Annotated in this window: 106 protein-coding genes and 1 riboswitch (2 of these 107 only partly in view); of the genes, 51 read left to right on the forward strand and 55 right to left on the reverse strand. The window is 67.4% G+C overall.

The window, feature by feature from the left end; all coding sequences use genetic code 11:
* Together IEW24_RS15925 and IEW24_RS15930 are read left to right on the forward strand one after the other, a co-directional pair.
* Window positions 1-298, forward strand: the final stretch of a protein-coding gene (locus IEW24_RS15925) for an MFS transporter (protein WP_188580340.1). Its footprint begins 941 nt before the window's first position; the window shows 298 of its 1,239 coding nt (coding positions 942-1,239); its start codon lies beyond the left edge, outside the window; it ends in the stop codon at window positions 296-298.
* Window positions 299-301: 3 nt separating this feature from the next.
* The gene (locus IEW24_RS15930; protein WP_188580342.1) at window positions 302-1,474 is read left to right on the forward strand and encodes an FAD-dependent oxidoreductase; all 1,173 of its coding nucleotides are present in this window, start codon (window positions 302-304) and stop codon (window positions 1,472-1,474) included.
* Window positions 1,475-1,544: 70 nt separating this feature from the next.
* On the opposite strand, the gene IEW24_RS15935 is transcribed toward IEW24_RS15930, so the two are convergent.
* Window positions 1,545-2,228, reverse strand: coding sequence for a GntR family transcriptional regulator (locus tag IEW24_RS15935; protein ID WP_188580345.1), 684 nt, complete (start codon window positions 2,226-2,228; stop codon window positions 1,545-1,547).
* A gap of 63 nt (window positions 2,229-2,291) precedes the next feature.
* Between IEW24_RS15935 and IEW24_RS15940 the strand changes: the two genes are divergently transcribed.
* Entirely contained in the window at window positions 2,292-4,016 is a 1,725-nt protein-coding gene (locus tag IEW24_RS15940; protein WP_188580347.1) for an IlvD/Edd family dehydratase, read from the forward strand.
* A gap of 43 nt (window positions 4,017-4,059) precedes the next feature.
* On the opposite strand, the gene IEW24_RS15945 is transcribed toward IEW24_RS15940, so the two are convergent.
* The gene (locus tag IEW24_RS15945; RefSeq protein WP_188580349.1) at window positions 4,060-4,941 is read right to left on the reverse strand and encodes a helix-turn-helix transcriptional regulator; all 882 of its coding nucleotides are present in this window, start codon (window positions 4,939-4,941) and stop codon (window positions 4,060-4,062) included.
* A 336-nt stretch (window positions 4,942-5,277) separates the two neighbouring features.
* Complete coding sequence (locus tag IEW24_RS15950; RefSeq protein ID WP_188580351.1) at window positions 5,278-6,705, reverse strand: UbiD family decarboxylase; 1,428 nt, start codon at window positions 6,703-6,705, stop codon at window positions 5,278-5,280.
* A 196-nt stretch (window positions 6,706-6,901) separates the two neighbouring features.
* Between IEW24_RS15950 and IEW24_RS15955 the strand changes: the two genes are divergently transcribed.
* Both IEW24_RS15955 and IEW24_RS15960 read left to right on the forward strand, forming a co-directional pair.
* Window positions 6,902-7,873: a LysR family transcriptional regulator gene (locus IEW24_RS15955; RefSeq protein WP_188580353.1), complete on the forward strand. Its 972-nt coding sequence runs from the start codon at window positions 6,902-6,904 to the stop codon at window positions 7,871-7,873.
* 41 nt (window positions 7,874-7,914) lie between these two features.
* Complete coding sequence (locus tag IEW24_RS15960; protein WP_188580354.1) at window positions 7,915-8,349, forward strand: DUF1810 domain-containing protein; 435 nt, start codon at window positions 7,915-7,917, stop codon at window positions 8,347-8,349.
* A 52-nt stretch (window positions 8,350-8,401) separates the two neighbouring features.
* Here IEW24_RS15960 and IEW24_RS15965 read toward each other — a convergent pair whose 3' ends face one another.
* The 9 genes from IEW24_RS15965 to IEW24_RS16005 all read right to left on the reverse strand — a co-directional run bounded on the left by IEW24_RS15965 (window position 8,402) and on the right by IEW24_RS16005 (window position 17,904).
* Window positions 8,402-9,835, reverse strand: coding sequence for an NAD-dependent succinate-semialdehyde dehydrogenase (locus IEW24_RS15965; protein ID WP_188580356.1), 1,434 nt, complete (start codon window positions 9,833-9,835; stop codon window positions 8,402-8,404).
* A 150-nt stretch (window positions 9,836-9,985) separates the two neighbouring features.
* A complete protein-coding gene (locus IEW24_RS15970; protein ID WP_188580358.1) occupies window positions 9,986-11,077 on the reverse strand; it encodes a linear amide C-N hydrolase in 1,092 nt (363 codons plus the stop codon).
* A gap of 102 nt (window positions 11,078-11,179) precedes the next feature.
* Window positions 11,180-12,838: an amidohydrolase gene (locus IEW24_RS15975; protein ID WP_188580360.1), complete on the reverse strand. Its 1,659-nt coding sequence runs from the start codon at window positions 12,836-12,838 to the stop codon at window positions 11,180-11,182.
* 84 nt (window positions 12,839-12,922) lie between these two features.
* The gene (locus tag IEW24_RS15980) at window positions 12,923-14,173 is read right to left on the reverse strand and encodes an ABC transporter substrate-binding protein (RefSeq protein WP_188580362.1); all 1,251 of its coding nucleotides are present in this window, start codon (window positions 14,171-14,173) and stop codon (window positions 12,923-12,925) included.
* A gap of 33 nt (window positions 14,174-14,206) precedes the next feature.
* A complete protein-coding gene (locus IEW24_RS15985; protein WP_188580364.1) occupies window positions 14,207-14,497 on the reverse strand; it encodes a DUF3303 domain-containing protein in 291 nt (96 codons plus the stop codon).
* A 24-nt stretch (window positions 14,498-14,521) separates the two neighbouring features.
* Window positions 14,522-15,505, reverse strand: a complete 984-nt coding sequence (locus tag IEW24_RS15990; RefSeq protein WP_188580366.1) for a branched-chain amino acid ABC transporter permease — start codon at window positions 15,503-15,505, stop codon at window positions 14,522-14,524.
* Window positions 15,506-15,508: 3 nt separating this feature from the next.
* Window positions 15,509-16,396, reverse strand: coding sequence for a branched-chain amino acid ABC transporter permease (locus IEW24_RS15995; RefSeq protein WP_188580368.1), 888 nt, complete (start codon window positions 16,394-16,396; stop codon window positions 15,509-15,511).
* Window positions 16,397-16,403: 7 nt separating this feature from the next.
* Window positions 16,404-17,120, reverse strand: coding sequence for an ABC transporter ATP-binding protein (locus IEW24_RS16000; protein ID WP_188580369.1), 717 nt, complete (start codon window positions 17,118-17,120; stop codon window positions 16,404-16,406).
* Window positions 17,113-17,904: an ABC transporter ATP-binding protein gene (locus tag IEW24_RS16005; protein ID WP_188580371.1), complete on the reverse strand. Its 792-nt coding sequence runs from the start codon at window positions 17,902-17,904 to the stop codon at window positions 17,113-17,115. The genes IEW24_RS16000 and IEW24_RS16005 overlap by 8 nt, the downstream gene beginning before the upstream one ends.
* A 188-nt stretch (window positions 17,905-18,092) precedes the next feature.
* On the opposite strand from IEW24_RS16005, the gene IEW24_RS16010 reads away from it, so the two are divergent.
* Window positions 18,093-18,908, forward strand: coding sequence for an IclR family transcriptional regulator (locus IEW24_RS16010; RefSeq protein ID WP_188580373.1), 816 nt, complete (start codon window positions 18,093-18,095; stop codon window positions 18,906-18,908).
* Window positions 18,909-19,001: 93 nt separating this feature from the next.
* Entirely contained in the window at window positions 19,002-19,886 is an 885-nt protein-coding gene (locus IEW24_RS16015) for an alpha/beta hydrolase (protein WP_210324230.1), read from the forward strand.
* A gap of 37 nt (window positions 19,887-19,923) precedes the next feature.
* On the opposite strand, the gene IEW24_RS16020 is transcribed toward IEW24_RS16015, so the two are convergent.
* Entirely contained in the window at window positions 19,924-20,631 is a 708-nt protein-coding gene (locus IEW24_RS16020; RefSeq protein WP_188580377.1) for a GntR family transcriptional regulator, read from the reverse strand.
* Window positions 20,628-22,028 (reverse strand): amidase, encoded by a 1,401-nt coding sequence (locus tag IEW24_RS16025; RefSeq protein WP_188580380.1) that lies wholly within the window; start codon window positions 22,026-22,028, stop codon window positions 20,628-20,630. Before IEW24_RS16025 ends, IEW24_RS16020 begins: the two co-directional genes overlap by 4 nt.
* Window positions 22,029-22,057: 29 nt before the next feature.
* Between IEW24_RS16025 and IEW24_RS16030 the strand changes: the two genes are divergently transcribed.
* A complete protein-coding gene (locus IEW24_RS16030) occupies window positions 22,058-22,417 on the forward strand; it encodes a hydroxyisourate hydrolase (protein ID WP_188580382.1) in 360 nt (119 codons plus the stop codon).
* On the opposite strand, the gene IEW24_RS16035 is transcribed toward IEW24_RS16030, so the two are convergent.
* The 4 genes from IEW24_RS16035 to IEW24_RS16050 all read right to left on the reverse strand — a co-directional run bounded on the left by IEW24_RS16035 (window position 22,418) and on the right by IEW24_RS16050 (window position 26,362).
* A complete protein-coding gene (locus tag IEW24_RS16035) occupies window positions 22,418-23,221 on the reverse strand; it encodes an ABC transporter permease (RefSeq protein ID WP_188580385.1) in 804 nt (267 codons plus the stop codon). It lies immediately after the preceding gene.
* A gap of 12 nt (window positions 23,222-23,233) precedes the next feature.
* Complete coding sequence (locus IEW24_RS16040) at window positions 23,234-24,085, reverse strand: ABC transporter permease (protein WP_188580386.1); 852 nt, start codon at window positions 24,083-24,085, stop codon at window positions 23,234-23,236.
* A gap of 82 nt (window positions 24,086-24,167) precedes the next feature.
* Complete coding sequence (locus IEW24_RS16045) at window positions 24,168-25,214, reverse strand: ABC transporter substrate-binding protein (protein ID WP_188580388.1); 1,047 nt, start codon at window positions 25,212-25,214, stop codon at window positions 24,168-24,170.
* 35 nt (window positions 25,215-25,249) lie between these two features.
* Window positions 25,250-26,362 (reverse strand): ABC transporter ATP-binding protein, encoded by a 1,113-nt coding sequence (locus IEW24_RS16050; RefSeq protein WP_244644459.1) that lies wholly within the window; start codon window positions 26,360-26,362, stop codon window positions 25,250-25,252.
* A 151-nt stretch (window positions 26,363-26,513) separates the two neighbouring features.
* Between IEW24_RS16050 and IEW24_RS16055 the strand changes: the two genes are divergently transcribed.
* Window positions 26,514-27,923: an amidase gene (locus IEW24_RS16055; RefSeq protein ID WP_244644460.1), complete on the forward strand. Its 1,410-nt coding sequence runs from the start codon at window positions 26,514-26,516 to the stop codon at window positions 27,921-27,923.
* A gap of 3 nt (window positions 27,924-27,926) precedes the next feature.
* On the opposite strand, the gene dapA is transcribed toward IEW24_RS16055, so the two are convergent.
* A complete protein-coding gene (gene dapA / locus IEW24_RS16060; RefSeq protein ID WP_188580391.1) occupies window positions 27,927-28,814 on the reverse strand; it encodes a 4-hydroxy-tetrahydrodipicolinate synthase in 888 nt (295 codons plus the stop codon).
* Between the two features lie 16 nt (window positions 28,815-28,830).
* Window positions 28,831-29,760: a dihydrodipicolinate synthase family protein gene (locus IEW24_RS16065; RefSeq protein WP_188580393.1), complete on the reverse strand. Its 930-nt coding sequence runs from the start codon at window positions 29,758-29,760 to the stop codon at window positions 28,831-28,833.
* Between the two features lie 144 nt (window positions 29,761-29,904).
* On the opposite strand from IEW24_RS16065, the gene IEW24_RS16070 reads away from it, so the two are divergent.
* From IEW24_RS16070 to IEW24_RS16105, 8 genes are all read left to right on the forward strand, one after another.
* The gene (locus IEW24_RS16070) at window positions 29,905-30,969 is read left to right on the forward strand and encodes a LacI family DNA-binding transcriptional regulator (RefSeq protein WP_188580394.1); all 1,065 of its coding nucleotides are present in this window, start codon (window positions 29,905-29,907) and stop codon (window positions 30,967-30,969) included.
* 4 nt (window positions 30,970-30,973) lie between these two features.
* A complete protein-coding gene (locus IEW24_RS16075) occupies window positions 30,974-31,384 on the forward strand; it encodes a tautomerase family protein (RefSeq protein ID WP_188580396.1) in 411 nt (136 codons plus the stop codon).
* A 31-nt stretch (window positions 31,385-31,415) separates the two neighbouring features.
* Window positions 31,416-32,558, forward strand: a complete 1,143-nt coding sequence (locus IEW24_RS16080; RefSeq protein ID WP_188580399.1) for an acyl-CoA dehydrogenase family protein — start codon at window positions 31,416-31,418, stop codon at window positions 32,556-32,558.
* 7 nt (window positions 32,559-32,565) lie between these two features.
* On the forward strand, window positions 32,566-34,155 hold the full coding sequence (locus tag IEW24_RS16085) for an acyl CoA:acetate/3-ketoacid CoA transferase (RefSeq protein ID WP_188580401.1): 1,590 nt from the start codon (window positions 32,566-32,568) through the stop codon (window positions 34,153-34,155).
* A complete protein-coding gene (locus IEW24_RS16090; RefSeq protein ID WP_188580403.1) occupies window positions 34,152-34,625 on the forward strand; it encodes a MaoC family dehydratase in 474 nt (157 codons plus the stop codon). Before IEW24_RS16085 ends, IEW24_RS16090 begins: the two co-directional genes overlap by 4 nt.
* A gap of 60 nt (window positions 34,626-34,685) precedes the next feature.
* Window positions 34,686-35,522 carry a transporter substrate-binding domain-containing protein gene (locus tag IEW24_RS16095; protein WP_188580405.1) on the forward strand — a complete coding sequence of 279 codons (837 nt, stop codon included), beginning with the start codon at window positions 34,686-34,688 and terminating at the stop codon, window positions 35,520-35,522.
* 131 nt (window positions 35,523-35,653) lie between these two features.
* Complete coding sequence (locus IEW24_RS16100) at window positions 35,654-36,397, forward strand: amino acid ABC transporter permease (RefSeq protein ID WP_188580406.1); 744 nt, start codon at window positions 35,654-35,656, stop codon at window positions 36,395-36,397.
* A gap of 133 nt (window positions 36,398-36,530) precedes the next feature.
* Complete coding sequence (locus tag IEW24_RS16105; RefSeq protein ID WP_188580409.1) at window positions 36,531-37,685, forward strand: PQQ-dependent sugar dehydrogenase; 1,155 nt, start codon at window positions 36,531-36,533, stop codon at window positions 37,683-37,685.
* A gap of 19 nt (window positions 37,686-37,704) precedes the next feature.
* Here IEW24_RS16105 and IEW24_RS16110 read toward each other — a convergent pair whose 3' ends face one another.
* The 5 genes from IEW24_RS16110 to IEW24_RS16130 all read right to left on the reverse strand — a co-directional run bounded on the left by IEW24_RS16110 (window position 37,705) and on the right by IEW24_RS16130 (window position 42,926).
* On the reverse strand, window positions 37,705-39,234 hold the full coding sequence (locus IEW24_RS16110) for a sensor domain-containing diguanylate cyclase (RefSeq protein WP_188580412.1): 1,530 nt from the start codon (window positions 39,232-39,234) through the stop codon (window positions 37,705-37,707).
* Between the two features lie 293 nt (window positions 39,235-39,527).
* Window positions 39,528-40,319, reverse strand: coding sequence for an ABC transporter ATP-binding protein (locus tag IEW24_RS16115; protein WP_188580413.1), 792 nt, complete (start codon window positions 40,317-40,319; stop codon window positions 39,528-39,530).
* Window positions 40,316-41,323: a FecCD family ABC transporter permease gene (locus tag IEW24_RS16120; RefSeq protein WP_188580415.1), complete on the reverse strand. Its 1,008-nt coding sequence runs from the start codon at window positions 41,321-41,323 to the stop codon at window positions 40,316-40,318. Before IEW24_RS16120 ends, IEW24_RS16115 begins: the two co-directional genes overlap by 4 nt.
* Before the next feature lie 3 nt (window positions 41,324-41,326).
* Entirely contained in the window at window positions 41,327-42,370 is a 1,044-nt protein-coding gene (locus tag IEW24_RS16125; RefSeq protein ID WP_188580417.1) for an iron ABC transporter substrate-binding protein, read from the reverse strand.
* A 214-nt stretch (window positions 42,371-42,584) separates the two neighbouring features.
* Complete coding sequence (locus IEW24_RS16130; protein ID WP_188580419.1) at window positions 42,585-42,926, reverse strand: helix-turn-helix domain-containing protein; 342 nt, start codon at window positions 42,924-42,926, stop codon at window positions 42,585-42,587.
* Window positions 42,927-43,155: 229 nt separating this feature from the next.
* On the opposite strand from IEW24_RS16130, the gene IEW24_RS16135 reads away from it, so the two are divergent.
* From IEW24_RS16135 to IEW24_RS16145, 3 genes are all read left to right on the forward strand, one after another.
* Complete coding sequence (locus tag IEW24_RS16135) at window positions 43,156-44,412, forward strand: DUF2325 domain-containing protein (protein WP_188580421.1); 1,257 nt, start codon at window positions 43,156-43,158, stop codon at window positions 44,410-44,412.
* 70 nt (window positions 44,413-44,482) lie between these two features.
* The gene (locus IEW24_RS16140) at window positions 44,483-45,058 is read left to right on the forward strand and encodes a DUF2478 domain-containing protein (RefSeq protein ID WP_188580423.1); all 576 of its coding nucleotides are present in this window, start codon (window positions 44,483-44,485) and stop codon (window positions 45,056-45,058) included.
* A gap of 213 nt (window positions 45,059-45,271) precedes the next feature.
* Window positions 45,272-45,655 (forward strand): winged helix-turn-helix domain-containing protein, encoded by a 384-nt coding sequence (locus IEW24_RS16145; protein WP_188580425.1) that lies wholly within the window; start codon window positions 45,272-45,274, stop codon window positions 45,653-45,655.
* A gap of 3 nt (window positions 45,656-45,658) precedes the next feature.
* On the opposite strand, the gene IEW24_RS16150 is transcribed toward IEW24_RS16145, so the two are convergent.
* The 6 genes from IEW24_RS16150 to IEW24_RS16175 form a co-directional block, all read right to left on the reverse strand.
* A complete protein-coding gene (locus IEW24_RS16150; protein ID WP_188580427.1) occupies window positions 45,659-46,972 on the reverse strand; it encodes an MFS transporter in 1,314 nt (437 codons plus the stop codon).
* Window positions 46,973-47,040: 68 nt separating this feature from the next.
* A complete protein-coding gene (locus IEW24_RS16155; protein ID WP_188580428.1) occupies window positions 47,041-47,439 on the reverse strand; it encodes a MarR family winged helix-turn-helix transcriptional regulator in 399 nt (132 codons plus the stop codon).
* Window positions 47,440-47,564: 125 nt separating this feature from the next.
* Window positions 47,565-48,200, reverse strand: coding sequence for a crotonobetainyl-CoA--carnitine CoA-transferase (locus IEW24_RS16160; RefSeq protein ID WP_188580430.1), 636 nt, complete (start codon window positions 48,198-48,200; stop codon window positions 47,565-47,567).
* 541 nt (window positions 48,201-48,741) lie between these two features.
* Complete coding sequence (locus IEW24_RS16165) at window positions 48,742-49,608, reverse strand: alpha/beta hydrolase (protein ID WP_188580432.1); 867 nt, start codon at window positions 49,606-49,608, stop codon at window positions 48,742-48,744.
* 8 nt (window positions 49,609-49,616) lie between these two features.
* The gene (gene fhuB / locus IEW24_RS16170) at window positions 49,617-51,623 is read right to left on the reverse strand and encodes a Fe(3+)-hydroxamate ABC transporter permease FhuB (RefSeq protein ID WP_244644461.1); all 2,007 of its coding nucleotides are present in this window, start codon (window positions 51,621-51,623) and stop codon (window positions 49,617-49,619) included.
* Window positions 51,616-52,542 carry an ABC transporter substrate-binding protein gene (locus IEW24_RS16175; protein ID WP_188580434.1) on the reverse strand — a complete coding sequence of 309 codons (927 nt, stop codon included), beginning with the start codon at window positions 52,540-52,542 and terminating at the stop codon, window positions 51,616-51,618. Before IEW24_RS16175 ends, fhuB begins: the two co-directional genes overlap by 8 nt.
* A 288-nt stretch (window positions 52,543-52,830) precedes the next feature.
* Here IEW24_RS16175 and IEW24_RS16180 point away from each other — a divergent pair, with 288 nt between their 5' ends.
* Together IEW24_RS16180 and IEW24_RS16185 are read left to right on the forward strand one after the other, a co-directional pair.
* Window positions 52,831-53,706, forward strand: coding sequence for an ATP-binding cassette domain-containing protein (locus IEW24_RS16180; protein ID WP_188580436.1), 876 nt, complete (start codon window positions 52,831-52,833; stop codon window positions 53,704-53,706).
* A gap of 379 nt (window positions 53,707-54,085) precedes the next feature.
* Complete coding sequence (locus IEW24_RS16185) at window positions 54,086-54,370, forward strand: Nif11 family protein (protein ID WP_188580438.1); 285 nt, start codon at window positions 54,086-54,088, stop codon at window positions 54,368-54,370.
* Between the two features lie 71 nt (window positions 54,371-54,441).
* On the opposite strand, the gene IEW24_RS16190 is transcribed toward IEW24_RS16185, so the two are convergent.
* Window positions 54,442-55,239 (reverse strand): NAD(P)H-dependent oxidoreductase, encoded by a 798-nt coding sequence (locus IEW24_RS16190; RefSeq protein ID WP_188580440.1) that lies wholly within the window; start codon window positions 55,237-55,239, stop codon window positions 54,442-54,444.
* A gap of 94 nt (window positions 55,240-55,333) precedes the next feature.
* Here IEW24_RS16190 and IEW24_RS16195 point away from each other — a divergent pair, with 94 nt between their 5' ends.
* Window positions 55,334-56,254, forward strand: coding sequence for a LysR family transcriptional regulator (locus IEW24_RS16195; protein WP_188580442.1), 921 nt, complete (start codon window positions 55,334-55,336; stop codon window positions 56,252-56,254).
* On the opposite strand, the gene IEW24_RS16200 is transcribed toward IEW24_RS16195, so the two are convergent.
* A complete protein-coding gene (locus IEW24_RS16200) occupies window positions 56,251-58,650 on the reverse strand; it encodes a heavy metal translocating P-type ATPase (protein WP_188580444.1) in 2,400 nt (799 codons plus the stop codon). The genes IEW24_RS16195 and IEW24_RS16200 overlap by 4 nt on opposite strands.
* A gap of 160 nt (window positions 58,651-58,810) precedes the next feature.
* On the opposite strand from IEW24_RS16200, the gene IEW24_RS16205 reads away from it, so the two are divergent.
* Window positions 58,811-59,254: a MerR family transcriptional regulator gene (locus IEW24_RS16205; protein ID WP_188580675.1), complete on the forward strand. Its 444-nt coding sequence runs from the start codon at window positions 58,811-58,813 to the stop codon at window positions 59,252-59,254.
* A gap of 14 nt (window positions 59,255-59,268) precedes the next feature.
* Here the strand turns inward: IEW24_RS16205 and IEW24_RS16210 are convergent, their stop codons facing one another.
* Window positions 59,269-59,754, reverse strand: coding sequence for a hypothetical protein (locus tag IEW24_RS16210; RefSeq protein ID WP_188580446.1), 486 nt, complete (start codon window positions 59,752-59,754; stop codon window positions 59,269-59,271).
* Between the two features lie 139 nt (window positions 59,755-59,893).
* Window positions 59,894-60,098: riboswitch (cobalamin riboswitch) on the forward strand.
* A 184-nt stretch (window positions 60,099-60,282) separates the two neighbouring features.
* Between IEW24_RS16210 and IEW24_RS16215 the strand changes: the two genes are divergently transcribed.
* From IEW24_RS16215 to IEW24_RS16270, 12 genes are all read left to right on the forward strand, one after another.
* The gene (locus tag IEW24_RS16215) at window positions 60,283-62,190 is read left to right on the forward strand and encodes a TonB-dependent receptor plug domain-containing protein (RefSeq protein WP_244644462.1); all 1,908 of its coding nucleotides are present in this window, start codon (window positions 60,283-60,285) and stop codon (window positions 62,188-62,190) included.
* On the forward strand, window positions 62,187-63,041 hold the full coding sequence (locus IEW24_RS16220) for an ABC transporter substrate-binding protein (protein WP_188580449.1): 855 nt from the start codon (window positions 62,187-62,189) through the stop codon (window positions 63,039-63,041). Before IEW24_RS16215 ends, IEW24_RS16220 begins: the two co-directional genes overlap by 4 nt.
* Entirely contained in the window at window positions 63,038-64,045 is a 1,008-nt protein-coding gene (locus tag IEW24_RS16225) for a FecCD family ABC transporter permease (protein ID WP_188580451.1), read from the forward strand. The genes IEW24_RS16220 and IEW24_RS16225 overlap by 4 nt, the downstream gene beginning before the upstream one ends.
* Complete coding sequence (locus IEW24_RS16230; RefSeq protein ID WP_188580453.1) at window positions 64,042-64,815, forward strand: ABC transporter ATP-binding protein; 774 nt, start codon at window positions 64,042-64,044, stop codon at window positions 64,813-64,815. The genes IEW24_RS16225 and IEW24_RS16230 overlap by 4 nt, the downstream gene beginning before the upstream one ends.
* Entirely contained in the window at window positions 64,812-65,570 is a 759-nt protein-coding gene (locus IEW24_RS16235) for a DUF6925 family protein (RefSeq protein WP_188580455.1), read from the forward strand. The genes IEW24_RS16230 and IEW24_RS16235 overlap by 4 nt, the downstream gene beginning before the upstream one ends.
* Before the next feature lie 293 nt (window positions 65,571-65,863).
* A complete protein-coding gene (locus IEW24_RS16240; protein ID WP_188580457.1) occupies window positions 65,864-66,106 on the forward strand; it encodes a RebB family R body protein in 243 nt (80 codons plus the stop codon).
* Window positions 66,107-66,255: 149 nt separating this feature from the next.
* Window positions 66,256-66,705 (forward strand): hypothetical protein, encoded by a 450-nt coding sequence (locus tag IEW24_RS16245; RefSeq protein WP_188580459.1) that lies wholly within the window; start codon window positions 66,256-66,258, stop codon window positions 66,703-66,705.
* A gap of 151 nt (window positions 66,706-66,856) precedes the next feature.
* Window positions 66,857-67,135, forward strand: coding sequence for a hypothetical protein (locus IEW24_RS16250; RefSeq protein ID WP_188580460.1), 279 nt, complete (start codon window positions 66,857-66,859; stop codon window positions 67,133-67,135).
* Between the two features lie 102 nt (window positions 67,136-67,237).
* Window positions 67,238-67,510: a RebB family R body protein gene (locus IEW24_RS16255; RefSeq protein WP_188580463.1), complete on the forward strand. Its 273-nt coding sequence runs from the start codon at window positions 67,238-67,240 to the stop codon at window positions 67,508-67,510.
* A gap of 90 nt (window positions 67,511-67,600) precedes the next feature.
* Window positions 67,601-69,559, forward strand: a complete 1,959-nt coding sequence (locus IEW24_RS16260; RefSeq protein ID WP_188580465.1) for a hypothetical protein — start codon at window positions 67,601-67,603, stop codon at window positions 69,557-69,559.
* Window positions 69,560-69,591: 32 nt separating this feature from the next.
* On the forward strand, window positions 69,592-70,347 hold the full coding sequence (locus tag IEW24_RS16265; RefSeq protein ID WP_188580466.1) for a Crp/Fnr family transcriptional regulator: 756 nt from the start codon (window positions 69,592-69,594) through the stop codon (window positions 70,345-70,347).
* 74 nt (window positions 70,348-70,421) lie between these two features.
* The gene (locus IEW24_RS16270) at window positions 70,422-70,916 is read left to right on the forward strand and encodes a methylated-DNA--[protein]-cysteine S-methyltransferase (RefSeq protein WP_188580468.1); all 495 of its coding nucleotides are present in this window, start codon (window positions 70,422-70,424) and stop codon (window positions 70,914-70,916) included.
* Between the two features lie 17 nt (window positions 70,917-70,933).
* Here the strand turns inward: IEW24_RS16270 and IEW24_RS16275 are convergent, their stop codons facing one another.
* On the reverse strand, window positions 70,934-71,890 hold the full coding sequence (locus IEW24_RS16275; RefSeq protein ID WP_188580470.1) for a LysR family transcriptional regulator: 957 nt from the start codon (window positions 71,888-71,890) through the stop codon (window positions 70,934-70,936).
* Window positions 71,891-72,017: 127 nt separating this feature from the next.
* Between IEW24_RS16275 and IEW24_RS16280 the strand changes: the two genes are divergently transcribed.
* The 6 genes from IEW24_RS16280 (at window position 72,018) to IEW24_RS16305 (ending at window position 79,959) form a co-directional block, all read left to right on the forward strand.
* The gene (locus tag IEW24_RS16280) at window positions 72,018-73,427 is read left to right on the forward strand and encodes an amidase family protein (RefSeq protein WP_188580471.1); all 1,410 of its coding nucleotides are present in this window, start codon (window positions 72,018-72,020) and stop codon (window positions 73,425-73,427) included.
* 181 nt (window positions 73,428-73,608) lie between these two features.
* On the forward strand, window positions 73,609-75,183 hold the full coding sequence (locus IEW24_RS16285) for an ABC transporter substrate-binding protein (RefSeq protein ID WP_188580473.1): 1,575 nt from the start codon (window positions 73,609-73,611) through the stop codon (window positions 75,181-75,183).
* A 264-nt stretch (window positions 75,184-75,447) separates the two neighbouring features.
* The gene (locus tag IEW24_RS16290; protein ID WP_188580475.1) at window positions 75,448-76,425 is read left to right on the forward strand and encodes an ABC transporter permease; all 978 of its coding nucleotides are present in this window, start codon (window positions 75,448-75,450) and stop codon (window positions 76,423-76,425) included.
* Entirely contained in the window at window positions 76,422-77,261 is an 840-nt protein-coding gene (locus IEW24_RS16295; protein WP_188580477.1) for an ABC transporter permease, read from the forward strand. The genes IEW24_RS16290 and IEW24_RS16295 overlap by 4 nt, the downstream gene beginning before the upstream one ends.
* A 10-nt stretch (window positions 77,262-77,271) precedes the next feature.
* On the forward strand, window positions 77,272-78,909 hold the full coding sequence (locus IEW24_RS16300; protein WP_188580479.1) for an ABC transporter ATP-binding protein: 1,638 nt from the start codon (window positions 77,272-77,274) through the stop codon (window positions 78,907-78,909).
* 15 nt (window positions 78,910-78,924) lie between these two features.
* Window positions 78,925-79,959, forward strand: a complete 1,035-nt coding sequence (locus IEW24_RS16305) for a histone deacetylase family protein (RefSeq protein WP_188580481.1) — start codon at window positions 78,925-78,927, stop codon at window positions 79,957-79,959.
* Between the two features lie 19 nt (window positions 79,960-79,978).
* Here the strand turns inward: IEW24_RS16305 and IEW24_RS16310 are convergent, their stop codons facing one another.
* From IEW24_RS16310 to IEW24_RS16355, 10 genes are all read right to left on the reverse strand, one after another.
* Window positions 79,979-81,112, reverse strand: a complete 1,134-nt coding sequence (locus IEW24_RS16310; RefSeq protein WP_188580677.1) for a M20/M25/M40 family metallo-hydrolase — start codon at window positions 81,110-81,112, stop codon at window positions 79,979-79,981.
* A 74-nt stretch (window positions 81,113-81,186) separates the two neighbouring features.
* A complete protein-coding gene (locus tag IEW24_RS16315) occupies window positions 81,187-82,350 on the reverse strand; it encodes a M20 aminoacylase family protein (RefSeq protein WP_188580483.1) in 1,164 nt (387 codons plus the stop codon).
* Between the two features lie 34 nt (window positions 82,351-82,384).
* A complete protein-coding gene (locus IEW24_RS16320; RefSeq protein ID WP_188580485.1) occupies window positions 82,385-83,884 on the reverse strand; it encodes a M81 family metallopeptidase in 1,500 nt (499 codons plus the stop codon).
* A 17-nt stretch (window positions 83,885-83,901) separates the two neighbouring features.
* The gene (locus tag IEW24_RS16325) at window positions 83,902-85,557 is read right to left on the reverse strand and encodes an ABC transporter ATP-binding protein (protein ID WP_188580487.1); all 1,656 of its coding nucleotides are present in this window, start codon (window positions 85,555-85,557) and stop codon (window positions 83,902-83,904) included.
* Window positions 85,554-86,441: an ABC transporter permease gene (locus IEW24_RS16330; RefSeq protein WP_188580488.1), complete on the reverse strand. Its 888-nt coding sequence runs from the start codon at window positions 86,439-86,441 to the stop codon at window positions 85,554-85,556. The genes IEW24_RS16325 and IEW24_RS16330 overlap by 4 nt, the downstream gene beginning before the upstream one ends.
* Entirely contained in the window at window positions 86,441-87,382 is a 942-nt protein-coding gene (locus IEW24_RS16335; RefSeq protein ID WP_188580490.1) for an ABC transporter permease, read from the reverse strand. The genes IEW24_RS16330 and IEW24_RS16335 overlap by 1 nt, the downstream gene beginning before the upstream one ends.
* A 71-nt stretch (window positions 87,383-87,453) precedes the next feature.
* On the reverse strand, window positions 87,454-89,016 hold the full coding sequence (locus tag IEW24_RS16340; RefSeq protein ID WP_244644479.1) for an ABC transporter substrate-binding protein: 1,563 nt from the start codon (window positions 89,014-89,016) through the stop codon (window positions 87,454-87,456).
* Between the two features lie 636 nt (window positions 89,017-89,652).
* A complete protein-coding gene (locus tag IEW24_RS16345; RefSeq protein ID WP_188580494.1) occupies window positions 89,653-90,651 on the reverse strand; it encodes an FUSC family protein in 999 nt (332 codons plus the stop codon).
* 3 nt (window positions 90,652-90,654) lie between these two features.
* Window positions 90,655-91,635, reverse strand: a complete 981-nt coding sequence (locus IEW24_RS16350) for an HlyD family secretion protein (RefSeq protein ID WP_188580496.1) — start codon at window positions 91,633-91,635, stop codon at window positions 90,655-90,657.
* Window positions 91,636-91,817: 182 nt separating this feature from the next.
* Window positions 91,818-92,351: a cysteine hydrolase family protein gene (locus IEW24_RS16355; protein WP_188580498.1), complete on the reverse strand. Its 534-nt coding sequence runs from the start codon at window positions 92,349-92,351 to the stop codon at window positions 91,818-91,820.
* Between the two features lie 90 nt (window positions 92,352-92,441).
* On the opposite strand from IEW24_RS16355, the gene IEW24_RS16360 reads away from it, so the two are divergent.
* Complete coding sequence (locus IEW24_RS16360; RefSeq protein ID WP_188580500.1) at window positions 92,442-93,377, forward strand: GlxA family transcriptional regulator; 936 nt, start codon at window positions 92,442-92,444, stop codon at window positions 93,375-93,377.
* 3 nt (window positions 93,378-93,380) lie between these two features.
* Here the strand turns inward: IEW24_RS16360 and IEW24_RS16365 are convergent, their stop codons facing one another.
* A complete protein-coding gene (locus tag IEW24_RS16365) occupies window positions 93,381-94,175 on the reverse strand; it encodes a DeoR/GlpR family DNA-binding transcription regulator (protein WP_188580502.1) in 795 nt (264 codons plus the stop codon).
* A gap of 148 nt (window positions 94,176-94,323) precedes the next feature.
* Between IEW24_RS16365 and IEW24_RS16370 the strand changes: the two genes are divergently transcribed.
* From IEW24_RS16370 to IEW24_RS16390, 5 genes are all read left to right on the forward strand, one after another.
* Complete coding sequence (locus tag IEW24_RS16370; RefSeq protein ID WP_188580505.1) at window positions 94,324-95,007, forward strand: TIGR00725 family protein; 684 nt, start codon at window positions 94,324-94,326, stop codon at window positions 95,005-95,007.
* 79 nt (window positions 95,008-95,086) lie between these two features.
* The gene (locus IEW24_RS16375) at window positions 95,087-95,854 is read left to right on the forward strand and encodes an ABC transporter permease (RefSeq protein ID WP_188580507.1); all 768 of its coding nucleotides are present in this window, start codon (window positions 95,087-95,089) and stop codon (window positions 95,852-95,854) included.
* Between the two features lie 5 nt (window positions 95,855-95,859).
* Window positions 95,860-96,939 carry an ABC transporter ATP-binding protein gene (locus IEW24_RS16380; RefSeq protein WP_188580508.1) on the forward strand — a complete coding sequence of 360 codons (1,080 nt, stop codon included), beginning with the start codon at window positions 95,860-95,862 and terminating at the stop codon, window positions 96,937-96,939.
* Window positions 96,936-98,018: an extracellular solute-binding protein gene (locus tag IEW24_RS16385; protein WP_188580510.1), complete on the forward strand. Its 1,083-nt coding sequence runs from the start codon at window positions 96,936-96,938 to the stop codon at window positions 98,016-98,018. Before IEW24_RS16380 ends, IEW24_RS16385 begins: the two co-directional genes overlap by 4 nt.
* A gap of 277 nt (window positions 98,019-98,295) precedes the next feature.
* A complete protein-coding gene (locus tag IEW24_RS16390; protein ID WP_188580512.1) occupies window positions 98,296-99,150 on the forward strand; it encodes an ABC transporter permease in 855 nt (284 codons plus the stop codon).
* A 59-nt stretch (window positions 99,151-99,209) separates the two neighbouring features.
* Here IEW24_RS16390 and IEW24_RS16395 read toward each other — a convergent pair whose 3' ends face one another.
* From IEW24_RS16395 to IEW24_RS16430, 8 genes are read right to left on the reverse strand one after another with little or no spacing between them, the layout of a single operon-like run.
* Window positions 99,210-100,763, reverse strand: coding sequence for a hydantoinase/oxoprolinase N-terminal domain-containing protein (locus tag IEW24_RS16395; protein WP_188580514.1), 1,554 nt, complete (start codon window positions 100,761-100,763; stop codon window positions 99,210-99,212).
* A 2-nt stretch (window positions 100,764-100,765) separates the two neighbouring features.
* Window positions 100,766-101,872 carry an S-methyl thiohydantoin desulfurase family protein gene (locus IEW24_RS16400; RefSeq protein WP_188580516.1) on the reverse strand — a complete coding sequence of 369 codons (1,107 nt, stop codon included), beginning with the start codon at window positions 101,870-101,872 and terminating at the stop codon, window positions 100,766-100,768.
* On the reverse strand, window positions 101,869-102,543 hold the full coding sequence (locus tag IEW24_RS16405) for an AroM family protein (protein ID WP_244644463.1): 675 nt from the start codon (window positions 102,541-102,543) through the stop codon (window positions 101,869-101,871). The genes IEW24_RS16400 and IEW24_RS16405 overlap by 4 nt, the downstream gene beginning before the upstream one ends.
* A gap of 5 nt (window positions 102,544-102,548) precedes the next feature.
* Window positions 102,549-103,613, reverse strand: coding sequence for an ABC transporter ATP-binding protein (locus IEW24_RS16410; protein ID WP_188580518.1), 1,065 nt, complete (start codon window positions 103,611-103,613; stop codon window positions 102,549-102,551).
* Complete coding sequence (locus IEW24_RS16415) at window positions 103,610-104,671, reverse strand: ABC transporter substrate-binding protein (RefSeq protein WP_188580520.1); 1,062 nt, start codon at window positions 104,669-104,671, stop codon at window positions 103,610-103,612. The genes IEW24_RS16410 and IEW24_RS16415 overlap by 4 nt, the downstream gene beginning before the upstream one ends.
* A gap of 34 nt (window positions 104,672-104,705) precedes the next feature.
* The gene (locus IEW24_RS16420) at window positions 104,706-105,503 is read right to left on the reverse strand and encodes an ABC transporter permease (protein ID WP_188580522.1); all 798 of its coding nucleotides are present in this window, start codon (window positions 105,501-105,503) and stop codon (window positions 104,706-104,708) included.
* Between the two features lie 9 nt (window positions 105,504-105,512).
* Window positions 105,513-106,400: an ABC transporter permease gene (locus IEW24_RS16425; RefSeq protein WP_188580524.1), complete on the reverse strand. Its 888-nt coding sequence runs from the start codon at window positions 106,398-106,400 to the stop codon at window positions 105,513-105,515.
* Window positions 106,400-107,170, reverse strand: a complete 771-nt coding sequence (locus IEW24_RS16430) for an IclR family transcriptional regulator (RefSeq protein WP_188580526.1) — start codon at window positions 107,168-107,170, stop codon at window positions 106,400-106,402. Before IEW24_RS16430 ends, IEW24_RS16425 begins: the two co-directional genes overlap by 1 nt.
* Window positions 107,171-107,416: 246 nt before the next feature.
* On the opposite strand from IEW24_RS16430, the gene IEW24_RS16435 reads away from it, so the two are divergent.
* The 3 genes from IEW24_RS16435 (at window position 107,417) to IEW24_RS16445 (ending at window position 110,762) form a co-directional block, all read left to right on the forward strand.
* Window positions 107,417-108,310, forward strand: a complete 894-nt coding sequence (locus IEW24_RS16435; protein ID WP_188580528.1) for a proline iminopeptidase-family hydrolase — start codon at window positions 107,417-107,419, stop codon at window positions 108,308-108,310.
* 81 nt (window positions 108,311-108,391) lie between these two features.
* Window positions 108,392-109,384, forward strand: coding sequence for a phosphotransferase enzyme family protein (locus tag IEW24_RS16440; protein ID WP_188580530.1), 993 nt, complete (start codon window positions 108,392-108,394; stop codon window positions 109,382-109,384).
* 49 nt (window positions 109,385-109,433) lie between these two features.
* Window positions 109,434-110,762 carry an aspartate aminotransferase family protein gene (locus IEW24_RS16445; RefSeq protein WP_188580532.1) on the forward strand — a complete coding sequence of 443 codons (1,329 nt, stop codon included), beginning with the start codon at window positions 109,434-109,436 and terminating at the stop codon, window positions 110,760-110,762.
* Between the two features lie 98 nt (window positions 110,763-110,860).
* On the opposite strand, the gene IEW24_RS16450 is transcribed toward IEW24_RS16445, so the two are convergent.
* Window positions 110,861-111,625, reverse strand: the 3' portion of a protein-coding gene (locus tag IEW24_RS16450) for an NAD(P)/FAD-dependent oxidoreductase (RefSeq protein WP_188580680.1). The gene runs 477 nt beyond the window's last position; 765 of the gene's 1,242 nt are visible here — the last part of the coding sequence; its start codon lies off the right edge, out of view; it ends in the stop codon at window positions 110,861-110,863.

Raw genomic sequence — 111,625 nt, forward strand, 5'->3', positions numbered from 1 at the left:
TGAAGTGTTGATCGGCTGCTCCGTGGCGCTGTCCTTCGCCATGGCCATGGGGTTCGTGGCGCTCTACGCCCAGCTCATGGGTCTGTCCTCTCTCAAGCAGGCCGGCGTGGACTTCACTTTGTTCCAGTGCGCCGATGCGTTCATGGCCGGGCTTGCCGGATTTGCCGGCGGCCAGCTCGCCGGCCGGCTGGGCTATGGCGCCAGCTTCGGCCTTGCGGCGGCAGTCGCGCTTGTTGGCCTTGCCGTCATTCCCTCCCTGCTGCGGCGTGCCGCCGCCTGTGCCGACGTGAAAGGTTGAACCATGCCGAAGGTTGTGATTTCGGGAGCCGGCGTGGCCGGTCTCGCCGCCGCCTGGTGGCTGGCGCGCGCCGGCTGGTCGGTGGTGGTGGTTGAGCGGGCGGCCGACCTGCGCACCGGCGGCTATATGATGAGCCTGTCCGGCGCCGGCCACACCGCCGCCGCTTCCATGGGGCTGATGCGGCAGCTGGAGGAGCGCGCCTTCAACGTTGCGGAGAACGTCTATCGTGACCGCAGGGGGCGCGAGGTGCTGCGCCTGCACTACAAGGACTTCATCGCGGGGCTCGATCACATCGCCCTCAAGCGCACCGAGCTTGTGGAGGCGCTGCGCGTGGACCTGCCGGCAGAGGTCGAGATCGTTCATGGCACCACCATCACCCATGTGGCGGATGGCGTCTCATCTGCTGAGATGACGCTCAGTGACGGCCGGCAGCTGGAAGCGGACCTCTTGCTGGTGGCGGACGGCATGCGCTCGCAGCTGCGCAACACGCTGTTCGCCTCCGAGGCCGAATGCCTGAAGCCGCTGGGCTATCGCTTCGCCGTCTATGATCTGCCCGATCGCCTGCACCTCGGCATCGATTTCGTCTCCTATGCGGAGCCGGGCCATATCGTCGAATATTACACGCTGGCGGAAGGGCGCATCGCGGTCCTTCATGTCTGGCATTCGGCCGAGAGCGGGCCGGTGGAAGCGTCCCGGCGCTGGGAGATGCTGGAGCGCATCTCCGCCAACAGCAACAGCGTGGTGCGCGAGCAGATGGCCATCGCAAAAGAGAGCGGCGCCGTGCCGCTGATCGACGACCTGTCGCTGGTGGAGCTGCCGTGCTGGTCCAAGGGCCGGGTGCTGCTGCTGGGCGATGCCGCCCATAGCCTGACCCTGATCTCGGGGCAGGGTGCCGGCATGGCCATGGCCTCCGCAGCCATCCTCGCCGCCGAGCTGGCGCAGCGCGATATTCCTGCGGCGCTGGCGGCCCATGAGGCCCGGCTGCGGCCCACCATCCTCACGCTTCAGGCGCGCAGCCGGAAGATGGCCGGCATGTTCGTGCCGCGTACCGCATGGGCGTTCGAGCTGCGCAACCTGTTCATGCGTCTTGTGCCCCGCAACTGGCTGGGCCGCTATTTCCTGAATGCGGCCAAGTCGGAGATCCTCGCCACGCAGGAGGTGCCTGGCGGCAGGTGACATAGGCCCGCGTGCCGGCCGGGTTCCTGCCGGGCAAGGCGATCCGGGCCTGCCCGGATCGCCCTTCTGCTCAGCGCCCGCCGGGGCGTAAGCGGCCTTCGATGGCGGCAATATAGGTGTCGCGCGAGGGGGCAAGATGCTGCCGGCATAAGGCAACGAGTGCTGCGCGCGCGCCCTGCGCCAGCGCGTCGATCATGGCGAGATGCTCGTCGCGGGAGCGGGCCAGATGCTCCGCGCTGGCGGCGGTCATGGAACGGGCGCCATGCACCTTCTGGGCTAGGGTCTGGATCATATCCGCCAGATGGGGATTGCCGCAGGCGCCGAACAGCGCCTCGTGGAAGCGCATGTTGGCGCGGAAGGCGGCGCGGAAATCTCCGCGCGCCACGGCGTCCGAATGCCCGCTCTGGATGGCGCGCAGGCCGGCCAGCACGTCGGGGGCAGGGGGCAGGGGGATCTGTTCGGCTGCCAGCGTTTCCAGCACCTCGCGCACGGAATAGATCTGCCGCACGTCGGCGGGGGCGAGCAGCTTCACGAAGGCCCCCCGGTTGGGGATGCGCTCCACGAGACCCACCCGCTCCAGCTCGGTCAGCGCCTCACGCATCACATGGCGCTTCACGCCGAGGCGCTCGGCCAGTTCCTCCTCCACCAGCCGCTCGCGCGGCAGCAGCCAGCCAAGGACGATCTCCTCCTCCAGAGTGGCGGCGATGGCGCGGACGCGATCGGGCGTCTGTAGCTTCGGGACGGCGCCGGACATGCAGTTCAGAACCCTTCAACAAGATTGTTGACAATTTTGGCGACTATGGCCTTCCATAGCCGCATGAGCAAGCCAGACGATCCTACATCACCGCCCGCGCCCACAGCGCGCGGCATGCGCCGCAACCTTGCAAGCTATGGAGATCCGGGCTTTTCGCTGTTTCTCCGCAAGGCTTTCATCAAGGCCGCGGGCTTTTCGGATGATGCGCTCGACCGTCCGATCGTTGGCATCACGAACACCTTCAGTGACTTCAATCCCTGCCACGGCAACGTGCCGCGCCTCATCGAGGCGGTGAAGCGCGGGGTGATGCTGGCAGGCGGGCTGCCGATGGAGTTTCCAACCGTCTCCATCCACGAGTCCTTCTCCAATCCCACCTCCATGTTCCTGCGCAATCTCATGGCCATGGACACGGAAGAGCTGATCCGCGCCCAGCCCATGGATTCCGTGGTGCTGATTGGCGGCTGCGACAAGACCGTGCCGGCCCAGCTCATGGGCGCCGTCAGTGCCGACGTGCCCGCCATCCAGCTCATCACCGGCCCCATGCTGGTGGGCCACCACAAGGGAGAGATCCTTGGCGCCTGCACCGATTGCCGCCGGCTGTGGGGGCAACACCGGGCCGGCCAGATCGATGCGGACGAGATCGAGACCATCAGCGGTCGCCTCGCGCCCACGCAGGGCACCTGCATGGTCATGGGCACCGCCAGCACCATGGGCTGTCTCGTTGAGGCTCTGGGCATCGCTTTGCCGTGGACGGGCACCATTCCCGCCACCCATGCCGACCGCATCCGCGCCGCCGAGGCCAGTGGCCGCGAGGCGGTGAAGCTCGCCCAGGGTGGGCCGAAGCCGAGCGAACTGCTCACGGAGGTCGCCTTCCGCAATGCGCTGACCGTCCTGCAGGCCATCGGCGGCTCCACCAACGGCCTTGTGCATCTGGCGGCCATCGCGCGTCGGGCGGGCCTGTCCATCGATCTGGAAGAGTTCGACGCCATCGGCCGCAAGGTGCCCGTGCTGATCGACCTCAAGCCGTCCGGCGATCATTACATGGAGCATTTCCACTGGGCGGGCGGCGTGCCGAAGCTGATGAAGGAATTGGGCGATCATCTCGACCGCTCGGCCCCGACCATAGATGGGCGCACCATCGGCGAGATCGCCGACGCGGCGGAAGAGGTGCCGAACCAGGCCATCATCCGGCCGGCCTCGGCCCCGCTGAAGCCGTTCGGCGGCATGGCGGTGCTGCGCGGCAATCTTGCGCCCGGCGGGGCGGTCATCAAGCATTCGGCGGCCTCGCCGGCGCTGCTTCAGCACACCGGCCGGGCGGTGGTTTTTGACTCGGTCGAGGACATGGTGACGCGCATTGATGATTCCGCGCTCGACGTGACGGCGGACGATGTGCTCGTGCTGCGCAACGCCGGCCCGAAGGGCGCGCCGAGCATGCCGGAGGCGGGCTACCTGCCCATTCCGAAGAAGCTGGCGCAGGCGGGCGTGAAGGACATGGTGCGCATCTCGGACGCCCGCATGAGCGGTACGGCGTTCGGAACCATCGTGCTTCACATCACGCCGGAGGCGGCCGTTGGCGGGCCACTTGGCCTCGTGCGCAGCGGCGATACCATTCGGCTCGATGTGGAGGCACGCGAGATCGCGCTACTGGTGGATGCGGCCGAACTGGAACGCCGGAAGGCGGAATGGGCCCCGCCGGCCCATCTCAAGGCAGAGAGCCGGGGCTACCGGCATCTCTATCTCACCAATGTGCTGCAGGCAGATGAGGGCTGCGACTTCGACTTCTGCTGAGCGCCAAGCATGCGCACGCCGGCCCCATACGGGGCCGGCGGCCTCACGAATAGGTCATGCCCTGGCCCCAGCCCGTGGGCGTGCTTCCGGCGAGGCGAGAGGTGGTGCGGAAATCGCTGGGCGTGACGCCCGTATGCTCGCGAAAGAAGCGAGTGAAATGGGAGGGGGCCGAGAAGCCGAGTCGGTCGGAAATGTCGGAGAAGTTGCCGTCCTCATCCACCACGGCGGAAACCGCCGCCTCGACCCGGATGGAGTTGAGATAGATGCGTGGCGGCACGTTGGTGGAGGCCTCGAACAGGCGGAAGAAATGCGCCCGCGACAGGCCGGCCCCGCGCGCCAGCGTGGCGGCGTCGATTTCCGCGCCGGGATTGGCCCTGATGCCTTCCAGCACGCGCCGGATGCGCCAGTCCATGCGGCGCGCGCCGTCGAGCTGGCGGATGGACGAGAAGCTGCGCCAGGCGGTGAAGCGCTCCACCACGGCGATCATGAGGTCGGTGAGCAGCGTCTCATGAACGGTGGCGGCTTCCGGCCGGGTCATCATCTCCTCGGCGAGGTCGTGGGTGAGCGTGCGGATGCGCGGTGAGATCTCCCCGCACGGCTGCTCGAAAAAGCCGGGCACCCCGGATGCCGCCCAGCCGGGCCGGAACACCTTCAGCCAGTCCGGCTCGATGTAGAGCGCGAGGATGATGGTTTTCGGCCGGTTAGGGTCGTGCACATAGGCATGCGGCTCCCAGCCGTCCACCAGCACGGCGGTGCGGTCGTTAAGTGGCACGAGGGTGTCGCCCACCGCGAAAGCGGTGTCGGCGCCCTCCACCTTCAGCAGCACATGGCAATGGGGATGGGCATGGCGCACCAGAGGCTGGTCCATGTCCAGCAGCGCGACGCGTCCGAAGGCGCCGTGGGCGATCCGCAGGGCATTCGACATGGCGTGTCGCCTCGCTCAGCGTGTCCCGGCCCTGAAGACCGGATAGCACCGCTGAAAGGCGACAGTTGGTCGATGAGTTCCACTCGCCGGATTGTGAGCGTCCGGTGTCCGGTTTCCGCTCGCGGCAGAGGCCGTCATGCGCATTTCTCCCTGTGCCTCGGGTCACGCCGCGGTGCGCCGCGTGCCGAAGGTCTCTTGTCCCGGTCTGTTGCCGGAGGCCGCCCTTGGCGGGGCAGCCGTGCCTTCCTGCCTCCTTATGGAGGCGTGTCCTTCGCGGATGGTAGGTCCGCCTGTTCCACGCACCGGAAGGCTTGGTGCGTCGAGCGTTTCAGCCTGTCAGCGCGACTGGCGGTTCATCAGTTGCGCGAAGGCAGCCTCCGGATTCTTCACCAGAGCGACGGACAAGTCTACCGCCTCTTCGCCCTTCACGCGAATGCGGCGGAAGGAGAGGGGATCGTCCGAGAGCGGGGCGGTGGCATCGAAGCCCAGCTTGGCGCTGATGCCGTCCTCGGCGGAGGGGTCGAGCTTGGAGCCCAGCGCACCCGCAACCAGCACCATGTCCCTGTCGGCCTGAAACCGCGTGGCGATGGCCCATTCGATCTCGTCGGCGCTGGAGATGTCCACGTCCTTGTCCACCACGACGACCTGCTTGATGTCGTAGTGGCCGCCGAACGCGCCCATGATGATGTTCTTGGGCTCACCCTCGTTGGTCTTGTCGATCTTCACCACCAGATGATAGCGGCAGGTGCCGCCGCGCGTCAGGCGCACGTCCAGCACGTTCGGGAAGCTGCGCTTCAGATGCTGAAGCAGGGTGGCCTCGCGCGGCACGCCGCCCAGCACCAGATGCTCGAAGCTGCCGCCGACGATGGTGTGGAAGATGGCGTCGCGGCGATGGGTGACGGCGTCCACCTCGATCACCTCGCGCGGGGCGCGCGGACCGTAATATTGCGGGAACTCGCCGAACGGGCCTTCCGGCTCCTTCACCTTGGGCAGGATGCGGCCCTCAATGACGATCTCCGCATGGCCGGGCACGCGCACCTCATTGGTCCTGCACTTCACCATTTCCAGCGGCGCGCCCAGCAGGGCGCCGGCGATCTCCATCTCGTCCTCGTCCAGCGCCGCGATGGCCTGAGAGGCCAGCAGGCAGGCGGGATGGACGCCGATGACGAGGGCGATCTCCAGCCCCTTGTCCGCCTGCTCGGCCATGCGCAGATAGGCCAGCGTGTGGCGCGGCAGGAGCAGCACACCGATGCGGTTCGGCCCGCTAACCTGACAACGGTGGATGGAGACGTTCTGGATGCCGGTGACGGGATTGCGGGCGATCAGCAAAGCGGCGGTGATATAGGGGCCGCTATCCAGCTCATTGTGCTTGGGGATGGGCAAGAGCTTCAGCAGGTCCACGTCCGTGTGCACCACCTCCTGCGCGGGAGCCTGCTCCACCTCCGTCCACGGCAGCGGATCGCGCGCGGCGGCGAGGAAGGAGGGCAGCAGGTCGTCCTCGCTGACACCCAGCGCATCGGCCACCCACGCGCGCTGCGTGAACAGGTTCACCACCACCGGGATGTCATGGCCGCCGGGGCGGGGAAACAGCACGGCCTTGTCGCGCTCCGTCCGCTTGGCCACTGCCGCCAGTTCGTCGATGAGCGAGAGATTCTCCCGTGCCACGGCGAGATCGTCACGCGCCGCGAGCGTTGAGAGCCAGCTGCGCAGATCGACGGCGGGCGCGTCAGGGGTGGCGCTGGGGACGAGGCGGGGCGCTGGCATCTTGGATCTCCCTCGGCGGGCGGGGCGATGCACGGAGGCCCGGAGCCATACTTCAGGCCATCGAGCGGGCATCCGCGCCGGGGCCGCCCGGCAGCAGTCTTTGAGGAGAGGATAGACAGAGGTACTAATCATCGCAAATAATCAGGACTGATCTTGATCATCATCATGGATGATGATCACCGCGAGGAACAGGCTGATGGACATCCGGCAGATGCAGTATTTCCTGTGCCTCGCGGAGACGGGACACGTCACCCGCGCGGCGCATCAGCTGAACATCGTGCAGCCGGCGCTCAGCATGCAGATCGCCAAGCTGGAGGCGGAGTTCGGCCAGAAGCTGTTCGATCGCGGCGCCCATGGCGTCACCCTCACACAGCCGGGCGAGGCGCTGGTGCGGCTGGTGACGCCCATCGTGCGCGATGTGGAGCACGCCACGCAGGAAATGGCACGGCTGAAGGGCCGGGTGGCGGGGCGCGTGTCGGCGGGCCTCGTCACGTCCGCCGCCCAGAGCACGCTGGCCAGCTCATCTGCCATCATCGCGGCGCGCTATCCGGATGTGGAGCTGTCCGCCTGCGAGGGCTACACGCAGACTTTGGCGGACTGGGTGGCATCGGGCCAGCTTGATTTCGCCATCGTGAACGCCCCGCGCCGGGGTTCCGGTCTCTCCGCGCAGCCCATTATCGGCGAGGATATGGTGTTCGCCTGCCGGGCAGACGACATGCCGCTGCCGCGCCCGCCCGTTTTCGCCGAGCTGGCGGCTTTTGATCTCGTACTGCCCTCCAAGCGGCACGGGCTGCGTCTGATTCTGGAGGAGCAGGCGGCGGAAGCGGGCGTCGAGCTGCGGCCACGGCTGGAAATAGACACTCTGTCCGCCATTGCCGAGATCGTCTCCACCACCGGTATGGCGACAGTCCTGCCGACCATCGCTCTGCATGACGTGCTGGCACGCGGGCGGGCGCGGGCGTTCCACTTCGCCGGGCCGCCGATCCGGCGGCACATTGCCTGCGTGCACCATCCCCGTCGTGTGATGTCCCCGGCGGCAGAGGCGGTGCTCGCGGTTTTGCGGGAGGATCTGGTGCGGGCGGCGGCTTCCGCCCATGCTTATGTGCGCCCGGCCCCGGAAGCGACCATTCGCCCGAAGCGACGGTCGCGGAAAGAGGGCGCAGTCTGAGCAGCACGATGACGGGCAAGGACAACAACCGGGAGGGCGGGATGAGCGAGGACCCGTTTGATCTGGAGCGTTTCGTTTCCGCCCAGTTCACCGTCTTTGACGATGCACTGGCTGAGCTCACTGCGGGCCGCAAGCGGACCCACTGGATGTGGTTCATCTTCCCGCAGATGCGCGGCCTTGGGCATTCCTCCATGGCACAGCGCTATGGCATCGGTTCGCTGGCGGAAGCGCGGGCCTATCTGGCCCATCCACTGCTGGGCGAGCGCCTGCTGGCGGCAACCGATGCGGCACTGGCCCATGGGGCGGCGGGCGCGCACACGCTGTTCGGATCGCCGGACGACATGAAGTTCCGTTCCAGCATGACGTTGTTCGCCTGCGCGGGTGGGGAGGAGGGGCGGCTGTTCCGCGATGCGCTCGCTGCCTTCTACGACGGACAGGAGGACGCAGAGACGCTGCGCCTGCTGGAGCGGCCATGAAAAAGGCCGCGACGCTTGCACATCGCGGCCTCGTTTCCAGAGCAGCCGGCCGTCAGATGCCGGCCTGGGTCACGAACTTCGGGTTGAGGTACGCCTCGATGGCCTCAGAGCCGCCTTCGGAGCCGTAGCCGCTGTCCTTGACGCCACCGAAGGGCACTTCCGGCAGCGCGAGGCCGAGGTGGTTGATGGTCATCATGCCGGTCTGCACCTGCGAGGCGACAGCGTTCGCGGTCTTGGCCGAGCGGGTGAAGGCATAGGCGGCAAGGCCGAACGGCAGGCGGTTGGCCTCGTCCACCACTTCATCGAAGTCCGAGAAGGGCAGCATCATGGCCATGGGGCCGAAGGGCTCCTCGTTCATCATCCGCATCTGGCGGGTGACGCCGGTGACAACCGTGGGCTCGAAGAAATAGCCCTTGTTGCCGATGCGGCTGCCGCCGAGGCGGACGTCCGCGCCCTGCTGGCGGGCGTCATTGAGCAGCGCCTCCATGGCCGGGATGCGGCGCTCGTTGGCGAGCGGGCCCATGGTGATGCCGGCTTCCATGCCGTTGCCCACCTTCACCGTCTTCGCATGGTCGAGGAAGGTGTCCACGAACTGCTCGTAGACCTTCTCCTGCACCAGGAAGCGGGTGGGGGAGACGCACACCTGCCCGGCATTGCGGAACTTGGAGGTGGCCATCAGCTTGGCGGTGGCATCCACGTCCGCATCGTCGAACACGATCACCGGGGCGTGGCCGCCCAGCTCCATGGTGACGCGCTTCATGTGCTCGCCCGCGAGACCCGCCAGCTTCTTGCCCACGGGGGTGGAGCCGGTGAACGTCACCTTGCGGATGACCGGATGCGGGATGAGATATTCGCTGATCTCGGACGGCACGCCATAGACGAGGCCGATGACGCCCGCCGGCACGCCGGCATCCACGAAGGCGCGGATCAGCTCGGCCGGGGAGGCCGGGGTCTCTTCCGGCGCCTTTACGATGATGGAGCAGCCGGCGGCCAGCGCGGCCGAGAGCTTGCGCACCACCTGATTGACCGGGAAGTTCCACGGCGTAAAGGCCGCGACGGGGCCGACCGGCTCCTTGACCACAAGCTGATAGATGCCGGGGGAGCGGGCCGGGACCACGCGGCCATAGGCGCGCTGCGCCTCTTCGGCGAACCACTCGATGATGTCGGCGGCGGCGGCGAGTTCCACGCGCGCTTCGGCGAGCGGCTTGCCCTGCTCCTGCGTCAGCAGGGGGGCGACCGTCTCCACGCGCTCGCGCCACAGGCCGGCGGCCTTGCGCATGATCTTTGAGCGCTCATAGGCCGACATGCGGCTCCAGATCGCAAAACCCTTCTGCGTGGCGTCGAGCGCCTCGTCGAGGTCCGCGCGCGAGGCGTGGGCGACGGAGCCGATCTCTTCCTCGGTGGCGGGATTGAGCACCGGGATGCGGCGGCCGCCTTCGGCATCGCGCCAGGTGCCGGCAATGTGGAGCTGGACGTTCGGATACATGGGGAACTCCATCTTGGAAGGATGGTCTTGGATGTTCGCGGGCATGCTTATCGCACAGATCGGCAGCCGTCGCCTGCCATCTGCGCTTCTCACGCCAGAATGAGACGCTTCGGTCAGTTTGTTTGTGTGGAAATGATGCGTGCCGTGGCGTCAGCGCCCTTCGGGCAGGCCGAGGAACACGAATGGCTCGGAGGGCGTGAACTTGGCATGCACCTCGCCGGCGAAGACATTGCGCTGGTCGGGGCCGAGGTCGAGCTTCATCACCTTGGCGCCGGGGGCGAAGTCCAGCTGCTTGAGATCCACCCAGAAGACGTTGGGGGTGAGGGCGGACTCGAAGAAATAGAGTTTTCGCTTGTGGTCGGCCACCGTGCGCCAGCGGGTCGAGGAGATGTTGGGCTGGTCCGGCGTGGTGATGCCGAATGGCACCGAGACGTTGCGGATGATGCTGAACACGCTGGCGATGGCCTTGACCGGATCCTCATTCTTCGGGATCGCATTCACGAAGAAGGAGGCGCGGGCGAAGCGGTCCGCGGAGCGGTTGGTACCGGGCAGGAACACGGTGCCGCCGATCTCCTTCCAATAGGCGTCGAGCGCCAGTTGCTGTTCGAAAACGGGCGAATTGGTCATCACCTGATACTTGCGGCTGTGATGGATGACCTGCCGGCCGCCGATATACTGGACGATGGCGCTGTCGCCGCTGGAATCGGACAAAGACAGATGCAGGGTGGCGAGCTTGTCCTGCCCCGGCACATTGGCGGTGACGATGGTGAAGGGCTCGCGCTCCAGAGCCGTCACCGCCTCGGCGACGGTGGCGAAGTTGTCGAGCGCATATTGCGCCCATAGCGAGATGGCGAGGCCGGGCTTCGAGTCCTTGGTGAAGGCGGGATATTCGGACTCGGTGAGCCAGAGCACATTGGCCGAGAGACCTGCCTCGTTCAGCCCATCGGTGGTGGAGATGTCATAGCCCGAGGCAATGATGCTGCCGTATTTGGCCGTCCACTTGAGGGAGTTCGGTCCCGCCCGCCCATCCCGCGCCATGCCGCGCGGAAACACCCAGAGGTTCGTGGCCACGTCCTCTTTCCAGTCCATGGAGCGGGCAGTGATGACGTCGTCATTGGCGCCGAGATAGACCACGCGGGTGCAGGCGGCGGAAATCGCCGGGGCAAAGGCCAGCGCAGTGGCGGCGGCAAGGGCGGCGACGGTAGAGAGCGCGGAACGCGTGCGGCGGAGGGGCTCGGCCATGGCTGCCTCGCGGGCGTTGGAAGCTCCCGCAAGCTTAGCACGGTCTGGATGAAGGACACGCGGCACCGCAACCGGGCCGCGTGCGCGTGTCGCGGGAAAGGCTCAGGCGGCCTGGGGCTCGCCATGGACCGTGCGGCCGAGGGACATGACATAGTCCACCTTGATGGAGCGCAGATCGTCCACGTCCACGGTGAAGGGATCGCGGTCGAGGGCGATGATGTCTGCATACTTGCCCGGCGCGATGGAGCCGCGCACGTCGTCCTCGCCCATGGTGAGGGCGGCATCCAGCGTGTGCATGCGCAGGGCCTGTTCCAGCGTCACCGCCTCGTGCGGGTCGATGAAGGAACCGGAATAGGTCTGCCGCTTCAGGCAGCACCAGATGGAGAAGAAGGGGTTGGTGGCCTCCCGCTCCGAGCCGATCCACACATCCGAAGACCCGGACAGGCGCCAGCCCTGATCCAGCAGGCTCTTGAAAGGGAAGCGGCCGCGTGTGCCGTATTCGCCCAGATAGTCCTCGAAATACTCGCCGAAGGTGTAGATGAACACGGGCTGCGGCACCGGGATGATGCCGGACTGTGCCCAAAGGTCCGCCGTGCGCTGGTTGGGCATGAGGTTGCCCGCATGCTCGATGCGCATACGGGTGCGGCCCGAGGTGGCGCCGCCCATCTTGATCACGGTCTCGCTCAGCCAGTCCTGTGCCCGATCGCCATTGGCGTGCACGATGAGCTGGAGGCCCTTCTCCTGTGTGAGCCGGTAGGCGCGGCGGAAGAAGTATTTCTGGAAGGCGATGTTGCCGTTGAAACCGGGGTGGCCGACGTAGCAGCAGTTCACCGCCGCGCTGCGGGCGGAGAAGCCGCCGTCCGAGAACAGCTTGATGCCCTGCACGCGCAGCTGGCGCTCGCTGGCGGAGAGCTGGAAGTGGTCCTGCCAGTTCACGCCCTTGTCCAGCTCCAGCGTGCCCGGCGCCCAGAGATAGAGGCGCAGGCTCAAAGGCAGTTCGCCGTCGAGCGCCAGATCGTCCATGGACTGGATGCCCTGCACGGTCTCGGAAATCTCGCCGATGGTGGTGACACCATAGCGGGTGAAGTTGCTGCGCAGGCCGTCGCGGATGGCGGTGCGCAGGGTCTCGTGGGTGAGGCCGGGCAGGGGAAGGATGGTGTCCATCTCCTTGACCACGCCGGTGGGCGTGCCGTCCGCCTCGCGCTCCACCGAGGGCGGGCCGGTGATGGAGAAGGCGGGGGCGACGTAATTCTTGTCGATGCCGGCGATTTCCAGCGCCTTGGTGTTCAGCACCGTGATGTGGCCGCCGGCGCGCAGCGCGATGGGGCGGTCCGTGCTCACCCGGTCAAGCTCCGCGCGCGAGGGCAGGCGGCCGTCCTTGAGCTTGCGATCAAAGAACAGGTTCGCCTGTCCCACGATCCACGGCGTCACGTCCTCGGGCACCGCCTGCGTGGAGAGGGCGTCCAGCACGTCTTCGATGGTGGAGCATTCCGGGGCGCGGCAGTCCACGGTGTTGTGGGCGGTGCGGCACACCACCTCCGCATGGGCGTGCACGTCCACGAAACCCGGCATCAGCGTGCGTTGGCCAAGATCGATGATCTCCGCGCCTTTCGCGGCATGGTCGGCTGCATCCGAGCGGCGGATCAGGCGGATGATGCGGTCGCCGCGCACCACCACCCCTTCCCAGTGATCGGCGGCATCGGGCTGCATGGTGATGACCCGGCCCCCGAGCAGGACCGTTTCACGCGAAGACTGGGACATGGGAAGCCTCGAAAATTCAAGCGGAAGGCAAAGGAGAACCGGCCGCCCGCATGTGCTGCGGGCGGCCGGTGGAAGGGGTGAGGATTACTTCTTGGCCACCAGCGGGCAGCGGGACTCCGACAAAGGCGTGAAGGCCTCATCGCCGGGGATGGTGGCGAGCTGCTTGTAATAATCCCACGGATATTTGGACTCTTCGGGCGACTTCACCTGGAACAGATAGAGGTCGCGGATCATGCGGCCGTCCTCACGGATGCGGCCGTTCTTCACGAAGAAGTCGTTGATCGGCATTTCCTTCATCTTGGCCATCACGGCGGCGGTGTCGTCCGTTCCGGCGGCCTCAATGGCTTTCAGGTAATGCATGGTGGAGGAATAGACGCCCGCCTGGGACATGTTGGGCATCAGCTTCATCTTCTCGAAATAGCGCTTCGAGAAGGCGCGGGTCTCGTCATTCATGTCCCAGTAGAAGGCCGAGGTCAGCAACATGCCCTGAGCCGCCTTGAGGCCGAGGGAGTTGATCTCGTTGTCATAGACCAGCAGGCCCACGAGCTTCTGGCCGCTGGCCGGGCCCATGCCGAATTCGGCCGCCTGCTTGATGGAGTTCGCGGTGTCGGCGCCGGCGGTGGCGAAGGCCACCACGTCGGCGCCTGAGCCCTGCGCCTGCAGCAGGAAGGAGGAATAGTCGAGCGCGTTCAGCGGCACGCGCACCGAGCCGACCACGGTGCCGCCGCCGGCCTTCACGAAGGTGGAGGCGTCCTTCTCGAAATCATGACCGAAGGCATAGTCCACGGTCACGAAGAACCACTTCTTGCCGCCCTGCTTCAGCACCGCATTGGCGGTGGACTTGGCCAGCGCATAGGTGTCGTAAACATAGTGGATGGTGTTGGCGTTGCAGGCCTCGTTGGTGAAGCGCGGCGAGCCGGAAATGTTGATGACGACGATCTTGTTCTTCTGCTTGGCGATCTCGCTCACCGCGAGGCCGGCGGAGGACAGGTTGATGTCCATGATGGCGTCGACGCCATCGGTATCGAACCATTCGCGCGCCTTGGAGGCGGCCAGATCCACCTTGTTCTGCATGTCGGCATAAACAACCTCGACCGGCTTGCCGAGCACCTTGCCGCCGAAATCCTCCACCGCCATGCGGGCGGCGGTGACGGAGCCCTGTCCGGCCACTTCCGAATAGTTGCCGGACATGTCCATGAGCAGGCCGATCTTGACCACGTCACCGGACACCTTGCCGGCGGCGGGCGCGGGGCTCTGGGCCTGTGCGGGCGCAAAAGCCGCAACGCTTCCAAGCAGGCCGGCGACGAATGCCAAAGCCTTCAGTTTCTTCTGCATGCGAGTAATCCCCTCTGGTTGTTTTCGGGATGATCAGGCGGCGGTGGAAGCGGGCGCGTCCAGCAGCAGTGCGGCGGCAGCTTCGGCGCCGGACACCACGGGCAGGACTTCGAAATCGCACAGATCCGACCAGCGGGCGCACCAGCGCTGGATCAGGGTGACGTCCTCGCACTCGAAGATCTGGAAGGTGCGGGCGAGATCGGCGGTGCAGTAAGAGGCCTTGAACACCATGCCGTCCGGGATGAGGCGGCCGTCCTCGCGCATGCGCTTATAGGTGGCGGCGGCGTTCTGGTTGCGGAAGCCGGTGATGATCATGAACTGCATGGGATCAACTCTTCGGATGCGGGATCAGCGGGAGGAGCGGGCTTTGAGGCGATGCCGGATCTCGCCGACGATGCCGCGGCGGAACAGCATGACGCAGGCGACGAAGCAGCCGCCGATGAGCACCGGCGCAGGAATGGAGGTGGCGGCGAAATAGTGCTCCATGGCCGTCACCAGCGCCGCGCCCACCACCGGGCCAAGCAGGGTGCCGATGCCGCCCAGCAGGGTCATGAGGATGACCTCGCCGGACATCTGCCACGTCACGTCCACCAGCGATGCGAGCTGGAAGGCGATGGCCTTCACCGCGCCCGCAAGGCCGGCGAGGGCCGCCGATATGACGAAAGCGGCGAGCTTGTAGCGGTTGACCTCATAGCCCAGCGAGATGGCGCGCGGCTCGTTCTCGCGGATGGCGGCGAGGATGTTGCCGAAGGGCGAGTTCACCACCCGCCAGATCAGCACCATGCCAAGGAGAAAGGCGCCGAGCACGGTGTAATAGAGGGGCAGCGGTTTCGAGAGGTCGATGATGCCGAACAGCAGCCCTTGTGGCACGGACTGGATGCCGTCCTCCGAATGGGTGAAGGGCGCCTGCAGGAAGACGAAATAGACCATCTGCGACAGGGCCAGCGTCACCATGGCAAAGTAGATGCCCTGCCGGCGGATGGCGAGGAAGCCCATGACGAGCCCGAGCGTGGCCGCGAAGGCGACGCCCGCGAGAATGCCCAGTTCCGGGGTGAAGCCCCATTCCTTCACCGTGTGCGCGGTGATGTAGGCCGCCCCACCGAAGAAGGCCGCATGGCCGAAGGAGAGCAGGCCCACATAGCCGACGAGTAGGTTGAAGGCCGCTGCGAACAGGGCAAAGCAGAGGATCTTGATGAGGAAGACCGGATAGACCGCCAGCGGCGCGGCGATGAGCGCCAGCAAGGCGAGCACGATCAGCGCGCGGCCGACGAGATGCCCGATGCCGAGCGCATCATTGGCGGTCTTGAGGGGCGTGGAGGTGGCAATGGACATGGCTCAGGCCTCCCGTCCGAACAGGCCGGCGGGGCGCACCAGCAATACGATGGCCATGACGACGAAGATCACGATGCTGGAGGCCTGCGGGTAGAACACCTTGGTCAGCCCCTCCAGCAGGCCGAGCGCATAGCCGGTGACGATGGCCCCCATGATGGAGCCCATGCCGCCCACCACCACCACGGCGAAGACGATGATGATGAGGTTGGAGCCCATGAGCGGGCTTACCTGATAGATGGGCGCGGCCAGAACGCCTGCGAGTGCGGCGAGGCCGGCACCGAGCATGTAGGTGAAGGTGAGCAGCTTCGGCACGTTGACGCCGAAGGCCTGCACGAGGCCGGAATTCTCGGTGGCCGCGCGCAGATAGGCACCGAGCTTGGTCTTCTCGATCAGCAGCCACACGGAGAGGCAGGCGATGAGGGAGGCCACCACCACGAAGCCGCGATAGATGGGCAGGATCATGAAGCCGAGGTTGACCACGCCGGTGAGCAAAGCGGGTGGGGAATAGGGCTTGCCGGCGGCGCCGAAGCCGTCGCGCATCAGGCCCTCGATCATCAAAGCGAGGCCGAAGGTGAGCAGCAGGCTGTAGAGATGATCGAGGCCGTAGAGATAGCGCAGGAACAGGCGTTCGATCAGCAGCCCCGCCACTGCCACGATGAGCGGGGCCAGCACCAGCGAGGGCCAGAAGCCGATGTTGAGCACGGTCAGCAGCAGCCACGCCGTCACCGCGCCCAGCATGTATTGGGTGCCATGGGCGAAATTGATGACGCGCAGCAGGCCGAAGATGATGGCGAGCCCGAGGCTCAGCAGCGCGTAGAAGGAGCCGTTGATCAGCCCGATGAGCAACTGGCCGGAGATGGCCTGGATCGGCAGTCCGAAGAGCGTGGTCATGAGCGCCTCACACGCCGAGTTGGGTCTGGAGGGAGGCGAGGCGGTCCGGCACCTCGGCGGCGGTCAGGTGGTCCACCACCCGGCCGTGCTCCATCACATAGAAGCGGTCCGCCACCTTGCGGGCGAAGCGAAAGTTCTGCTCCACCAGCAGGATGGTCATGCCGCTGGCTTTCAGCGTGCGCAGCACCTCGCCGATGCGCTGGACGATGACCGGGGCGAGGCCCTCGGTGGGTTCGTCCAGCAGCAGCAGGCGGGCGCCGTTGCGCAGCACGCGGGCCATGGCCAGCATCTGCTGCTCGCCGCCGGAGAGTTTTGTGCCCTGGCTGTTGCGCCGTTCCTCCAGATTGGGGAACAGGCGGTAGATTTCCGCGACGCTCATGCCGCCCTCGGCCACCTTGGGCGGCAGGGTCAGGTTCTCGGCCACCGAGAGGCCGGCGAAGATGCCCCGCTCCTCCGGCACATAGGCGATGCCGGCCCGCGCCGCCTGATAGGTGGGCAGGCCGATGAGGTCGCGGCCCTTCAGCTTGATGACGCCCTCGCGCTTCTTCAGCAGGCCGGTGATGGCGCGCAGGGTCGACGTCTTGCCGGCGCCGTTGCGGCCCAGCAGGGTGACGGTCTCGCCCTCGTGGACGTCGATGTCCACGCCATGCAGCACATGGCTTTCGCCATACCAGCCGTTGAGGCCGCGGACTTGCAGATGGGGCAAGGGGTGAGGTTCAGTCATCGTCGTCCTCGCTGCCCATATAGGCCTCGCGGACCTGCGGATCGGCGCTCACCTGCGTATAGGTGCCCTCGGCGAGGATCTCGCCCCGCGCCAGCACGGTGATGGTGTCGCAGAGCTGGGAGACCACGTTGAGATTGTGCTCAACCATCAGCACTGTGCGCCCCTTGGCCACCTGCCGGATGAGATCGGCCACGTGGTGGATGTCCTCATGGCCCATGCCGGCCATGGGCTCGTCCAGCAGCAGCACCTGCGGGTCCAGCGCCAGCGTGGTGGCCAGTTCCAGCGCGCGTTTGCGGCCGTAGGACAGTTCGCCTGCGGTCAGATCCGCCTTGTCGGCCAGCTGCACGGCGGTGAGCAGCTCCATAGCGCGGTCATCCAGCGAGCGCAGGGTGCTGAGCGGCCGCCACCACTGGGTGGCGAGGTGGCGCGGGCGCTGGAGGGCGACGCGCACGTTGTCGAGCACGGTGAGGTGCGGGAAGACGGCGGAGATCTGGAACGAGCGCACCAGCCCCTGCCGCGCCACCTTGGCCGGGCCGGTGCGGCCGATGTCCTGCCCGCGATAGAGGATGCGGCCGCGCGTCGCCGGCATGAAGCGGGTCAGCAGATTGAACACCGTGGTCTTGCCCGCGCCGTTCGGGCCGATAAGCGCGTGGATGCTGCCCGCGTGCACCTTCAGATTGACGTCGCGTACCGCCGCGAAGCCTCGAAACTCCTTCGTCAGCCCTTCGGCCGCAAGGATAACGTCGCCGGTCCGCTCAGCGGAGCCGGTGGGGCTGGACAGCATGGATGCTCACCTCTGGAAGTTCCATTTATCGGAACTTGTCTCATTTTTTATTCATGGTAGTGGTCTTCTCATTGCTGTCAATCCTCTCTCAACGGAGGTTGGCGAGGCTGACTGTTACCGCCCGCAACAGGTCGCTGGACGGCAAGCGGATTTTGGCCGTAAGGCTGGACGGGGAGGGAAGGCCGCGCATGAAAGAGGACCACAAGCTTCCGCCGTTGGAGCGCTATTTCCGGATTCTGGAGCTTCTGAGCGCCCATCCCGGCGGGCTGGCGCTGATCGAGGTCGCGCGCATGCTGGCGTTGCCCAAGGCCACCGCGCATCGCCTCCTCGCCACCATGCAGAATTCCGGTCTCGTGGCGCTCAACAGCTCCGGCGCTGCCTATGTGACCGGCGATCGCGTGCGCCGCCTCGCGTTGTTGAGCACCGACGAAGCCTATATCGAGACGCTCACCAGCTCGCTCCTGCGCGACCTCTCCGAGGAGATCGGCGAGACCTGCTACGTGGCGCGTCTGGAGGGCACGCAGGTGCGGTCCGTCGTGATGGAATCACCCGATGCGCCATGGCGCGGCTTTGTGCTGCCGGGCAAGACCATGCAGCCCAACGCCACCGCCTGTTCCAAGGCCATCCTCGCCTTCCATGACGAGGCCTTCATTGATCGCGCGCTCGCCGACAGCATCGTGCGCCTGACGGACCGCACCAAGACCGATCCCGCCGCCATCAAGGCGGAATTGGCGCAGGTGCGGGCGCAGGGCTACGCCACCTGCATCGGCGAGGTGGACGAGGCACTGGCTGCCGTTGCGGTGCCCGTGGAGGTGCAGCCGGCAGGCGTGGTGTTCAGTCTCGGCGTGGTCGGCCCCATGGCCCGCATCCTGCGGCTGATCGAGGAGGATATTCCGAAGCGCCTCACCACCATCGCGGACGCCATAGCGCTGGCGCTGGCCAAGGGCGATACGGCCGCCGTTCCCCGCGCCCTGCACGGCCGCGAGGCGTCCGCCGGAGCCTGAGCCCGCCTCCCGCTTTCCCCCGAGATTGATCCGGCGCGCACTCTCCTGCGTAGGATGAAAGGTCCGCATCGGCGGCAACGGAGGGGTGATCTGGTGCTGCGTACGCTCCTTTCGCCGGCCGGCCTTCTCAATGCGCTCGCGGCCGTGCAAGGCGGGTTCTCGGTGACGCGCGATCTCGCCTATGGCCCGCACGCGCGGCACCGGCTGGATGTGTTCCGGCCGAGGCAGCCGCGCGCACCCGCCCCCGTGCTCGTGTTCTTCTATGGCGGGGGCTGGGAGGAGGGCGACCGGGCGGCGTATCTCTTCGTCGGCGCGGCTCTGGCGCGGCTGGGCTTCGTGGTGGCGATCCCGGATTATCGCGTGTTCCCGGACGCGCGGTTTCCGGCGTTTCTCGAGGATGCTGCCCATGCGGTGCGCTGGGTCCATGCGCACGCGGGCCAGATGGGTGGCAACGGTGCCGGGCTTTTACTGATCGGCCATTCCGCCGGCGCGCATATTGCCGCCATGCTCACGTTCGATCCGCAATGGCTGGGCGGTGTCGGCCTTGAGCCTGACCATGTGCTCACCGCCATGGTGGGGCTGGCCGGGCCTTATGATTTCCTGCCCCTGCACAGCGCGCGGCTGAAACAGATCTTTGCCCCTGCGCCGGGGCTGGAGGCCACGCAGCCCATCACCTTCGCCCATGGGCACGGGCCGCCCGTGATGCTCGCGACGGGCCGTGCGGATCGTGTCGTCGACCCCGGCAACAGTCTGCGTCTTGCCGATCGCATCCGCAGGCTCGGCGGCGTGGCGGATGTGCGCTTTTACGATCGTGTCAATCATGCCACGCTGCTGGGAGCGTTTGCCGCGCCGCTGCGGCCGCTCGCGCCGGTGTTGCTGGACACGGTGGCCTTCCTGCATCGCGCTTCGGCCGCGGCTTCCGGGTGTGCATCTTCGGCCGGGCAGAGTTTTCACCCTGAGCAGGTCTGCGAGCCGTGATGCAGGCGTCCCTTGGCGGCATGGGCCTCGCGCGGCCTCAGGCGGCCCGACGCCGCCGGCCCGTGGGTTGCGGTTCTGCCTCGGCGCAATAAGCGGCGACCAGCCGTCCGGTACGTCCCACGTGATGGGCCATGAGCGTGCGCACGGTTTCCGCATTACGGGCACGCAGGGCATCGAGGATCTGCCGGTGCTCAAGGATGGATTCCTCCACCCGGCCCAGCGACGATAGCCCCACGTTGCGTGCGCGCTGGAGGCGGCCGATGAGGCGTGCGTGCGCCTCCGACAGCGCCGGATTACCCGCGCCGGCCACGATGAAGGCGTGGATCTTCTGGTTGAGGCGGATGTAGCCGATGCGGTCGCCAGCCGCGTGCCGGGCCTCCATCTCGGTCTGGAAGCGGGCGAGCCGGGCGATGTCCGCCTCGCTCATGCGGCTGGCCGCAAGCTCGGCGGCGAAGCTTTCCAGCGCCACTTCCACCTCGAACAGATGCTGGAGTTCCTCCGCCGCCAGAGGGGCGACGATGGCCGCCCGGTTGTGCCGGAGCAGCACCAGCCCTTCCGCCGCGAGCAGCTTCAGCGCCTCGCGCACCGGCGTGCGGGAGCCGCCCAGTTCCTCCACCAGCCGCCGCTCGCTCAAGGGCGCGCCGGGCGGCAGCTCAAGGAATACGATCTTCTCACGCAGTCTCTCCACCGCCTGTTCCGCGAGGGAGACGGGCGGCGGGGGGCGGGCGGGACGGGTTGCCGTCACGGCCACAGCCCTTCGGTGGCGAGGATTGCCTCCACCCGTGCGGCAAAGCTGAGCAGGCGATCGTCATGGCCGCGCGTGGCGATGATCTGGAGCCCGAAGGGCAGGCCGTCGCGGCCCCGACCCACCGGAATGGAGATGGCCGGCACGCGAGCGTGGTTGAACAGCGGCGTGAACACCGCATGGGCACGCGGTGCCACGTCCTGCCCGCCAATACGCTCCGGCCCCAACCGGTCGTTCGGCCAGGCGACACAGGGCACGGTCGGCCCCATGAGGATGTCGGTCTCCATGAAGAAGCGGCCGAGCGCGCGGGTGATCTCCTGGCCCAGGATCAGCGTGCGGGCGACGGTGGCTCCATCCAGCGCCAGCCCGCGCTCGATCTGCGCCGCGATGTCCGGATCGAACAGGTCGGGATCGCGGCGGAAGGCCTCGCCATGGATGGCGGCGAGGCCGGCGTGCTGGGCAGGCATGAGCGCCGTCTCGCTGGCGCCCTCGGGCCATGGCGGATCGCGGCGGGTGACGGCGAGGTCGTGGCGGGTAAGGGCGGCCATGGCCCGCTCCAGCCCCTCAGTCACCTCCGCATCCACAGGCGCATCGAGCCCGAATGTGGGGGAGAAGGCGAGGCGCAGCGCCTCCGGCGGTCGGTCGTCGGGCAAAGCGAGCAGGAGCGAGTCCGGATCGCGCGCATCGGGGCCGCGCAGAACCGAAAACATGAGCGCCACGTCGGCCACGGTCATGGCGATGGGCGCGGGGCAGGAGATGCCGGCGAACGGGCTCGGAAAGCCCGGCCCGCGCGGGATGGCACCGTAGGATGGCTTGAAGCCCACAGCGCCCACATGGGCAGGCGGGCGGCGGCTGGAACCGCCTGCATCCGTGCCCAACGCCAGCGGCACGAGGCCGCCCGCCACCGCCGAAGAAGGCCCGCCGGAGGAGCCGCCGGGGGTCAGCGTGGGATCCATGGGGTGGCGGGTGGTGCCGTAGACCTTGTTGGTGGTCAGCCCCTTGCAGGCGAACTCCGAGGTGTTGGCCATGCCCATGATGACCGCGCCGGCACGCTTCAGCCGTTCAACGGTGATGGCGTCGGCCGGGGCGATGAAATCGGCCGTGAGCAGGGAGCCCTGCGTGACCCGCCGCCCACCGACCCAGATGTTGTCCTTGATGGCGAGGGGCACGCCGGCCAGCGGAAGCCGCTCGCCGGCGGCAAGCCGCGCATCCACCGCGCGGGCGGCGGCGCGGCCTTCCTCGGGATTGAAATCGACGATGGCGACCAGATCAGCGGCGGCCTCGATGCGCGCGATGGCAGATGCCGCCACTTCGGCAGCGCTCGCGCGGCCTGCCTGCACATCGGCGGCGATGTCCACAGCTGTGCCAGTGGCAATGCCGTTGCGGGACGCTACCATGCGTTCCTCTCCAGCTCGGGATCGATCATATGGCACAGGCGGGCGGCATCTCCATCCATGGCGTGGACATCGCCAAGGGCATCGCGGCGGCGGGGCTCGGCGTGGAGGTGTTCGCGCTCACGCCGGAGCGGCGCTCCATCGCCAAGGGCGAGCTGGGGGCGAATGGGGTCTTCGAGCATCCGATCATTTCCGGGGAGGGCATTGCCGCCGGCCCCCATGAGGTGGTGTTCGCGCTGGGCGACTGGCTGCGCGCCAACGGCTATGGCGAAAAGGAAGCGGCCTTTCTCGATATGGTGCCGTTCCGCTTCGTGATCACGCGGGTGGAGGAGCATTACCATCTGCCGTTCAAGTTCACGCCCTGGGGTATCCAGCTGTTCCGGGGCGTCTGATCACGCGAGGCGCCGCGACAGGCCGGTGAAGCGCTCCATCACCATGATGAGCGCGATGGTGAAGACGATCAGCACGCCGGAGAGCGCAGCGATCGTCACGTCCAGCTTGCCTTCCAGATCCTGCCACATGCGGATGGGCAGCATGTCGGTGGCGGCATCGCGCAGGAACAGCGACACCGGCACATTGTCGAAGGACGACATGAAGGCGATGAAGCCGCCCGCCAATATGCCCGGCCGGATCAGCGGCAAGGTGATGCGGCGGAAGGTGTAGACCTTGCCGGCACCAAGGCTGGCGGAGCATTCCAGCAGTGTCGGGTCGAGCTGGGACAGCGCCGCCACCGTGTTGCGCACCACATAAGGCACGCACACCACCGTGTGGCCGATGATGAGGGTGAGCGGCGATACCGGCAGGCCGAGCGCCGAGAAGAACATCAGCGAGGAGAGGCCGAAGGCCAGCGCCGGCAGGATGAGCGGCGACATGAACAGCCCATCCATCAGCTTGGCGGAGAGGCGCGAGGAGCGCGAAATGCCGAGGCCGGCCAGCGTGCCGAGCACCACGGAGAGGAAGGTCGCCCAGGCCGCCACCTTCAGGCTGTTCATGGCCGCGAAATGCAGCTGCCAGGCATCCCACAGGGCCACGTACCAGCGCAGCGAATAGCCGGGCGGGGGGAAGCGCAGCGAGAAGCCACTGGTGAAGGACACGATGAGCACGATGGCGGTGGGCGCCACCAGCAGGATCAGCGCCAGCACGGCGATGACGCCGATGGCGAGGTGGAAGGAGAAGGCTTCCCAGTCGCGTCGCATGGGCGTGTCTCCTCAGGCGCTGGCATAGCCGCGCGACAGGCGGCCGAGCAGGTTGAACACCATCACCACCGCGAGCACGGCGACGAGGAAGATGATGGAAATGGCCGCCGCGAACGGCCAGTTCTGCAGGGTGGAGGCCTGCTGGTAGATGTACATGGGCATGAACAGCATCTGCCCGCCGCCCACGAGGCTCTGGGTGATGAAGGCGGTAATCGCCGCCGCATAGGTGAGCATGGAGCCGGCGATGATACCGGGCAGCGAGAGCGGCAGCGTCACCCGCACGAAGGTGCGCCACGCGCCCGAGCCCAGCGAGAGCGAGGCATCCGACAGGTTCGGGTCGATGCGGCCGATGGCGGTGATGAGCGGCAGCACCATGAGCGGCATCTGCACCTGCGCCAGCGCCACCACGAGGCCGAGATCGGTGTAGATGAGGCGCAGCGGCGTGGAGATGATCCCCATGGACATCAGCACGTTGTTGACGATGCCCTGCCGGCCGAGAATGACGATCCAGGCAAAGGTGCGCACCACCACGGAGGTGAGCAGCGGCAGCAGCACGATGAGGATGATGAGGCCCTTCAGGCGGGGGCCGACGCGCGTATAGGCATAGGCCACGGGGTAGCCGAGCAGGAGCGTGAGCAGCGTGACCTTTACGCCCAGCAGCAGCGTGTTGCCGAGCACCGAGAGGCTGAACACATCGCCGAGGAACTGCCCGTACTGGTTGAGCCCATAGGCCGTGCCCTGCGGGTTCGCCTGGAAGCTCAGCACGAGTAGAACCGCCAGCGGGGCGAGGAAGAAGACCGCAAGGAAGCCGCCGAGCGGCAGGGCCAGCTTCACATCATAAGCGGTGGGCGCGGTGGCAGCCATGGCAGGGGGCCTTGCTTGCGGAGGCGGGGCTTGCGGGGGTGTCCCGCCGGGCGATGCCGGCGGGACAGAAGTGATCAGCCGATCAGAGCTTGATCTCGCGGTTGAACCGCTCGATCCAGGCGGAGCGCTGGGTGTTGATGGTCTTCCAGTCCTGGAACACGAACTTCTTCTTCAGCTCCTCGGTGTCCTTGGCCAGAACCTTGGCGATCTCGCCGGTCATGGGTACCTTGGCGTTGGTGGGCACGATCAGATAGGGGCTTTCCATCAGCTTCTTCTGCACCTCGGGCGAGAGCGCCGCCTCGATGAGTTTGAAGGCCAATTCCTGATTGGGCGAATTCTTGACGATGTGCATGGTGGTCTTGAAGGCGATGGCGCCTTCCTTCGGGGCCACGAATTCCACCGGCACGCCCTGAGCCTTCAGGATCTGGATGGCGTTGAAATTGCCGGGCGAAATGTCGATCTGGCCCTGCTGGAAGAGGCTCGCCAGCGCGCCGGGATTGGCAGCCACCGCCGCCAGATTGGGCTTCAGCTTCTCCAGCGCGGCGAAGCCCGGATCCACATTGGCTTCCGAGCCGCCATGCATGCGGGCGATTTCCACCAGGAAGCCGGTGCCCAGCGTGGAATTGAGGTTGGTGATGCCGACGCGGCTCTTGAACTCCGGCTTCCACAGGTCCGCCCAGGAGGTGGGCGGGGTCTTCACCGTCTCGGGATTGTAGGTGAGGCCCACCACCTGGAAGAAGGGGGCGGGGCCGGTGTCCACCTGCGCCTCGGAGATCAGGTCCTTGTAATAGGCGCTCTTGGCGACCGGATAGGGCTCCACCAGCCCGTCGCCGATGGCCACCAGCGCCGGGCCGGGATCGTGCAGCATCACGTCGATGGGCGGGTTGGCGGCGGCCGCCTTCACCTTGGCGATCTGGTCCACCGACAACATGGGGTCGAGCACGATGTTGGCGTTGTCCGTCATCTTGCGGAAGGCCGGCACCAGCACGGCCTTGTGCGCCTCTTCCCAACTGCCGGTGAAGGTGGCGAACACCAGCGGGCGCGCCTGCGCATAGGTCAGGCCCGGAAAGGCCTGCATGGCGCCCAGCGTCAGCGCGGTCTTGAGAAGTGAGCGGCGGTTAAGGTCCATGAATGTCTCCTCAGGCGGCAAAGGGAAAGGGGAAGTCAGGCGGGATAAGCGGTGGCGAGATCGGGGGAGAGCGGGCGCACGCGCACCGGCGTTCCGGTGGCGCGCAGCGCCGTGCCCGCGCGACGAGGCTCGGACACCTTGATGCCGGCGCCATCGGCGCCGCGCACCTCGTGCACCACGGTGGCACCGAGCGGCAGGCCCATCTCCACCACGGCGGCAAAGCCCGCCGGGTCGTCGGTCATCTCCAGATGCTCGGGCCGCAGGCACACGGTGCAGCGCTGCCCGGAGGCCAGCACGCCGCCGGGGGAGCGGGCGCGCAGTTCCGCCCCCGCATCGAGGCGGATGGTGGCCATGTCGCCGTCGCTCGCCAGCACCTGCCCGGAGAGCTGGTTGGCGGTGCCCACGAAGGTGTTCACGAACAGGCTGTCCGGTCGATCGTAGATCTGCGTGGGCGCGGCGAACTGTTCGAGGCGCCCCTGGCTCAGCACCGCCACGCGGTCGGCCATGGAGAGGGCTTCCTCCTGATCGTGCGTCACCATCACCGTGGTGATGCCGGAGAGGCGCTGCAGGCGCTTGATCTCGATCTGCATGTCGAGACGCAGATTCTTGTCCAGCGCCGCGAAGGGCTCGTCCAGCAGAAGGATGCGCGGCTTGATGGCGAGCGCGCGGGCGAGCGCCACGCGCTGCTGCTGGCCGCCGGAGAGCTGGCGGGGCAGGCGGTCGGCCAGATGGCCGAGCTTCACCAACTCCAGCAGGCGCTTGGTCTCCGCCTCGCGCTCGGCTTTGCCGATGCCTTGAGCCGCCGGGCCATAGGCCACGTTCTCGGCGATGGAGAGATGGGGGAAGAGCGCATAATTCTGGAACACGATGCCGATGCGGCGGCGGTTCGGCCCCAGATCATCCACCACCTCGTCGCCGAGGATGATGCGGCCTTCCGTCTGGCGGATGAAGCCAGCGATGATGCGCAGCAAGGTGGTCTTGCCGCAGCCCGAAGGACCGAGCAGAGCCACCAGTTCGCCTGCGCGAATGTCGAGATTGATGTTCTCGACGGCGGTGCTCGATCCATAGCGGTGGGTGACGGCATCCACCACCAGCGCCCGGCCACCAGAAGCCGTGCCTTGGGTTTCGTTGCTCGCGGTCTGCATCATGCTGTCCGGCATCCCTTTTGCGTGCCGTGACAAGAGCAAATGGCATGCCAAATTATGAATAGTGTTTATATTTCAATATGATGATTGTCTTTCAATCGGTGGATCGAGGCGTGGGCGCACGGCAAGTGTGCACATTCAGAAGGAATATGGCGTGAAAAGCATCATCTGCCGCAACGGCAGGTCCGAGGGCGTTCTGGACAGTGCGGCGCTGCTGGCGACGCGTCTTGATGCGCGTGAGATTTCGGCGGCTTCGGTGCTGGAAGGGCACCTCGCGCGCATCGCCGCTCTGGAGCCGGGCCTCAAGGCGTTCATCACCGTGGATGCCGAGGGCGCCCGTGCGCGGGCGCAGGCACTGGATGCGGCAGAGGAGGCTGTCGGCCCGCTGCACGGCCTGCCGGTGGCGGTGAAGGATCTGACCGATACTGCGGGCCTCGCCACCACCATGGGCTCGGCGATCCATGCGGAACGCATCCCGGACATGGACGATCCGGTGGTGGCGCGCCTGCGTGCGGCGGGGGCGGTGATCATCGGCAAGGCGAACACGCCGGAATTCGGCTTCGGCGCCGTCTGCACCAATCCGCTGCAGGGGCCGACCGCCAATCCTTATGATCCGGTGCTCACCTCCGGCGGCTCATCGGGCGGTTCCGCCGTGGCGGTGGCGACGGGTATGGCTGCGCTGGCACATGGCACGGATTTCGGCGGCTCCGTGCGCACGCCTGCCAGCTTCTGCGGCGTCGTCTCCATCCGTCCTACGGTGGGCCTGATCGGCGATGCGGGGCGGGAGCTGGCCTGGACCGGCCTTGCCACAGCGGGGGCCATGGCGCGCACGGTGGATGATGCGGCGCTGATGCTGGGCGTGATGGCAGCGCCCTCGGCGCTCGATCCACTTTCGGCGCTGGTGCCGACGGTTGATGCGCCGTTCACGCGCATCGCCGCCACGCCGGACTTCGGCCTCGCGCCGGTGTCGGATGCCGTGCGGGCGCGCTTCGGCAGCGCCGTGGCGAGAGCGGAAGAGGTGCTGGGTGTGATCCCCTCGGCCACACCGGACTGCGCCGGCGCGCCCATGGCCTTCCGCACGCTGCGGACAGCGCAGATCGCGCGCAATTTCGGACCGTTGGTCGCGCAGGAGGGAGATCGCATCACGCCCACCGTGCGCTGGAATGTGGAGGCGGGCCTTGCCCTTTCGGCGCAGGATTATCTGGCGGCGGAAGCGGGGCGCGCGGCATTATGGCGGCGCTTTACCGCCTTCTTCGCGGAGCATGATGTGCTGCTGGCCCCGGCGGCTTCCGTGTTGCCTTGGCCCAATGCGGCGGGCGAGGTGACGGAGATGGATGGCCGGCCGCTTGCCGACATCCTCGATTATCTCGCCGTCACCTTCATCGTATCGCTGGTGGGGTTTCCGGTGGTGACGCTGCCCGCGCCGTGCGCGGCGGGAGAACTGCCGTTCGGCCTTCAGCTCATCGGCCGGCCGGGCAGCGAGGCGGGGCTCATTGCCTTCGCCAAGAGGCTTGAGGCGGCGGGATTCTGCTGGACCCCGCCGCCGTTGCTGCAAAACCTGTAAGGCTCAGACGCCCTGAACGGAGAGGCCGAAATCGGCCACCAGCTTGCGCGCCATCTCCATGCGCGCCTCGGGCAGGGGCAGGCGGGGCGGGCGGGGGAGGCCCACCGGCAGGCCCATGAGCGAGAGCGTCGCCTTCGCGCCGGCCACATAATAGTGCCCGGCCACGAAGTCGATGATGCGGAAGTGCTTCCGATACAGCTCCCGCGCGCCGGCAAGGTCGCCCTTCTCGGCCACCAGCCGGTAGATGTCCGACATCACGCGGGGCGCGATGTTGGAGGGCACGGACACCCAGCCGGCGGCGCCCTCGCAGAAGGATTCAAAACCCAGAATGCCGCCGAACACCGTCATCCGCTCGCCGCACAGGCGCTGGATGTCGCGGATGCGCGTCACCTCAAGGGTCGATTCCTTGATGTAGCTGACGGTGTCGATCTCGCTGAGGCGGGCCACGATCTCGGGGCGCAGGTCCACGTTGGCGGTGGCCGGGTTGTTGTAGATCATGATGGGCAAGGAGACGGCCTCGCCCACGGTCTTGAAGTGATGGAACAGCTCGTCCTCGGTGGGGGTGGAATAGAAGGGCGGGATGATCATCACCCCGTCCGCCCCCAGCTTCTCGGCGCGGCGGGAGAGGCGCACCACCTCGCGGGTGTCCTCCGCCCCGGTGCCGATGAGCACGGGCACGCGCTTTGCTGCGCGGTCGATCACCGTCTTGGCGACCAGCTCCTGCTCGGCGTCCGAGAGGGAGAGGAACTCGCCGGTGGAGCCGAGCGGGATCAGGCCGTGGATGCCCTCGTTGATCTGCCAGTCCACATAACGCTCGAGCGTGGCCACATCGACCTCACCCTTTGCGTCATAGGGCGTGACCATCACGCTGTAGGTGCCGTGAAAGCTCATGTGCGTGCGCTCCGGTTCAGGCGTCGAGCAGGCCGGCGGCCACCAGCGCGGCGCGGATCTCCGCGCGCTCCTTGGCCTCGATGGGCAGCAGCGGCGGGCGCGGATCGGGATGGGGCAGGCGGCCGAGCAGATGCAGGGCTGTCTTCATGCGGTTGTGGCAGTCCGCATGCGGGCGGCGATAGAAGGCGCGGCAGAGCGGATAGAGCCGGTCGTTGACCGCGCGGGCTGCGGTCAGATCACCCGCCGACATGGCGGCATAGAGCTGCGCGAGCAGGTCCGGCACCACGCTGCCAATGCCGGAGAGGATGCCGTCCGCGCCATAGGCGAGGGAGGAGAACAGCCAGCCGTTGTTGGTGGTCAGGATGCTCACCGGCCGGTCAAGCGCGCGCAGCGCCCGTACATTGTCCTCATAGATTTCCGGAATGTCGCTGCCTTCCTTCACGCCGATGATGGAGGGCACCTCCACGCAGAGGCGGGTCAGCAGCGCGGTCGAAAAATTCTGGCCCGAGCCACGCGAGAGCTGGAACAGCACGATCGGCAGCTTGGTCGCCGCCGCGACGGCGGAGACGAAGCGCATCGCCATCTCCGGGCGGGCATCGCCGCCCTGCGCGAAGGCCGGCGGCGGGAACAGGAGGAGCGCATCGGCGCCCTCGGCCTCGGCATCCTTGGCCAGCGCAACGGCGTCGGCGGTGTTGTCGGCCACCACGCCGGCCACCACGCCGACCGGGCGGGCGGCTGCAACCGCAAGGCGTATCACCCGCGCCCGTTCCGCCCGGTCTAGGGCCGAGACTTCACCCGCATGGCCGTTCACGACGACGGCCTTCATGCCTTCGGTGCCTGCCACCTGGGCAATGTGCGCGGAGAGTGCCGCCTCGTCGATGGCCCCGTCCGGCCGGAAAGGGGTGAGAGTTGCGGGCCATATGCCGCCGATGCCGCTCAGATCCATGCCTGCCTCGCGTCCGCCTCATCTTTGGGCATTGTGCCCAATAAATGGAAAATTACAGAAACCGTTTCCAGTCAACGGATAGATCGTAAATTCTGTTTCGGTCAAGGATTGACAGAATAAAAAGATCGGAACTACCATTTGCGAATGGAAACGTTTCCAAAAAAACCTGCAAAGCCCCGAGCGGAGAAGACGCGTGTCGGCGCCGTCACCCTGCGCGATGTGGCGCGGGTGGCGAATGTCTCCGTGGCCACCGCCTCCCGCGCGCTGACCGGCACCGGCCTTGCCAGCGCGGAGACGCAGAAGCGCCTCATCCAGGTGGCGGCGGACCTGGGCTACCGGCCCAACACCTTCGCCCGTGGCCTCAAGACCAAGAGCTCAAAGCTCATCGGCCTTGCCATCCATAATCTGGAAAACGCCTCCTTCCGGGTGCTCGCAGAAGTGGTGCAGACCCGCATGCGGGCCTTGGGCTACGAGGTCATCCTCTCCATCACGTCTGATGATCCGGGGCAGGAGCGCAGTACGCTGGCGACGCTCGCCGATCACAGCATCGACGGCCTCATCGTGGTGCCCACCGGCGCCAATGGCCCGCAGTTGCTGGGGCTGGAGAATGCCGGCATCCCCGTGGTCTGCGTGGTGCGCCGGGATGAGGGCGCGCTGCTGGAATCGGTGCTCGCCGCCGATCCCGAGGGCGCCTATGCCGGCACCCGCCACCTGCTGGCGCTGGGTCATCGCCGCATCGGCCTCATCGTCGGCCGCGAGGACACCACCTCCGGCAAAGAGCGTCTCGCCGGTTATCTGCGTGCCTTGCACGAGGCCGGCCTGCCCGTTGACCGCGCGCTCATCCATCATGGTCGCTACGTGCCCGAAACCGGCGTCACGGCGGCCAATGCCTTGCTGGCGCTGAAGGAACCGCCGACCGCGCTGTTCGTCGCCAATCACGAATCCTCGCTGGGCGTGCTGCGGGTGGTGTCGGAACGCGGCATCAGCGTGCCGGATGATCTCTCGCTGCTCTGCTACGAGGACACGCCCTGGTTCGAATGGCAGCGCCCGGCGCTGAGCGTGGTCGATAGCGGGGCCTCCGAAATGGCCAATCTCGTGGTGGACCGGCTGATGCAGCGCATCGGCGGGGCCGCGAATGGCGGCCGGGAATATCGCGTCGGCGTGCGGCTCATCGAGCGCGCATCCTGCCGCGCGCTGGAAGGACGTTGAAGCAATGCCGTATCTGGAAGTCCTCGGTCCCCCCGCAGGCGTTGCGGAAAAGCAGGCGGCCGTGCGCGCCGTCACCGAGGCCGTCGTCTCGGCCTTTTCCGTGAGCCCGGCCACCGTGACCGTCTATTTCCTGCCCGTTCAGGTCGCCGATTATGGCCATGAGGGCACGCTGGGTCTTGAAGGTCGGCAGATGCGGGTGTTCGCCAAGATGCATGCCTATCGCCGGGGCGTCGCCGAGCGGCGCAAGGCGGCGGTGGGGATCACGCAGGCGCTGGCCACCTGCTTCGGCGCCGACCCCGATGATGTGGCCGTCTACTTCATGGACCGCACGCTGGATGAAGTGGCCCATGGCGGCGGCATGGCTTGCGACGACGCGGCCGAGGCCGCCCGCGTGCCCGTCGCCCTCGCGAAATAGCATTCCCGAATTTGCCCGAGTGAGTGGACCCATGGACCAGTTCTACACCGAAGACCAGAAGGCCCTGCGCGAGACCGCTCGTCGCTTCGCCGAGCGCGAAGTGCTGCCCCGCGCCGCCGCCATCGACAAGGATGACGTGTTCGACCGCACGCTTTACGAGCGCATGGCCGAACTCGGACTCTATGGCATCAGCCTCGCGGAGGATGCGGGCGGCGCCGGGCTGGATACGGTCTCGGTGTGCCTCGTCATGGAAGAGATTGCCCGCTGCTCGGGGGCCATCGGCAATGTGTTCGCCATTCCCGTCGAGGCGGCGCTGTTCCTCAACCAGCACGGCAATGACAGCCAGAAGGCGCTGATCCCGGACCTTCTGGCCGGCCGCATCGTGCCTGCCACCGCCGTCTCCGAGCCGGACCATGGCTCGGATGTGGCCAGCATGACCTCCACCGCCACTCCGGTGGAAGGCGGCTACATCCTCAACGGCACCAAGGCGTGGGTCACGCTTGGCGGTGTCTGCGACAAGGTGATGGTGTTCGCCCGCACTGCGAAGGATGCAGGCCACAAGTCCATCTCCTGCCTGCTGGTGGATGCCAACCAGCCGGGCGTGGTGCGCGGCAAGCTGGAGGAACTGCTGGGCATGCACGGGCTGGAGGACTGCCAGCTCGTGTTCCAGGATGTGTTCGTGCCCCGCGATGCGGTGGTCGGCCCGGAGAACCAGGCCTTCAAGATGGCCATGGGCAACTTCAATTTCAGCCGCCTCATGATGTCCTCCATGGCGCTGGGCATGGCGCAGGCGGCCATGGAAGATGCGGTGGCCTATGCCCGCACCCGCAAGCAGTTCGGCTCACCCATCATGAGCTTCCAGGCGGTGCAGTTCATGATCGCCGACATGTCCACGGACATCGCCGCTGCGCGCATGCTCATCCACCATGCGGCGCGCATGCATGATGCCGGCATGTCCATCGCCAAGGAAGCCGCGCACGCAAAGCTGTTCACCACCGACATGGCCATGAAGCACGTGTCCAACGCGCTTCAGATCCATGGCGGCAATGGCTATTCGCGCGAATATCGCATCGAGCGCCTGTTCCGCGATGTGCGCCTTGCCCAGATCTATGAAGGCACCAACCAGATCCAGCGCATGATCATCGCGCGCCAGGTCGAAAAAGAACTGGCGTGAGGCGATCATGATCTCTTCGCTCACACCCGATCAGGCGGCAGCCCTCATCAAGGACGGCGATTTCGTCATCGCCGGCGGCAATGGCGGCTCGGGTTCGCCCGAAGCCCTGTTCGAGGCGGTCGAGAAGCGCTTCCTCGCAGGCCAGGGGCCGCACAATATCACCCTGCTGCACATCACCGGCGTCGGCGCGGTGACGGAAAAGGGCATGTGCCGCTTCGCCCACAAGGGGCTGGTGAAGCGGGTCATCGGCGGTCATTTCGGCCTGCAACTGCCGCTGATGAAGATGATCGTCGAGAATGAGGTGGAGGGCTACAACCTCCCGCAGGGCGTTCTCACGCACCTGTGTCGCGCCATGGCCGGCAAGCAGCCGGGCGTGCTCACGCAGGTTGGCCTTGAGACCTATATGGACCCGCGCCAGGACGGCGGGCGCATGAACAGCGTCACCACCGAGCAACTGGTGGATCTCGTCACGCTCTCGGGCACGGATTACCTGCTCTACAAGGCGCCCGGCGTCCCCAATGTCGCGCTGCTGCGCGGCACCACGGCGGATGAAGACGGCTATGTGAGCATGGAGCACGAGGCCACCACGCGCGAGGATCTGTCCATCGCGCAGGCGGTCCACAATGCCGGCGGCATCGTCATCTGTCAGGTGAAGCGCGTGGTGAAGCGCGGCTCCATCAATCCGCACATGGTGCAGATCCCCGGCTTCCTCGTGGACCACATCGTGGTGGTGCCGGAGCAGATGCAGACCTACGGCACGGTCTATGATCCCGCCCGCTCCGGCGAGACCCGCGTGCCCACCTCGCAGATCGCGCCTGAGCCTCTGAGCATGCGCAAGGTGATGGCACGCCGCGCCGCCTTCGAGCTGCGGGCGAAGGACGTGGTGAACCTCGGCGTGGGCGTTTCTGCGCTGATCCCGAACGTGGCGGCAGAGGAGGGGATCGAGGATCTCATCACCCTCACCGTGGAAGCGGGCGTCATTGGCGGCGTGCCGGGGCATGCCCGCGAATTCGGCACGGCGGTCAATCCGCGCGCCATCATGGATCAAGGCTACCAGTTCGATTTCTACGATGGCGGCGGCCTCACCTGCGCCTTCCTCTCCTTCGCCGAGGTCGATCCGCGCGGAAACATCAATGTCACCCGCTTCGGCAAGCGCTATGACGGGTCCGGCGGCTTCATCAACATTACCCAGCGCACGCCGCGCCTCGTCTTCTCCGGATCGCTCACCGGCGGCGATCTGGACATCGACGTGGAGAATGGCGCGCTCGCCATCCGCCGCGACGGCAAGTTCAAGAAGTTCGTGCCGGAGGTGGGGCAGGTGTCCTTCTCGGGGCCGCTGGCGCTGAAGCGCGGGCAGCGCGTGACCTTTGTCACCGATCGCGCCGTGTTCGAGCTGGAGGCCGAGGGCCTCGTGCTCACCGAGATCGCGCCCGGCGTGCGATTGCAGGAAGACGTGCTCGACAAGCTGGGTTTTGCCGTTGCGGTCTCGCCCCAGCTTAAGACCATGGATGCGCGCATCTTCCAGCCCGGTCCCATGGCCTTGCGCGAGGATTTTTTGGCGCACGGTCCGCGTCATGCGGGGAGGGCAGCAGCATGAGCCAGGCCGGACCCGACCTCTATTATGAGGACGTGGTGGTGGGCACGGAGATGTCCTCCGCCCCGCACACGCTGACGGCCGCCGACATCGCGGCCTTCTGCGACCTCACCCATGACCATCATCCGCTGCATACGGATGCGGACTATGCGCGCACGCGCGGCTATTCCGGCGTCATCGCCCACGGGCTCTACGGCCTCGCCCTCATGGAGGGGCTGAAGACCGCGATGGGGCTCTATGAGAACTCCTCCATCGCGTCGCTCGGCTGGGAGAAGGTGCGCTTCGTGCGCCCGGTGGTGGCCGGCGACACGGTGCACGTCACCTTCACCTTCACCGACAAGCGCCTCTCCTCCAAAGGGGGCAGGGGCGTGATCACCGAGGATCTGCGGCTGGTCAACCAGCGCGGCGAAACCGTCATCGAGGCGCAGCACGCCGCCCTCGTTCTCACCCGGCACGACACTTGCAAAGAATGAGGCTCCAGACCTCACCGCAACTGTAAGGCCATGGCTCACAACTCAGAGGGGAACCTAGCCATGCGTATCACCGCCGCAACCTTGGGTCTGGTGCTTGCCGTCGCGCTCGGCGGGCAGGCCAGTGCCCAGGCCTGCAAGCCGAAGATTTCCGCCGACCATCTCGTGGAGGCCGGCAAGTTGCAGATGTCCATCAACCCCACGCTGCCCCCGCAGCAGTTCGTGGACGAGAAGGGCGAGCTGCAGGGCCTGAACGTGGAACTGGGCAAGGAGATCGCCAAGCGCCTCTGCCTTGAGCCGTCCTTCGTTCGCATGGACATGCCACCCATGATCCCGGCCATGAAGCAGGGCCGCTTCGACGCCATCAACACCGGCATGTTCTGGACCGATGAGCGCTCCAAGCTCATGTTCATGGTGCCCTATGGTATGCAGGCGCTCAGCATCTACACCCTGCCGACGTCCAAGATGAAGATCGAGAAGTTCGAGGATCTCTCCGGCCACGTGGTCGGCATCGAGACCGCGACCTATCAGGAGCGCAAGTCGCGCGAGTTCAATGACGGCATGGTGGCGAAGGGCATGAAGCCCATCGACTTCCGCACCTTCTCCACCGTCACCGAGACCTCCGCCGCGCTGCGCGCCGGCCAGCTGGAAGCGGGCATCAATATCGACGAGACCGCCATCAGCCTGCAGGAGCGCGGCATCGTGAAGATCTGGGTGTCGGGTCTCATCCCCACCGACATCACCTTTGCCTTCCGCGACAAGGCGGTGGCGGAAGCGGCCGCCGAAGCCCTCACCGAGATCAGGAAGGACGGCTTCTACGACAAGGTGTTCGACAAGTTCCACATGACCCGCCTCGGTGCGGATCGTCCGTTCGCCATCCGCGGCCCCGGCCCGAACTGATGACGCGGGAGCCTGCCGCCCCTGGGTCGAAGCGATCCCTGCGCGGCAGGCTCAAGCCTCTCCGTCTCAAGTGATTTCTGGATCGTTCCGGTGGTTTCACCGGGGCGGCGAGCGCTCCAAGGAGCAGCCCGATGTTCGATGTCCACGCGTTCCTGTCCTATCTGACCAATGCCTATCTGCTGCAGGGCGTGCTGGTCACGATCGGGCTGACCATCGCGACGATGTTCCTCGGCCTGCTGCTCGCCCTGCCGCTTGCGCTCGGCAACATGTCGCGCGTGCGCCTCATCCGCTGGGCGTCGGGCTTCTATGTCTGGGTGTTCCGGGGCACGCCGCTGCTTGTTCAGCTGGTGATCATCTACACCGGCCTGCCCCAGCTCGGCCTGCGCTTCGGGGTGCTGATGTCGGTGCTCCTCGCGCTCTCCCTCAACGAGGCGGCCTATCTGTCGGAGACCATCCGCGCCGGTTTCAAGGCGGTGTCGAAGGGGCAGGTGGAGGCAGCGAAGGCGCTGGGCCTCTCCCGCTGGGCGACCCTGCGCCTCGTCACCCTCCCGCAGGTCATCCGCATCATCATCCCGCCGCTGGGCAATTCCGTGAACGGCCTGCTGAAGGCCACCTCGCTCGCCTCCGTCATCTCGCTGGAAGAGCTGATGCGCCGCTCTCAGGTGCTCATGCAGATCAAGTTCGAGGTGCTGGAGCTCTATTGCGTCGCCGCGGTCTATTACCTCGTGCTCACCACCCTGTGGGATCGGGTGCAGGTGCGGCTGGAGCGGCATTACGGCAAGGCCTATGAGGCGACCGACGGCCTGCCAAAGCGCGGCTGGAAGGCCATGCTCACCAGTTATCTGCCCATGCGGCGGGTGGCGCAGTCCTCCTGAGGCGCTTCCGTCCGCGCGCCGTTCACGAACGCGCGCGCGGTGCCCAACACTCCGCCCTTCCCGTGTAGGGTCGTCGCCGATGACCCAGCGTCGCCCGGTTCAACCGGGCCGGCGCGCGGAGAAGGAGCGCGACATGCAGCAGTTTCATCGGGGCTGGCCCCGCCGTCTGATTGTCGCGGCCGTGCTTGCATTCATCGCGCCCGCCACGGCGCGGGCAGCGGAGCCGGAAAACGCCGGCAGCCATGCGGCCACCACCGCGCTGCCCTTCAAGGTCTCCGCCGTCGCCAGCTTCGATACGCCCTGGGCCATAGCCTTCCTCGATGCCACGCGCATGCTGGTGACGGAGAAGCCCGGCAAGCTCTGGCTGGTCAGCACCTCGGGCGAGAAGGTCGAGGTCACGGGCGTGCCGAAGGTCACGTATGGCGGCCAGAACGGCCTGCTGGACGTGACGCCGGCACCGGACTTCGCCACGTCCGGCCAGATCTATCTCACCTACGTTGAGCCCGGCGACAGCGCCAGCGGCCTCGCGCTCGCCCGCGCCCGTCTGGTGCGCGAAGGCACTTCCGCCCGGCTCGATGGCCTCGCTGTGATCTGGCGGCAGTTGCCCAAGGTCAACGGCATCCAGCCCGGCGGCATCATCGCTTTCACGCCGGATGGGAAGCACCTTTTCCTCACCTCCGGCGATCGCGGCCGCGCCGCCAGCGCGCAGGATCCGGACAGCGCGCTGGGCAAGCTCGTGCGGCTCAATCTCGATGGCACCACCCCGTCGGACAATCCCATGGCCGGGCAGGGCGGGGTGAAGGCGCAGACATGGAGCCTCGGCCACCGCAATCCCTACGGCCTCGCCTTCGCCGCTGACGGCAAGCTGTGGATGCACGAGATGGGACCACGCGGCGGGGATGAGCTGAACCTCATCCTGCCCGGCAAGAACTATGGCTGGCCGCTGGTCTCCAACGGCGACAACTATAGCGGCACCCCCATCCCCCGCCACACCACGCGGCCGGATCTGGAAGGCCCGAAGCTCTACTGGACCCCGGTCATCGCCCCCGCCGGGCTCGCCTTCTACGAGAGCACGCTGTTTCCCCAGTGGCGCGGCTCGGCGCTGATCGGCGGCCTGAAGGTGCGCGCTTTGGTGCGCGTGACCTTCGGAGCCGATGGCACGCCGCACGAAAGCGACCGCTGGCAGATGGAGGGGCGCATCCGCGACGTGGCGGTGGCGCCCGATGGGGCGGTCTGGCTGATCGAGGACCGCGATCCCGGCCGCCTGCTGCGCCTTACGCCGAAATGAGTCTCCCGCGCGGCAAGGGTCAGTGCAGGCGGGCGCGATCCGCATCGGCAGGGGGGGCGTCGGCGACCGGCGGCTGGGCGGTCTCCGCCGTCGCGAAGGCCACACGGTTGCGGCCCTGCTCCTTGGCCCGGTTCAGGGCGTCGGTGGCGGTGGCGATCAGTTGCCCGGCCAGCCCCGGTTCCGTGGGGCGGAGAGTGACCACGCCGAGGCTCGCCGTCACCATCATCTCCGGCCGGCTGGCCTGTTCCTGCACCGCAAGGCGGATGTGCTCCGCCATGTCGCGCGCGCCGGCAGCGTCGGTGTCGGGCAGGATGGTGACGAAGGCCTCCCCCTCATAGCGCGCGGGGATGTCATTGGCCCGGCGCAGGCAGGCGGCGATGCTGCGCGCGACGGATTTGAGCACCTCGTCGCCACGGGTATGGCCGAAACGGTCGTTGATCAGGCGCAGGCGGTCCACATCGATCATGATGAGGGACAGCGGGCTGCGGGTGCGCACGGCGCGGTCCCATTCCCGCGCGATGGTTTCGTCGAAGCGGCGGCGGTTGGGGATGCCGGTCAGTTCGTCGGTGATGGAGAGGCGCGCGAGGCTTTCCTCCAGCGCCGCCCGGCGGATCAGCTCGCGGCGCAGGGTGATGGCCGCGACCATCACGCCGCAGCACAACAGCAGGGTGGCGACAGCCGTGGTAACGGCCCGGTGCCACCATTCGTCCAGCAGGCCGCCGACGCTGAAGCCGGCGACCACGATGAGGGGAAAGCCCTCGATATGCTGGAAGGTGTAGAAGCGCTCAACGCCGTCGATCTGGGCGGTGCCGATGAAGGAGCCGCTGGTCTGCGAGACGAAGCGGCGGAAGTTGCCGCTCTTGGCCACGTTGAGCCCCATGTCGCCGGACGGCCCCTGCGCGGGCTGGCGGACGACGACGATGCCGTCCTCCCGCAGCAGCGTGAGCGCATCTTCCGGATCCTTGTCCATGGCGGAGAACAGGTCGTCCACATAGGTCAGGCGGATGGCAATGGCGACGACGCCCGCGAAGCGGCCGTCCGGCCCGTTGAAGCGGCGGGACAGCATCATGCTGGGCGCGCCCCGCTCCAGCCGGCTCAGATGGGGCGGGGAGACGAACACGCCGGTGTCGGGATGCTCCTCGTGAACCCGAAAATAGTCCTGATGGGCAAAATTGCCGGTGGCGGTGCCCGAGGCGATGTCGGAATCGGCGATGACGGCGCCGTCGCTGCCGAGCACGATCATGTGCCCGCCGTTGCCGCGCGTTGAGCGTTTCACCAGCCGCCGGAGGGCGTCGTCGCTGCGGGTGAAGGCAGGATCCTGAAGCGTCTCCGCCACTTCGTCGAGCAGGGTGGCCGACACCTCGAAATGGCGCTGGATGTCGCGCGCCATGGTGTGGACGAGGTTGTTGCCGGCGCGCTCCGCCTGCACCCAGGTGTCGAGGCTGCCCTGCCGGATGTTGAGGGCGATGATGAGGGCGAAAACCACGCAGAATACCGCGCCGGCAATCACCACCAGCCGGGCGATCCTTGGCAGGTTGAGGGCCTGCATCGTCTTTTCGCCACCCCCTGGCGGCACCGAAGCGTTCATTGCACCTCGCGAGGCTCCCGTATCGGTCCCATGCCGGAGCACGTCTGGCTCTGATTGCTTCCCAATCCAAGCCGCAAAACGGTCCCCATCCAAGTTTTATGAGACGGATATGCGGATCAGATTGTTTCAATCTGATCCGATCCGGCTCCCGGGCATGGCGACCGTCAGTTGGCCAACATCCGCATCATGTCTGAAATTACACTAAAGTGGCCGCTCCGCATCCGCGCGGGCAAAACCTCGGGAATCCACGTTTTTCAATTCCCGTTGAGCGCAGCGAGTATCACCACCCGCCGCCCGCTGGGCGTGGTTTCCACCCGGACGTCCGTGCCGTAGAGCGCGCTGAGGCGTTCGGAGGTCAGCAGGTCGGCGGTGGGGCCGCAGGTGCAGCCGCCCGATTCGAGAATGGCCACCTGATCGGCCACGGCGAAGGCCTGCTCGGGCTCGTGGGTGGAGACGAGAACCGCGAAGCCCTGATCCGCCAGAGCACGGATGCGGCCGAGCACCAGCGCCCTGTTGCCGAGATCGAGGCTGGCGGTGGGTTCGTCCATGACGATGATCCGCGCCTCCTGCGCCAGAGCGCGGGCGATGAGGGCCAACTGGCGCTGGCCACCGGAGATTCGCAGGGCATCGCGCTGTGCCAGTCCGGCGATGCCGAGCGTTGCGAGCGCCGCCATGGCGATCTCCGCATCCGCCGCGCGCGGCGCGGCGAACGCACCGAGATGCGCCGTGCGCCCCATCAGCACGAGGTCCAGCACCGTGTAGGCGAAATCGCCCGCATAGGCCTGCGGGACATAGGCCATGAGGCGGGCGGCTTCCGGGCGTGACAGGCCGGACAGATCCCGTCCGCTGGCCGTCACCGTGCCGCCGATGGACGGGAGCAGGCCAAGCAGGGTCTTGAACAGCGTGGTCTTGCCGATGCCGTTCGGCCCCAGCAGGCAAGTGACGCTGCCGGCGTGAAGGGCAAGGTCGATGCCGGCGGCGATCGGCGTGCGGTCATAGCCGATGGCAAGGGCGTGGGCGGCCAGGAGGGGGGTGGGCGCGCTCATGACAGCCGCCGCCTCCGGCCGCGGGCCAGCAGCCAGACAAAGATGGGGCCGCCGATGAGGGCGGTGAGCACGCCAAGCGGAATCTCGATCCGCGCCGCCGTGCGGGCGAGCGTATCCACGCCCACCATGAAGGCGCCGCCCAGCAGGATGGAAGCGGGCAGAAGCCGATCGAAGCGCGGCCCCACCAGCAGTCGCGCCATGTGCGGCACCATCAGCCCTACCCAGCCGATGACGCCCGAGATGGCCACCACGCTGGCGGTGACGAGGGTGGCGGCGGCGATCACCACCGCCCGCAGCCGGACCACGTTGATGCCCAGCGCCCGCGCTTCGTCATCGCCCAGCGAGAGCACCCCGATGCGCCAGCGCAACAGCAGCAGGGGCAGAAGGCCGATCAGGACGGCGGGAAGCACGGCCAGCACGTCCCCCGGCTTTACCCCCGCGAGGCTGCCCAGCAGCCAGAAGGTGATGGCGGGCAACTGGTCGTAGGGGTCGGCCAGCACCTTCACCAGCGAGATGGCGGCGCCCGCCAGCGCGCCGATGACGATGCCGGCGAGTACCAGCACCAGCACATCGCCGCCGCCCCGCAGCGCGCGGGCCAGCGCCACCACGGCCAGCACCGTCACCATCCCGCCGCCGAAGCCGATGATCTGGATCAGCGCCACGGGCAGGCCGAGCAGAATGCCGACCACCGCGCCGAGCCCGGCGCCGGTGGATACGCCGAGAATGTCCGGCGAGACGAGCGGATTGCGGAACAGGCTCTGATAGGCCGCGCCCGCCGCTGCCAGCGCCGCGCCCACCAGAACGGCTGCGAGAATGCGGGGCAGGCGGATGTTGAACAGCACCGTGTCCACCGTGCCGCCCGCCGCTCCGGTGAGCCGGCGGCCGAGCGCGGAGAGCACCTCCAGCGGCGGGATGCGGTAGGGGCCGAGGGAGGCCGCCAGCAGCACCATGGCCAGCAGGAGGAGGCCGAGCAGGACGAGGACCGGGCCGGTGCGTGGCGCCATGGCTCAGGGGGCCGTGCCGGCCAGCAGGCGGTCGAGTTCGGCGTCGGTGAGGCTCACTTGATAGAACTGGCTGTAGAAGCGACGCACCTGATCCTTCAGCTCGCCGGGGGCGGCCTGCGGATAAAGCGTGTGCAGCAGCCAGACGAGGCCGACGAGGCGGTTCACCGAAGGCGGGAAGTCGATGAAGCCGTAAGGTAGGTTCGGGCTGAGAAAGACCCGCCCGGTCTTCACCGCCGGCACCGGCTGCCAGGTGGGCTTCTGCGCCAGGCTGTCGAAGAAGGCGCGGTCGAGGGTGATGATGGTATCCGGCGCCCAGGCGATCACCTGCTCCGGCGAGGTGGTGACGAGGCCGCCCTTCTCGCGCAGGCCGTCGACCACGTTCACGGCTCCGACCTGCTCGATGATCTCGGTGGTGATGGAACCCCGCGCGCCGCTTTCCAGCCCCTCGCTGCCGCGGGCGAAATAGACGCGGGGGCGCTTGTCGGCGGGCACCTTGGCGAGGGTCGTATCCACCGCGCCGAAGATGGCTTCCGCCGCCTGCGCCAGTTCCTCGCCGCGCGCCTTCGCGCCGAGGATGTCGCCCACGAGGCGAAGGGCTGCGGGCGTGCTGGCGAAGCGGCCGTCGATGAGCAGATAGGGGATGCCGGTCTGCTGCTGCACCCGGTCGGCCAGCGAGCGGTAGGTGTCGTTCAGGGTGCCGAAATCGATGATGAGGTCCGGCTTGTCCGCCAGCAGGCGCTCCAGATTGAGCGTGTCGCCCCGTCCGGTGAGGCGGCCGAGTTCCGGCAGGTCACGCACGGCGGGCAGCAGGAAGGGCTTTTCCGCCGGGCGGGGCGCGCGGGTCCATCCGATCAGGGTCTGCGGCGCCACCGTATAGACCAGCACGGAGGCCGGCGGACCGGCGGCGAAGACGCGGGTGACATGGTCCGGAATCTCCACCTGCCTGCCGGCCGAATCCGTGACCATGCGGGCCGTCGCCGGTGTCGCCGCGAAGGCGAGCAGCAGGGCCAGCAGGGTCAGCAGATTCACAGAGCGTGGCACACGCATCGCAGGGATCCTCGCAGCCTGATCGATATGGCGGATCGGCCCCCTGCATATCGTGCGCAAAGGGGGCGGTCGAGCCGTGCCGGTGGCGCCGGGCGTGGGGCGGTCAGCCGCAGGCGGGCGCGGCGGATCGGCAGGGGGCGGGGTCGGGCCTGGAGCATGTCCGGCTTTGATCGCTCCGCAATCCAAGCGACACGACATTCTCTATCAAGGCGCTCTAGCGCCCGTTCCGCAGTTCCGATTCCACGAGATGCTGGAGATCGGCCATGCGCACCAGCTTGAACGGCCGGTAGGGCGTGATCCAGCGGTCCACCTCGCCGAGGCCTGCCGGAACCAGCGACCAGACCGGGCCGCCATCGTCCATATGGCTTCGCAGCAGGCCGGCGCGCAGCAGCAGCAGCAGGTGAGGTTCGATGTCGGCGGGCGAGCGGTTGAGGTCGGCGGCCATCTCCTCGACCACGCTGTCGCCCTGCCGCAGCCGGTCGATGATGGCGCGGCGCAAGGGATGGGCGATCGCATAGAAGGTGCTGCCGTCGGCTGGCTCCAGGGGGTCGTGCATGAGATGGAATCCGCAGGGCTCACCGGGATGAGCATGACTTAAATTATGTTCCAATGGATATAACGGTGTCGTCGCTCCGTCCAGTTTGTTTTCATCTGGGCTGCGGCTGCTCGGCACAGCGTCCCAAATCCGCATGGGAATATCGGAACCTGCCCTTCATATTGACAAAGTGCGCCGAGGTGACGTCAATCGTTATGCACATTTGGATATTACGAAGGAGGCGGGTGACGTGAACAACAGCCCGGTGCTGCTGCGCCATTTCGCTGAGCGTGCAGGCATGCTCCCCTCCGCCCGCAAGGGGCTCGCGGAGGACGTGCCGGCCCCGATCGTCACCGGCGAGGGGCGGCGTGAGCACCTGTGGGAGCTGTCGTCCAACCTGCATTGCTCGATCATCGGCACCTGCCTGTCGACGGCGGATCTGCGCAGCCATTTCGCCAAGCTGAAGGAGCCGAAGGCGCGCACGGCCTCCGATCATGAGTTGCATAGCCTCGGGGTGATGGCGGCGGGGCGGCGGGATGTTCCGGGCAAGCTGCTCAACAAGCTGCTGGACCGGCGGCACGAAGGCCACATCCGCCGCTTCGCCAAGGCCCGCTCGGTGGAAGAGGTGCGGGCCCAGTGGCGCGAGTGCCTCGACAAGGGCGACGTGCCGGGCGCCTACTGGGCGGTGCTGACCCATCCGCACACCGACAGCGCGCTGGTGCGCGAGGTGTTCGGGGACGTGCACATGCTCTCCCATCTGGTGGGCATGTCCAACCGCGCCGACATCGCCCGCCTGCGGGAACTGGAACGCGATCTCGGCGCCCGCGACGACAAGATCGCCCGTCAGGAAGCCCGCATGCAGGAGATGGCGCAGGAGCGCTCGGCCCTGCTGCGGGAGGTGGAGCAGCTGCGCATGGATCTGCGCCGTGCGCTGGAGATGGCCGCTGCGCCCGCAGCCGCGCCGGTTCCCGAGCGCGTGGTGTCGCTGCGCCGCCGCCTCGCCGATGAGCAGGCGCGCACCGCCGCTCTCGCGGAAAAGCTGGCCGCGCGGGATGCCGCGCTGGCGGAAAGCGCAGCGCGCGCAGAGGCGCAGGACGCGCATGTGACGGCGCTGGAGCAGGAGCTGACGGCGCTGGAAAGCTCAGTCGCCGGCACCGAAACCGCGCCGGAGGCGACGGAGGCCCTGCTTGAGGGTCGCCGTCTGCTCTATGTGGGCGGTCGCCCCCGTCAGATCGAGCAGGTGCGGGCTCTGGTGGAGGGGCTCGGTGGCGCGCTCATGGTCCATGACGGCGGCATGGAGGAGAACACCACCTTGCTGCCGGGCCTGATCAGTCAGGCGGACGTGGCGCTCTTCCCGGTGGATTGCGTCAGCCATCTTGCCTCCACGCAGGTGAAGCGGCTGTGCCGCGATGCGGGCAAGCCCTTCGTGCCGCTGCGCACCTCCGGCCTCGCCAGCTTCGCCGCCGTGCTGCCGGATCTCGTCGCCCCGCGCGTGGCGGCCGAGTGAGGCGTCTGCTTCGCCGCCGGTCGCGGCGGTTGTCCTTCCTTCCACGGGCCTCAGGCCGGGAGACGAGCTCATGAGCGCTGCCCGCGTGCGTTTCGATGGCGACTGCCAGGTGGCCGCTCTGGTCTATGAGGCCGGGGAGGAGCCAGATGCGCTGCTTTCGGCCTTTTCCGCTGATCTCACCAACCGGGGCGTGAATGTGCGCGGCGTGTTGCAGGCGCGCGCGGAAGACGGCGCGAGTCTTGCTGACAGCCTGTGCTTTTTTCCCGGCGGGCCGACCCTGTCCGTGCCCAAATGCGGCACGCGCGCCCATCATAGTCCGGCGCTCTGGTCGGGCGCGCTGCACGCGGCGGAGCGCTTCCTGCTGGCGGCGGTGGAGGCGCAGCCGGACCTGCTGGTGATCAACCGCTTCGGCGCCGCCGAATGCGCGGGCGGCGGTCTGGTGCCGGTGATCTGCGAGGCGATCATGCGGGATGTCCCGGTGCTGGTGCCCGTGCCGTCGTGGCGGTTCACGGACTGGCTGGCCCTGAGCGAGGGTATGACCGTGAAGCTCGCCTGCAACCGCCGGAGTCTGGAGGGTTGGTGGCGCGGCCTGTCCTGCGTGCCGTTTCCCTCGCTTGCCGACAGCTTCTGTGCGCGGGCGAAATAGGCCGGCCACATGTCGGACTTCGCTATGCCATCCATTGCATAGCGAAGGGGGCGACCCAGCATTCCGTAAGAAGAGCGCTTCTGAAGAAATGCGTGTCACGCAACGGTCGTTCGCAGGGCACGTTGCGACCCTTTGGTCGCACCGCTATGATATCCACGCTATATCGTGCGCAAGCAATTGGAACCGGCGCGCGGGCGGGGAAAGCGACGCTCCATGGCCACCTTGAGTTTGCGCATCGACCTTGATCCCGGCGGCCGCATCGGCCCCGGCAAGATCGAGCTGCTGGAAAAGATCGCCTCGCTGGGCTCCATCTCCGCCGCCGGCCGGGCCATGAACATGTCCTACCGGCGGGCGTGGGAGCTGGTGGAGGAAACCAACCAGATCTTCGGCAAGCCGGTGGCAGTGCGCCAGATCGGCGGCAAGAGGGGCGGCGGCGCCACGCTCACCCCCCTCGGCCTCGCGCTCATCACCCGCTTCCGTGCGATCGAGCGCGCGGTGTCGGATGTGGCGCGCGAGCACATGACCGCCCTCCAGATCGAGGTGGAGCGTCCCGCGCCGGCGGCAGAGCATGCCGAGCCACCGGCCGAGGCGTCCTGAACTTCAGGCGGTGGCGGCCTTCGCCTTCTCCCGCACGCTGATCACGCCGAGCGAGGCGACGAGGCAGAGCACGCCGGCCACGAAGAAGGCGGGCAGATAGGTCTGGTAGAAGGTGCGGCTGAACCCGGCGCCATAGGCCGCGAAGGCCGCGCCCAGTTGATGCCCGGCGAAGATCCAGCCGAACACGAGGTTCGCCCGGTCGCCGAAGCGGTCTGCCGCGAGCTTCACCGTCGGCGGCACGGTGGCCACCCAGTCCAGCCCGTAGAACACGGCGAAGATGGACAGCTCATAGAAGCTGAAGTCGGTGAAGGGCAGATAGATCAGCGACAGTCCGCGCAGGCCGTAATACCAGAATAGCAGCCAGCGGCTGTCGAAGCGGTCGGACAGCCAGCCCGACCCCACGGTGCCGAAGAAATCGAACACGCCGATCACCGCCAGCATGCCGGCGGCGGCCACCGGCGCCATGCCGAAATCCCCGCACAGCGACACGAAATGCGTCTGCACGAGGCCGTTGGTGCTGGCCCCGCAGACGAAGAAGGTGCCGAACAGCACCCAGAAGGTGCGGGTGCGCGCGGCATCGCGCAACGCCACCAGCGGCGAGGCGAGCATGGCCCTGAACGTGTGCGGATGGGCGGGATGCGGCGTCGGCGCGGTGGCGCCATAGGGCCGCAGGCCGATGTCGGACGGCCGGTCGCGCATGAGCAGCAACACCACGCAGGCGGCGACCAGCAGCATGACGAGCACCAGCACCAGCGCACTGCGCCAGCCGAGTCGCTCGGTCAGTTCCGCCAACAGGGGCAGGAAGACCAGCTGGCCGGTGGCGGTGCTGGCGGTGAGCAGGCCCATCACCAGTCCCCGGCGCTGGGAAAACCAGCGCGTGGCGACGGTGGCGCCCAGCACCATGGCGGTGAGGCCGGTGCCGAAGCCCACCACCACGCCCCACAGCAGGAACAGGTGCCAGAGCTTGGTCATGAAGAAGGAGCCGAGCACGCCGGACGCGATCAGCGCGAGCGCCACGGAGGCCACGCGGCGGATGCCGAAACGGTTCATGAAGGCGGCCGCGAACGGCCCCATGAGGCCGAACAGAACAAGGCGGATGGCGAAGCCGGAGGAGATGTCCGCCGTCTGCCAGCCGAACTCGGCCTGCAGCGGGCCGATGAGCACGCCGGGCGCACCCACGGCGCCCGCCGTCACCAGCATGGTGAGGAAGGTGGTTGCCGCCACCACCCATCCATAGTGGATGCCGCGCCGGGCGAGGAAGGCGGCCAGCGGCGAGGCGGGCGGGGAAGCGGCAGAACCGGGGGCGGAGGCATCCATGGGCGGGAGGTCCGATTTTCAGGGTATATGCCCGTAAATGGGCGTGGGAAGCGGCGTAATGGAATGGTTCAGAAGGCGGAGAGCAGGTCGCGCAACGCCTCGGAGCGCTGCGGACCCAGCCGTTCGGCGACGGCGGTCTGGCAGGCATCCCAGAGCGGGGCGGCGGCATCCAGTGTCTCGCGCCCGGTCTCGCTGAGGGCCACCATGGCCTCGCGCTGGTCCTTGCCGCGCGTGAGCGAGACGAGGTCCATCTTCTCCAGCACCCGCACGTTGCGACCGATGGTGGAGCGGTCGAGTTCGGCGAGGCGGCCGAGTTCGGTCAGGCTCACCGGCTGGCGCCGCTGCACCGTGCGCAGCAGGGAGAATTGCGCGACATTGATCCCCGCCGGGGCGAGGGCCGCATCATAGGTGCCGGCCAGCTTGCGGGTCGCCATCCGCAGCAGGGTGCAATAGCAGGAGGAGCTCATGGTCGCGGGTATATACCCATATTGACCACGGCGTCCAGCCCCGCCGCTCCGCCGGCGGGGGCCTTGGCCCGGCGGGCAGGGGATCCCCGCCGGAGCGGAGATCCCGCTTGAGATGTCGGAGTGACCTACTCGACCACGCACCAGCTCATCGTCGTATTGTTGGGATCGTGGCGCAGCCGAAGATTGTGAAGCCCGAGAACCTCCCGAACGGCAACGGTCTCGCCCGGGAAATTGGGGTAGTTCAGCTCGTCGAAGCAGAGCAGCGAGCCCTTCGGCATCCGTTCGAGGATCCGCTCCAGGACATGCTTGGTCGGGGCGTAGGCATCCATGTCGAAGATGGCCATGGAGATGACCGCGCTCGGATTGACTTCGAGCCACGTGTCGAAGGTCTCGGTCACGTCGCCCTTCACCAGTTCGAACTTGCGCAGGTGAGAGATCGGCGAGTTCTGCTCGTGCGCCGCCAGAACCCGTTCAAGCTCGCGCTCGTAGCCGGACGGCGTCGCATAGCCACCCGCGTGCAGGCCGCTCTCCCGCTCCACGTCCGACAGATCGTCGGTGAAGCCGGAGAAAGTGTCGAAGCCGACGATCCGGCGGAGATAGTTGTAAGGCTCGTACATGCCCCTGAGGTTGATCAGGGTCGAGAGAGTCCCGCCATAGAGCGTGCCGAACTCGCAGATCACGCCTGTGGTGCCGACGATCTCCTTGTAGCGGTCATTGAAGTACATCAGGCGGGACAGGGTGATGCGGTCCGCGAACAGCATCGCACTCGTCTTGTTCCAGACCGATGTGGGAATTTGGCCCATCAGGCCCGCGTGCAGGTCGCGCAGTGTCTGCCGACGCTCATTGTCATGACCAGTTGCTTCAAGAGCAAACTGATCAACGGATTTATTCAGCCCCGACGGGTAATTCGCCACCATTTACCCCACCATTCATGCAAAACAACGTCCGTTGACCGTCGTTTCGTTGGCTTGTGTCAAACTGACGTGGGGGAATACATAACAAAAAGTTGACCAGAGGCGATGCGGTTTTTTGTTACCTCCAATATCTACTTCGCTGATGTGGAGCCGCGCCGACGCACAACCGATTTGATCTTGGTTGCCCTTCTCAGGGCGGGGAAATATCTGGATGAATTGGCTTCGAGTGACCACCGCCGCGACGTGACGGGAGGGGGCGGCCCATGGGGTGCCGCCCCGAAGCCTCCGGAGATGCTGCCCCCATAGGCGAGGGCGTCTTTGCTGCGTCGGGCAAGGCCATCGGCCGCAGGGGCCCGTTCCGCCCCGGCGTGGCGTGACTATCCGTTGCTCAGGGCGCGTCCGGCCCGAAGGCGAAGCGCACCGTGCGGTTGACCGCCACCGGCAGCACGGACATGTGGGTCTCGCCCTCGAACACCACGCATTCCGCATGCACGCCGGGCAGGGCGGCGAGCCATGCGGCCATCTCGTGGGTGTCGTCCAGCCCCCGGCTGACCGTGAGGCGGGCAAGCCGGGCCTCGCGGTCGGACTGGTGCTCCTGAAACGGCGCCAGCGTCTGCTCATATTCGGCGGCGGCCAGCAGCACGCGGGCCGGGCGCGGGTTGGCCGCAAAGCCCGCCATGCCCTTCTTCACCACCGCATCCTCCCACCAGATGGCCGGGCTGATGGCGATCCAGTTGGCGAAGGCGTCCGGCCGGTTGAACAGCATGTGCAGCACGAACAGCCCGCCGAAGGAGTGGCCGAAGATGGCCTGCCGCTTCGGGTCCACCGTCAGCCGGCGGGCGATCTCGGGCTTCAGCTCCTCCTCGATGAAGGCGAGGAAGGCATCGGCGCCGCCGGTCTTCACCTCCGGGCCATCGGGCGTGAAGGGGGGATAGCTTGCGCCGGGCGGCGGCCCCAAATCCCAGGAACGGCGTACGCCGTCATAGGCGTCATCGGTGGGATAGCCGATGGCGATGAGGGCCGCCTCGCGCACGCCGGTGGCGAGCGGGTAGGCCGCCTGCACGCGCACCGCGTCCACCGCCGTGCCGATCACCGCATTGCCGTCGAGCATGTAGAGCGTCGGCCAGCCGTCCTTCGGCATCTCCGAGGTCGGAATGCGCAGGAAGATGCGCCAGGCCGGCCCGCCCGCGCGCGGCACGATGTCGAACTGCACCGTGCCCGGCATGGGGGCATTCTTTTCGTTCTCGATGCTCATGGCGGTCCTCATTTGCGGGCCAGCAGCCACATCAGTACCGGGCCGCCGATCAAAGTTGCGATCAGGCCGGCCGGCATCTGCCAGGGAAAGGCGATCATGCGGCCCAGCCAGTCCGCCACCAGCATGAGCAGTCCGCCCACCAGCACCGCGCCGGCCAGTTGCGGCAGAGCGCGCCGAAGGCCAAGCCGGCTGGCGAGATGCGGCGCCATCAGGCCCACGAAGGTGAGCGGCCCCACCACCAGCGTGCCGGCGGCGGTCAGCACGGCGGAAAGCCCCAGCAGGATGAAGCGCACCCGGTTGAGGTTGAGCCCCACCGCCTGTCCCGGCGCATCGCCCAGCGGCATCAGGTCCAGCCAGCGCACGCACAGGGCGGTGAGGCCGATCAGCACCACGGCGCAGCCGGCGGCCCACACGGCCTGGGGGCCGTCCACCTGATAGGTGGAGCCGGTCATCCAGTTGAGCAGCAGCAAAGCATGGGGATCGCCGCTGGCGGTGATGGCCCCCACGAGCGCGTCACAGAGGGCGCCGAGCGCGATGCCCGCCAGCAGCACGCGGTCGGCGGAAAAGCCGGTCTTGCGGCTCAACAGGACGATCACCGCCAGCACGGCGAAGGCGCCCGCGCAGGAGGCAGCCAGAAGAAGCTCGCGATTGGCGGCCGAGACCGTGTAGATGGCCAGCAGCAGGCCGAAGGCGGCACCGGCGCCCACGCCCAGCACTTCCGGGCTCGCCATGGGATTGCGGGTGAGCCGTTGCAGGATGCAGCCGGCCAGCGCCAGCATGCCTCCGGCGAACAAGGCGGCCAGCGCGCGCGGCGCACGCCACGGCATCAGGCCGGACAGTTCGGCGAAGCCCGCGATGGCCCAGCGGCCATCCGGCGCGCGGCCGAGGGTGAGCGACAGCACGAGGCCGAGCGCCAGCAGGATCGCTAGGGAGCCGACGATGAGGGCGGGACGGCCTACGGATACGCTGCCGGGTGCCGCCTCGCTGCGCGGCGGCGCGGCGGCGGTGCGCAGGCGCGGCAGCAGCCACAGCAGCAGCGGCGAACCAAACACGGCCGTGACCGCTCCCGTCGGCAGGATGCCGCCGGCAATGCCGCCCGTGCGCAGCACCAGCTGATCGGTGAGCCACAGCAGGCCGGCGCCGATGACCGGCGACCAGACAAGCTGATCCCGCAGGCGGCGGGCACCGGACAGGCGCGCCAGCGCCGGGGCGATGAGGCCGATGAAACCGAACACCCCGATCCCGCTCACCACGAAGGCAGAGAGCGCCACCGCCAGAGAAAGGGCCGCGAGGCGCGTGCCGTGCAGGGAGACGCCGAGGCTCTGCGCGCCGGCTTCCTCCAGCGAAAGCACGGTGAGGGGCCGGATCATCAGTGCCAGCAGTCCGCCCACCACCGCGATCTGGATGGCGAGGCGCGTGACCGTGCTCCAGCCCTGCTGCACCAGCGAGCCGTTGCCCCAGATGAACAGGCCCAGCAGATAATGCTCGTTGAACAGCACCAGCGCCGCCGCGAGCGCCCCGCAATAGAGCGCCAGCACGAGGCCGGCGAGCACCACGGCGAGCGGCGAAAGCCCCTTGCGCCAGGACAAGGCGAAGACGATGGCCAGCGCACCTGCGCCGCCCGCCAGCGCCACCCATTCCGAGCCGAAGGCGAACAGGCCGGGCGCCCACAGTGTCGCCAGCGCCAGCGCCAGCTTGGCGCCGGCGGAGATGCCCAGCGTGGAAGGCGAGGCCAGAGGATTGCGCAGCACCTGCTGGAAGATGGCCCCCGCCAGCGCCAGCGCCGCTCCCGCCAGCACGGCGGCGGCGGAGCGGGGCAGCAGGCTGTCATAGAAGAGCAGTTGCCGGATGTCGGACATGTCCGGCGCCAGCAGCGCCTGCGTCCAGAGGGCCGGCGGCAGCGTGCCGGCAAGGCTCAGCAGGCTGAGCATCGCGGCGGGCAGCACGAGCCCTGCCGCCAGCATCCAGGGTTGGAACGGACGGCTTGCGCGATGGGCAAGAACGGTATCAGCCACGGGCGCGACCCTCCGGCCCGAGGTGCAAAGCCAGCTGGCGGGCGAACCGCATGGCGGCGGGGACGGCGCCGAAGATCAGCAGGCCAGGCAGGCGCGCCACGCGACCGGCCTTGACCACCGGCAGGCTGTTCCAGATGGGATTGCGCGATATGGAGGCGAGCAGGTCCGGCGGCACGGGCTCGAAATAGATGAGGCTGCCATCCGGATCGGGCTTCAGCTCCTCGATGCCCAGATTGGCGAAGCCCCAGCTGTTGCTGGCGCCCTGATAGGCGTTGGGGATGTCGAGGCGCTGGAGCACGTCGTCGAACAGGCTGTTGGCGCCATAGACGCGCACATGCCGGTTATCGAGGAAGCTCAGCATATAGAGCGGGCGATGCCGGACGGCGGCGAGACGGTCGCGGGCCTGTGCGAAGGTGTCGTCCATCTCCGCCAGGAAGGCCTTGGCCTCTGCCTGCCGGCCGGTGAGTTCGCCGAGCCGCTCCACCATGCGGATGGCGAGGGCGAGCGGGCGTCCCTCGGGCACATAGAGGGAGAATTCGAACACCGGCGCGATCTGCCGCAGACGGTGGGCGATGCCGGCGGAATAGCCGGTGATCAGGATGGCATCGAGCTGCATCTGGGCCAGCAGCTCCAGATTGGGCTCGCGGTTGGAGCCGATGTTGATCACATCCGGCGGCAGCGGCGGCTCGATCACCCAGTCCTGCCAGTCGTTGGGGGCGACGAGGCCGACGGGCGGCTGGCCGATGGAGATCAGCGTCTCCGCGATGCCGTAATCCAGCGTGGCGAGCCGGCGCAGGGGAGGACGAAGCGCGGGCTCCGCCGCGCGGGCAGGGGCAACGGATGCCGTGGCGAGCGGGGCGGACAGAAGCCCGGTGACGAAGGCCCGCCGGTCGAGGCGTGCCTGTGCAGAGCTGGTCAAGGGGTCTCTCTTCTCCCGTTGGGATTGGCCTCCATGCCGCATTCGGCCCGACCCCGGGCAGCATGGCGAGGGCGTGTGCCGAAGCCCCACCATGGCAACGGATCGCAAGCGTTGGAGCCATAACGCAACGAAAAATCACATTCAAATGCAATAGTTTGTATTTGTTCCAACCTGATCTCGGGATCGCTCTCGGCCTTTGACATTGTCCCCCGGCTTGGCGAAGACCATCATGGGTGGGCTGTTCTGGATGCGGCCACAGGGTGCGGATGGATCGCGCAGGCGGCCGCCATGCCCGTTCGGGCCGAAGTCGATGATGATGCCGGGAGAAGAGTTCTGACACGCCTCCTTCATGCCGTTCCGGATGCCGCCGGCGCCTCGCCCGCGCCCGACGCGCCGCTTTTCTCGCTGGAAGGCATCGGCTTCTCGGTGCCCGGCCGCGATCTGGTCAAGCCGGTCACGCTCGAGGTGCCGGCGCGCCGCGTGGTGGCGCTCATCGGCCACAACGGCTCCGGCAAGTCCACGCTGGTGAAGCTGCTGGCCCGCCAGCTGGCGCCCACGTGCGGCACGCTCAGCTTGGAAGGCAAGCCCATCACCGCCTGGAGCCACCGCGACTTCGCCCGCAAGGTGGCCTATCTGCCGCAGCAGACGCCGCCCGCCGATGGCATGCTGGTGCGCGAACTGGTCGCGCTCGGCCGCTATCCGTGGCACGGCGCGCTGGGCCGCTTCGGCGCGCAGGACCGGGCCAAGGTGGAAGAGGCCATGGCCCTCACCGGCACCGACGCTTATGCCGACCGGCTGGTGGACACGCTCTCCGGCGGCGAGCGCCAGCGGGTGTGGATCGCCATGCTGATCGCGCAGGATGCCGAATGCCTGCTGCTGGACGAGCCCACCTCCGCCCTCGACATCGCCCACCAGATGGAAGTGCTCACCCTCGTCCGCCGTCTCGCCCGCGAGCGCGGGCTCGGCGTGGTGGTGGTGCTGCATGACGTCAACATGGCAAGCCGCTTCTGCGATGAGATCATCGCGCTGAAGGCCGGCACGGTGATCCGGCGTGGCACCGCCACCGACATCGTGACCCCGGAGGCGCTGGCCGAGATCTACGGCGTGGACATGACCGTAATGCCGCATCCCGCGTCTGGCATTCCGGTCGGCATCGTCGCCTGAGCCTCTTTCTCTACACCGTCTGGTTTCGTGATCCCTCAGCGGACCCCGCCGATCAGGATCACGAATGGCCCGCCTGCCTGCTCATCGAGGCCGGCACGGCTGAAGCTGCGTGCGCCTGGGGCGACACGCTGGCGCGGCGGCGCGCCGCGCATGCGCCGACCCTCATCTATCTGAGCGGTGCCGTGGAGCCGGCACCGGAGCCGGGCCTTGCCGACGCACGCTTGCCGCGGGTGCACGATGGTGAGGAGGCGGACCCGGCGCGGATCGGCTGGTAGGCCCCATGCAGGGCGTTGGAACGCCCGGTCAAATGTTGGGACGGGTGTCCAATGACGGGCGCGGCGTGGGGCAATAAGTCTGCGGACATTCACGGGAGATGAGAATGTCCTTTGCAGAATACGAGCGCCTGAAGGCGGACTTGGCCACCGACGGCGCGCTGCTGGAGCGCCTTGCGCCGCTGCGCGAGGGAGCGGTCGATGTCGCCGCCGTGGTCGCGCTGCTGCAGGCCAATGGTTATCAGATCGAGGCTGCGGATCTGGGTGCGCCAGTCGCGTTGAGCGATGCGGCGCTGGATGCGGTGTCGGCGGCTGGCTGGCTGGACACCCTCAAGAATATCGGCTCCACGGCCCCGCCTTTTATGGGAAGGATCGCCGGCTCCATTCTCTGAGTATTGGCCCCTGGACATCCGCCATCGCCTCTCGCGGCATGACCGCCAAAGGCGATGGCTGTGCTTTCCCGTCAGGCGGGCTCGGATCCGTCATCCAGATGCAGCGCGAAGCCGGTGGTGTCCTGCGCGCCGAGGCCGGGGCGCAGCTGCATGCCGGGGATGAGGTAGTCGCCCCCGTTCTGCCGCCGGAAGGGCAGGGGTGTCGTGCTGGCCAGCGTGCGCATGCGCTCTCGCAGGCGCTCGGCCTCCTGTGCGAAGCCGGCGGCATCCAGCCGCTGCACGCGATAGGACACGAAGGGCGGCAGAACCTCATAGCCGGGATAGAAGAGGATGCCGTGCTGGATGGGGAACAGCAGGTCGTCGATCGGCCCGTTGATGCCGCGCGCGGAGTAATGCTCCTCCCAGCCGCCGGTGGTGACGATCAGCATGGCCCGCTTGCCGGCAAAGGTGCCCTCGCCATAGCGATCGCCCCAGCGGGTGTTCGAATGCTCGCCCACCCCATAGGCGAAGCCATAGGCATAGACCCGGTCCACCCAGCCCTTGAGGATGGCCGGCATGGTGAACCACCACAGCGGAAACTGCAGGATCAGCACGTCGGCCCACAGCAGCTTGTCCTGCTCCGCCTTCACGTCCGCCGTCAGTCCGCCATCCGCGAAGGCGGCGGCGGAGGCGGCGCTGGGATCGAAGCGCGCGTCGGGCGCGAGCGCTGGAAAGTCTGCGCGGTCGATCTGTGATTTCCAGCCCTGCGCGTGGAGATCGGAGATCTGAACCTCATGACCCTGCGCCTTCAGTTCGGCCACCGCGACATCGCGCAGGGCGCCGTTGAGGGAGCGGGGTTCGGGATGGGCGAAGACGAGCAGGATTTTCACGGCACAGCCTCGATGACAGGAGCAACTGTCCCTCAGCTAGCGCGCTGAAGACCTATCCACTAGACTTGATGAATGGATAGGATTGTGCCGGAAAATGGATAGATCGGACATCACGCTGGAGCGCATGCGCACCTTCGTGCGCGTGGCGGAGCGCGGCAGCCTGTCGGCGGTGGCGCGTGAGCTGGGCATCGGCCAGTCCACGGTGACGCGGCAGCTGCGGGAACTGGAGGATGCGCTGGGTGTTCCGCTGCTTAGCCGAACCACCCGCCGGACATCGCTGACCGACGAAGGCAGCCGCTATCATGCGGACTGCGTGCAGATCCTGCGGCTGGTGGAGCAGGCAGGAGACGAGGCCCGCACCGCGCGGGACGCACCCGCCGGCACCATCCGCCTATCCTGCACGGCGGCTTTCGGCGTGCTGCATGCCACCCGTCTCATCTTCGCCTTTCAGGCGCTCTATCCGGACATCGGCATCGACCTCAGCCTGACCGACGACAAGGTGGACCTCGTGCGCGAGGGCGTGGACATCGCCTTGCGGCTGGGGCCGCTGGCCGACAGCTCCATGAAACTGCGGCCGCTGGGTCAGAGCCGCCGCCTGCTGGTGGCAGCTCCCGGCTATCTGGCGGCGCATGGCCGCCCGCGCATCCCGGCCGACCTCGCCCGGCATCAGGGCGTGCGCATGAGCAATGTGGCTGGCAGCGACCGGCTGGTGCTGGAGGGGCCGGACGGGCGGCAACACGAGGTGCCGTTCGGCGGGCGTCTGCGGGTGGACCATGGGCTCGCCGCGCGCGAGGCCTATGCGGCGGGGCAGGGGCTGGGGCCGAGCCATCTGTGGCTGGTGGAGGATCTGCTCGCCGCCGGGCGGCTGGAGGAGATCCTGCCCGACTATCGCCTGCCGCCGGTGCCCTTCAGCATGCTCATCGTGCCGGAGCGGGCGGGCATCGCCCGCGTCCGGCTGCTGGTGGAGTTTCTGGCGGCGGAGATCGCCCGCCTGCCGGGCATGGACATGCTCTAGACGACGGCCGCCACCTCGCCGGAGGGCTGGGGCGCGGGCCGGGCCGTGGGTGCGGAGGGCACGCGCAGCAGGCGCAGGGCGTTCAGCGTCACCAGCACGGTCGCGCCTGTATCCGCAAGAATGGCGGGCCACAGGCCGGTGATGCCGATGATGGTGGTGACGAGAAACACCGCCTTCAGGCCGAGCGCGATGGTGATGTTCTGATGGATGTTGCGCATGGTGCGCTTGGACAGCGCGATCATGGCCGCCACGTCGCCCACCCGGCCGTGCAGCACGGCGGCATCCGCCGTCTCCAGCGCCACATCCGTGCCGCCGCCCATGGCCACGCCTACATCTGCGGCGGCAAGCGCCGGGGCATCGTTGATGCCGTCGCCCACTTTCAGCACCACGAGACCCTGCTGCTTCAGCTCGGTGACGATGCGCTGCTTGTCCTGCGGCAGCAGTTCGGCATGCACCTCGATGCCGAGCTGCGTGCCGATGGCGGTGGCTGCGCGGCGGTTGTCGCCGGTGAGCATGAGCGTGCGGATGCCGGCATCCGTCAGCACCTTCAGGCCCTCGGCCGCGTCGGGGCGGGGCTCGTCGCGCATGGCAATGGCGCCGGCCGCGATGCCGTCGATGGCAAGCACGGAGACGGTCTTGCCCGCGTCATTGAGCGCGGCGATGGCATCGCGCTGGCCGGCGGAGAGGCCGCCCTGTTCCGCCACCGCCTGCGGTGAGCCGAGGAACAGCAGGCGGCCGTCCAGGCGCCCGCTCACGCCCTTGCCGCCCAGCGCCTTGCCTTCCGTGATGGCCGGGATCGTCACGCCGTCCGCCGCCGCCTTGTCGAGGATGGCCTTTGCCAAAGGATGGCTGGAGCCCGCCTCCAGCGCGGCGGCCAGTTGCAGCGTTTCTTCCGTGCTGCGGCCGAAGGCGATCACATCCGTGACGCGCGGCGTGCCGGCGGTGAGCGTGCCGGTCTTGTCGAAGGCGGCGGCCGTCACCTTGCCCAGCGTTTCGAGCACCGCGCCGCCCTTCAGCAGCAGCCCGCGCCGGGCGCCGGCCGAGAGACTGGCGGCAATGGCGGCAGGCGTCGAGATGACCAGCGCGCAGGGGCAACCGATGAGCAGGATGGCGAGGCCCTTGTAGATCCACTCGCCCCACGCGCCGCCAAGGGCGAGCGGCGGAACCACGGCCACCAGAGCCGCCACCACCACCACCGCGGGCGTGTACCAGCGCGAGAAGCGATCGATGAAGCGTTCCGTGGGCGCCTTGCGCTCCTGCGCTTCCTCCACCAGCCGGATCACGCGGGCGATGGTGTTGTCCTGCGCCGCTGCGGTCACGCGCACCCGGAGTGACGCATCGCCATTCACCGTGCCGGCGAAGACATTGGCGCCGGGGCCTTTGCGCACGGGCACGCTCTCGCCGGTGACGGGGGCTTCGTCGATGGGGCTCTCGCCGGAGAGGATTTCGCCGTCCGCCGGAATGCGGTCGCCGGGACGTACGAGGATGACGGCGCCGATGGCGAGAGTTTCGGCGGGCACCTCACGGGTGCCGCCGTTCGTCTCCAGCAACGCGGTCTTGGGCACGAGGGCGGAGAGCGAGCGGATGCTGGCGCGCGCCTTGCCGGCGGCGATGCCCTCCAGCAGTTCGCCGATGAGGAACAGAAACACCACGGCGGCGGCCTCTTCGCCGGCACCGATGATCACGGCGCCGACGGCGGCGATGGTCATCAGCATCTCGATGGAGAAGGGCGTGCCCATGCTGGCGGCCATGACGGCACGGCGGGCGATGGGCACGAGACCCACCAGCATGGCGGCGGTGAATATCCAGGTGGCATAGGCGGGCAGCAGATGGCCGAGGCCATAGGCCAGCGCGAGCGCCGCGCCGCTGGCCAGCGTCAGCCGGCCCTTGCCGGTCTGCCACCATGTCTTGTCCGCCGGCATGGCCTCATGGGCATGGCCGTGACCGGAATGGTCTTGCGCTGCCTGATCATGGGACGTGTGATCGTGCCCGTGATGGGCATGATCATGCCCGCACGCGGAACCATGGCTGTGCCCGTGCGCATGGTCCTGTCCGGGCTTGTGATCGTGATGATCATGGCTCCGGTGATCATGCGCGTGGTGATCGTGACCATGGTGATCATGGCCACAGCAGGAGGCACCGCCGGCGGTGGCCGGGGCAGCCGTGCGGGCCGTCTCCGGGCGGGTGCGGTAGCCCAACTGGGTCACGCGCGCTGCGATGGTGCTGTCGAGCCCGGCAGCGCCGGCATGCTGCACGGTCATGGTGCCGGTGGTGACGGAAATGGTCACGTCCGTGACGCCGGGCATGCGCCGCACGGCCGTGTCGATCTTGGCCGCGCAGGACGCGCAATCCATGTCTTCGACGCGAAAGCGGCTCTGCAAGGTTTCGGTGGACATGACTCAACCCTCCACATTCCTAACCCTGTCCTAGGACCTCTAGCGGCTAGAGGAGCAAGAGGCATTTTCGGGGCATGGCCGGATCGCTGGAGGCGGCGGGGCAGGGGTTCCGGTGGCGGGTTCGCGCGCCTATATTCCTCTAGTCTCTGGAGGAAGGATGATGCGTACAGTCAGCGAACCCCGATCCGACGTGTCCATCGGCGAGGCCGCCCGCGTCTCCGGGGTGAAGGTGCCGACCATCCGCTATTATGAGCAGATCGGCCTTCTGCCGGCGCCGCCGCGTACCGAGGGCAACCGCCGCACCTATGATGCGGGGGATATCGCCCGCCTGACCTTCATCCGCCATGCGCGGGATCTCGGCTTCGAGATGGACGGCATCCGCACGCTGCTGGCGCTGCAGGCCGATCCCACCCAGTCCTGTGCGGCGGCGGACAGCGTGGCACGCGCGCATCTGGCGGAGGTGGAGCAGCGCATCGCCGCGCTCACCGCGCTGAAAGCGGAACTGGAACGCATGATCGAGGGCTGCCGCCACGGCCGGCTGGCCGAGTGCAAGGTGATCGAGGTGCTGGCCGATCACGGCAAGTGCACGCACGATCACCATTGAGGGCCCGGCGGCGCCTACATCAGCCGCACCGCCGAGAGATAGTGCCCGAGCAGTTCGCCCGCCTGCGCGACATCCGCCGGATCGCCAGTGGCGGCGGCATCGGCCAGCGCGCGCCCCGTCACCTGCAGGGCCAGCGAATGCACCAGCGAACTGTCGCCGCTGGAGAGGAAGGTGCCGGCGTCAGCCAGCGTCTCCAGCCGTCGCCCGGCGGGGTAGGACAGCGTGACGGGCTGCGGCAGGGGCGTATCCCAATAGGGCTCGGCCCGACCTTTCGGCGTGCCGGGCAGGCGCTCGCGGCCATCGAACATCGCCAGTGCGCTCCCGTCATTCTCTGCCGGCCGGTCGCCGCCATATTCCCCGGTGGGGCCGGCGCCCTGATGGTGGCGGGACTGGTCTTCGCCCTGTGAGAATTTGGCCTTCGGCGCCAGTTCCGGCGGCCGGGTGCGATCCTGACGGTTCTGCTGCTGATCGTCGAAGAAGGGTTTGAAGAAGCTCGTCATGTCGATCTCCCCAAGCTGGGCCTCCGCGAGGCTGTTGCAGGGAGAACGCGTGAAGGGCCGGAGTGTTCAATTTGCCGCAGTGCGGCCACAATCCGCAGGCGCGCGGGGTGCGCGGCATTGACGATGAGGCTGGAGCATCTCTAGCTTTGCACCTGACGGTTCCCGCAAGGGATCAAAAGGGAACACGGTGCGTGTGGAGGTGTCCTCCCCAATGCCGTGGCTGCCCCCGCAACTGTAAGCGGCGAGTGCCTCGTCATCAGCCACTGAACCTTGAAGGGTTTGGGAAGGCGACGCGGGCGCAACGACCCGTGAGCCAGGAGACCTGCCGTCGTCCGTGGTCACACGCGAGCACGTCGGGCGGGGTGTCCTGATGGTGGTGAACGCCCGAATTTTGAATAGGGGCGGGATCTTCGTTCGCGGTGACGTGCCACAGGCGTCCCGCCCGAGGGTCTTATGTTGCATTTTCACCGCGCTATTGCTGCGCGCCCGGTTCCCGTTTTCCGTCTCTCCCTTCTCGCCACGGTTGCAATGATCGCCTGCGCCGGCTCTGCCCGCGCGCAGGAGGCTGCGGCGCTTGCGCTGCCCGACGTGGTGGTGAGCGCCACCGGTACGCCGACGCCCGCCGAACATGTGGGCAGCTCGGTCACGGTCATTACCGCCGATCAACTGGAGCGGGCCCAACTGCGCACCGTGCCGGACGCGCTGAAGACCGTGCCCGGCCTCAATGTGGTGCAGACCGGCGGGCCGGGCGGGCAGACGTCCGTCTTCATCCGCGGCACCAATTCCAATCAGGTGAAGGTGCTCATCGACGGCGTGGAGGCGAGCGATCCCTCCACCCCCAACGGCGCCTTCGATTTCGGCCAGCTGCTCACCGCCGACGTGGCGCGCATCGAGGTGCTGCGCGGCCCGCAGAGCGGCCTTTACGGCTCGGATGCCATCGGCGGCGTCATCTCCGTCACCACGAAGAAGGGGGAGGGGCCGGCCCGCTTCACGGGGATGGTGGAGGGTGGCTCCTTCGGCACCTTCAATCAGGCCGTGGGCGTGAGCGGCTCCGCCCACCAGCTCTCCTATGCCTTCAACGTGGCGCACTATTCCTCCAGCGACACGCCGGTGACGCCCGCGAACATCGCGCCGGCCGGCTGGCCGCTGAACCCCAACACATACGACAACTGGACCTATTCCACCCGGCTCGACGGCCAGCTCTCGGACAGTTTCGCGGTCAATTTCATCGCCCGCTACACGTCCTCCCAGCTCGGCTACACGCCGGACATCTACCCGCCGCCTTTCTATGAAGGCTTGCCGGCGCTCGAGCGCAGCACCTCCTTCGCCCGCCAGTTCATCACCAAGGGCGAGGGCGTGTGGACGGCGCTCGACGGCAATCTGGTGAGCACCTTCGGGGTGAGCGCGGTCGATCTCTCGCGGCCCACGGTGGGGCCGAACGAAGACGTCAACGGCACCTATGACGGCGACCGCCAGACCTATTATGCGCGCTCCAACATCACCTTCCTGCCCGGCCAGAGCCTGCTGGTGGGCGTGGAGCGGAAGGAGGAGAGCATGACCTCCTCCACCGCCTATTCGGAACTGACCGCCAACACCGGCAGTACCGGCGTCTATGCGGAGCTGCAATTGGCGCTGGGGGATCGCTTCTTCCTCGCCGCCAACGTGCGCAATGACGATGACGACAGCTTCGGCAGCCATGCCACGTGGCGCATCGCGCCGGCCTTTCTCATTCCCGAGACTGGCACCAAGCTGAAGGCCAGCTACGGCACCGGCTTCAAGGCGCCGAGCCTCTATCAGCTCTATGCGCCCTATTACGGCAATGCGGAGCTGAAGCCGGAGGAGAGCGAGGGTTATGACATCGGCTTCGAGCAGCAGGTGTTCGGCGGGCGGGTGAGCTTCGGCGCCACCTGGTTCCACAACGACATCACCAACCTCATCAGCTACGACCCGGCCACTTACGTGAACATCAACGTCTCCAGCGCCCGCACGCAGGGCGTGGAAGCCTTCGTGGCGGTGGCGGTGACGGACCGGCTCAACATGCGGTTCGACTACACCTACACCGATGCCATCGGCTATCTGCCGGTGGATGCGCCCTTCGGCGCTTCCTGCGCGCCGCTCAGCGACACCACCTGCACGCTGCTGCGCCGGCCCAACAACAAGTTCAGCATCACCGCCGACTGGAAGCCCATCGACCCGCTGACCCTGTCGGCCAGCCTCGTCTATGTGTCCTCCTGGTGGGATATCGTGCGCTTCACCTCCGACTATGTGGACCAGCCGGGCTACACGGTGGTCAATCTGGCGGCCAATTATCAGCTCAACCAGAATGCCACCGTATTCGGCCGCATCGACAACCTGTTCGACGAGCGCTACGAGAATCCCAACGGCTTCCTCGCCACGGGTCTCGGTGCCTTCGGCGGCATAAGGCTGACCTATTGAGCATTCCGCGCCGACGTATCCCGTCTCTCGTGCTCGCGGTGGCCGGTCTGGTCGCCGCGAGCACGGCTGCGCCGGCGCAAGCGCCGGTGGCGAAGCCGCAGCGCATCGTCTCCCTGAACCTGTGCGCCGATGAACTGCTGGTGCATCTGGCGGATCGCGATGCCATCGCCTCGCTGACCTATCTGGCCCGTGATGCGCGCGGTTCGACCGTGGCGCGGGAGGCGGCGGGCATCCCCATCAATCACGGGCTGGCCGAGGAGATCGTGCCCCTGAAGCCCGATCTCGTCATCGCCGGTGTCTTCACCACCCGCAACACGGTTTCGCTGCTGAAGAAGCTCGGCGTGCCGCTGCTGGAGATCGGCATCGCACATTCGCCGGAAGAGGCCGCCGCGCAGATCCGCACCGTGGCCGAGCGCATCGGCGAGCCAGCGCGCGGCGAACGGCTCGCCTCTGACCTGCTGGCCGATTTCGCGCGCCTGCCGCCGGTTCCCGCCAACAGGCCCACCGCCGTAGTAGTTCGCCCCAACGGCTTCACGGCCGGCGGCGGCTCCATGGTGGACGCGGTGATGACCCGCGCCGGCCTCGACAATATCGCCGGCCGCAACCCCGCCGACCGCATGGGGCAGCTCTCCGTTGAGCAAATCGTCATCGCGCGGCCGGACGTGCTGATCACCGACGCCGAGCCCGGCGCGCCGCCCTCGCTGGCGCAGGAGGTGCTGCGCCATCCCGCCCTTGCCGCCATGCCGGCCCGCAAGATTTCCGTGCCGGGCCGCCTGTGGGCCTGTGCCGGGCCGGAGCTGGCGCAGGCGGCGGCCATTCTGGCTGCCGGCGCGCGGGAGGCGAAGCCGTGAGCCGCTTTCACGCGCCCTCGCAACGCCTGCTCATCGGCAGCCTCGGTGCGCTGGTGCTGGTGCTGTTCGTCGCCTCGCTGCTCATCGGCTATGCGCCGCTCGACGTGGGCGGGGCGCTTTCCGATCTCATCCACGGTCGCGACACGCTGGGGGCCTTGGTGCTGCTTCAGCTGCGCCTGCCGCGCGCGCTGCTGGGGGCGGCGGTGGGCTTCAGCCTGGGTCTGACGGGGGCGGCCATGCAGGGGCTGATGCGCAATCCGCTCGCCGATCCGGGCATCGTGGGCGTTTCCGGCGCGGCGGCGCTGGGGGCGGTGCTGGCCTTCTATTCCGGCCTGGCCAACGTATTCGCTCTGGCCCTGCCGCTGGGCGGGCTTGCGGGCGCGGCCATCGCCACCGCATTGCTGCTGGCGCTGGCCCGCAACGGCACGGGCACCAGCCTGCTGATCCTCGCGGGCGTGGCGCTCAACAGCCTTGCGGGGGCGCTCACCGCGCTGGCGCTCAACCTGTCGCCCAGCCCCTATGCCACGCTGGAGATCGTGTTCTGGCTCATGGGCTCGCTGGCCGACCGCAGCCTCGATCATGTGGCGCTGGCCTTGCCCTTCATGGCGCTCGGCTGGGTGCTGATGCTGCGCATCGGGCACGGGCTCGATGCTCTGACGCTGGGCGAGGACACTGCGGCAAGCATGGGCATATCCCTGAAGGGGCTGCGTTTGAGCGCCACCGGCGGCGCGGCGGCGGCGGTGGGGGCGAGCGTGGCGGTGGCGGGGGCCATCGGCTTCGTGGGCCTCGTGGTGCCGCATCTCCTGCGCCCGCTGGTGGGCCACCGGCCCGGCCGGCTGCTGCTGGCGAGCGGGTTCGGCGGGGCGGCTCTGACGCTGGCCGCCGACTGCGCCGTGCGCCTCGCGCCCATCCGCCCCGAATTGAAGCTCGGCGTGGTCACGGCGCTGATCGGCGCACCCTTCTTCCTCGCGCTGCTCTGGCGCCTGCGGCGGGAGGCGGAATGATCCTCTCCGCCACCAACATCACCGTCCGGCGCGGCCCGCGCACGGTGCTGCACGACGTCTCGCTGGAGGCGCGGCCCGGCGAGGTGCTGGGGCTGCTCGGCGCCAACGGCGCGGGCAAGACCACGCTGCTGCGCCTGCTCGCCGGGCTGGACGCGCCCGAGGCCGGCACGGTGCGCTATGACGGCCGCAGCGCCGCCGGGATCGGCCGCGCCGCGCTGGGCCGGCAGGTGGCCTATCTGGCGCAGAACGGCGCCATCCACTGGCCGCTCAAGGTGGAGGAGGTGGTGGCGCTCGGCCGCCTGCCGCACCGCTCCGATGCCGCCACCGACACCGCCGCCATCCATCGCGCCATGGAGCGGGCAGAGGTGCTGCCCTTCGCCGGGCGGACCACCGGCACGCTCTCCGGCGGCGAGCGCATGCGCGTGCTGCTGGCCCGCGCGCTGGCGGTAGAGGGGCGGGCGCTGCTGGCGGACGAGCCCATCGCCGCGCTCGATCCCGCCCACCAGCTCGACGTGATGGAACTGTTGCGGGATGTGGCGCGCGGCGGCACCACCGTTGTGGTGGTGCTCCATGATCTGACGCTGGCGGCCCGCTTCTGCGATCGCCTCGCATTGCTGGCGGCGGGCCGCCTGCATGCCATCGGTGCCCCGATGGAGGTGCTCACCCCCGGCCATGTGGCTGCCGCCTATGGCGTGGAGGTGGTGGCCGGCATGCAGGAAGGCGAACCTTTCATCCTGCCCTGGCGGCGTATCGAGGACGGCGGACCATGAGCGCGGACGATGTACGGATAGATACTCCGATGCCGGCCGATCTGCTGGATCGTACCGAGCAGCAGGCACGGGATGTGACCACGGGCTGGAGCCTTGGCGTGTTCGGCGCGGTGGCGGAGTTCGTGCGCGGACCAGATGAGCCCGCGCATATCGGCCGGACGGCGGCGCATCTGGAGGTGGCGACGGGGCGGGGCGCCCTGCGGCTGCAAACGCGGCCCGGCGTGCGCTGGGTGGATTACACCACGCCCTCGCGCCATGCGGAGCGGCGCCAGCGCGGCATCGCGCTATGCCTGCCGGACGCGCAGGCGCGGCTATCCGTCTGTACGGGCCTGCGCGCGCTGGGGCCGGACACGGCGGCGGTGCGGGCGCAGGATCGGGGCGGGGAATTGTTCGACATCGGCCTCGGCACCCCGACACTGGATGCCTGCATCCGCATCACCGATCCGGCCCTTGCCGACAGGCTGAAGTCTGCGGAGGGCGAAAGCCTGTTCGCGCGGCCTGATCTGTTCGGCGCCATCGCGGCGGCGGGGCCGCACCGGGTGTTCTGTTCCGCGCTCGGCCGCATCGAGGTGTTCCAGCCCATCCCGCCGCCGGATGGCCGCAGCCCGGATGGGCCACACACCCATCTGCTGCCGAAGCTGCTGGCCCATGGGCGCGGCCATGCGGCCAACCTGCCCATACCGGACGGCCTTGCGGTCTGCTTCAGCCTGCACCCCGCCGGCCCGCCCATGGACGGGCACGAACAGGTTCTTTGAAGCGCGGTTCTTTCTGCGCGCGCAACGGCGCGCTGCAGAGTTGTCATCGTCATTTACAGTGCAAGATATGCAACCTGACATAGTTAGGGTTGAATTTGGGTTCGGCCTGATAATAACGCCGAACCCAAAAATTTGCCCTTACGCCGCAGTTGTTTGATATATATCGCAAGGCATATTTAAAAGTCGATGCAACTGTGACAATTGTTACTTAACCTCTGGTTGTGTCTGGATATGGTGCACCCATGGATACCGGCTGCGCGGTGCAGTCGCTCCGGACATCAGGGTGTCGCCACATGTCGATCAAAGGGCCCGGTTCCCCGAGCGGACAGGTCAATAGCGCCATCACCGACAGCTTGGCCGTGACCGGCGCCAACGTACTGGCGAGCGCGCCCACCGTGGCCCTCAGTATGTTCTATCAGGCGGCCGGGCAGGCCTACTCCCTGACCATGCAGAACGCTGCCTCGAACCAGCACAACCTGAATGCGCTGAACCCCACCATCGTGGCCAACGCGCTGAAGAAGCTTTCCACCAGCTAGCGCCGGATCGGTTCAGCTTGAATCAATCCGAACCGTGAAACCGCCCCTGACACTTTGATGGAGCACGTCCGGTTTGGATTGCGGCGAAATCCAAACCGGACGTGCTTTGGCCCGACGCAGGATGGCTGCGGGATGCGGAGAACTGACACATGGCCTTTATGGACTTCCTGAAGAGAAGTGAGGCAACTGCGGCGCCGGCCGCAGATGGGGCGCCGGGCGCGACCGGGGCGGGGGACGATGCGGTGGGCGGGGCCGAAGCCAGCGCCGATGCGGCCGCCGGCACCAATCCGGCCGATCCCACCACGCTGTTCCAGACCATGCTGGGCCTGACGGCGGAAGTCACCCCCGATGCGACCGTCCAGGGCTTCAGCGGCGCGGCCATCGGCCAGGTGGTGTCCATGATTGGCGAGGACGCCCGCACCTTCATGCAGAGCATGGAGCAGATCTACATGGCCGCCAACGGCAAGGCGCTCGCTCTGGTCGCCGAGGAAAATCCCGCCGGGGCGAAATTGCTGACCGAAGTTGCGAACTCGCAGGCCCAGACCGTCGCCTTCATGACCGGCGCAGCCACGGTGGCCGCAGCCTTTTCCAAGCTCTGAGGAGGTGCCCGTGGCGGCCAATGGAAATGTCGTGAACCGGCGCCGGGTCCGGCCCGCTGTCGCTGCCGTCGTCCCCGCCGCAGCTGCGGCGCAGGCAACCATCACCCCGGCGGATATCGCACGCATTGAGCAGACGGTCACGGACAAGGTCATGGCCGAGCTGCGCCCCCTGCTGGGCGAACTGGCCAAGCTCACGCAGAAACCCGCCGCCGTAGCCGGCGCCGACACGGCCGCGGCTGAGGGCGGGAGCGGCGGGCAGATGACGGCCGAAGAGGCGGAGGCGCTCTCCGGTGCGCCGGAGGAGATCACCCGCATGCTGCAGGAAGAGGCGTCCCGGCGGATGCAGGAATTGCAGATGAGCCTCGCCCAGCGCGTGAAATCCAGCGAGGCGCGGTTCATCCGCCGCATGCGCAAGATGAAATTGAGCTGATGCTTCGTCAGCTCCCGAACTTCCGCAGTCATTCGCGAAAGGACCACAGGAATGGCAGCTGAAGGCTACCCGAAGACCAACCTTAGAAGCAGGAGAAAGATCATGTCGACCGTGTCGCCCCAGATTACCGATGCCGTCACCCAGGCGAACGTGAAGGTGGTGGCCGAGGCCCCCGCCATGGCCATGGGTTCGCTCTACCAGACCGCCGCCCATTCCACCGGCCTCATGTTCGCCAATGCCGTCACCACCCAGAACAACCAGAACATTCTGGCGCAGGCGGCGACGACGCAGGGCGTGATGCAGATCTACAGCATCGACACAATCTCCGACGCCATCGCGGTGGTGCAGATGCTGCAGGGCTCGCAGGCCACCTGATGACAGACGGGGCCCGCCACGGCGGGCCCCGTCCCGTTTCGAGCCGCGCCGCGCGCCGGCTTTCAGGTACAGGCAGGGCAGGAGGGGACAATGGACGTCACGGCAACCGGTTTCGTCGGCGCATGCATCACGTGCAAGTGGATCGTGGATGCCGATCAATCGCAGAGAAGCGAGACGCTCTACATCGGCTTCTCGAAAGGTGCGTTTGACGCTGAGACCTACGCGCCATACGGCGTATTTCCGAATCTGATGTCCGTTCTGCTCATCCTGATCAAGAATAAGCTCCAGTATGATGGTCGAACGAATGTCGTCGTCGGCCAGTCTGCGGCGTCGGTTACATTAAATCATATTATTATAAATGATTTCAAATCCGCCTACAAAAAGTACATATCTTATTCGACGTTGCCGTTCGTATATTTGTGCGACAATGAAATCGGCGTTCAGAACGGCCGATATATCAGTGTCATGAATTATATAGCTGAGGATCTCACCTTCAGCGCGATTGGCCTCGACAGGGCCTCGGGCACCTTCTTCATTCGCGATGGCGTCGATCGCCATCCGGCCGTGGAAGGTCGCCGCTGTATCGATCTCAGGCGTTGGGATGGGCTGGCGGAAGGGCAGGAAGGCCAGTCCATCTACGGCAGGTTGCTGAGATCCATGAATGCCGACTTTACCGTGGACGATAGCGGAAAGCCCCTGCTGGCGCAGCTCTATCTTGCCACGGAGGGCCTGGTCGCGCCGTTGTCCCACGGCGATGCGTTTGCGGAGGTGCTGGCCGGCATCGTCGCGCGATGGAACAGATACGATGCGGATGACAAGGCAGCTGCTTCCTACAATATCGGTTCCGGCCTGTTCCTGACTGCTGGGGAAGGGGGAGGGAGGGAGGTATCGGATCTCAGGGTGGTTCGCCGGTTGATGCTGTCTCCGAACAACAAGAACCGTAACCGGGCCTCCCATGCCGAGGTTAAGGTGCCCCTGTTGCTGAACTTCCTCTCCTATATCGCCACTATTGTGCAGGAGCAGGAGCATTCGAACGAACATCTGGTGGCAGGGTTCAACCGTCAGCGGACCCTGAAGTCCGCGCGGGACCTGTTCGGTGCAGTGGATGGCGGAGCGCAGATCTTTTTGTTCAGCTCCCTTCTGCCCTGTTACATGTGCGAGGGGATGGTGGATTCGTCATTCGATGTGGATGGGGAAATATACAGAAAGATAAACGGATATCCCGTCGATCTGTTTCCGAGCTTTCCCGCCGTTCCAAGGCATCTGACCATCTCCACCACCTATTATTACGATATTGATGATACGATCAATTATCGCGGCATCTCGGCCGGTCCGGTCTCGGAGAGAGGGCGCGTCGGCGGCATTGAGCTGCGGATCATGCAGGTGCCCAGCAGCGCCTATCTGCCGGCCTCGGGCGAGGTGGTCTCGCGGTTCGATCCCACGGTGACGGTCGAGCCCATGGCGGTGTCCGATGCCGGGCAGAGCACCTATGGTGTGGGACTGCAGAATGAGAAGACCATCCTGCGCTATCGCCTGGCGGCGGACTGCTTCTCCAGTCGTCTGGTCGATGCCTCCCAGCGCTTCTCCCTGCCGCGCCGCGAGGGGCTGAACCTTGTTGCCCAGTCGGGAGGAAACGACAATGCGCGTTCCGCTGCACCGTCTGCCGTCGCCCCGCCACCCGCTGCCCCGGCCCCGCAACCTGTTGTGGAACGGAAGCCGCCACTGGGTCCGCAGCCGGATCCACCGGCTGGCGCGGGAGGTGCGCCGCCAGCTCCGGTCGGAGCGGCAGGCCCAGGAGCCGTGACGCCGGCCCCCGCACCGGAAGCATTGCCTCCGCCCGGGGCAGAGGCCGCGCCACCGCCGGCCGTGCCGGAGGCGGACACGCACCCGTCCGTGCCCCCCGTGCCGCCCCCTCCCGCACCGCCGGAACCGGCCCGCCCCGCGCGTGCCGTGTTGCCCAAGGCGACCAACCGGCGCATCCGCAAGGCCCTGCTGCTGGGAACCCGGCACGCCTTCAAGCATCCATCCCAGCTCGGCCGACGGGGCTGACACCAGCCACATTCCGGGAACACGGATCGATCATGAGAGCGCAAACCACCAACGCCCCCGCGCGGGGCGCGGGCGGCGGATACCCTCCCTTTGCCCCCGCGACCGGCAAGGGTGGCCCGCCGCCCGTCATCACCGAGATGAGCCTGTTCAGGGGCATTTCCGCGGAAGACCGGGCGCGCATCTTTGTGCGCGGCCGCATGATGACCTTCGTGCGCGACGAGGTGGCGCTGGCGGAAGGCGAGGTGCCCGACCTCATCTTCCTCATCGCCTCCGGCCAGTTCGCCTGCCGCAAGACGGCCGCCAGCGGGCTGATGTTCGCGCTGTGCCAGCTCAATGCGGGCACATTCTTCGGCGAGAGCGCGCTGGTGCACGGCCGCGCCAGCGAGATGGAGGTGACGGCCACACGGCGTTCCACGGTGTGGGCGCTGCCGGCCAGCGATTTCTGTGCCGCCATGGAGGGGCACCCCTCCATCAGCCGCCGGCTGATCGATGAGATGGCGGTGCGCATCGGGGTGCTCGCCACGCTCAGCTTCGAGGCCGCCACGCTGAAGCTGGAGGCGCGGCTGTGCCGGACCATCCAGAAGCTGGCGCTGGAGGCGGATCAGTTGCGGGACGGCGGCACCGTGCGCCCGGCCCCCACCCATGCGGAGCTGGCCTCCATGCTGGGGACCACCCGCGAGGTGGTGTCCCGCGCCATGATGGGGCTCGCCCGGCGCGGGGTGATCGAGACCCGGCGACAGGAAATCCATATCCAGTCCGTCGAGGGCCTGTTCCGCTCCGGGCGCTGATGCCGGGGAGGGCGCTTGCGGTCGGCATGATGAGACTTATCTGGCATAGTCGCGCCCTGCCGGGAGATGCCGCCATGAGTCACGCCAGCAAGATCATCGCTTCGCCCGTCGGGCAGCTCACGCTGGTGGCCGGCGCGCGCGGGTTGGCGGCGATCCTGTGGGAGAATGACGATCCCGCCCGCGTGCCGCTCGGCCCCCTGTGTGCGGCCGGGGACCATGAGGTGCTGGAGCGGACCCATGCCCAGCTGGACGAATATTTCGCCGGGCGGCGCAGGGTATTCGACGTGCCGCTGGATATGACCGGCACGCCCTTCCAGAAGGCGGTGTGGCAAGCGCTGCTGACCATCCCCTTCGGCGAGACGCGCAGCTATGGCCAGCTCGCCGCGCAGGTGGGCAGTCCCAAGGGCTCGCGGGCGGTGGGCGCTGCCAATGGCCGCAACCCGGTCTCCATCATCGCTCCCTGCCATCGCGCCATCGGCGCCAACGGCTCGCTCACCGGCTTTGCCGGTGGGCTGGAGGCCAAGCGCTTCCTGCTGGAGCTGGAAGGCTGGCAGCAACGGCTGCTCTGAGCGGCCTGCGCTTTCCCTCACACATCCAGCAGGATCGGTTCCTCGTCCGGCCGCGCTACCGCGAATTTCTGCGGGCCGAGGGTGCGGAAGAGGGCGTGCATCTCGGCGATGAAATCCATGAGGAAGCGTGGCTTGCTGTCGCCATAGGGGTCCACCACGATCAGCGTCGGCGGTGGCAGGGGATCGGCAATGGGGCGGCGGCAGAGCACCGGCTCGTCTACCATGATGGGCGATATGGGGCGCATGTTGAGGATGGCGAGGCCGAAGCCCGCCGCCACCGCCGTGCGCACCGTCTCATAGGTGCGGGTGCGAAAACCGATGCGCCGCCCGAGGCCGGACATGTCGATGATGGAGGAGAGGTAGCCGCCGGTCTGCGGCAGATCCAGCAGGATGAGCGAGCGCTCGGCAAGAGCCGAGAGCGGCACTGCATCCAGCGCCGCCAGCGGATCGTCGGAGCGCATCAGCACATGGGCGGGCATGCGGCAGATGCGGGTGATGTCGCCATGAAAGGGCGGCCCCATCTCATAGGTCACGGCGGCGTCGATGCGGCCCGTGTCCAGCCATTCGCGCAGCTCCAGCTGGTCGGCCTCCAGCAGGCTGATGTCCATGGGACCGGTGCGGGCGACGAGGCGGCGCAGCACCTCCGGCATGAACAGCGGCCCGAAGGGCTGGAAGCAGCCGAGGCGGATGCCGCGCGGCGGCCCTTCGCCCAGTGAGCCGATCTGTCGCACGAACTCGGTTTCCGCCGCCAGCAGGCCGCGCGCGGCGGCGATGAAGCGCTCGCCGGCGGGGGTGGTGCGCATGCCCTGCGAGGGGCGGCGGGTGAACATGCGCGCCCCGATCTCCGCCTCCGCCAGATCAATGGCGGCAAGGATCGAGGACTGGGAAATCGAAAGTTCGCGCGCCGCCGCCTGAATGGAGCCAAGGCGTGCGACTTCCGCCACGTAGCGGATCTGGCGCAGGGAGAGGGCCACTCATTCCTCCATAAAATAGAAGAAGTGATGCCAATATATACATTTTGTGAAAGCGGCCGGGAAGGCCATTCTGCCCGCGAACAATGCATCTTCATCGCATGCTTGTTTTTCGAGCAGGAGTGTCTGTATGAGCGTCTCGCCGCCGCTGGTTACACCCGATGAAGGTCCGCAGGTCGCGGCGCTGGCTCTGGCCTATGCCAGCGGGGGGCGCTCTCCGGTGGAGGTGTGCGAGGCGGCGCTGAAGCGGGCGGAAGAGATTAATCCGCTGCTCAATGCCTTCGTTTCCATCGACCACGAGGGCGCCCGCGCGGCGGCAAAGGCCTCCGAGGCGCGCTGGCGGGCAGGGGCCCCGCTCTCGCCCATCGACGGTATTCCCACGACGCTGAAGGATATCGTGTGGGTGAGGGACTGGTCGGTGCGCTACGGCAGCGCCACCACGCCGGATGCGCCTTACACGCAGGATGCCCCCTCGGTGCGGGGCCTGCGCGAGGCGGGGGCGGTATTCATCGGCCTCACCACCTCGCCGGAATTCGGCTGGAAGGCCGTCACCGACAGCAGCGCCTTCGGCATCACCCGCAACCCGCATGATCCCGCGCGCACGCCCGGCGGTTCCTCCGGTGGCGCGGCCGCGGCTGCGGCGGCGGGCGCGGGCGTGCTGCATCTGGGCACGGACGGCGGCGGCTCCATCCGCGTGCCGGCGAGCTTTTCCGGCATTGCCGGGCTGAAGCCCACCTTCGGGCGCGTGGCCGCCAATCCACCCAGCGCTTTCGGCACCGTGGCCCACATCGGCCCCATGGCGCGTCATGCGGCTGATCTTGTGCCCATGCTCAAGGCCATGTCCGGCCGCGACAAGGCCGACTGGGCGCAGGGCGAGGGCGTGCTGGCCTCCCTCGATGCGGGGGTGACACAGGACTTTCCGAAGGGCGCGCGCATCGGCGTCTGGGCGACCCCGCCCTGCGGAACGGTGGAGGCGCCCATCGCGGCCGCCTTCGCGGCGGCCTTGAAGGAGCTGGAGGCACAGGGTGCCATCCTTGAAGAGATCGCTTTACCCTTCGCTGACCGGGTGACGGACATTTTCGAGAAGCACTGGTTCTCCGGCGCCGCAAAGCGGCGCACGCTGGTGCCGGAGGCGAAATGGGCGGGGCTCGATCCCGGCTTCCTCGCGATCGCGGATGTGGGTGCGAGCTTCTCGGCGCTGGATCTCGTCACCGCCGGGATGGAGCGGACCGCCTTCGGCGCCGCCATGGACCAGTTGCTGGCGCGTTATGATTTCATCGTTTCCCCCGGCGTGCCGGTCCTGCCGTTCAGGGCGGGCGATCTGGTGCCGGAAGGCTCGGGGCTGAAGTATTGGCACCTGTGGGCAGGCTTTTCTTTCCCGCTCAATCTCAGCCAGCATCCCGGCGCCATCGTGCAGCTCGCCCCGACCGAGGGCGGCCTGCCGCGTGCCTTCCAGATCATCGGCGCGCGTGGCGCGGACGGTGCGGTTCTCGCCGCCGCCATGGTGCTGGAGGAGATGCTCAAGGGGGCGGGGCGCTAGAGCATGTCCGGCTTTGATTGCCCTGCGATCCGAGCCGCAAGACAGTCTCTACCAAACGCTTCAGGCGCCATCCCGCGGCGCCATTCGGCCGCCGTGCGCGATCTTGCCGACCGATCATTTCGACCCGCTTTTGTTCAGATGCTTATCGACCTCTACCTTTTGCAAAGGGGAACCGGCCGTGATGACAGGACAACTCCGACGCCTCCTCGTTCCGTCCATTTCCGCTTTTCTGGCGCTGGCCGCGCTGCCCGGCGCGGCGCTGGCGCAGCAGCCCAAGGAGGGCGGGCGCGCCAATGTGGTGATCCAGCCCGAACCGCCGGGCCTCATGCTCGGCATTCTCCAGAATGCACCCACCCAGATGGTGTCGGGCAATATCTACGAGGGCCTGCTGCGCTATGACGAGAAGCTGAATCCCAAGGGCCAGCTCGCCACCTCCTGGACCATTTCCGAGGACGGCAAGACCTACACCTTCAAGCTCCAGAAGGGCGTGAAGTGGCATGACGGCAAGCCCTTCACCGCCGCCGACGTGGTGTTCACCGCCGACGTCTTCCTCCGCAAGACCAACCCGCGCACCCGCGCCTCGCTGGCCTATGTGGACACCATCATAGCGCCCGACGACGAGACGGTGGTGTTCCAGCTGAAGCAGCCCTTCGGCCCCTTCATCCGCATGTTCGAGGTGGGCACCATGCCCATCGTGCCCAAGCACATCTATGAGGGCACGGACTTCCTCACCAATCCGGCGAACAATACGCCCATCGGTACCGGTCCGTTCAAGTTCGCCGAATGGTCGAAGGGCGCGTTCATCAAGCTGGTGAAGAACCCGGATTATTACGAGAAGGGTAAGCCGCATCTCGACGAGATCTACTGGCATGTGATCCCGGATGCGGCGGCGCGCTCGGTGGCCTTCGAAACCGGCAAGGTGGATATTCTGCCCGGCGGCTCGGTGGAGAATTTCGATGTACCGCGCCTCGCCAAGACCAAGAATGCCTGCATCACCGACAAGGGCTGGGAGTTCCTCGCCCCACAGTCGTGGCTGTGGTTCAACCATCGCGGCGGCCTGACCGCCGACGTGCGCTTCCGCAAGGCGGTGTCCTACGCCATCGACCGCGACTTCGCCCGCGAGGCGCTGTGGAACGGCCTCGGTTCCGTCTCCACCGGCCCGTTCGCGCAGTCCACCGCCTTCCGCGATGAGAAGGCGCTGGTGAAGTATCCCTATGATCCCGCCAAGGCCAAGGCGCTCCTGAAGGAGATGGGTTACAAGGGCGAGACGGTGCGCTTCACCCCCATGCCCTATGGCGAGACCTGGCTGCGCTGGGCCGAGGCCATCAAGCAGAACCTTGAGGACGTGGGCATCAAGGTGGACATGGTGAACACCGATGTCGCCGGCTGGAACAAGAAGCTGGGCGACTGGGATTTCGATATCTCCATCACCTTCCTCTACCAGTATGGCGATCCGGCGCTGGGCGTCTCGCGCGCCTATGTGTCGTCGAACATCGCTCATGGTTCGCCGTTCAATAACGTGGGCGGCTATTCCAATCCCGAGGTGGACAAGCTGTTCGCCGACGGCGCCACCGCCTTCCCCGACAGCGCCCGCCAGACCATCTATTCCGCCGTGCAGAAGAAGCTCAGCGAGGATGCGGTCTATGCGTGGCTGATCGACCTGAAGTTCCCCACCATCACCCATTGCAACGTGAAGAACCTCATCACCACCGGCATCGGCGTGAATGACGGCTTCAAGGACGCCTGGATCGAGTGAGGTTTTTGGGGGATCGGCTCGACCGGAGAGCAACGCAAAGCCCTCTCCCGCTTGCGGGGGAGGGTTGGGAGGGGGACGCCTCACCGTTCGCCCGGCCTTCGCGTCCACGCGCTTCGCGCGCCCCCTCCCTAGCCCTCCCCCGCGAGCGGGAGAGGGGACCTGTCAGGCGAGCAGAGAGGGCGGGCTTGGTTTCGCCCTGTCGCGCAAAGACACCGGATCGGGCGCATGCGCCCGTCCCAAGCTCCAGCAACCAGATCGGGGCGCATGCAGACCTTCCGCTTTCTCCTGTCGCGGCTGGCCAAGGGCATCCTCGTGGTGCTGGCCATCGTCGTGTTCGATTTCGTGCTGATCCACCTCGCCCCCGGCGATCCCGCGGCGGTGATGGCGGGCGAGTCCGGCGCGACCGACGAGGCCTTCGTGCAGCAGCTGCGCACCAAGTTCGGCCTCGACCAGCCCATCCTCACCCAGCTCGGTCTCTATCTGTGGGGCGTGGTACGGCTCGATCTCGGCTTCTCCTATCGCCAGCAGATGCCGGTGATCGACCTCGTCATGGACCGCCTGCCGGCCACCCTCCTGCTCACCGGTGCCGCCTTCCTGTTCTCGCTCACCGTGGGCGTGGCGGCCGGCGCCTGGGCGGCGGCGCACAAGGGCAAGCCGCTTGACCGGCTGATCACCACCATCGCCCTCGTCTTCTACGCCACGCCCCTGTTCTGGATGGCGCTGATGGCGGTTCTGGTGTTCTCCGTCTGGCTGGGATGGCTGCCGGCCTTCGGCCTGCGCGAGGTGGGCGGGGAGGCCAATTTCTGGGAGCGCGTCCTCGATGTCGCCCGCCATCTGGTGCTGCCGGCGGTCACGCTCGGCCTGTTCTTCACCGCCGTCTATGTGCGCATGACGCGCGCCTCCATGATCGAGGTGGGGCGGCAGGATTTCGTGAAGACGCTGCGCGCCAAGGGCCTTTCCGAGCGCGTCATCCAGCGCCGCCATGTGCTGCGCAACGCTGTGCTGCCGGTGGTCACGCTGGCCGGCGTGCAGGCGGGGCAGATGGTGGGCGGGGCGGTGATGACCGAGACCGTCTTCGCCTGGCCCGGCATCGGCCGCCTCATGTACGAGGCGCTGCTGCAACGCGACTACAATCTGCTGCTGGGCGTGTTCGTGGTCTGCGCCGCCATGGTGGTGGTCTTCAACATCCTCACCGATCTCGTCTACCGGCTGGTGGACCCGCGCATCGAGGTGTCGTCATGAAGGGCTTCTGGTCGCGCTTCTGCCGCCACAAGGCGGCAGTGGTCGGGCTCATCGTCGTTGCGCTGGTGCTCATCATCGCGCTCATCGCACCACTCCTCTATCCGGTCTCGCCCTGGAAGATGGTGCAGCGGCCCTTCCTGCCGCCCTTCGCCAACCCGAATTTCCCGCTCGGCACCGATACGCTCGGCCGCAATGTGGCGAGCGGCCTTGCCTATGGCGCCCGCGTCTCGCTGCTGATCGGCACGGTCTCCACGCTGGTGGCGCTGGCGGTGGGCGTGCCCATCGGCGCGCTGGCCGGCTATTTCGGCGGCTGGGTGGATGATCTGCTGATGCGCTTCACCGAATTCTTCCAGACCGTGCCGAGCTTTGCCCTCGCCATCGTGCTGGTGGCCATCTTCCAGCCGAGCCTCGTCTCCATCATCATCGCCATCGCCATTGTCGGCTGGCCGCCGGTGGCGCGGCTGGTGCGCGGCGAGGTGATGGCCCAGCGCAAGCGCGAATATGTGGAGGCGGCCATCCTCGCCGGCCAGTCGGACCTCACCATCATCACCCGGCAGATCCTGCCCAACGTGGTCTCGCCCATCGTGGTGCTGGCCTCCCTCATGGTGGCCTCGGCCATCCTGCTGGAGAGTTCGCTCTCCTTCCTCGGACTCGGCGATCCCTCCGTGATGTCGTGGGGCTACATGGTGGGCGCGGCCCGCACGGTGGTGCGGCAGGCGTGGTGGCTATCGGTGCTGCCGGGCGTTGCCATCCTCATCTCGGTGCTCGCCCTCAACCTCGTGGGCGAGGGGCTGGCGGAAGCGCTGGATCCGCGCTCCGCCCGCGATGCGGCGTGAGGCGCGGCGCATGAGCGACACACCCGACATCCCCGTCCTCGCCGTCGAAAAGCTCGCCATCGCGCTGCCCGCCGGGGCCGACCGCCTCTATGCGGTGGAGCATGTGAGTTTCGAGATCCGGCGCGGCGAGACGCTCGCCATCGTGGGCGAGAGCGGCTCGGGCAAATCCATGTCCGCCAATGCGGTCATGGGCCTGCTGCCGCCCGCCACCCGCGTCGCCGAAGGCGCGGCGCTGCTGGAGGGTACGGACCTCCTGAAGCTGGATGCGGAGGCCATGCGCGGCATCCGCGGCCGGCGCATCGGCATGATCTTCCAGGAGCCCATGACGGCGCTCGATCCGCTCATGCGCATAGGCGCGCAGATCGCGGAGGTGTTCGAGGCCCACGGCCTGCTCACCCCGCCGGAACGCCGCGCCCGCGCGCTGGCGCTGCTGGAGGAGGTGGGCATCCCCGAGCCGGAGCGGGCCATCCACGCCTATCCGTTCCAGCTCTCCGGCGGCCAGCGCCAGCGGGTGGTGATCGCCATGGCGCTGGCGCTCGATCCGGTGCTGCTGATCGCCGACGAGCCGACGACGGCGCTGGACGTGACCACGCAGGCACAGATCCTCAAGCTGATCAGGGATCTCCAGCACAAGCACGGCACGGCGGTCATGTTCATCACCCACGATTTCGGCGTGGTGGCGGATATTGCTGACCGGGTGGTGGTGATGCGGCAGGGGCGGGTGGTGGAGACCGGCCCGGCCGCGCAGGTGCTGAGCGCACCCAGCCACGAATATACGCAGGCGCTCATCGCCGCCATTCCCACCGGGCGCGGTGCCGCCGCGCCGCCTCCGGCGAAGGAGGTGGTGCTGGCGGTGCGCGACCTCACCAAGACCTACCGCTCCGGCGGCGGCCTGTTCCGGCCGGCGCGCGTGGTGCCTGCGGTGAAGGGCGTGAGCTTTGAGCTGAAGCGCGGCGAGACGCTGGGCGTGGTGGGCGAGAGCGGTTCCGGAAAGTCCACTCTGGGTCGCTGCCTCGTGCGGCTGATCGAACCCGATAGCGGCTCCATCAGGCTCGACGGGCATGAGACAATGGGCCAGTCGGCAGGCGAGATGCGCCTGTGGCGGAGGCGCATGCAAATGGTGTTTCAGGATCCCTACGGCTCGCTCAACCCGCGCACCCGCATCGGCCGCATCATCGCCGAGGGGCCGATCGCGGCGGGCGTCCCGGTGAAGGACGCGCTCCGGAAGGCGGGCGAGCTGCTGGCCATGGTGGGGCTCGACGCCTCCGCCGTGGACCGCTTTCCACACGAATTCTCCGGCGGCCAGCGCCAGCGCATCGGCATCGCCCGCGCCCTGGCGCTTGATCCGGAGATCATCATCGCGGATGAGGCGGTGTCCGCGCTGGACGTCTCCATTCAGGCGCAGGTGCTGGCGCTGCTGGCGGATCTGAAGGCGCGGCTCGATCTGGCGCTGATCTTCATCACCCATGATCTGCGGGTAGCGGCCACCATCTGCGACACGGTGGCGGTGATGCGCAAGGGCGAGGTGGTGGAGATGGGGCCTGCGGCGGACGTCTTCGGCAATCCGCAGCACGACTACACCCGCCGCCTCATCGCCGCCATTCCCGGCCGCGCCGAGGGTGATGCCTTCGCACAGGCGGCGGGGTGAGGAAACGAGGACGTCATGCAGTTCATTTTCGATCCACGCCAGCTCCTGCACGATCCGGAGCTCTATTTCCGTCGGGGCGCCTTCATTCCCCATCCCGAGCAGCCCCAGCGCGCCATTCTCGTGCGCGATGCGCTGCTCGCCGCCGGCCACACCATGGAAGCCCCGCGCGACCATGGCCTCGCGCCCATCAAGGCCGTGCATGACGATGGATATGTCGATTTCTTCATGACCGCATGGCCGGACTGGGTGACGGCCACGGGCACCACCGTGCCGGCGGTGCCGAACTATCACACCGACCGGCGCAACTGGCGGGTGCCCAAGGGCGTCATCGGCAAGCTCGGCTATTATTCCACCGACACCTCCTGCCCGGTGGTGGAAGGCACGGCGGAGGCCATCTATTGGTCGGCCCAGACCGCCATCGAGGCGGCGGAGCGTGTGCGCTCAGGGGCGGCGGACCACATCTACGCCCTCTGCCGCCCGCCCGGCCACCATGCGGTGCAGGACGCCAGCTGGGGCTTCTGCTTCTTCAACAATGCGGCGGTCGCCGCCCATCACCTGCTGGGGCGCTTCCAGAAAGTGGCGGTGCTGGACGTGGACACCCATGCGGGCAATGGCACGCAGGACATCTTCTACCGCCGGGGCGACGTGGTGTACGTCTCCATCCACACCGATCCCAGCGACTACACGCCCTTCTTCATGGGCTATGCGGACGAGACGGGGGAGGGCGCAGGCGCTGGCGCGACCCACAATCTGGTGCTGCCGGTGGGCGCCGGCGTGGACGACATCCTCGCCAGCTATGATGCGGCGCTCGACATCATCCGCGCGTCGGGCGCGCAGGCGCTGGTGCTGTCACTGGGCGTGGACATGGCGAAGGACGATCCGCTGTCGCTGGTAGGCATGACCACGGAAGGGTTCCGCATCGGCGCCGCCAGGGTGGCAGGGCTCGGCCTGCCCACGGTTCTGGTGCAGGAGGGCGGCTATCTCGGCCCGTCGCTCTCCGACAATGTGGTGGCGTTTCTGGGTGCGTTCGAGGATGCCCGCCGCGCCTGAGCGCGGCGGGCAAAGCGCCTCAGCTCAGCTGCGCCATCAGTCCGGCGATGAGCCGGCCGCGCTCGGCCAGCGTGTGGACGATGATGTGCTCGTTGAGCGTGTGATAATCCTTGCCCGAGGGGCCGAGGCTGTCCAGTGTGGGAATGCCCAGCGCGCCGGTGAAGTTGCCGTCCGAGCCGCCGGGGGAGGAGCGGTGCGGCAGGTCGAGCCCGATGCTGGCCGCAATGGTCTTCGCCTGCTCATAGAGCGCTTGTGTCCCCGCATCCGGCTCCCACACCGGCCGCACCACGCTCTTCGTCACCTCGAAGCCGGTGCCGTCCTCCCGCCGCTCGTTGAGGGCGAGGATGCGCGCGGTGCCGCTGTCGAGGTCTACCTGCCGCTTGGCCATGGAGAGCGCCTCGCCCTCGCAGGTGGTGGCGACGCAATTCACCCACTGGCCGCCGTGCACCACGCCCACGGAGAAGGTGCAGTCGTCCGAGGTCATGTCCTCGATCTGCGGAATGCGCCGCGCCATCTCGCGGATGGCCGAACGGCCTTCCTTCAGGGTGGAGCCCGCATGGCTCGGGCGGCCATGGGCGGTGAGCTTGTAGCGGGCGATGGCGTAGCGGCCGGTGGTCACGCCCTTGTCTGCGAGGCCCGGCTCCGGCACCAGCACGTATTTGTGCTTCTTCGCCTCGGTCTCGATCAGGTCGCGCGTGCCCGGCGTGCCGATCTCTTCGTCCGAGGTGAAGAGGAAGGTGACGGGCAAGGGCGTCTCGATGCCGGCTCTGGTGAGCTGGATCAGGGCTTCCAGAGCGGTGAAGGTGCCGCCCTTCATGTCCATGATGCCCGGCCCCCAGCAGCGGTCGCCCTCCTGCCGGAAGGGCATTTTCGCCAGCGTGCCGATGGGATGCACGGTGTCGAAATGGCCCATCACGAGAATGCCCGGCGCGTCCCCTTTGGCGTGAGGGAAGCGGATGCGGGCGCAATCGCCGAGGCCGGGCGGGCCGGGGATGTGCTCCACCGCGCCGCCGGCCGCAGCCGCATCGCGAGCGGCCAGCGCCACCGCTTTGGAGACGGCGGCGGGGTCATAGGTGGGGCTCTCGCACTCGACCCATGGGCGCAGGCGCGCCAGCATGGAGCCGGTGTCGAACGGCAAGGCACTCAGATCCATCACGAAACATTCTCTATCAAGGTGTTAGAGGCGGATTCACGGGTCAGATTGAGTCAATCTGACCCGATCCGGCTCTAGCCGGCGGCAAGGCGGTCGGTGGCCACCGTCGCCAGCAGGCTTGCGCCCACGGGCAGGATGCCGTCGTCGAGAATGAAGCTGGGATTGTGCAGCGGCAGATTGCCCTCATGCCCCACCCAGAAATAGCAACCAGGCACGGCTTGCAGCATGTCGGCGAAATCCTCGCTGCCCATGGCGGGCTGGACATTGGTCAATACGTTCTCCGCCCCCACGATCTTGGCGATGCTCTCCACGGCGGCGGCGGTCTGCGCTTCGTGGTTCACCAGAACGCTGAAGATGGGTCGGATATCCACTTCGATGTCCACCGCAAAGGTCGCGGCGATGCCCGCCGCGATGGTGCGCATACGCTGGCGCATCAAATCGCCCGTGGCCGGATCGAAGAAGCGCATGGTGCCGCCCAGCGTCGCCTCCTCGGGGATGACGTTGTAGGCCGAACCGGAATGGATCTTGGTGACAGACAGAACGGCCGCCTGCTGCGGATCGGTATTGCGGCTCACCACCGATTGCAGCGCCTGCACCAGCGCCGTGGCCACGATGATCGGGTCGCGGGAGGATTCAGGACGGGCACCGTGGGCGCCATGACCGGTGATCTTGATGTCGAAGAAGTCAGCCCCCGCCATGGCCGGGCCGGGGAACAGGCGCACCATGCCGGGGTCCATATGCGGGGCGTTGTGCAGGCCATAGACCTCGTCGCAGGGAAAGCGCTCGAACAGCTTGTCCGCGATCATGGCCCGCGCGCCGCCGAGGCCTTCTTCCGCCGGCTGGAAGATCAAATGGATGGTGCCGGCGAAATCCCGATGGCTCGCCAGATAACGCGCGGCGCCCAGCAGCATGGTGGTGTGGCCATCGTGGCCGCAGCCGTGAAAGACCCCCGGATTCTTGGAGGAATAGGGCAGGTTGGTGGTTTCCTGCATGGGCAGCGCGTCCATGTCGGCGCGCAGGCCGATGGTCTTGCCCGGTCCCTTGGTGCCATGGAGCACGCCCACCACGCCGGTCTTGCCGATGCCGCTGTGCACCTCGATCCCCCACTCGGCCAACTTCTCGGCCACCAGCCTGGAGGTGCGCACTTCCTCGAAGCCGATTTCGGGATTGGCGTGGATGTCGTGGCGAATGGCGACAAGGTCGGCGGAGAAAGCTTCGATCTCAGGCAAAGTAGGCATGACTAAACCTTTCCTCGAATAATGGATCCAACGCTCAGGCGAAGCTACGCCCATTGGGCTCGAGGCGCACGCCCGGACGTAGATGTTTCCACGGCAGGCTGGCGGGCGAGAGTGGCATGGCGCCGGGCGCGGTGCAGACCAGAATGGTTTCCGCGATGGGCGTGAAATCGGCGCGGAAATGCACCGAACTCTTGTTGACCAGGATGGCCTGCTCGGTGGGCTCGATGCCGACGTAGCGGAACATGGCCTGATCGGCGAGCTGCGCCTTGCGTGAGGCCACCACCACCCGCACCCCGCCGATGCGCAGGCAGGCGGAGCGTCCGAGGAACATGGGGCCCTTGCCGAAATAGGGGCCGGTGGCATCGAACGTGCCTTCGGACAGCGCCTCGACGACGAAGGTGCCCTCGAAGGGCGCATCGTCCGGAATGCCCGACTTGCCGCCGAGCTTCAGCGTGACCTCTGCGCCGACGCCCGCCTTGTGCGCGGCCTCCGCTGTCTCCGGGTCCACCATCAGGCCGAGCGCCGCGCGCTCCGCGCCGCAGGCGAGAAGCGCGCGCAGCATGCCGGTGGTGTCGGAGGAGCCGCCCGCGCCGGGATTGTCCTGCGTGTCCGAGATCACCACCGGGCGGCTGGCGGTAGCGGCGAGCGCCATGGCCTTGCGCACACCGTCCTCCGGCGAGAACGCGCTGCCCGCGAAGGCATCCTCCTGCGCATTGATGAGGGCGGTGAGCGCGTCGGCGCCGGCATCGGCCTTCGTCTGCGTGTCCGCATAGGCCACCACGCTGCCGCCGCAGTCGGCGAAATCGGCGGCGGGGAAGCCGGGGAGGAAGGAGAGGTGCACCAGCCCCATGTCGCGCTCGATTTCGGCGAGCTGCGCATAGAGCGTCCGGCACGGCTCCATCTCCGTGCACTGCCAGGCGATGGGCATCAGGAAGGGGATCTGCCGGAACGCCTTGGCGAACGGTTTTCCTACGGCCAGCCGGGCCTCCAGCACATCCGCCGCGCGGCGGCCGGTATCGGCCATGTCCACGTGCGGATAGGTGCGATAGGCCACCAGCGCGTCCGCCTCGGCCACCATGCGCGGGGTGAGGTTGCCGTGCAGATCGAGGCTCACCACCAACGGCACGTCGGGGCCGATGAGGGCACGCACGCGGGCTTCGGTCTCGCCCTCGCCATCGTCCAGATGGGTCGTCACCATTGCGCCGTGCAGGTCGAGATAGACCGCATCCACGGGGCCGAGGGCGGCCATGCGCTCCAGCATCTCGGCCATGATGCGCTCGAAGGCGTCTTCGGTCACATGGGCGGAAGGGGCAGCGGCACACCAGAGTGTGGGGAGCACCTCCCAGCCCTTCTCTGCGGCAGCGGCGATGAAGCCGGAGAGGCCGGTGTTCTTGCCGGGCATGCGCGCGAAGATCTCTTCGCCCCGGCTGAAGGGCGGGAAGCCGCCACCATGCTCGAAGGCGGCATAGCCGGCGGGGGCAGGGGCGAACGTATTGGTCTCGTGCATGAAGCCGGCGACGGCGATGCGGGGCATAAGCTTGGTCCTCGGGGTCAGACGGCCGTCTCAAGAGGCCGGAAGTTCGCAAAATCCCAGTGGCGGCCGGGGGCGGCGGCCAGAAGGTCACGGGTATAATCCGCCCTGGGGCGGGCAAGAACGTCCTCGGCGGTGCCGTGCTCGACGATACGACCTTTGTGCATCACCACCACGTCGTCGCAGATTTGCGCGGCCACCCGCAGATCATGGGTGATGAACAATATGGCGATGCCGAGCCGGGTCTGAAGGTCGGCCAAGAGGTCCAGCACCTGCGCCTGCACGGAGACGTCCAGCGCCGAGACGGCCTCGTCCGCCACCAGCACATCCGGCTCCATGGCGAGCGCGCGGGCGATGGCGATGCGCTGGCGCTGGCCGCCGGAAAACTGGTGTGGAAACCGCTCCACCGCATCCTCCGGCAGGCCCACCAGCGTCATCAGCTCGCGGGCGCGACGGAGCGCCTGCGCCTTCGGCAGGCCGAAATTGCACGGGCCTTCCGCGATGCTCTCGCCCACATTGATGCGCGGGTTGAGCGAGCGGTAGGGATCCTGAAAGATCATCTGGATGCGCTTGCGGAAGGGGCGCAGCGTGGCGGGGGAGAGGTCGGACACCTCCTGCGTGCCGAGGCGGATGGAGCCGGACGTGGGGTCGATGAGCCGCATCACGCAGCGCGCCACCGTGGACTTGCCCGAGCCGCTCTCGCCCACGATGCCGAGCGTGCGCCCGCGCCCGAGCGTGAAGCTCACCTCCTCTGCCGCCACGGTTTCGCGCTTCGGGCCGAACAGGCTGCGCTGGGCATAGGTCTTGGCCAGCTCGCTCACGGTGAGCACCTTTTCCCGCGTGGCGTCCGGCCGGGGCGGGCGCGGGGTGAGGCTGGGCACCGCGCTCAGCAGGCGGCGGGTATAGTCCTCGCGCGGGCTGCGCAGGATGTCCGCCACCGCGCCGGTCTCCACCATCTGCCCGTGGTGCATCACGCACACCCGGTCGGCGATATCCGCCACCACGCCCATGTCATGGGTGATGAACAGCACCGAGGTGCGCATGCGCTCCTGCATCTCCTTGATGAGCTTCAGGATCTGCTTCTGGGTGGTCACGTCCAGTGCCGTGGTGGGTTCATCCGCGATCAGCAGCTTGGGGTCGAGGATCAGCGCCATGGCGATCATGATGCGCTGGCGCTGGCCGCCGGAGAGCTGGTGCGGATAGGAGCCATAGACGCGCTCGATGTTGGGCAGGTGCACCTGCTCCATCATCGCCAGCACCTTCTCCCGCCGCTCGCGGGCGGAGAGGTGCATGTGGGTCTTCAGCACCTCCTCGATCTGCCGGCCCACCGGCATCACCGGGTTCAGCGCGGTCATGGGCTCCTGGAAGATCATGGCCATGCGGCTGGCGCGGAGCGCGCGCAGGCGGGCATCCGAGGCGCCCACCAGTTCCTCGCCCTCCAGTCTCACGCTGCCCCCCGCAATGGCCAGCGCCTTCTTCGGCAGCAGGCCCATGGTGGCGAGCGAGGTGACGGATTTGCCGGAGCCGCTCTCGCCCACGAGGCAGAGCGTCTCGCCGGGCAGGATGTCCAGCGAGATGCCGTCCAGCACCTGAATGCGGCTCGCCGGCAGATGCACGCGCAGGTCGGTGACGGCGAGGACGGGAGTGACGGGATCGCGGGTGACGGGATCGCTCATGCACCGGTCCTCTTCTTGAGCCGCGGATCGAGCAGGTCGCGGGCGGCATCGCCGATCAGGTTCACGGACAGGATGCAGATGGAAAGCAGCACGCCGGGCCAGAAGATGAGCGAGGGCTTGAGCTGGAAATACATGCGCCCCTCCGAGATCATGTTGCCCCACGAGGGCGTCTCGGTGCCGATGCCCGCCCCGAGGAAGGAGAGGATGGCCTCGGTGAGGATGGCGGAGGCGCAGATATAGGTGCCCTGCACGATGAGCGGGGCATAGGTGTTGGGCATCAGATGGCGGGCGAGCAGCGCTGGCAGGCGGGTGCCCATGGCGATGGCCGCCTCCACATAGGGTTCGTTGCGGGCCGAGAGCACCACCGAGCGCACGAGCCGCACCACGCGCGGCACCTCGGGGATGGTGATGGCGATCATCACGGTGAGCAGCGAGGAGCCGGACAGCGACACCACGGCGATGGCCAGCAGCACGCTGGGAATGGCCATGAGCCCATCCATGATGCGCATGAGGATGGCATCCAGCGTGCGGAAATAGCCCGACAGCAGGCCGAGCGGCAGGCCCACCGCAATGGCGATCACCATGACCCCGAGCCCGACGATGAGAGAGATGCGCGCGCCATAGATGAGCCGCGAGAGCAGGTCGCGGCCATAGGCGTCGGTGCCCAGCAGGAAGGTGTCGCTGGGTGGTTTCAGGCGCTGGGCCGGCAGCATGGCTATGGGATCGTGCGGCGCGATCAGCGGCGCGAAGATCGCCATGAGGACGATGAGCAGCAGGCACAGCCCCGCCACGGTCGGCGCGAAGCGCAGATGAGCCAGATTGGGGATGTAGCGCGGGCGGGCGACGGGCAGGGCGCCGGCATCGGTGTGCGAGGAGGAGGCCATCAGTAGCGGATCCTCGGATCGAGCAGGGAATAGGAGAGATCCACCAGAAGGTTGATCAGCACATAGATGCCCGAGGTGAGCAGGATGAGCCCTTGAATGACGGGATAGTCGCGGGCCAGCACCGCATCCACGATGAGGCGGCCGAGGCCGGGGATGTTGAACACGCTCTCCGTCACCACCACGCCCGAGATGAGCAGCGCGAAGCCGGTGCCGATGACGGTGAGGATGGGCACCGCGCAATTGCGCAGGGCATGGCGGAACAGCACCTTGCGCTCGGCCACCCCCTTGGCGCGGGCGGTGCGGATGTAATCCTCGCCCAGCACGTCCAGCAGGCTGGCGCGGGTCATGCGGGCGATGAGCGCCACATAGATGGAGGCCAGCGTGAAGGCGGGCAAAGTGGCCCGCTGGGAGAAGGGGCCGAGCCCGTTCACGATGCTGGAAAAGCCCTGCACCGGAAACCAGCGCAGCTGGATGGCGAACACCTGGATCAGCAGATAACCGATGACGAACACCGGCACGGAGAAGCCGAGCACGCACAGCGCCATCACCAGACTGTCGATGAGCGTGCCGTGCTTCCACGCCGCCAGCACGCCCATGGGCACGGCGATGAGGATGGACAGCACCATGGTGATGAGGGCGAGGCTCAGCGTCGGGCCGAGGCGCTGGCCGATGAGCGTCGTCACCGGCGTCTTGGAAATAAGCGAGGTGCCGAGGTCGCCCTGCGCCAGCTGGCCGATCCATGTGGCGAACTGCACCGGGATCGGCTTGTCGAGGCCGAGGCTGGTGCGGATGGCTTCCAGCTGCGCTGGCGTCGCGGTGTCGCCGGCGATGATGGCGGCGGGATCGCCGGGGGTGAGGCGCAGCAGCAGGAAGACGAACAGCGCCACCACGCCCATCACGGGAATGGCGGCGAGGATGCGCCGCAGGGTGTAGGCGAGCATGGCTGGACCTCGTTCCGGCGTCGGGACGTTTTCGAAGCGGCACCCGGCCGGGGGGCCGGGCGCCTGTCGCGTCAGTTGGCCTTCTTCATGTTCCAGAACACGGGCGCCGGGCCGGTCAGGATGCCGCTGATCGACGTGCGGTGCAGGGCCGGCACGGTGTAGGTGCCCAGCGGCACATAGGCGACCTCGTCATAGGCCCGCTCCTGGATCTTGGTGGCGAGCGCCTTTTGCTCTTCCAGCGTCTTGGCGCCGGCGAAGGCGTCGCGCATCTTGTCGAGCTCGGGATCCTCCATCCAGCCGAAGAAGCCGCCCTTCTTGCCACGCCCGTTGAGCATGGGATTGACGAGGGGCGTCCACACCTCGGCGCCGATCCAGTTGGTGAAGAACATGTGCCAGCCGCCCTCCGCGATGGGCGCCTGGCTGGCGCGGCGGATCACCACCGTCTGCCAGTCCATGGGCTGGAGCGTCACCTTGAAGCCGGCGTTGCGCAGCGCCTGCGCCGCCACCACCGGCTGCGGCGAGACCGTCACCACGTCGGTGGGCTGGAGGATGACGATGGGCGTGCCGTCATAGCCCGCCTCCTTGAGCAGCGCTTGTGCCGCCTTCACGTCGCCGGTGGCAAAGCTCTTGGGGGCACCGGCCGCCGTCTCCAGCGGCACGCCGCACCCATACATGGAGGGGCAGGCCTTGTAGTATTCCGGATTGCCGGACACCGCCGCCAGCGTGTCGTTCTGGCTCATGGCGATGAGCGCCGCCCTGCGGATCTTCACATTGTCGAAGGGCGGGTTGAGGAAGTTCATCCGGCCCATGGTCTGGCTGTAGAGCGGATTCCAGGCCAGTTTCTTGATGTCCGGATTGCCTTCCGCGATCGGCAGAAGGTCCACCGGCGGGGACTCGATGTAATCGATCTCGCCGGAACCGAGCGCGTTCAGCGCTGTCTGGGCGTCGGGCATGTTCACCCATTCCACCCGGTCCACGAACACCTGCTTGCCGCCGGCGGTCCAGCTCGGGGCCTCCTTGCGGGGGATGTATTTGTCGAACTTCTCGTAGACCACCTTCACGCCGGGCTGGAACTCCTCCTTCACGAACCGGAACGGGCCGGAGCCCATCTGGTCGGTGATGCTTTCCATGGCGGGCGTCTCGGCGATGCGCTTGGGCATCATGAAGGGCACCACGGAGGAGGGCTTCGCCAGCATGTCCAGCACGGGCGCGAAGGGCTTCTTGAGCTTGAGCACAATGGTCTTCGGATCTGCCGCCGTCAGGCTCTCCGTATAGTCCATCATCATCTGGCCGCCGGTGTCGCGCTGGGCCCAGCGCTTGATGGAGGCCACGCAGTCTTCCGCCGTCACCGGCGTTCCGTCGTGCCAGAGCAGGCCGTCGCGCAGGGTGAGGGTGTAGGTCAGCGCGTCGTCGGAGATCTTGTACTCCGCCATCTGCGGCTGCGGCTTGTAGTTGGCGTCCATCGACAACAGCGTGTCGTAGATCATGTAGCCGTGGTTGCGGGTGATGTGGGCGGTGGTGATGATGGGATCCAGCACCCTCAGGCCCGAATGCATCACGGCGCGGATGGTGGTGCCGGCGGCCTGCGCGGCGGGGCTGAGCGCCCCGAGGCCGAGGGCGATGACGGAGGCCATCGTCAGGGCCGAAGTCACTGTCCTCGTGGCTGTTCGGCGGGATACGGTAATGCCGTTCTTGAACCAGATCATGCAGCAATCCCCTCGTAATGATGGAATGATCAGTGCGGCTGGGCCGTTCTTGTGCTGAAGGTCAGTTCTATGCGGGACGCAAAAGCCGGGGCTGAATTCAGGTGACGCGAAAGCGGTGCGGTCGCTCCTTCGGCGCCAGACGCGAGCGGGCATGGACCCGCTCTCCTCCGGTCTCGCCCGGCCTTGCCAGTTGGCTGGCTGGAACCCTACGAAAGCTGCCCCTTCTGCACAACAATGATGCGTGATTAAAATATAGCGCGGTGCCGGTACAGAAGAACGGTGCATCGCTCATGGCGCAGGCAAAGCATTGTCCCTGCCGGCCCGGTTCCAGCGGGCGGAACTTCATAAAATGACGACGTTTCATCGGCGTTCTGGCGAGCGCGGATAAGGTTTCCGGATGCCTCTCCGTCGCCCGAAACGGACGTTTGAAACGGGGGCGTCACTGCCTGTTCCGTGGGCGCGGATGTCTTTGACCGGATGTGTTGTATAGCGTGCTATTTGTATAGGTTCTGCACAGGGTTAGCCGGCCCCGTCGGCGCCCGTCCGACTTTTCCAAACGGGCTCTCAGGCCCGCGCCGTGCGCCGCATCAGCAGTGCCAGCACCTGCGCGATGGTCACCATCAGCACCACGCCCACGGTGATCCCGCCGAGCCGCTCGACCACCGGCAGCAGTTCGGCCGGAGGTCCGCTGCCGCTGACGAGAGCGGTGATGAAGGCGATGCCGCCCTGCGTGCCGACATAGCTGTGTGCGCCTCCGCCATGATGCAGGCGGGAGAAATAGAACAGGCCGGCGAACAGCGTCACCGCATAGAGGGGCAGCACCTCCAGCGGCAGCAGCAGGGCGAGAAGCCCGAGCCCGCCGCCCAGCGCGCAGCCGAGAAAGCGCTGTCGCGCGCGCACGTTGATGGTGGCGAAGTCGCGATCGAGCACGGCAAGGCTGGAGCCCATGGCCTGCGGCATGGAGGGGATGTCGAACCACGACCACAGCGCCACCATCGCCACCGCTGTCAGGCCAGCCACCAGCGCAAGGCGCGTCAGGTCGAGGTCCGGTGTGTGGGGCGTGGCGGGGGCGTGCGGGGGCGGCGCTGTCCCGGCGCGGGCGATGGTGTGCACGAAGGCCACCGCGAACACGCCGCAGGAAATCTCGGCGAAGCGGAACTGGGCGAAGGAGAACAGCACCTGCGGTTCCATGATGCTGACCGCGATCATCAGCATCAGCGTGATCATGCCGTAGAACCACGCATAGCCGAACCGGCTGGTGAAGCGCAGGTAGGAGCCGATGGCGCAGATGATGAACAGCGCCAGCGCCTGGAACAGCACCTGCCCCTCCATGGCCACCGCGAGCGCATAGCCCACCGTCAGCCCGACGAAGGTGCCGGCCAGCCGCATGGCGATCTTGCGCCACAGCGCCGTCATGTCCGGATTGGCGACGACCCAGGCCGAGATCGCCGCCCACCACAGATCCTGAAGGCCAAGAAAGGCGGCGAGCCCCACGGCAGCCAGGACGCTGGAGGCTGTGATCAGGCCCTGCCGTGCGCTCCATGCGGAAGGGGCCGGTGCCATGGCTCAGAACCAGATCAGCACGCGGGCATCGGCGCCGCGATAGAGCGGGGCGGCCTTCGGCAGTTCGCCCATGTCGATCAGCACCGGAAAGCGGCGGGGTAGGCGGATCCAGTCCGTGTCCAGCGGCACGAAGGGCAGCGGGCCCTGCTCGCTGGCGGTGCGGGCGATACCGGGGGAGATGGAGCGCACCGTGCCGCGATGGGGACGCCACGGATCGGAGGCGATGCTGAACCAGACGCTCTGGCCGACCTTCAGGCGCGAGAGGTGGCGCTCGTCCACCGCCGCCATGATGTGCCAGTTGTCGTTCGACACAACGGCGGCGAGGGCCTTGCCGGCGGTGGCATAGTCGCCCGTGCGCACTGTCAGCGGCGCCGCCCGCCCCGACACGGGGGCGAGGATGCGGGTGTGGGCGAGATCGTATTGCGCCTTGTCGAGGGCGCTCGCGGTGGCGACATCCTCCGCCTGCCGCACCTCCACCAGCCCTTGCGCGACCGCGAGCAGGCTCTGCGCCTTGCGCAGCTCGGCATCGGCCACGGTGGCGCTGCGCCGGGCGGAATCGAGGTCCGCGTCCGAGATGTCACCGGTCTTGGCGAGGGTTTCGGCGCGGGTCTGCTCGCGCTGGGCATTGTCCCGGGTGGCTTGTGCCGCCTCCACCATGGCCGTGCTCTCGGCAATGGCCTCCTGCGCCATCTTCGTGCGCTTGGCGGCGAGCGTGACCGCCGCCTGCGCGCTCTGCTCGGCGATGCGGAACGGCTCGGGATCGATCTCGGCGATCAGGGCGCCGGCTGCCACGGTGGCATCGTCGGTTATGCCGATCTTCGCCAGAGGGCCGGAGACCTCGGGCGCGATGAAGACCACATTGCTGTCCACGAAGGCATCGCCCGTATAGGCGAAAAAGCGGACCGAGGTTTCGTACAGCAGGAACACCGCCGCGATGGCGGCGATCAGGCAGGCGACAACATGGCGTTCAATGAACGAAAGCACGGGCAGTCTCCGGCTGCGACTTGAGACACGGCGAGGCTCATGCAGCACGCAAGACTAGCGCGGGACTTGCGTTGCCGCATCGGCCTGCGGCAACCGGGCCGGCATTTCCCGGCCTGTACCCACTGGTTCCCCTCGTCACCACCTTGTTGCCGTCGCCGATGGCCGGTTGCGCCGCGGCCCCGTCAGAGGGCGGCGGGTGCCGGAACCGGGGCGTGAGCCCATGCCTGCTCTGCCGTGATCACCCGCGTCTTGGACTGGAGCGCATTCAGCGCGATGCGATGGACGGTTTCCGTGGGAGCCGTGCAGAGATCGCCCAGAACCTGCACCTGAAAGCCATCGGCCGCCCGCGAGAGTGCGGTGAAGACCACGCAGTTCTGAGTCATCATCCCGCACACCAGCAATTCGTCGGTGCCGGAGAGGTGGTGCGCAAGGTCCGTCTCCTGAAAGGAATCGGCCACGTGCTTCGTCACCACCGGGGCATCGCCGGCGGCATCCAGAATGGCGGAACGGATGTGATTGCCGGCCCCGCCGGCCGCAAAGAGGCCGGTCTCAGCGACCGAGATGTGGCGTACCAGAACGATTTTGTCTCCGGCGGCGCGCGCCTGCCCGATGGCTGCGACGATGCGCTGCTCCGTCTCCTCGGCCTGCCAGAGCGGCAGGACGCCGCCGGGGAAATAGTCATTCTGGATGTCGATCACGAGAAGGGTGCGGGTCATCGGCGGGAACTCCTTGGTTTTGTGCATTCTGGCCGGCCGCTGGCGATCTGATCAGTGGCCCGATTGACATATTTCATGTAAATCGGGCCAATGCGTTTCGCCGTTCTCGCCTATGACGCCATCAGCCCCTTCATGCTGTCCACGCCGCTGGCGGTCTTCGGCGAGCCCTTTGTTGCCGGGCCGCATCGCATCGACATGTGCGCCGGCGAGAAGCGCCTGCGTGCAACCGGCGGGCTGACGATCGAGGTTCCGCATCCGCTGGCGGCGGCCCGTGAGGCCGATGTGGTCATCCTGCCCGGCTGGCGCGATGCGGACGAGCCGGTGCTGCCGGAGATCGTGGCCGAGTTGCAGGCGGCGCACATGCGGGGCGCCGTGGTGGTCGGCCTGTGTCTCGGTGCATTCGGGCTCGCACAGGCGGGCGTTCTGGACGGGCGGCGTGCGACAACCCATTGGGCGCGCGCGGAGACTTTCGCGGCGCGTTTTCCGGCCGTTTCCGTCGATCCGGGGGCTCTGTTCGTGGATGAGGGGAGCGTGCTGACCTCGGCCGGCATCGCGTCGGGGCTGGACTGCTGCCTGCATCTGCTCGGCCGCCTGTCGGGCATTGGCGAGGCCAACCGCGTTGCCCGCCATCTGGTGGTCGCGCCCCAGCGCTCTGGCACCCAGCCGCAATGGACCGAGCGCCCCGCGATCGGCTCGTCCGCCGATCGCCGCGTGACCGAAATCCTGGCGCTCCTGCGCGACAATCCGCAGGCGCTGCCCGCGCTGGACGATCTGGCGGCGCGTGCCGGCATGAGCCGCCGCAGCCTGACCCGGCAGATCCGGGCGCGCACGGGCGGTAGCCTTGGAGACTGGCTGAAACAGGCCCGTCTCAGCCGGGCACAGGAACTGCTGGCGGCTGGTGCGCGCGGCATGGAGGATGTCGCCGCGCAATGCGGGTTTCCCGATGCCCATGCGCTGCGGGCGGCCTTCCGCTCCGAGCTTGGTCTGACACCGACGCAGTGGCTGGCGCGCCAGAGGCTCTGCTAGCGGCTACTCGTCCGCCACCACCACCCGGCAGCCGGCCTCGGCGATGCGGGCGGCGAGGGCCGGCGGGGGCGGGGCATCGGTGACGAGTATGGATACCGCCTCGAAATCCGTCACCCGCACCAGCGCCGAGCGGGTGAATTTGGAGGCGTCCGCCACCAGTATGGTGCGGCGGGACTGGGCGATCATGGCCTTCTTGGTGGCCACCTTCAGCACGTCGAAGTCCATCACCGCGCCATCGAGATCATCAAAGCCGGAGCAGGCGATCACGGCGGTATCCATGCGCAGGCCCTTGAGCGTGGCGAGCGCCGCTTCCCCCACCAGCGAGCCGTCGACGCCCCGGATCAGCCCGCCCGTCACCACCACGTCGCCCACCTCGGTGCCGCCAAGGATGGCGGCGGCGCCAATGCTGGTGGTGATCACATGCATGCGCCGGTGCTCCAGCAGCGCGCGCGCCACCGCCTCCACCGTCGTGCCCACATCGAGGCAGACGGAGGAGCCGTGCGGGATGAGCGCGGCGCAGGCGGCGGCGAGCCGTTTCTTGCCGTCCGGGGCGGTGGTGCGCTTCTGGCTGTAGGCGAGGCGGGTTGTGGTCTCCACCGGGCCTGCGCCGCCATGGAAGCGCTTGATCAGCCCGGCCTCGTCGAGGCGGATGATGTCGCGCCGCACGGTCTGGGTGGAGACATCGAACGCCCGCGCCAGCGTTTCCAGAGGGATGAAGCCCTGAGCGCGCACGCGGGCCACGATCTCCTGCTGGCGGGGCGAGAGGTCGGTGTCGGCATCAGTGGCAATCGGGGGCATGGACACTCCGGAAGCGCGGCGCTGGAAAACACGGCCGCCGTCTCTCTAGCAAGCCAACCATGACGGATGTAAGAAAACTTACATGGGCGGAGCGTATGTGATGCGTTGCGGCCCGTCGAGACTGCCGCCTTCCGGAAAGAGAATTGCCATGACCGACCTTGCTGCCTCCGCCGCCGATGCCCGCCTGTTCTGGAGCGACAGCGGCTGTCTCTTCCGCGTGGGGCCGGACGGCGCGTCGCAGGAGTTCGATCCCTGGGCGCTGGAATGGCGGGCCGGCGCTCCGGTTGGCGCGGATGCCCGCGCCGTGACGCCGGTGGAGGCACTGAAGCTGCTCACCGGCACCGGCCGCATGCGCCGGGTGCCCGTTGGCATCATCGGCCCCAAGGCCGCCAATGCGGCGCAGGAGGAGGTGGCCGAGGCCCTCGGCCGCGCCTTCGCCAAGGTGGGGCTCACGGTGCTGACCGGCGGCCGCAAGGGCGTGATGGAAGCCGCCAGCCGGGGCGCCTTCACCGCCGGCGGCATGACCATCGGCATCATTCCCGATAACGAATGGGACAGCGCCAATCCCTATGTGACGGTGCCGCTGGCCACCGGCCTCGGACCTGCGCGCAACGCCATCGTGGCCCGCGCCTGCGAGGCTCTGGTGGCCGTTGGCGGCGAATATGGCACGCTTAGCGAGATGGCTTTCGGCATGCATTTCAACCGCAAGGTTCTGGCCATGCTGAACGCGCCCACCGTGCCCGGCACGATCACCTGCGCCAGCGTGGACGAGGCGCTGGCCCACGTGGCGGCGCGTTTCCTCCGGTTGGATAGCGGGCCTTCAGTCGGCTGATCGAAAACTTACATCATGTCATAAAAGTATCATTGCCCCCTGCCACAAGGGGCCTGCATCTCAAGAGGCTCCCGCTGCCGTGCTGGCCACCGTGCTCTATCTCCTGTTTCTCATCGCGCCCATCGCCCTTCTGGCGCTGGGCTCGGTGGGGCAGTCGTGGACCAACACGCTGCTGCCCTCGGGGCTCACGGGCGAATGGTATGCGCAGCTGGCAGCCGACCCGAGCTTCCAGCGCGCCTTTCTCACCAGCCTGAAGGTGGTGGCCGCCACCTGCGTGCTCAACACGCTGATCGCGGTGCCGCTGGCCTATGCCATCCATGCCAGCGCACGGCGCGGCGCGAAGGCGGCGGCGCGCATCCTCACTTTGCTGCCCATCGCCACGCCGGAGCTGGTGCTCGGCTTCGGCTTCATTCTGGTGTTCTCGTCCGACACCCTGCCGTGGCTCGGCTCCATCTGGCTGCTGATCGCCGCCCATCTGGTGGTGACGCTGCCTTATCTCATCAACATCCTGCTCGCCGACATGGCCCACCTGAAGCTTGATGAGCTGGAACGGGTGGCGGCAACGCTTGGCGCGCCTTTCTCCAGCCGGTTCATCGATATCGTGCTCCCGCTCCTGCGCCACAGCCTGCTGTCCGGGCTGATCACCGTCTCGGCCATTTCCATCGGCGAGTTCCAGATCTCCAACCTGATCGCCGGCTTCCTCACCCGCACCTATCCCATCACGCTGTTGCAGGCCTTCTACGGCGCCACCGGCTTTGCCTGCGCCGCCACCATCGTGCTGCTGGTGCTCGCAATTCTGGCCTCCGCTGCCGGCGCGCTCACCGCCCGCGCGGCACGGGCGGGGTGATCGTCATGAGCGTGCGCTTCGAAAATGTCTCCTTCCGCTATCCCGGTGGCACGGGCGGCGTGTTCGACATTGATCTGGAGATCGCCACCGGCGAACTGCTGGCCGTCATCGGCCCCTCTGGCTCGGGCAAGAGCACGCTGCTGAAGCTGCTCTCCGGCTTTGCCGTGCCCGACACCGGACGCATTCTCGTGGACGGGCGCGACGTCACCCGTCTGCCGCCGCACGAGCGGGCGCTGGGCGTCGTCTTCCAGTCCTATGCCCTGTTCCCGCACATGAGCCTGTGGCGCAACGTGGCCTATCCGCTGAAGGTGCGGAAGATCGCGAAGAAGGAGCGTCGGGCGCGGGCGCTGGATGCGCTGGCCCGGGTGGGCCTTGCGGACTTCGCCGAGCGCGCGCCGCCCAGCCTCTCCGGTGGCCAGCAGCAGCGTGTGGCGCTGGCCCGTGCGCTGGTGTTTTCCCCGCGCGCGCTGCTGCTGGACGAGCCGCTCTCCGCGCTCGATGCCTCGCTGCGCAACGATCTGCGCGACGAGATCGTGCGCGTGCAGCGCGGCGCCGGCATCGCCACCCTGCATGTCACCCATGATCAGGAGGAGGCGCTCTCCATGGGCGACCGGGTGGCGGTGATGCATGCCGGCCGGCTGGTGCAGGTGGCCAAGCCGCGCGAGCTTTATGATCGCCCGCTCAACCGCACGGTTGCCGCCTTCGTGGGCCATGCCAATCTCTGGCCCGGCGTGGTCGAGGCCGCCGGGCGCGTCGGCACGCCGCTGGGGTTGCTCGCCTGCGACACCACGGGCTTTGCCAACGGCGCGCAGGTGACGGTGCTCGCCCGCCCCGAGGCGGTGCAGCCGCTGGCGGAGCTGCCGAACGCCAGCCGGCCCAACGTCTTCTATGGTCTCGTGAATGCGGACCGTTTCCTCGGCGCCCAGCGCCGCTGCGACCTTGAGGTGGGCAGCGGCATCGTGCGCATCGAGACCACCATCCGGACGGCCATCCATGCCGTCTCGATCCCGCCGGAGGCGATCCGGCTGCTTCCTCCCGATTCGACTGCTTCCCAAAACCCTGCCCACACAGGAAAACCGTCATGACCCATTGGCTGATCAAGGCCGCCACCGCGGTCGCGCTCGCTCTGCCCGCCGTCGCTTTGCCGACGTTTGCGATGGCTCTGGAAGGTCCGGAGCTGTTCCCCGGAGAGGCCGCGCTCTATGAGGCGGCGAAGAAGGAAGGCATGGTCGTCTCCTTCGACACCGGCCCCATCTGGGCCAATTGGGGCGAGCAGTTCAAGGCGTTCCAGAAGCGCTATCCGGGCGTGGAGATCGTCTATAACGACATCGGCTCCGCCCAGACGGTGGTGGCGCTGGACAAGTCGCGCAACCGCCCGCAGGCCGACACCGCTTATTATTTCGCGGGCTCCGCGCTGGATGCCGCCGCCAAGGACGTGGTGGCGCCCTTCCAGCCGGTGAACCTCGACAAGCTGGTGCCCGAGTTCAAGCAGGCCGACGGCAAGTGGTTCACCATCCACACGCTGAGCCCTGCGCTGCTGATCAACAAGAACCTCGTGAAGAACCCGCCCAAAAGCTGGGCCGATCTGCTGAAGCCCGAATACAAGAACACGGTGGTCTATCTCGATCCGCGTTCCACCGGGCAGGGGCAGGTGGTGGCGATCGCCACCGCTTATGCCAATGGCGGCAGCATCGACAATGTGAAGCCGGGCATCGACTATCTGGAGAAGCTGCACAAGGCGGGCAACGTGCTGCGCACGGTGGGCACCACGCCTTATGCGCAGTTCCTGAAGGGCGAGATTCCGATCCTCATCGGCTATGAGAATGACGGCCTGAAAGCCAAGTACAAGGACGGCATGGGCGATGCCGTCGAGGTGGTGATCCCGGCCGAGGGCACGGTTGCCGCGCCTTATGCCATCAGCCTGGTGAAGAACGGCCCCAACCCGAACGCCGGCAAGCTGTGGCTCAACTTCATCATGAGCGCCGACGGTCAGGCCCGCTTCGCTGAAGGCTATGTGCGCCCCTCCGTGCCCGGCGTGGACCTGCCGGCCTCTGTGGCCGCCCAGATGCCGGCCATCAAGGCGACGCCTCTGGATGTGGCCAAGGCCAGCGCCAAGAAGGCCGAGATCGACCAGCTCTGGGCCAAGCAGGTGCTCGGGAATTGAGCGGACGCTGACGAAAGCCCTCTCCCGTCTGCGGGACATGCTCTCTCCCCCCTTGCGGGGGAGAGTTGGAGAGGGGGGTAACGCGGGTGACGTCCGCGATACCTTTCCAATCGGGCGAGGGCTCGAAACCGCGTCAGGCCAACGGAGAGGGCACTACCCCCCTCCCAACCCTCCCCCGCAAGGGGGGAGGGCTCAAAAGGCCGCTCCCCCGCAAGCGGGAGAGGGGATCCGTCCCGTGGGGCGGCGAAGTCCCATCAGTCACCGAAGCAGGCCTTCCATGGCACACACGAACGCACCCACCGGCCGCTCCATCCCCCTCGCGGGGCGAGGCATCCGCTTGGCCTTCGTGCTGCCGGCGCTGATCCTGCTGGGCCTGTTCTTTGTGCTGCCGCTCATCTCAGTCGCCCGCGAGGCGGCGGCGGAGAATGGCGCGGCATTCGGCCGGGTGCTGCGCGATCCAGTGTTCTGGCAGGGCGTGAAGGGCAGCCTCGTGCTCGGCACGCTCGCCCCCGCCTTCTCCGTGGTGGTGGGCTTCCTCGTGGCGCTCCATCTCTCGCGCCTGTCGGAGGGCGTGAAGGCGCTGGCGCTGTTCGCCATCTCGCTGCCGCTCACCTTCTCCGGCCTCGTCATCGCCTATGGCTTCATCCTCGTTTTCGGGCGCTCCGGCTTTGTCACGCTGCTGCTGGCGAAGCTCGGCGCCGATCCGGCGGTGGTGGGCGGCTTCATCTTCTCGCCCGTGGGCCTCGGTCTCGCCTACTCCTATTATCTGATCCCGCGCGTGGTGCTGGTGATGCTGCCGGTGCTGAGCAATTTCGACCGTTCCCAGATCGCCGCTGCCCGCTCGCTGGGGGCCGGCAACATCACCGCGCATCTCGACGTGCTGGTGCCGCAGGTGATGCCGGCGCTCATCACCGCCTTCTGCCTGACGTCCGCGGTCGCCATCGGCGCCTATGGCACGGCGCTGGCGCTGGTGGGCACGCAGGTGAACATCCTGCCCCTCGTGCTCTATTCCAAGATTTCCGACGCCGGTTCGGACTTCCCCGCCGCCGCCGCCATCTCGCTGCTGCTCATGGGCCTGTGCTGCCTCGTGGTGGGCGTGGCCGAGCTTTTTCGGCCCCGTCGCGTCGTCTGAGGCCGCGCACGAAAAAGGCCGGCGGAAGCACCGCCGGCCTGTTGTCTGATGCGGGCCGCTCAGGCCGCGTCGCGCACGTCCGGCGTGGCGATGCCGCCCGCTACTCGCGCCCGCACGCGCAAGGCGTTGCCGGGCAGGTAGGCGATGGGCATGTCTTCCACGTCCACGGTCTTCAGGCTGTCGCGGTCGGCGCCCGCCGCCACCGCGCGGTCGCGAGCGATGGTGAGCGCGGCCTCGATGGCCGCATCGCGGGAGAGATCACGGAACACCTGATCGGTCTCGCCGCTCACCTGCGCTATGGCTGCGCCCACCGCATTGGCGCAATCGCCATGGGGCACGCGCACGATCTCCGAGCAGCCGGTCAGCTTCTCCGGCACCAGGAAGGCGCCGCCGCCCACCGCCAGCAAGGGCACTTCGCCCGCCTCGGTCTTCATGCGGTCCACATTGTCCTCAAGCTGGCGGCGGGCATCGTCCAGCGCCTGCTTGATGAAATCGGCGGTCAGGTGCTTCACCCGCGACCGGTCGCCGATGTCCAGCATGCCGGCCGCCACGGCGATATCGGTGGAGGTGAGCTGGGCGCCGCCGAACACGAGGGCGTCCTGCGTCAGGCGATAGCCCACGGAGAGCGGGCCGATGCGCCCCGTCACCGGGTCCACATGACTGCCGCCGCCAAGGCCGATGGAGAGCAGGTCCGGCATGCGGAACAGGGTGCGCACGCCGCCGACTTCCACCACCGAATTGGCTTCGCGCGGAAAACCGTTGCGGAGCTGCCCGATGTCAGAAGTGGTGCCGCCCACATCCACCACCATGGCGTCTTCCAGCCCGGAGAGATGGGCTGCGCCCCGCATGGAATTGGTGGCGCCCGAAGCGAAGCTCATCACCGGGAACTGCATGGCGACTTCCGCCTGCATCACCGTGCCGTCGTTCTGGGTGAGGTAGAGCGGGGCGTCGATGCCGCTGTCGGCGATGGCCTTGCGGAAGGCTGCCACCGTGGTGGTGGCGAGATCGCGCAGCCCCGCATTGAGCAGCGCCGCATTCTCCCGCTCGAGAAGGCCGATGCGGCCGAGATCGTGCGAGAGGGTGATGGCCACGTCCGGGCATTCCTCCAGCAGAATGTCCCGTGCCTGCTCCTCGCCGCTGGGATCGAGCGGGGAGAAGATGGCGGAGATGGCCACCGAGCGGATGCCCTGTTCGCGGATGCTTCTGGCCGCCGCGCGCACGCCCTTGGTGTCCAGCGGCATGAAGGGGCGGCCATCGTAATCATGCCCGCCTTCGAGCATGAAGATGTTGCCGTTCACCAGCGTGCCGAGATCGCTGGGCCAGTCGCAGAAGGGCGGCAGGGCCGCGCTCGCCGGCATGCCGAGGCGGATGGCGGCCACCTTCTGCAGATGGCGGCGCTGCACCACCGCATTGATGAAATGGGTGGTGCCGATCACCACCGCATCCACCTTGCCGCGCGTGGCGGGGTGCTCGCGCAAGGCGGCGAGGGCGTCGAGAATGCCGGTGGTCACGTCCGCCGTGGTGGCGCGCTTCACCGAATGGATGACGGTGGTGCCATCGAGGAGGACAGCGTCGGTGTTGGTGCCGCCGACGTCAATGCCGATACGACGCATGCTCAGGCTCCCTGGCCGGCGGAGGGGAAGAGGGACTTGAACTCGAGGTCGTAGCCGAAGGCGCGTGGGCCCACGTGCTCCAGTCCCTTGGGGCTGGTGAGCAAAGCAGGGGCAGGCAAGGCGATGATGGTGACACGCTGGCCGTAGCGCACCGTCTCGGTGCCGACGCCATTGCCCGAAACGGTATCGAGCACGCAGATCAGGTCCGGCGAGGTGGCGATGGCTTCGCCGTCGCGCCAGGCCACGATCCATTCGTTCTGGAACGAGAGTTCGAGGCGGCTGCCGCGATCGTCCTCCAGCCCGTCCACCACGGCGCTGCCGCGCAGAAAACCCTCGGTGGTGCGGCGGGCCACGTCCACCACCTTGCCGGTGAACAGCTTGATGCCGCCCTCGGAGGCGAGGATGGCGGCCACTGGATCCTCATGGCGGCGGTTCGCCTCCATCACCACCTGACCGATGCGGATGGCGGCGGTGGTGGTGAAGTGGATGCCCCAATCCTTCACCTCGCGGCCCGTGCGCGGGGCCTTGGAGGTGGAGGCGATGGAGCCCATCTCCACGCAGATCTTGCGGCTCGCTCGCTCCATCCATTTCCAGCTGGGCACTTTTGTGACCACGGCCTCAATGCCGCGCGGGTCATAGAGCGTGCAGGGATAGGGCTTCAGGTCGCCGATGGCCACCGAGGTCATCTGCGCTTCGGGGAAGGCGCGGCCCATGCAGTCGGCGTCCACCACGGGAATCCCCAGCTCGGCGGCGGCCATGAGGGCCTGCACGCCATTGCCGCCGCCGATCTCCACCGACATGACAGCGCGGAACTTGATACCGTTGATCTCTTCCTGCATGCGCACGGCGCGGGCGGTGTTGCGGCTGTCGGCGAGGCGCTCCTGCCCCACCAGCGGCGCGCCCATGTTGGACACCACGGCCACCCAGTCGTCGTCTTCCAGATCGTGCGGCGACATGAGCTGCACGGTGCGGCCTTCGGCATAGAGGCGGCGCAGGTTCAGGAGGCCCAGATAGGGGCTGCCGCCGCCGCCGGTGCCGAGCACCCAGGCGCCGATGGCCAGCGCCTCGACTTCCTCGGCGGTGATGTCGCGAAGGGAAGGGGCGCTCATGACAGCAGTTCCTCGACCATGCGGGCGGAGGAGGAAATGCCGAGCATCACCGGGCCCTTGTAGGTATGGCGCACGCGGGCCTTGTTGGCGCTGGAATAGCCCATGCAGTCCATGACCACGAGGTCGGGCTTCAGCGCCGCCATTTCGGCGGCGGCGGCGTCCACGGCCGCCTCGTCGGAGCCGGGCTGGAGGGTGACGCCTACCACCTCGATGCCGGCGCGCTCCCACTTCTTGTGAATGAGCGCGCTCTGCTCGGCCAGCGGCGAGAATACGCCGAGCCGGCCCTTGGGCAGCACCGCCTCCACCGCCTTGTGCAGCACGGCGGAGGGGAAGATCACCTTGCCGTCTTCCGGCAGGTTCGGGAACTTGCCGGTGCAGGCGAGCAGCGTCACCGCCATGCCTTCCTCGGCGAAGCGCGCGATCTGCACGGCGGCGCGGGCTTCCACCTCGGCCTTGCTGATGCGCACGGGCTCACCGCTGGGCAGCAAAGTGAAGAGGGCGTCCTTGCCGTCCCTGGGCGGGATGGTGTCGATCTCCTCGCGGGTCATGCCGTCGAGGGCGCCGCGCAGCTCGATCTCGAAATCGGGGGAGATGACGGCGGCAATCTCGGCGACGACGGTCGGCCGGGGGCTCTGGCCGATGACGACCACACCCATACGCTTCTTGCTCATGGTGATCAGTCCTTCAGGATGACGAGATCGGCCGGGGTCCAGCCGAGGGAAACGGGGGTACCGGCGGCCAGCGGCGCGCCGCTGCCGTCATTGGGGCTCTGGGCCAGCACGTGGCGGTTGCCGGCGAGCGCGATGCGGTAGAGCACATGGCCGCCCTGAAAATTGGCGCTCTCCACCGTGCCCTGCGCCTGCGCGCCTGCACCGCCGGGGGTGAGGCGCACCTTCTCGGGTCGCAGGCCCACGGAGATGGCGCCGGACAGGCCGTCAGCGGCGGGCAAGGCGAGGGTGAGGTGGCCATCCACGCGCAGGGCAGGGGCGCCGTCCGTGCCCACCAGTTCGCCGCGGAACAGATTGGTCTCGCCGATGAAGTCGGCCACGAAGCGGGTGGCGGGGCGATCGTAGATCTCGGTCGGCGTGCCCACCTGCTCCACCTTGCCGCGCGAGAGCACGGCGATGCGGTCGGACATGGCGAGCGCCTCCTCCTGATCGTGGGTCACGAACACGAGGGTGACGCCGAGCGTCTTCTGCAGCTGCTTCAGCTCGAACTGCATGGACTGCCGCAGCTTCTTGTCGAGCGCGCCGAGCGGCTCGTCGCACAGCAGCACGCGCGGTTCGATGACGATGGCGCGGGCGAGCGCCACGCGCTGCTGCTGGCCGCCGGAGAGCTGGCCCGGCATGCGGTCCTCGAAGCCGGTCAGCGCCACCATGGCCAGCGCCTCGTCCACCTTCTTCGCGATGGCGGCGCGGGGCATCTTGCGCATGCGCAGGCCGAAGGCGACGTTCTCGCGCACCGTGCGGTGGGGGAACAGCGCATAGTTCTGGAACACCATGCCCATGTCGCGCTTGTGCGCCGGCACGCGGGTGATGTCCTGTCCGCCCACGCGGATGATGCCCTCGCTCGGCATCTCGAAGCCGGCGATCATGCGCAGCGTGGTGGTCTTGCCGCAGCCGGAGGGGCCGAGCAGGGAGAAGAACTCTCCCGGCTCGATGGTCATGTGGATGTCGTCGACGGCGCGCGCGGCGCCGTCATAGCTCTTGGAGACGCCGACGATCTCGATGCGCGCGCTCATCCGCGGAAGATCCGGTTCACGCGGGTGTCGATGGCGTCCTTGTGGGCGTTGTACCACTTCCAGTCCACCTGGATCAGGCTCGCCACCTTCTCCGGCGTGGTCAGCAGGCGCGAGGCATAGGGCTCGTCCAGCTTCACCGTCTTGTTGGAGGGCGAGTACCACACCGCCTGCGCCATCTTCTTCTGCACGTCGGGCGAGAGCATGTAATTGACGTAGGCGTTGGCCAGTTCCTTCACCTTGCTGCCGGGGGTGATGGTGAGCACCTGCTCAAGGGACAGCACGCCTTCCTTGGGCGCCACGAAGGCGGTCGGGGGCTTGTCGTCATAATAGCGGTTGACGCCGCTATCGTGCAGCACGCACATGCCGACTTCGCCGGAGAGCAGCATCTTCTCCATCGCGCCGGTGAAGTCCACGAGCTTGATCGGCTTGATCTTTTCCAGCGCCGCATAAGCGGCGTCGAGGTCGGTGGGGCCCTTGCCGTAGAGCATGCCGCAGAGCGGTACGAAGGCCTGGCCGAGGCTGTTGACCGGGATCACATAGCCGCCGCGCACGCCATTGTAGCGCGCGTCCCACAGGTCTTTCCACGAGGTCGGCGTGGGATAGTCCTTGTCGGTGCGCATGCCCAGCCCGATGGCGCTGGTGAAGATCGACACGCCGACGATCTTGTCGCTGACCGCATAGGGGTAGACGTCGGCGATGTTGGGCACCAGCTTGGCGTCGATCTTGGGCTCAACGAGGCCCATCTCCACCGCCGCCCACTGCTCGTTGGAATTGGTGTGCAGCACGTCATAGATGGGCGCGGAACGCGGGCTGGCCTGTAGCTTGGGCAGGAAGGGCAGGGCCGTATCGGTGACGACCTTGCACTTGAACTCCTTCTCGAACGCCGGCACCACTTCGGCGCCCATCACCTGGCCCCATTTTCCGCCCCAGCCGGTGATGCGGAGCGTTGCTGCTTCCTGCGCCCGCGAGACATGCGGGGCGGCGATGGCGCCCGCCGTGAGGGCGGCACCGGCGGCGATGAACTGGCGGCGGCTGAGGGACGTCCTGTGCTCGGTCATGGCTGAAGGTTCCTGCTGGAAGGTATGTTGTTTTCTAAAGCTTGACGTAGGAGCGGAGGCCCACCGTGCGATCGAGGCCGATGACCACGAGCGCAGCAAGCAGGATGGAGACGACCGAGGCGGCGCCGATGGTGCCGTCGAGGTCGTATTTCAGATAGTTGAACAGGGTGATGGGCAGGGTTTCCTGGCCCGGCGAGACGAGGAACAGGGACACCGGGAACTGGTCGAACGACACGATGAAGGCGAAGATGCCGCCGGCGATGACGCCGGGCTTGATGAGCGGCAGCGTGACCTCGAAGAAGGTGCGCTGCGGGCTGGCGCCGAGATTGCGCGCAGCCTCTTCCAGCCTGAGGTCGAAATTGTGCAGCACCGCCAGCGTGGTGCGCACCACATAGGGCACGGTCACGAGGCAATGGCCCACCACGAGGCCCCAGAGCGGGCGGCCCACGTCCATCAGCACATAGGTCTGGAACAGAGCGAGGCCGGTGAGGATGGCCGGCAGCATGAGCGGCGAGAGCATGATGGCGGTGATCAGCCGCGACCCCGGCACGTTTCCGCGGGCGATGCCGAGCGCGGCGCTGGCGCCAAGCACGGTGGCCGCGATGGTGGTGAGGGCGGCCACCTCAAGGCTCAGCAGCAGCGCCGACATGAACTGCGGCGAGGCGAAGAACTTGTCGAACCACTTCAGCGTCACGCCCACGGGCGGGAATTCGATATAGGGCGTGGGGTTCAGCGCGAAGACGAAGATGATGAGGATGGGCAGCAGCAGGAAGGCCAGCACCGCCCAGTTGACGGCGAGATAGAGGAAGCGGCCGACTTTCAGGGAGAGCATGGCCGGGCCTCAGGCAAGGTCGCGCTGGCCGCTGACGGCCGCGAGAATGTGGTTGTAGGCGAGCACGAGCACCATGGAGAGCACCAGCAGCACCATGCCCAGCGCGGCGGCGAAGCCGATGTTGAAGTTGGCGGAAATCTGCTGGTAGATCAGGATCGGCAGGGTCATGATCTGGAACCCGCCCATCAGGATCGGCGTCACATAGGCGCTGATGGCCAGCGCGAACACCAGCAGCGAGCCGGCGAGGATGCCGGGCACGCTCAAGGGCAGCGTCACCTCGCAGAAGGCCTTGAGCGGGCTTGCCCCGAGGTTCTGCGCCGCCTGCTCCAGCCGCTCGTCGATGCGGCCGATGACGCCGGTGAGCGTCAGGATCATGAAGGGCAGATAGATGTGCACGAGGCCGAGCACGATGCCGAACTCGTTATACATGAGCTGCATGGGCGCAAATCCCAGCGCCTGCAGGATCTGGTTGGCGACGCCCTTGTCCGAGAGGATGGCCATCCAGGCGAAGGTGCGCACCACGATGCCGGTGAGCATGGGCATCAGCACCGCCATCAGCAGCAGGGCATGAAGTGAGCGGCTCTTCACCCGCGCCATGAGATGGGCAAGGGGATAGCCCAGCAGCAGCGCGGCGACCGTGGTGTAGAGGCCGATGCGCACCGTGGTCCACATCACCTCGAAATAATAGGGATCGTCCAGAATGCGCTCATAATGGCGCGTGGTGGCGACGACGTTGGGCATCACCACCGGATTGCCGGTGAGGAAGCTCATCACCGCCATGAGGCCGATGGGCAGGAAGAAGAACAGGGCGAAGAACAGCGCGCTTGGCAGCAGCGCGAGGCCCATCACATTGGCGCCAAGTCGGGGGGCACCCAATCGGGCTGATGCGCGGCTCATCAAGCGACCTCCAGAGCGCGGCCCCAGACCGCATCGCCGATCATGCGGCCCACCGTGCGGGCCATGGCTTCCAGTTCCCGCGCCACATGGTCCCGCTCCTCCTGCGCCGTCGCCTGGCTGGAATAGGAGACGGCGACGCCGATCATCTCTCCGGTCTCCCGCGCGCAGAGCGCAAAACCCTGCGAGGCCACGCCGTCTATGGACTCGTTCTCCGACAGCGACTGGCCGGAGCGGCGGATCTCACCCACCCGCGCCAGCAGCTCGGTCGGGGAGTGCGGCGAGTTGGGCGGCAGGGTGGGGAAGGTGTCCGGCAGGCGCGAGAGGATTTCCGCATCCGACAGGCGGGCCAGCATGGCGCGGCCATTCGAGGTGGCGATGGCGGAGCCGCGCTGGCCGGGCGGGCTCATCACGCGCAGCGGGTTGGAGCCCGGCACCATGCGCAGCACCATCTGGTCGCAGCCGTCCAGCATGGCGATGTAGCCGGTGTGGCCGGTGCGGGCGCACACCTCCTTCAGCTCCTTTTCGGCGCGGCCGATCAGATCATCATGGGCGCGATAGAGGCGGCCCAGCTCGAAGGTGAGGAGGCCGGGACGGTAGCGGCGCGTCACCTCGTCCTGCTCCAGCAGCTGTGCCTCCTTCAAGGCGCGCAGCATGCGGGACGTGGAGCTTTTCGGCAGGCCGGTCGCCGCCATCACCTCGGCGAAGCTCAGCTCGGGCCGGGCCTCGGAGAAGCAGCGCAGGACATCGACGGCGGTGCCAAGGGCGCTCATGGAAGTCAGAACCTCCTCAAGTTCCAAAATAAGGAACCATGTTCCAATTTTGATGCCGGTCGATGGGGTCGTCAATGTGAAATGATGCTTTGCGATGCATTTGCGCATCTGCCTAATATTGGGGCGGTGCAACATCTGCTGGGGCGTGCGCCCGGGCGGCAGCGCATGTGGGCAGGCGCTCGAAAGGCTTTTTCATGAGCCGTCTCTTGTGCTTGGCTCAGCCGGGCAAGACAGAAGCGAGGGTGCATGTGGCAGGATCGGCGGGCGGATCGGGAAATCCGGGTGGACGTGGGCGGCCATGCGGTGGTGGCCTATGAGTTCGGCAGCGGTCCCGATGTGCTGCTCTGCCTGAACGGCGGCCCCGGCCTGCCCTGCGATTATTTCCGCGAGGCCCTCTCCTTCCTTGCTGAGCACGGGTTCAGGGTGGTGGCCTTCGATCAGCTGGGCTGCGGGGCGTCCGACCGGCCGGAGGATCCGGCGCTATGGTCCATCACCCGCTATGTGGCGGAGGTGGAGGCGGTGCGCGCGGCGCTGGGGCTCGGCCGGGTGCATCTCACCGGCCATTCCTGGGGCGGGTGGCTTGCCATCGAATATGCGCTGACCCACCCGCAGAACGTGCGCACACTGCTGTTGCAGAACACTGCCGCCGATCTTCCGCATCTCATGAGCGAGCTGCACCGCCTGCGCGCCGCACTCGGCCCGGAGGCGGTGGCCATGATGGCCGCGCACGAGGCTGCCGGGCGCTTTACCCATCCCGAATATCAGGCCGCCATCACCCTGCTCAATTATCGCCATGTGCTGCGGCTGGAAGGAGACTGGCCGGCGCCCGTGCTGCGCTCTCTGGGCGACTGGAACATGGCGCCCTACAAGGCGATGCAGGGGCCGAACGAATTCCTCTATATCGGCAATCTGAAGGACTGGACGCGGCTCGACGACCTGCCGTCCCTTCATGTTCCAGCGCTTATTACGGTGGGCGCCCATGACGAGCAGACGCCCGCCTGCGCCACCCGCATGGCGGAGCGCCTACCGCAGGCCGAGCTGCATCTGTTCGCGCACTCCAGCCACATGCCCTTCTATGAGGAGCCGGAGGCGTTCGATCGGGTGCTGCTGTCCTTCCTCACCCGCCATCGCGCGGCCTGAGGACGGGCAGGGGGGCCTGTTGCGTCTGGCCCGGATGATGCAAGACAGACAGCGCGTTCGCGCGGCGGCGGATGGCAGAGGATGAGCGGCGTGTATGACGATGGTTTTCTGGCCCGCACGGAAGCCGGCCTCAAGGCGGCCCTGCCGCGCTGGGGACTCGCGCCGGAGACGGAACTGAGCCTCCTCACCATTTCCGAGAATGCCACCTTCAGGGCAACCAGCACGGGGCAGGGGGATCTCGTCTTCCGCGTCCATCGCCCCGGCTATCACAGTCGCGTGGAGATCGGCTCCGAGCTGGCCTGGATTTCCGCCCTGCGCGCCGGCGAAGTGGTGACGACCCCGCGCCCGGTGCCGCTGCGCGACGGCAGCCTGATTGGCGATCTGGACGATGCCGGCACGCTTCGCCACGTGGTGGCCTTCGAGTTCGTGCCCGGCGCTGAGCCGGCGGCGGACGCGGAACTGGCGGGCTGGTTCCGGCAGCTCGGCGGCATCCACGCCACGCTCCATGCCCATGCGCGGAGCTGGCAGCGGCCCGATTGGTTCACCCGCAAGCGATGGAATTTCGCCAGCATGCTGGGCGGTCGTCCCCTGTGGGGCGACTGGCGGGCCGGGCTGGGGCTGGATGCGGCCGGGCGGGCCCATCTTCAGCGCGCCGTGGACCTTTTGGAACGCCAATGTGCCACCATGTGTGAACATGCGGGGAACTTCGGGCTCGTACACGCCGATTTACGTCTCGCGAACCTGCTGGTCGATGGCACAAAACTCGCACTGATCGACTTCGACGACTGCGGTTTCTCGTGGTTTCTCTATGACTTCGCCGCCGCCATCAGCTTCATCGAGCACGAGCCCTACCTGCCGGAGCTTCAGGACGCGTGGGTGGAGGGCTATCGTGCCATCGCGCCCCTGTCCGCAGAAGATGTCGAGCGATTGCAGGTGTTTGTCATGCTCCGTCGCATCCTGCTCACCGCCTGGATTGCGTCACATTATGAGACACCGACGGCACATATGATGGGGACAGCCTATACCGATGGCACACTGGTGCTGGCGGAGCGCTTCCTCGCCCGGTTCGGCTGACAGGTCCTTGGCATCACAGGCATTTTCGACGCGGGGAGCGGCGTACACCATGACCAGTGGGACACAACAGATCCTCGCCCTCAACGCCTTCCGCCCGGATGCGGACGCCGCCGCTCTCGGCGGTACCCTGGAAGGGCTGATCTCCCGCCGCACCGCCGCCTTCGGGCCGGGCTCGGTGGTGTTCTATCGCCAGCCTCTGCATGTGGTGTCCGCGCGCGGCGCCACCATCCAGACCGTTGACGGGGAACGCTTTCTCGATCTGTACAACAATGTGCCATCGGTCGGGCACTGCCACCCCAAGGTGGTGGAAGCGGTGCAGAAGCAGGTGGCACTGCTCAATGTCCATACCCGCTATCTCTTTGACAGCCTTGATGATTATGCCGAGCGCCTGTGTGCCACCCTGCCGCCGTCCCTCGGCCATCTGGCCCTGACCTGCACCGGCAGCGAAGCCAATGATCTGGCGCTCAGGATCGCCGGCATCGCCACTGGCGGCAAGGGGGTCGTCGTCACCTCCGCCGCCTACCACGGCAATACCTCCGCTGTGACCGAGGTTTCGCCCTCGGCCTACAAGGTGGGCGCCCCTCCGGATCACGTGCAAACCGTTGCCCCGCCTGATCCCACCTACTATGGGCCGGACGTGGCGGCGGGGTTCACTGCGGCGGTGGAGGGGGCCATCGCGGCGCTGGAGGCGCGCGGGCACAAGCTGTCCTGTCTGCTGGTGGACAGCATCTTCTCCAGCGACGGCGTCTTTGCCGATCCCGTGGGGCTACTGGCTGGCGCGGCCGATGCCGTGCATCGTGCCCAAGGGCTTGTGATTGCTGATGAAGTCCAACCGGGCTTCGGCCGTACCGGCACCCGGTTCTGGGGCTTTGCCCGCCATGGCATCACGCCCGACATCGTCACCATGGGCAAGCCCATGGCCAATGGCATGGCCATGGGCGGGGTGGCGGTGCGCCCGGAGCTGCTGGCTCGGTTCTCGGAAAAATTCGGATATTTCAACACGTTCGCAGGCAATCCCGTGGCCGTGGCCGCGGCCCGCGCGGTGCTGGAGGTGATTGCCGAAGAGGGGCTGATGGCCAATGCCGATCACGTCGGCCGCCATCTGAAGGGGCGTCTGGAAGACCTCGCCACCCGCGCCCCGGCGCTGGGCGCCGTGCGCGGGGCAGGGCTCTATCTGGGCGTGGACGTGGTGGCTCCGGACACCGGCCTGCCTGATCCCGAGGGCGCGAGCACCCTCATTAACGCCTTACGCCACAAGCATATTCTGATCGGTGCCGCCGGCCGCCTCGGCCATGTCCTGAAGCTCCGCCCGCCTTTGTGCCTGACGGTGGAGGAGGCGGATCGCTTCGTGGATGTGCTGGAAGGGCTTCTCCCCTAGAGCGTTTCCGTGTTTCATGGAAACACAGAAACACTCCAACTCATTGATAGAGAATGTCTTTCGGCTTGGATTGCGAAGCAACCAAAGCCGGACATGCTCTAGCCCCCGGTCCACCGCTCCGGCCGGAAGGGCGCTGGATCGACGGAGGGCGCCTCGCCCCGCATCATCGTGGCCAGCATCTGTCCGGTCGCAGGGCCGAGGGTAAAGCCTTGATGTCCATGGCCGAAATGCAGCCACAACCGTTTGTGGCGCGGGGCTTCGCCTATCACCGGCAGCATGTCCGGCATGCAGGGGCGCACCCCCAGCCAGGGCTCCGGCTCCACCCCCTTGCCGAGGTTCAGCAGGGTGCGTGCGGCGTCTTCCGCCCGGCCGATCTGCACCTCGGAAGGTGGCGCATCCGCATGGCTCAGCTCGGCCCCGGTGGTGATGCGCAGGCCCTTGGCCATGGGCGCGAGCACATAGCCAAAGGCTTCATCCATAAGGGGAAGATCGAGGCCGGTGCCGTCATAATGCCGGTGGTGGCCGCGCTTGCGCACCATGGGGAAGTCATAGCCGAACCGCCGCAGCAGCTCCGGCGACCACGGCCCCAGCGCCACCACCACATGGGCGGCCTCCACCGGGCCATTCGCGGTTTCCACCCGCCAGCCCTTGCCGGGTAAGGCTTTCAGTGTCTCGGCCGAGCCGATGGCGACGCTGCCGCCGGAGCGCAGCAGGAGATCGCCATAGGCTTCCACCAGCGCGCCGGGATCCCGCACCGTCCAGGCTCCCTGCCAGTGCACGGCACCTGCGCCGGTGTTGGCAAGCCCCGGCTCCGCCGCCGCCAGAGCCTTGGAATCAAGGGCGGCATAGGGCACGCCATAGGT

The sequence above is a fragment of the Azorhizobium oxalatiphilum genome, assembly GCF_014635325.1.
Taxonomy (GTDB): Bacteria; Pseudomonadota; Alphaproteobacteria; order Rhizobiales; family Xanthobacteraceae; genus Azorhizobium; species Azorhizobium oxalatiphilum.

Excerpts from the sequence above, each read along its gene's own strand:
- IEW24_RS16125 (WP_188580417.1), bottom strand. The coding sequence starts at position 42,370 with ATGCGTGTGCCACGCTCTGTGAATCTGCTGACCCTGCTGGCCCTGCTG.
- IEW24_RS15970 (WP_188580358.1), bottom strand. The coding sequence starts at position 11,077 with ATGGCCGAGCCCCTCCGCCGCACGCGTTCCGCGCTCTCTACCGTCGCC.
- IEW24_RS16320 (WP_188580485.1), bottom strand. The coding sequence starts at position 83,884 with ATGCCCCGCATCGCCGTCGCCGGCTTCATGCACGAGACCAATACGTTC.
- IEW24_RS16315 (WP_188580483.1), bottom strand. The coding sequence starts at position 82,350 with ATGCCTACTTTGCCTGAGATCGAAGCTTTCTCCGCCGACCTTGTCGCC.
- IEW24_RS16325 (WP_188580487.1), bottom strand. The coding sequence starts at position 85,557 with ATGAGCGATCCCGTCACCCGCGATCCCGTCACTCCCGTCCTCGCCGTC.
- IEW24_RS16440 (WP_188580530.1), top strand. The coding sequence starts at position 108,392 with ATGAGCGGCGTGTATGACGATGGTTTTCTGGCCCGCACGGAAGCCGGC.
- IEW24_RS16415 (WP_188580520.1), bottom strand. The coding sequence starts at position 104,671 with ATGACCGAGCACAGGACGTCCCTCAGCCGCCGCCAGTTCATCGCCGCC.
- IEW24_RS15985 (WP_188580364.1), bottom strand. The coding sequence starts at position 14,497 with ATGCAGTTCATGATCATCACCGGCTTCCGCAACCAGAACGCCGCCGCC.
- IEW24_RS16405 (WP_244644463.1), bottom strand. The coding sequence starts at position 102,543 with ATGAGCAAGAAGCGTATGGGTGTGGTCGTCATCGGCCAGAGCCCCCGG.
- IEW24_RS16205 (WP_188580675.1), top strand. The coding sequence starts at position 58,811 with ATGCGTACAGTCAGCGAACCCCGATCCGACGTGTCCATCGGCGAGGCC.
- IEW24_RS16165 (WP_188580432.1), bottom strand. The coding sequence starts at position 49,608 with ATGAGCATCGAGAACGAAAAGAATGCCCCCATGCCGGGCACGGTGCAG.
- IEW24_RS16150 (WP_188580427.1), bottom strand. The coding sequence starts at position 46,972 with ATGGATGCCTCCGCCCCCGGTTCTGCCGCTTCCCCGCCCGCCTCGCCG.
- IEW24_RS15995 (WP_188580368.1), bottom strand. The coding sequence starts at position 16,396 with ATGACCACGCTCTTCGGACTGCCGATCCAGGCCATCTCCGGCCAGTTG.
- IEW24_RS16410 (WP_188580518.1), bottom strand. The coding sequence starts at position 103,613 with ATGAGCGCGCGCATCGAGATCGTCGGCGTCTCCAAGAGCTATGACGGC.
- IEW24_RS16215 (WP_244644462.1), top strand. The coding sequence starts at position 60,283 with ATGATCGCCTGCGCCGGCTCTGCCCGCGCGCAGGAGGCTGCGGCGCTT.
- IEW24_RS16090 (WP_188580403.1), top strand. The coding sequence starts at position 34,152 with ATGAGCCAGGCCGGACCCGACCTCTATTATGAGGACGTGGTGGTGGGC.
- IEW24_RS16365 (WP_188580502.1), bottom strand. The coding sequence starts at position 94,175 with ATGCCCCCGATTGCCACTGATGCCGACACCGACCTCTCGCCCCGCCAG.
- IEW24_RS16045 (WP_188580388.1), bottom strand. The coding sequence starts at position 25,214 with ATGGACCTTAACCGCCGCTCACTTCTCAAGACCGCGCTGACGCTGGGC.
- IEW24_RS15935 (WP_188580345.1), bottom strand. The coding sequence starts at position 2,228 with ATGTCCGGCGCCGTCCCGAAGCTACAGACGCCCGATCGCGTCCGCGCC.
- IEW24_RS16115 (WP_188580413.1), bottom strand. The coding sequence starts at position 40,319 with ATGAGCGCGCCCACCCCCCTCCTGGCCGCCCACGCCCTTGCCATCGGC.
- IEW24_RS16160 (WP_188580430.1), bottom strand. The coding sequence starts at position 48,200 with ATGCTGTTCGCGGACCGCATCACCCTGTCCCGCCTGATGTACTTCAAT.
- IEW24_RS16070 (WP_188580394.1), top strand. The coding sequence starts at position 29,905 with ATGGAAACGTTTCCAAAAAAACCTGCAAAGCCCCGAGCGGAGAAGACG.
- IEW24_RS16250 (WP_188580460.1), top strand. The coding sequence starts at position 66,857 with ATGGCCGAGCTGCGCCCCCTGCTGGGCGAACTGGCCAAGCTCACGCAG.
- IEW24_RS16380 (WP_188580508.1), top strand. The coding sequence starts at position 95,860 with ATGAGCGTGCGCTTCGAAAATGTCTCCTTCCGCTATCCCGGTGGCACG.
- IEW24_RS16130 (WP_188580419.1), bottom strand. The coding sequence starts at position 42,926 with ATGCACGACCCCCTGGAGCCAGCCGACGGCAGCACCTTCTATGCGATC.
- IEW24_RS15945 (WP_188580349.1), bottom strand. The coding sequence starts at position 4,941 with ATGTCGAATGCCCTGCGGATCGCCCACGGCGCCTTCGGACGCGTCGCG.
- dapA (WP_188580391.1), bottom strand. The coding sequence starts at position 28,814 with ATGAGCTTTCACGGCACCTACAGCGTGATGGTCACGCCCTATGACGCA.
- IEW24_RS16290 (WP_188580475.1), top strand. The coding sequence starts at position 75,448 with ATGCAGACCTTCCGCTTTCTCCTGTCGCGGCTGGCCAAGGGCATCCTC.
- IEW24_RS16355 (WP_188580498.1), bottom strand. The coding sequence starts at position 92,351 with ATGACCCGCACCCTTCTCGTGATCGACATCCAGAATGACTATTTCCCC.
- IEW24_RS15980 (WP_188580362.1), bottom strand. The coding sequence starts at position 14,173 with ATGCAGAAGAAACTGAAGGCTTTGGCATTCGTCGCCGGCCTGCTTGGA.
- IEW24_RS16185 (WP_188580438.1), top strand. The coding sequence starts at position 54,086 with ATGTCCTTTGCAGAATACGAGCGCCTGAAGGCGGACTTGGCCACCGAC.
- IEW24_RS16180 (WP_188580436.1), top strand. The coding sequence starts at position 52,831 with ATGCCCGTTCGGGCCGAAGTCGATGATGATGCCGGGAGAAGAGTTCTG.
- IEW24_RS16110 (WP_188580412.1), bottom strand. The coding sequence starts at position 39,234 with ATGCAGGCCCTCAACCTGCCAAGGATCGCCCGGCTGGTGGTGATTGCC.
- IEW24_RS16300 (WP_188580479.1), top strand. The coding sequence starts at position 77,272 with ATGAGCGACACACCCGACATCCCCGTCCTCGCCGTCGAAAAGCTCGCC.
- IEW24_RS16210 (WP_188580446.1), bottom strand. The coding sequence starts at position 59,754 with ATGACGAGCTTCTTCAAACCCTTCTTCGACGATCAGCAGCAGAACCGT.
- IEW24_RS15960 (WP_188580354.1), top strand. The coding sequence starts at position 7,915 with ATGAGCGAGGACCCGTTTGATCTGGAGCGTTTCGTTTCCGCCCAGTTC.
- IEW24_RS16400 (WP_188580516.1), bottom strand. The coding sequence starts at position 101,872 with ATGAGCGCCCCTTCCCTTCGCGACATCACCGCCGAGGAAGTCGAGGCG.
- IEW24_RS16095 (WP_188580405.1), top strand. The coding sequence starts at position 34,686 with ATGCGTATCACCGCCGCAACCTTGGGTCTGGTGCTTGCCGTCGCGCTC.
- IEW24_RS16255 (WP_188580463.1), top strand. The coding sequence starts at position 67,238 with ATGTCGACCGTGTCGCCCCAGATTACCGATGCCGTCACCCAGGCGAAC.
- IEW24_RS16260 (WP_188580465.1), top strand. The coding sequence starts at position 67,601 with ATGGACGTCACGGCAACCGGTTTCGTCGGCGCATGCATCACGTGCAAG.
- IEW24_RS16155 (WP_188580428.1), bottom strand. The coding sequence starts at position 47,439 with ATGAGCTCCTCCTGCTATTGCACCCTGCTGCGGATGGCGACCCGCAAG.
- IEW24_RS16085 (WP_188580401.1), top strand. The coding sequence starts at position 32,566 with ATGATCTCTTCGCTCACACCCGATCAGGCGGCAGCCCTCATCAAGGAC.
- IEW24_RS16025 (WP_188580380.1), bottom strand. The coding sequence starts at position 22,028 with ATGGTAGCGTCCCGCAACGGCATTGCCACTGGCACAGCTGTGGACATC.
- IEW24_RS16040 (WP_188580386.1), bottom strand. The coding sequence starts at position 24,085 with ATGGCTGCCACCGCGCCCACCGCTTATGATGTGAAGCTGGCCCTGCCG.
- IEW24_RS15940 (WP_188580347.1), top strand. The coding sequence starts at position 2,292 with ATGAGCAAGCCAGACGATCCTACATCACCGCCCGCGCCCACAGCGCGC.
- IEW24_RS16335 (WP_188580490.1), bottom strand. The coding sequence starts at position 87,382 with ATGCTCGCCTACACCCTGCGGCGCATCCTCGCCGCCATTCCCGTGATG.
- IEW24_RS16035 (WP_188580385.1), bottom strand. The coding sequence starts at position 23,221 with ATGCGACGCGACTGGGAAGCCTTCTCCTTCCACCTCGCCATCGGCGTC.
- IEW24_RS16370 (WP_188580505.1), top strand. The coding sequence starts at position 94,324 with ATGACCGACCTTGCTGCCTCCGCCGCCGATGCCCGCCTGTTCTGGAGC.
- IEW24_RS16330 (WP_188580488.1), bottom strand. The coding sequence starts at position 86,441 with ATGGCCTCCTCCTCGCACACCGATGCCGGCGCCCTGCCCGTCGCCCGC.
- IEW24_RS16010 (WP_188580373.1), top strand. The coding sequence starts at position 18,093 with ATGAAAGAGGACCACAAGCTTCCGCCGTTGGAGCGCTATTTCCGGATT.
- IEW24_RS16145 (WP_188580425.1), top strand. The coding sequence starts at position 45,272 with ATGGCCACCTTGAGTTTGCGCATCGACCTTGATCCCGGCGGCCGCATC.
- IEW24_RS16235 (WP_188580455.1), top strand. The coding sequence starts at position 64,812 with ATGAGCGCGGACGATGTACGGATAGATACTCCGATGCCGGCCGATCTG.
- IEW24_RS16430 (WP_188580526.1), bottom strand. The coding sequence starts at position 107,170 with ATGAGCGCCCTTGGCACCGCCGTCGATGTCCTGCGCTGCTTCTCCGAG.
- IEW24_RS16390 (WP_188580512.1), top strand. The coding sequence starts at position 98,296 with ATGGCACACACGAACGCACCCACCGGCCGCTCCATCCCCCTCGCGGGG.
- IEW24_RS16280 (WP_188580471.1), top strand. The coding sequence starts at position 72,018 with ATGAGCGTCTCGCCGCCGCTGGTTACACCCGATGAAGGTCCGCAGGTC.
- IEW24_RS16245 (WP_188580459.1), top strand. The coding sequence starts at position 66,256 with ATGGCCTTTATGGACTTCCTGAAGAGAAGTGAGGCAACTGCGGCGCCG.
- IEW24_RS16425 (WP_188580524.1), bottom strand. The coding sequence starts at position 106,400 with ATGAGCCGCGCATCAGCCCGATTGGGTGCCCCCCGACTTGGCGCCAAT.
- IEW24_RS15955 (WP_188580353.1), top strand. The coding sequence starts at position 6,902 with ATGGACATCCGGCAGATGCAGTATTTCCTGTGCCTCGCGGAGACGGGA.
- IEW24_RS16000 (WP_188580369.1), bottom strand. The coding sequence starts at position 17,120 with ATGACTGAACCTCACCCCTTGCCCCATCTGCAAGTCCGCGGCCTCAAC.
- IEW24_RS16435 (WP_188580528.1), top strand. The coding sequence starts at position 107,417 with ATGTGGCAGGATCGGCGGGCGGATCGGGAAATCCGGGTGGACGTGGGC.
- IEW24_RS15975 (WP_188580360.1), bottom strand. The coding sequence starts at position 12,838 with ATGTCCCAGTCTTCGCGTGAAACGGTCCTGCTCGGGGGCCGGGTCATC.
- IEW24_RS16075 (WP_188580396.1), top strand. The coding sequence starts at position 30,974 with ATGCCGTATCTGGAAGTCCTCGGTCCCCCCGCAGGCGTTGCGGAAAAG.
- IEW24_RS16310 (WP_188580677.1), bottom strand. The coding sequence starts at position 81,112 with ATGGATCTGAGTGCCTTGCCGTTCGACACCGGCTCCATGCTGGCGCGC.
- IEW24_RS16385 (WP_188580510.1), top strand. The coding sequence starts at position 96,936 with ATGACCCATTGGCTGATCAAGGCCGCCACCGCGGTCGCGCTCGCTCTG.
- IEW24_RS16105 (WP_188580409.1), top strand. The coding sequence starts at position 36,531 with ATGCAGCAGTTTCATCGGGGCTGGCCCCGCCGTCTGATTGTCGCGGCC.
- IEW24_RS16100 (WP_188580406.1), top strand. The coding sequence starts at position 35,654 with ATGTTCGATGTCCACGCGTTCCTGTCCTATCTGACCAATGCCTATCTG.
- IEW24_RS16050 (WP_244644459.1), bottom strand. The coding sequence starts at position 26,362 with ATGATGCAGACCGCGAGCAACGAAACCCAAGGCACGGCTTCTGGTGGC.
- IEW24_RS16005 (WP_188580371.1), bottom strand. The coding sequence starts at position 17,904 with ATGCTGTCCAGCCCCACCGGCTCCGCTGAGCGGACCGGCGACGTTATC.
- IEW24_RS16080 (WP_188580399.1), top strand. The coding sequence starts at position 31,416 with ATGGACCAGTTCTACACCGAAGACCAGAAGGCCCTGCGCGAGACCGCT.
- IEW24_RS16270 (WP_188580468.1), top strand. The coding sequence starts at position 70,422 with ATGAGTCACGCCAGCAAGATCATCGCTTCGCCCGTCGGGCAGCTCACG.
- IEW24_RS16305 (WP_188580481.1), top strand. The coding sequence starts at position 78,925 with ATGCAGTTCATTTTCGATCCACGCCAGCTCCTGCACGATCCGGAGCTC.
- IEW24_RS16030 (WP_188580382.1), top strand. The coding sequence starts at position 22,058 with ATGGCACAGGCGGGCGGCATCTCCATCCATGGCGTGGACATCGCCAAG.
- IEW24_RS15990 (WP_188580366.1), bottom strand. The coding sequence starts at position 15,505 with ATGTCCATTGCCACCTCCACGCCCCTCAAGACCGCCAATGATGCGCTC.
- IEW24_RS16420 (WP_188580522.1), bottom strand. The coding sequence starts at position 105,503 with ATGCTCTCCCTGAAAGTCGGCCGCTTCCTCTATCTCGCCGTCAACTGG.
- IEW24_RS16265 (WP_188580466.1), top strand. The coding sequence starts at position 69,592 with ATGAGAGCGCAAACCACCAACGCCCCCGCGCGGGGCGCGGGCGGCGGA.
- IEW24_RS15950 (WP_188580351.1), bottom strand. The coding sequence starts at position 6,705 with ATGCCAGCGCCCCGCCTCGTCCCCAGCGCCACCCCTGACGCGCCCGCC.
- IEW24_RS16120 (WP_188580415.1), bottom strand. The coding sequence starts at position 41,323 with ATGGCGCCACGCACCGGCCCGGTCCTCGTCCTGCTCGGCCTCCTCCTG.
- IEW24_RS16140 (WP_188580423.1), top strand. The coding sequence starts at position 44,483 with ATGAGCGCTGCCCGCGTGCGTTTCGATGGCGACTGCCAGGTGGCCGCT.
- IEW24_RS16200 (WP_188580444.1), bottom strand. The coding sequence starts at position 58,650 with ATGTCCACCGAAACCTTGCAGAGCCGCTTTCGCGTCGAAGACATGGAT.
- IEW24_RS16360 (WP_188580500.1), top strand. The coding sequence starts at position 92,442 with ATGCGTTTCGCCGTTCTCGCCTATGACGCCATCAGCCCCTTCATGCTG.
- IEW24_RS16285 (WP_188580473.1), top strand. The coding sequence starts at position 73,609 with ATGACAGGACAACTCCGACGCCTCCTCGTTCCGTCCATTTCCGCTTTT.
- IEW24_RS16065 (WP_188580393.1), bottom strand. The coding sequence starts at position 29,760 with ATGGATCTGAGCGGCATCGGCGGCATATGGCCCGCAACTCTCACCCCT.
- IEW24_RS16240 (WP_188580457.1), top strand. The coding sequence starts at position 65,864 with ATGTCGATCAAAGGGCCCGGTTCCCCGAGCGGACAGGTCAATAGCGCC.
- IEW24_RS16230 (WP_188580453.1), top strand. The coding sequence starts at position 64,042 with ATGATCCTCTCCGCCACCAACATCACCGTCCGGCGCGGCCCGCGCACG.
- IEW24_RS16295 (WP_188580477.1), top strand. The coding sequence starts at position 76,422 with ATGAAGGGCTTCTGGTCGCGCTTCTGCCGCCACAAGGCGGCAGTGGTC.
- IEW24_RS16340 (WP_244644479.1), bottom strand. The coding sequence starts at position 89,016 with ATGGCCTCCGTCATCGCCCTCGGCCTCGGGGCGCTCAGCCCCGCCGCG.
- IEW24_RS15965 (WP_188580356.1), bottom strand. The coding sequence starts at position 9,835 with ATGTATCCGAACGTCCAGCTCCACATTGCCGGCACCTGGCGCGATGCC.
- IEW24_RS15930 (WP_188580342.1), top strand. The coding sequence starts at position 302 with ATGCCGAAGGTTGTGATTTCGGGAGCCGGCGTGGCCGGTCTCGCCGCC.
- IEW24_RS16345 (WP_188580494.1), bottom strand. The coding sequence starts at position 90,651 with ATGGCACCGGCCCCTTCCGCATGGAGCGCACGGCAGGGCCTGATCACA.
- IEW24_RS16445 (WP_188580532.1), top strand. The coding sequence starts at position 109,434 with ATGACCAGTGGGACACAACAGATCCTCGCCCTCAACGCCTTCCGCCCG.
- IEW24_RS16195 (WP_188580442.1), top strand. The coding sequence starts at position 55,334 with ATGGATAGATCGGACATCACGCTGGAGCGCATGCGCACCTTCGTGCGC.
- IEW24_RS16395 (WP_188580514.1), bottom strand. The coding sequence starts at position 100,763 with ATGCGTCGTATCGGCATTGACGTCGGCGGCACCAACACCGACGCTGTC.